Here is a 115,343-nt window from a genome sequence, read left to right as displayed (position 1 = left end):
CCACGTGCACCCTCGGTGAGGAGGATGCCCAGGCCGGCGAGGCCGGTCGGGTGGAACTGGAAGAACTCCATGTCTTCCAGGGGGATGCCGCGGCGGAAAGCGATGCCCATGCCGTCGCCCGTGAGGGTGTGGGCGTTGGACGTGGTCTTGAAGACCTTGCCCGCGCCGCCGGAAGCGAACACCACGGACTTGGCCTGGAAGACGTGGAGCTCACCGGAAGCGAGGTCGTAGGAGACCACGCCGGCAACGCGCTTCTGCTTGTACGGGGTGCCGTCTTCGCGTACTGCGTCTTCTTCGACGATCAGCAGGTCCAGGACGTAGTACTCGTTGTAGAACTCAACGTTGTGCTTGACGCAGTTTTGGTACAGGGTCTGCAGGATCATGTGACCTGTACGGTCGGCTGCATAGCAAGCACGGCGGACAGGAGCCTTGCCGTGATCGCGGGTGTGGCCACCGAAGCGGCGCTGGTCAATGCGGCCTTCGGGTGTGCGGTTGAACGGCAGACCCATCTTCTCCAGGTCCAGCACGGCGTCAATGGCTTCCTTCGCCATGACCTCGGCTGCGTCCTGGTCAACCAGGTAGTCGCCACCCTTGATGGTGTCAAAGGTGTGCCATTCCCAGTTGTCTTCTTCGACGTTGGCCAGTGCTGCACACATTCCACCCTGGGCCGCACCTGTGTGCGAGCGGGTGGGGTAGAGCTTGGTCAGTACCGCGGTGCGTGCGCGCTGACCGGACTCGATCGCGGCGCGCATGCCGGCGCCACCTGCACCGACAATGACGACGTCGTACTTATGGACCTGCATACCAGATGCTCTCTCTTTCAAAAATTCAGATGGTCGGCGGAGGCTGCTCCGCTACGTCAGGCGAGCCGGTTCACTCCAGGGAGCTGCCGGCAACGCTGCTACGGGGCCGGGCAGAATCCGCCAGGAAGCTGAACGCCGTCAACAACGGGGCACGGGTTGAAGGTGAAGATCACCAGCGTGCCCAGGATGATGATGACCAGGGTGGCCGCGTAGAGGACCATCTTGAGCCAGAAGCGCGTGGAATCCTTCTCGGCGTAGTCGTTGATGATGGTGCGTACGCCGTTGGTTCCGTGCAGCATGGCAAGCCACAGCATGGCGAGATCCCAGAACTGCCAGAACGGATCGGCCCACTTGCCGGCAACAAAGCCGAAGTCGATCGCGTGAATGCCTTCGCCTACCAGCAGGTTCACGAAGAGGTGGCCGAAGATCAGCACCACCAGGACGATGCCGGACAGACGCATGAAGAGCCAGGCGATCATCTCGAAGTTGCCACGGCTGGAACCATTGCGGCTGTACTTCGGAGCGATCTTCCCGGCACCGATTTTTCCGCTGCGTGGGGATTCAATGGTTGTCATGGCTTAGTGGCCTCCCAGCGCGAGGGAAAGGTGGCGGATGGCGAAGCCGGCGAACGTGACCAGCCACAGCGCAAGTACGATCCACAGCATCTGGCGCTGGTACTTGGCGCCCTTTTTCCAGAAGTCGATGGCAATCACGCGCAGGCCGTTGAAGGCGTGGAAGATGATCGCAGCGACCAGGCCCGTTTCCCCCAGGGCCATGAGGGGGTTCTTGTAAGCACCAATAACGGCCGTGTAGGCCTCAGGGGACACGCGCACCAATGAGGTGTCCAGCACATGGACCAACAAGAAGAAAAAGATCACTACACCGGTAATACGGTGTCCAACCCAGGACCACATGCCTTCACGGCCGCGGTACAAGGTGCCAGCTGGTTTTGTCGGCACTGATTAAACCTTCCTGCAACACAGCGGCGCTGGCATGGGATCCACGCGGGGGGAACGCCTGCTGCGAGAGCACTCGTAGCTCACGCCTAAATCTAGGCTTCGCTCACAGCATATTCAATTTAGGACGGGCTTCTCTCCTTGTTAATTCCATGTTTCGTGCCAGTATTCAGGCGATTTTGCCCACTTCCTGAGACGAACACCACATGCGTGGCGTACTGCGGGGCTTCGCGCTTGCGTCGGATAAAGTGTTGCGGTGAGTACAGAAGACGCGAAATACCCGGAATCGCCCATGAACCGCTTCCATGCGGTTATTCCGGCAGGCGGTGTGGGGACCCGGTTGTGGCCGCTCTCGCGGGCCGCTGCGCCCAAGTTCCTCCATGACCTGACCGGTTCGGGCAGCACCTTGTTGAGGGCCACCTATGATCGCTTGGAGCCCCTGGCCGGCGAACGGGTGCTTGTTGTGACGGGTGAGGCACACCGTGCCGCCGTCTGCCGGCAGCTTCCCGAGGTCGGGGACGACGAACTGGTGCTCGAAAGCGAGCCCAAGGACTCCGGCGCTGCGATCGGACTGGCCGCTGCCATCCTGTACCGCCGCGATCCGGAAACCATCATGGGCTCCTTTGCCGCGGACCAGGTCATCAGCCCGGACCATCTTTTCCAGGAAACGGTGCGCGAGGCGATCTACACCGCCGCAATGGGCAAGATCGTGACCATCGGCATCAAGCCCACGCACCCCTCCACAGGCTTCGGCTACATCCGTTCAGGTGCCGCCCTCCACGTCGAAGGCGCCCCGAATGCGCTGGCAGTGGCGGAGTTCGTTGAGAAGCCCAGCCAGGAAGTTGCCAACAAATACGTAGAAGCCGGCGATTACGTCTGGAACGCCGGCATGTTCGTAGCTCCCGTGGCGCTCATGCTCAAGCACCTTGAAGCGAACCAGCCCGAATTGTTCAAGGGCCTTCAGGAAATCGCCGAAGCCTGGGATACGCCGCAACGCGCCGAAGTCACCGCGCGGGTATGGCCCACGCTGCCCAAGATTGCCATTGACTACGCCGTGGCAGAGCCGGCAGCGGCAGCCGGCGATGTCGCCGTCGTGCCTGGTACTTTCCGTTGGGACGACGTAGGCGACTTCGCCGCGATCGGCCGCCTCAACAATGCCGGCGACGTGGACGAGGTGACAGTGCTCGGTGAAGGCGCCCGTGTCTTCGCGGAGAATGCCAGCGGCGTGGTGGTCTCCGATACCAAGCGTGTCATCGCGCTGATCGGTATCAAGGATGTGGTCATCGTGGACACTCCGGACGCGCTCCTGGTCACCACCAAGGAGCACGCTCAACTGGTCAAGGGCACCGTTGACGCCCTCAAGGCCAGTGGCGATACGGACGTGTTGTAACAGCCTCCGCTTATACCGTGAGCCACCTCTTTGGTTGTCCTGCGTCTGAACGCAGCGTAACCAAGAGGTGGCTTTCGTTCTTTGGGTGCCACGCATGGCTAGAGTTGTGACGTGCGCAATTACACCACTGAAACAGAGCCCGCTCCCGTTGTGAGTCCCTGGGTTGATGAGCTGCTTCCCGGGCTCATCGAATTCCGGCGTGACCTGCACGCGCACCCTGAGCTGTCCTTCAAGGAATTCCGCACTACGGACAAGCTCGTGGAGCGGCTTGAAGCTGCCGGGCTGAAGCCGCGGCGCCTGGAGGAGACCGGGCTGACGGTTGACGTGGGCGAGGGTCCCATTGCCACCGCCCTTCGGGGAGACATCGACGCGCTGCCGATCATTGAAGAAACCGGCCTGCCGTTCGCTTCGAAGAACCACGGCGTGACGCATGCCTGCGGGCATGATGTCCACACCACAGCCATGCTCGGCATCGCCTTGACGCTGCAGCGGATGCACAAGAACAATCCGCTCGGCGGCACGGTCCGGATCATCTTCCAGCCCGCTGAGGAAACCATGCCGGGCGGCGCGCTGTCCTGCATCGAGCAGGGAGTGCTTGAGGGTGTCCCGCGGATCCTGGCGCTGCACTGCGATCCCCGGATCAACGTGGGCCAGATCGGCACCCGCATCGGGGCGATCACCTCGGCCTCGGACACCATCAAAATCGAGCTTTCCGGCCGGGGCGGCCACACGTCCAGGCCTCACCTGACTGAAGATCTGGTGTTTGCGCTGGCGCAGATTGCGGTCAACGTTCCAGCTGTTCTTTCCCGGCGCGTGGATGTCCGCAGTGGCGTGTCCGTTGTGTGGGGCCAGATTTCCGCGGGTTCCGCACCCAATGCCATCCCGGGCTCCGGCTACATGGCCGGCACCATGCGCTGCCTGGATCGCGATGCCTGGCACAGCGCGGGGGAGTTGCTGGACGACGTCGTCCGGCAGGTTGCCGCGCCCTATGGCGTGGACGTCCACCTGGAACACACCCGTGGCGTGCCGCCTGTGGTCAACTCCGAGCATGAGACGGCGCTTATTGAAGCCTCCGCCCGCGCTGAGCTGGGTGAGAACGCAGTGGTCCTCACTCCGCAGTCCATGGGTGGCGAGGACTTCGCCTGGTTCCTGGCAGACCTCCCCGGCGCCATGATGCGCCTGGGTACGCACACTCCCGGCGGCGAGGAGTACGACCTCCATCGCGGTGACTTCATTGTTGACGAACGCGCCCTCGGATACGCCATCCGCGTCTTGACCGCAGCTGCCCTGCGCACCATCCGCGACCTCGAACAGTAGATCCAACTGAACAGTAAACCCACCTGAGTCGCATGTGAGCGCGTTCTGAGCTGTCATAACGCGCTTAACTGCGACTCAGTTGGGCACGGTCATGCGTGGATGAGTTGTGCACAATTGAATTGTGCACTATCGTTTTATTCATGAGTGATGCACCCCGCCTCCGCCACCAGGTCTGCTTTGCGCTGTACTCGGCGTCCAAAGCCGCGACGGCGGTCTACCGCCCCGTCCTGGAGGACCTTGGCCTGACGTACCCGCAGTACCTGGTGATGCTGGTGTTGTGGGAGCAGGAGCCGCGGAGCGTCCGCGACCTTGGTGCCGAGCTGGGCCTGGATTCAGGCACGTTGTCACCTCTCCTGAAGCGCCTTGAGGGCCTGGGCCTGGTGGAACGCCGCCGCTCATCCGAGGATGAGCGGCGCGTGGACGTTGTGCTGACCGACGCCGGGACCGCACTGAGTGCCCGCGCCCAGGCCGTTCCCCAGCGCCTCGCTGACGCTGCTGGCCTGTCCGCCGGAGAGATCGAACAACTCCACGCCACGCTCGGAAAGCTCACCACGGCCTTGAACAGCTCACTCTGACAGACTCCCGGAAAATCCCGAGACATCCATTCCCCGAAGAGAAACGGAAGCACCATGAAGACTCTCTACACCGCTGAGGCACTTGCCTCCGGCGAAGGCCGCGATGGCAACGCCCGCACCAATGACGGCAAACTGGATGTAGCACTCGCCAGCCCCGTGGAACTCGGTGGCAACGGTGAAGGAACCAACCCGGAGCAGCTTTTCGCCGCCGGCTACGCAGCCTGCTTCCACTCCGCCCTGCGCCTGGTGGGCCGCAAGGAACGTGTTGACCTCAGCGACTCCGCAGTTGCTGCCAAAATCCACTTCGGTGCACTGACTGACAGCGAAGGCTACGGCCTGGCTGCCGAACTCGAGATCGCCCTGCCTGCGCTGGACCGCAGCACCGCCGAAGAGCTGATGGCCAAAGCGCACCAGATCTGCCCCTACTCCAACGCCACCCGCGGCAACATGGCCGTTGACCTCAAGCTCGTGGAGTTCGCAGCATGAGCGCCGTCGTCACCGAAACCCGCGAAATCCAGCTCGCCTCCCGTCCGGTGGGGCGACCCACGGAGGAGAACTTCCGGTTGGCATCGGCGCAGCTCCCGGAGCTCGCCGAGGGTCAGGTCCTGGTGAAGAACCAGTTCATGTCCGTGGACCCCTACATGCGTGGCCGCATGAACGACGTCAAGTCCTACTCGGCGCCGTTCCGCCTCGATGCAGCGCTCGACGGCGGTGCGGTAGGTGAGGTGATCGCGTCCCGGTCCGACGCGCACAAGGTGGGTGACGTCGTCGTGCATCAACTGGGGTGGCGCGAACACGCGGTGGTTGATGCCGCGGCAACCACTCCCGTGCCGAAGGGGCTGGCGCCGACGTCCGCGTTCCTTGGCGCACTTGGCATGACCGGCCTGACCGCCTATGCAGGGCTGCTGAAGGTTGCTGAGTTCAAGGAAGGCGACGTGGTATTCGTCTCCGGAGCCGCTGGTGCCGTTGGCTCCATGGTGGGCCAGATCGCCAAGGCAATGGGCGCCTCAAAGGTGATCGGCAGTGCGGGATCGCCGGAGAAGGTTGCCCGCCTGCTGGAGCTCGGTTTCGACGCCGCCTTCAACTACAACGACGCCCCGGTACTCGAGCAGCTCAAGGATGCGGCGGGGGAGCGCGGCATCGACGTGTACTTCGACAACGTCGGCGGCGAGCACCTGGAAGCAGCTTTGGCCACCCTGACCGTCGGCGGCCGCGTCGCCATGTGCGGTGCCATTGCCCAGTACAACTCCACCGAGCCCCCGGTTGCGCCCAGGAACCTGGCCGTGGCCATCGGCAAGCAGCTCACCCTCCGTGGATTCCTGGTGGGCGGCCAGCGCCAACACGCCCCGGAATTCGCGCAGAAGATGGCCGGCTGGCTCGCCGATGGGTCTGTCAGCTATGACGAAACGATCGTTGACGGGCTGGAGAATGCACCGCAGGCCTTCATCGACCTCCTGGACGGGGCGAACACCGGAAAGATGCTGGTCCGCCTTTAATCCACAGGTGAATCGCGTGTGACTTGCACACCCAGCTACTGCTTGGTAACAAAAGGTCAACAATCTGACTTGGAGGGATCATTTGTGGTAGCTGGGTGTGTTCCAGGCCACTAGTGTTGGTGTCATCAATGCGCTTCGGCGCAGCTGCGAGCATCAGTGAAAACAGAATTTCTGCCCTCAGGTATAGGAAACGGACACTCATTGACCATCCGTCGTAGCGCCAATCACTTTCTTCCTGGAGGAAAATTGAAGAAACCACTGCGTGCCACCCTGAAGCGCGGTTCAATGGCCGGTGTTGCCACCCTCGGCGCAGCAGCGCTCCTGCTGACCAGCTGTGGACAGGCCCCCGATGCCGGCTCCGGCACCGCTACCAAGAGCGACTTCCTTGGATGCATCGTTTCGGACTCCGGTGGATTCGATGACCAGTCCTTCAACCAGTCCTCGTACGAGGGCCTCAAGAAGGCTGAAACGGACCTCGGCATCGAGGTCAGGTCGGCTGAATCGAAGGCAAACAGCGATTTCGAGACCAACCTCAACGGCATGATCTCCGCCGGCTGCAACCTGACGGTCACCGTCGGCTTCCTCTTGGGCGACGCCACCAAGGCTGCTGCCGAGAAGAACACGGACAAGCACTTCGCGATCGTCGACTACTCCTACGAGACTCCGATCGCCAACGTCAAGCCGATCGTCTATGACACGGCGCAGGCAGCATACCTGGCCGGATACGCAGCTGCCGCAACGTCCAAGACCGGCAAGGTAGGTACCTTCGGCGGTATCAAGATCCCCACCGTCACCATCTTCATGGACGGTTTCTACGACGGCGTCCAGGCCTACAACAAGGCCAAGAACAAGTCCGTCCAGGTTGTTGGCTGGGACAAGAACACCAAGGACGGATCCTTCACGGGCGACTTCGATAAGCAGGACACCGGCAAGCAGGTCACCATCAACCTGCTGGACCAGGGCGCGGACATCATCATGCCCGTAGCCGGACCGGTTGGTAAGGGCGCAGGCGCTGCGCTGAAGGAAGCCAAGGCTGCCGGCAAGGACGTCAAGCTCATCTGGGTCGACTCCGATGGCTACCTCACCGCTCCTGAGTACAAGGACCTGATGCTGACCTCCGTGGTCAAGCAGATGGGCGAGGCCGTAGAAGCCGTGGTGAAGGATGACAAGGAAGGCAAGTTCAACAACGAAGCCTACGTTGGCACGTTGGAGAACGACGGCGTTGCTATCGCCCCCTTCCACGATCTGGACTCCGCGGTCTCTGCCGAAACGAAGTCTGAACTCGATGCCCTGAAGGCGGACATTGTCTCCGGCAAGCTGGTTGTTGAGTCGGAAGCCAGCCCCAAGAAGTAAAGCAATTCCCGGACGCGCCGCCAGTACCGAGCCCCGGTACTGGCGGCGCGTTTTTGCCCTGACTACGCTGGGCCTCAAAGCCAGTGGCTTTGGAGCAGTACAGCCGTCCCTCGGACTCACAGAACGGTGGGAGTTGTGAAACTCGAATTGAAGGGGATCTCGAAAGCCTTCGGGACCTTCTACGCCAACCAAGACATCGACCTCGTGGTCGAATCCGGCCAGATCCATTGCCTCCTCGGCGAAAATGGTGCCGGCAAATCAACCCTCATGAACGTCCTCTACGGACTGTACGAACCTACCGCCGGCCAGATCCTGGTAGATGACCAACCGGTCAGTTTCCGTGGCCCCGGTGACGCGATGGCGGCCGGCATCGGCATGGTGCACCAGCACTTCATGCTGGTTCCCGTCTTCACAGTGGCTGAGAACGTGGCCCTCGGCGCTGAGCCCACCACGTTTGGAGGCGTTCTCAGCATCGAAGAAACCCGGAAGAAGATCCGGGAGATTTCGGACAAGTATGGCTTCGACGTTGATCCCGACGCACTGGTCGAAGACCTCCCCGTGGGCGTCCAGCAGCGCGTCGAGATCATCAAAGCGCTGGTGCGTGAAGCCAAAGTCCTGATTTTGGACGAGCCAACGGCCGTGCTGACGCCCCAGGAAACCGATGAACTCCTGGACATCATGCGTCAACTCAAAGCCGGCGGCACCTCCATCGTCTTCATCTCGCACAAGCTGCGTGAAGTGAAAGCAGTCTCGGACGTCATCACCGTCATCCGCCGCGGCAAGGTAGTGGGAGATGCTCCGCCTACTGCATCAGCTACGGAACTGGCCTCCATGATGGTGGGCCGTCCCGTCAGCCTGAGCTTGAACAAGGCCCCTGCACAACCGAAGGAAACCACGTTCGTGGTGGAGGACCTGACGGTCCGCGCAGCCAACGGCACCAACGTGGTGGACGGCATCAGTTTCGACATCGCCCAAGGCGAGATCCTCGCCGTCGCCGGTGTCCAAGGCAATGGCCAGACGGAACTGACCGAAGCGATCCTCGGCATCCAGGATCATGTGACCGGTTCGGTGACACTGGATGGCAAGCAACTGCTGGGACTTTCCGTCAAGGAAGTCCTGCGCTCGGGGGTTGGCTTCGTGCCGGAGGACCGCTCAGTGGACGGCTTGGTTGGTCCCTTCTCCGTGGCAGAGAACCTGGTCCTGGATCTCTATGACCAGGCACCCTTTGCCAGCGGCATCAGCATGAAGCCGGCCAAGGTGTCCGAGCATGCGAAAACCAAAATTGAGGAGTTCGACATCCGGACGCCCTCCGCGGCGTCGGCTGCCGGAACGTTGTCCGGCGGCAATCAGCAGAAAGTGGTCATGGCCAGGGAACTGTCCCGGCCCCTGCGGTTGTTCATTGCCAGCCAGCCCACACGTGGCGTGGACGTCGGTTCCATCGAGTTCCTGCACAAACGGATTGTTGCCGAGCGCGATGTCGGAACGCCGGTCATGATCGTTTCCACGGAACTTGACGAGGTCATTGAACTCGCAGACAGGATCGCCGTGCTCTACAAGGGCAAGCTGGTGGGTATTGTCCCCGGCGGGACGTCACGGGACACGCTCGGTTTGATGATGGCCGGCGTCGGCCCGGAAGGAGGCTCCGATGACAACTAACGACGAGTCCAAAAAGGCCCGGACACCCGAGGAATCCACCTCCGAAGTCCGTGCAGCAGACGTGGCGCTGGACACCGCTGGAGGGACGCTTGAACCCTCCATTGTGCCCGTCTCCTCGCAAAGCGGGGATCCGGGCCACCAGCAAGGCAGCGTCCTGCGCAGGATCGTGATGGGCAACGGCTTTGTCTCTGTCCTGGCTGTCCTGGTAGCACTGTTCCTGGGTGGACTGCTGATCGCCAGCACCGACACCCAGGTGGCCAAAACGGCGGGCTACCTCTTTGCCCGGCCCACGGATTTCCTGAACGCTTTGTGGTCAGCCATGACCGAGAGCTATGTTGCCCTCTTCCAAGGCTCCGTGTTCAGTCCACGTGAAGGCTTCAAGCCCTTGCTCGAAACCATGACCGTGGCAACGCCCTTGATCTGTGCCGGCCTTGGCGTTGCCCTGGCCTTCCGTGCCGGACTGTTCAACATTGGTGCGCAGGGCCAGATCATCATTAGCGCCACGCTGGCCGCCTACGTAGGTTTCACCTGGCACCTGCCGTTCGGCCTGCACTTGCTGGTGGTCATCATCATGGGTGTCCTGGGCGGCGCCGTATGGGGCGGGATCGTGGGCATCCTCAAAGCGCGGACCGGTGCGCATGAGGTCATCGTGACCATCATGCTGAACTATGTGGCACTGTTCCTGCTGGACTTCCTGCTCAATACTGCTGCCTTCCGCCGGCCCGGCGACAGCAGCCCCATTTCACCGCGCCTGGATGAATCGGCGACGTATCCGGTACTCATCCCCGGATCCCGGCTCCACCTGGGTTTCCTGGTGGCCATAGCACTGACCTTCGGAGTGTGGTGGCTGCTGAACAGGTCCACCATCGGCTTTGAGTTCCGTGCCGTTGGCGCCAACCCCGTCGCGGCCCGGACTGCGGGCGTCAACGTACCGCGCGCAACCATCCTGGTGATGGCTTTGGCCGGAGCCCTGGCTGCCTTTGGCGGCGTGGCGCAAGTGGCCGGCACCGAGAAGGTGCTGACCGGCGGCGTCGCTGCCCAGATCGGCTTCGACGCCATCACAGTTGCACTGCTGGGACGCAGTACACCCTGGGGAACTTTCTTTGCCGGCCTCCTGTTCGGAGCTTTCCGTGCAGGGGCAGTGCAGATGCAGATCCAGACGGGAACACCCATCGATATTGTGCTGGTGGTGCAGTCCCTGATCGTCCTCTTCATCGCCGCGCCGCCGCTGATCAGGTCGATCTTCCGGCTTGAGCCGAAGAAGAAGAACAAGACACCGAAAGCGGCTCCCAAGGCTGCCCTCGTCAACGCCTCCGGAGGTGCCAAATGAGCGCGACAACCACCGCTCCGAAGCCGGGTTCAACGGCCCTGCCGGCCTTCCGGCCGTCCATGAAAGTTCCGCTCACCCTCGGCATCCTGGCCCTCATAGCCTTGGTTTTCTTCGGCTTCCTGGGCCCGGACCAAACTGCGGAGATGAAGATCAGCGACGCCGGTGACGCAGTCGCCGTTCCTGCACTCATGATTCCGGGGCAGGTGGGCGGGGTGGTCTTCGGAATTCTGCTCCTTGCCATGGCTGCCTATTCCATCTACCTCTGGACACAGGGTGAGCGCTCGCCCAAGTGGCTTCCCATCGCCTTTGCCGTGGTGTTTGTGTTCGCGTTGCTCGTGTGGATCGTCGCAGGCGCCCGCCAGCCCTCCATCTCCCTTGCCGGCCTGGTTGCCGGCTCGGTGACCCTGGCGGTGCCGTTGGTCTTTGGCTCGCTCTCCGGCGTATTGTGCGAGCGGGTGGGCGTGGTCAACATCGCCATTGAGGGTCAGCTCCTGGGCGGCGCTTTCACTGCAGCGCTGGTGGCCACCATGACGGGCAGCCCTTACATCGGCCTGATTGCAGCCGCTGCAGCCGGTGCCGCTGTCTCCATGGTTTTGGCGGTCTTCAGCATCAAGTACCTGGTCAACCAGATCATTGTGGGCGTTGTGCTCAATGTGCTGGTGTCGGGCCTCACCGGTTTCCTCTACGGCACCTTGATGGTGCCCAACAAGGAGCAGTTCAATACTCCGGGGCGCCTGGACATCCTGCCGATCCCGTTGTTGTCGGACATCCCGATCATCGGGCCCATCCTGTTTGAGCAGTCCATTGCCGGCTACCTCATGTACGTTGCCGTAGCCGTGGTGTGGTTCGGCCTGTTCAAGACGCGCTGGGGCCTGCGGGTCCGCGCCGTGGGCGAACACCCGCAGGCTGCTGACACGCTGGGCATCAACGTCAACGCCACCCGCTTCTGGAATGTCACCCTGGGTGGCGCCATTGCAGGCATCGGCGGCGCGGTGTTCACCTTGGTGACCATCGACTCCTTCACAAAGGACATTTCCGGCGGCCGCGGCTTCATCGCCCTGGCAGCGTTGATCTTTGGCCGGTGGAACCCGATCGGCGCCTTCCTCGCATCGCTCCTGTTCGGCTTCGCTTACAACCTGCAGTCCATCCTGGGCATCATTGGTACTCCGGTGCCCAGCCAGTTCATGGCCATGCTGCCGTATCTGGTGACCATCTTCGCCGTCGCCGGTTTGGTGGGTAAGTCACGGGGACCGGCCGCCAGCGGCATACCTTATGTGAAGGGTTGACGATGCCTGCGAATGACATTGATTGGCAGGCACTCGAAGCGGCGGCAAAGCAGGCCATGCAGCGGGCCTACGCGCCATATTCCAAGTTCCCGGTGGGGGCTGCGGCCCTCACCGAGGACGGCCGGATCATCAGCGGCTGCAACGTGGAGAACGCCAGTTACGGGCTGACCCTGTGTGCTGAATGCGCTTTAGTGGGCCAGCTCCACATGACGGGAGGCGGCAGGCTTGCCGCGTTCTACTGCGTGGACGGCCAGGGGAACATCCTCATGCCGTGCGGACGCTGCCGCCAGCTCCTGTACGAATTCCGGGCACCGGGAATGCAGCTCATGACAACTCAAGGAATCAAATCCATGGACCAGGTGCTACCTGACGCCTTCGGTCCTGAACACCTGGAGGAAACCTCGTGACAAGCACTGAAGCGTTCGACGCCGTCCAGATCATTTCCATCAAGCGGGACAAGGGCACACTGACTCCCGAGCAGATCGACTGGACCATCGATGCCTATACCCGCGGTGTGATTGCCGAGGAGCAGATGGCCGCGCTGAATATGGCCATCCTCCTCAACGGGATGGACCGCTCCGAGATCTCGCGGTGGACCGCCGCGATGATCGCCTCGGGGGAGCGGATGGACTTTTCGTCCCTGACAAGGCCCGACGGCGGCCGGAAGGCTACCAGCGACAAGCACTCCACCGGGGGTGTCGGGGACAAGATCACGCTGCCGCTGGCGCCGCTGGTGGCCGTGTTCGGCGTCGCCGTTCCGCAGCTTTCGGGGCGCGGACTCGGCCACACCGGCGGAACCCTGGACAAGCTCGAGGCCATCCCCGGGTGGCGGGCCAACCTGAGCAATGAAGAAATCATGGCGCAGCTTCAGGACGTGGGAGCGGTGATCTGTGCCGCGGGTTCAGGGCTGGCACCTGCGGACAAGAAGCTCTACGCCCTGCGCGATGTCACAGGAACCGTGGAAGCCATTCCATTGATTGCCTCATCCATCATGAGCAAGAAGATCGCCGAAGGAACGGGCTCTCTGGTCCTGGACGTCAAAGTGGGTTCGGGTGCCTTCATGAAGGATAAAGCCCGGGCCCGGGAGCTTGCCGAGACCATGGTGGCCTTGGGCAAGGACGCCGGCGTGCACACTGTTGCGCTGATCACGGACATGTCCACGCCCCTGGGGCTGACTGCCGGAAACGCCATTGAGGTGGAGGAATCGGTAGAGGTCCTTGCCGGCGGCGGTCCGGAAGACGTCGTCGAACTGACCGTCCGGCTCGCTGAGGAGATGCTGGCCGGTGCCGGCATCCACGACGCCGATCCCGCCGCTGCGTTGAAGGACGGGCGGGCCATGGATGTCTGGAACCGGATGATCGAGGCACAGGGTGGCGACCCCCGTGCTGCACTTCCGGTGGCCAAGGAATCCGAGGTTATCTACGCTCCCGCTGACGGGGTCCTGATGGAACTGGATGCGCTTTCCGTGGGTGTTGCTGCATGGCGTTTGGGCGCGGGGCGGGCCCGCAAGGAGGACCAGGTCCAGGCCGGTGCAGGTGTCCGCTTGCACGCCAAACCGGGCGCACTGGTTCGGGCGGGGGAGCCGCTGATGACACTTCTGACGGACACTCCGGAGAAGTTCGAGCGGGCCAAGGAAGCGCTCCAGGATGCCGTGGTGATCGCACCGGAAGGTTCACGTCCGGCGCATCAGCTCATCATCGACCGCATCGCCTAGGCTTAAGTGTTCCGGGCTGTTCGCCAAGAGCAGCCCGGGACACCAGTCATCCGGCGCCTGTGGGGGAGCCGGCTACCGTAAGGAAACCGTGCAGGGCATCAACGATTTCATCCTCGCCGCGGCGGAGCAGCCATGGGTGTTGTTCCTGGTGCTGGCCTGCTGCGTGATCGATGGCTTCTTCCCGCCCATTCCCAGCGAGTCGGTCGTGGTGGGGCTGAGCGCCGTGTCCGGGAGCAGCGGTTCGCCCAACGTGTGGTTGCTGGGGTTGATGGCGGCCATAGGGGCGTTCTCCGGGGACAACATCGCCTACATCATCGGCCGCCGCATCGGGATCCAGCGGTGGCGCTGGATGCGCACCCAGCGGATGCAGGGCGCCTTCCGTTGGGCAGGCAAGGAACTTCGACGCCGTTCGGCCTCGCTGATCATGGTGGCCCGCTTCATCCCCATTGGCAGGGTTGCCGTCAACCTGACTGCCGGCGCCACGCACTTCCACCACCGGCGCTTCGTGGCCCTTACCGCGATGTCAGCAGTCCTGTGGGCAACGTACTCGGTGATCCTGGGATACTTCTTCGGCGTCTGGTTCGAGGACAACCACCTCCTGGGTGCTGTCATAGCGATCGTGGTGGCCGTGATCCTGGGCATCATCATCGATCGGATCATCAGCAAGGTCCGGGGATCAGTGCCCCTGGACGGCAAGAACATCCCCGAAGAAGACGCTCCGACTCCACCCACGGTATGACGCTTCAGGGGCCGGAAGATCAGCCCGGCGGTTGACGACGGCACCTTATCAGCACCTATAGCGTTAAGCGTGTGATCCCAAGGCTGGGACGTAGCGAACGACGTCCCGGCCGTGGGACACTAGAGCGACTTCCGTCACACCGTCAAGTCATATTCGTCTAGGAGCTACCGCCGCGTGGAGTTTTTGAACCAAATGCTCGAGCATGCAGCCGGGCAGCCCTGGATATACCCGGTACTGCTGATCTTCTTCTTCATTGACGGATTTGCCACCATCCTCCCCAGCGAAACAGCCATTGTGGGTCTCTCGGCGCTGTCCCTTCACAGCGGAGAGCCCAACCTGTGGATCCTGGGAGCCACCGCCTTGGTGGGTGCCATGGCGGGCGACAACATGGCCTACATGCTGGGCCGCAAGATCGGCCTGACCCGCTGGAAGTGGATGCGCAGGCCAAAGGTCCAAAAGATGTTCGCCTGGGCGCAGTATGAACTTGATAAGCGTGGTGCGGTCCTCATCTTTACAGCCCGCTATATTCCGTGGGGCCGCGTGGCCGTGAACTACGTCGCCGGACAAACCGGCTTCCGTCACCGGACCTTCTTCTGGCTTGACGCCTTTGCCTGCATCACCTGGGTGGGCTACTCAATCGGCATTGGCTTGCTCGCCGGCCAATGGGTGCATCACAACCCGCTCCTCGGCGTCGGAATTGCCGTGGCCTTCGCCGTGGTTCTTGGCATCGTGGTGGATCACGCCCTGCGCTGGTGGCACAAGTACCTGGAGAAGAAGGACCTCGCCAAGGAAGCTGCTGCCGGCACCGAAGCGGCGGCCGTTGATCCCGCCGAAAAGGCGATTGCCGGCGTCGACCTCTCCAAGCCGGCCGGCTAGGCAGCCGACGTTACTGGCGGGGCTTGCGGTGGGGACTAGTCTTAGTACGTGACTGAGCCCATACTTGACGCTGCCCCTGCCCTTGACTTCGATCTGAAGAGCCTTCCCAAGGTTTCCCTCCACGACCACCTGGACGGAGGCCTCCGCCCCGCCACCATCATTGAGCTCGCTGCGGAGGTGGGCCACACGCTGCCCTCCACCGATCCCGTTGCGCTGGGTGAATGGTTCCGCGAATCGGCCGACTCCGGTTCCCTGGTCCGCTACCTGGAGACGTTCGACCACACCATTGCTGTCATGCAAACCAAGGAAGGCCTGTTCAGGGTCGCCAAGGAATTCGTGGAAGACCTTGCCGAGGACGGCGTGGTCTACGGTGAAGTCCGGTGGGCACCGGAGCAGCACTTGCAGAAGGGCCTGACCCTGGACGAGGTTGTTGAAGCCGTCCAGACCGGTCTTGAAGCCGGTGTTGATGCCGCTGACGAGCGCGGCCGGCAGATCCAGGTGGGCCAGTTGATCACCGCCATGCGCCACGCCGACCGTGGCCAGGAAATCGCAGAGCTCGCCGTCCGCCACCGTGCCAACGGTGCTGTTGGTTTTGATATTGCCGGAGCCGAAGACGGCTTCCTGCCGTCCCGCTTCAAGGACGCCTTCACCTACCTGGCCGAAAACAACTTCCCGGCCACCGTCCACGCCGGCGAAGCAGCGGGCCTGGAGAGCATCCAGTCCGCGCTGGTTGACGGCCGCGCCCTGCGCCTTGGCCATGGTGTCCGGATCGCCGAGGACATCTCGGTGGAGTTCGAGGACAACTCCGACGACGACGGCGAGGACACCGTGGGCATGGTGACCATCGGCAGCATTGCGGCCTGGGTCCGGGACCGCGGCATCGCACTGGAAATCTGCCCTTCGTCCAACCTCCAGACGGGCGCCATTTCCGGCTTCGGCGACGGCATTGAAAGCCACCCCGTGGACATGCTGTTCCAGCTCGGTTTCAATGTCACCATCAACACCGACAACCGCCTCATGAGCGGGGTCACCCTGACCGATGAGCTGGAACTCCTGGTGGAGACCTTCGACTACGACCTCGATGATCTCCTTGAACTGACCCTCAATGCCGCCGAGGCAGCCTTCCTGCCGTTGGACGAGCGCGAAGCTTTGGTTGAGTACATCAACGATGCCTACGCCAACCTCGGCTAAGAACTCCAACGAGCTCGAAGAGCTCATCCGGACGATCGCAGCCCTGCGTGAGCACTGCCCCTGGATGGGTGGGCTGACGCATGAGTCGCTGGTGGAGTACCTGGTTGAGGAAGCCTACGAAGTGGTGGACTCGATCGAGGCCGGCGCTGTTGACGACGAGCTTCGCGGCGAGCTGGGTGATGTACTGCTTCAGGTGGTACTGCATGCCCGGCTCGCCGAGGAGCGCGGCAGTTTTGTTTTTGCTGACGTAGTCCGGGGTATCAACGCCAAAATGGTCCGGCGAAACCAGCATGTCTTCAAGCCGGACGGTTCCCTGCAGGACAGTTTTCCGGCCAGCGTCGAGGAAATCATCGTCAAGTGGGACGCCGCCAAACGCGCCGAGAAGCCGGAACGGAAGGATCCCTTTGAGGGCATCCCGCCGCACCTTCCTGCGTTGGCAGCCGCACAGAAGTCCCTGGATAGGGCGGCCCGCGCAGGGTTGGACGTTTCAGGGTTGGACATGTCAGGGTTCGATGGTGCTGCACGGTTGGTCCATCCGCAAGGTGCGCCGGCCGCCGTCGGACTTTCCGCTTTCCCGACCTCGGAAGAAGCGCTCGGTGAGTTTTTGCTCGCCATCGTAGCCCGTGCCCGCGAGCAAGGACTCGACGCAGAGCGGGCCCTCCGTTCGGCAGTTCGATCGTTTCAGAACAACCAGGCCCAACCTTCATGACGTGAGTCTTTGGAAGTTGTTCCGTAACCTAAGCCACTCTGGACTACGCTAGTAGCGACGAGGACGTTGAGAATTTCCCTCCTCATTCCTGTAATTTGCCCATAAGGAGCACATCCATGGCGCTTATCGATGCCATCCACGCACGCGAGATCCTTGATTCCCGCGGAAACCCGACCGTAGAAGTTGAGGTCCTGCTTTCCGACGGCCAGATCGGCCGCGCAGCAGTTCCCTCCGGTGCTTCCACCGGTGAGCACGAGGCAGTTGAGCTTCGCGACGGCGACAAGGGCCGTTACCTCGGCAAGGGTGTCCAGAAGGCTGTTGACGCCGTCATCGACGAGATCTCACCGGCCCTGATCGGCTTCGACGCCACTGACCAGCGCAGCATCGACCAGGCCATGATTGACCTCGACGGTACGCCCAACAAGGGCAAGCTCGGCGCCAACGCCATCCTGGGTGTTTCCCTGGCTGTCGCCAACGCCGCAGCAGCTTCTGCTGACCTGCCGCTGTACAAGTACCTGGGCGGCCCGAACGCCCACGTCCTGCCCGTTCCGCTGATGAACATCCTCAACGGCGGCTCGCACGCCGACTCCGATGTTGACATCCAGGAATTCATGATCGCCCCGATCGGTGCCGAGACCTTCTCCGAAGGCCTGCGCTGGGGTGTTGAGGTTTACCACAACCTGAAGGCTGTCCTCCAGGAAAAGGGCCTCTCCACGGGCCTCGGCGACGAAGGCGGCTTTGCGCCCAACCTGCCGTCCAACCGCGCTGCACTGGACCTGATCACCGAAGCCATCAAGAACGCCGGCTACACCCCGGGTACGGACATCGCCCTGGCACTGGACGTGGCCTCTTCCGAGTTCTACAAGGAAGGTGCCTACCAGTTCGAAGGCAAGGCACTTTCTGCCACCGAGATGAGCGCCTACTACGCTGAGCTCGTTGCCGACTACCCGCTGGTTTCCATCGAAGACCCGCTGGATGAGAACGACTGGGAAGGCTGGAAGACCCTCACTGACACCATCGGTGACAAGGTCCAGCTGGTGGGCGATGACCTCTTCGTCACCAACCCGGTCCGCCTGCAGCAGGGCATCGAGACGGCTACGGCCAACTCCTTGCTGGTCAAGGTCAACCAGATTGGTTCCCTGACCGAGACGCTCGACGCCGTTTCCCTGGCCCAGCGCTCCGGCTACACCACCATCACCTCGCACCGCTCCGGCGAAACCGAGGACACCACCATTGCTGACATCGCCGTTGCCACCAACGCGGGCCAGATCAAGACCGGTGCCCCGGCCCGCTCCGAGCGCGTTGCCAAGTACAACCAGCTGCTGCGCATCGAAGAAGAACTCGACGACGCCGCACGCTACGCCGGCCGCAGCGCGTTCCCGCGTTTCAAGGGCTAGCCTTCAGCGAAAACACGTAACCGGTGGCTATGGTGGAAAGACCATGGCCGCCGGTTCCGTTTAACGCAGCTTTTGTTCAACGCGGGCCAGGTCAAGAACAGCAAGCGCAGCAAACCGCCAGGCAAGCACCGGGCATTACAGGAGTGTCATGGCCACCCGTCGTCCAAAGGTACCCAGGGCCGACGCCTTGGGGCCTTCCAGTGCAGGCCCGTCCAGTGCAGGCCGCCCCGCCGTCCCGCGAACATCCGTCCCGCGAACCGCCGTCCCGCCAACCGCCGCCAAAGGCGCTGCGGGGGCAGGGACAAATGATTCAGGTTCCGGCAGCGGGGATGTCATCGAGGCAGAGTTTGGCGCCTCCCGAACCACTGCCAGGACCCCGACGCCGGCAGGCGGCACCAAAGGGCCCGCCGCAGGCAGCAGAGTGGCTGGTCCGAAGCCTCCCGCGAGCGGCAAGAGCACCGGAGCAGCGGCAGGCAGGACCGCCGGGAAGAAGCCCGCACCGGGCACCTCCAAGGCCGCGGACAAGGCTTCCACCAAGCCGGGAACCAAGGCCTCGACGGATCACGATCTCGATCCCGTACCAGCCAAGGCGTTTTCCGGCAGGATGCTGGCCCTGGCAGTGGTCATGATTGCCATCACTATCATGCTGGCCCCTACGGTGAAGATTTTCCTGGAGAAGCGGGCCGAAATCTCGGCGCTGGAGGCCGAGATTGCAGGACGCAAGGCCGAGCAGACGGAGCTCAACAAGCAGCTTTCCCGGTGGCAGGATCCCAACTACGTGAAACAGCAGGCCCGGGACCGCATTAACATGGTTATGCCGGGTGAAACGGGTTACTGGGTGTTTGGGGGAGAAGAAGCCGCCGGCACTCCGGGTGGCCGCACCGGCTCCGGATCGTCTGCCAACCCGGAGAATCTGCCCTGGGTGGATGCTCTCTGGGAGTCAATCAGACGATCGGCAACTGACTAGACGCGGTGCCCACCGCCGTCGTGTCCGCAGTGGACACGGCAACAAGGGCAGGAAGGGTGGCAGCGCAAGTGGAAGAGAACACGGCAGCCGTGCCGCAGGAATCCCGCGAGCCATCAGCACACGATCTCGAGGTCCTCAGCCGCCAGCTGGGCCGCCCGGTCCGGGACGTTGTTGAGATCCCTGCGCGGTGCGTCTGCGGCAACCCGCTGGTGGCAGCTACTGCGCCGCGCCTCAGCAACGGAACTCCGTTTCCCACCACGTTCTACCTGACCCACCCGGTGATCACCTCTGCGGTATCACGGTTGGAAGCCGGCGGGCTCATGAACCAGATGAATACCCGCCTTACGGCAGACCAGGACCTCGCAAGCGCCTACCACAGCGCCCACGAAGCCTACCTGCAGGCCCGCAATGACATTGCAGGGCGCTCCGGAACCGGTGCTGTGCCTGAAATTGACGGTATCTCCGCTGGTGGCATGCCCACCCGCGTAAAGTGCCTGCACGTCTTGGTGGGGCATTCCCTGGCTGCAGGGCCCGGGGTTAATCCGTTGGGAGACGAAGCGCTGGACGCTATCACGGAGTGGTGGACCAAGGATCGTTGCTACTGCGATGGCGCGTGGGAAACTGCCGGCGAGGCACCATCCCGGGACTTAAGCCGTCACGGGCCGCAGGGCCTGCCGGACATCGTGGGGCGCCCCGCGCCGGTGCGCAAAGCCAAGACCGACACACCGGGCCGTCAGGAAGGCACTGCATGAGCCGCGTTGCAGCGATCGACTGCGGAACCAACTCCATCCGTCTCCTCATCGCTGACGCCTCAACCGACGGCGCGCCGGGACCCTTGGCCGACGTCGTGCGTGAAATGCGTGTGGTCCGCCTTGGCCAAGGCGTCGATGCCACGGGCGAGCTTGCACCGGAGGCCTTGGAACGCACGTTCGCAGCAGCACGCGATTACGCCGAACTCATCACCGTCCATGGTGCAGGGCGGGTCCGGTTCGCGGCTACGTCCGCCACCCGCGATGCCCGCAACCGCCAGGTTTTTGTGGACGGCATCCGGGATCTCCTGGGGGTGGAACCTGAGGTCATTTCCGGCGACGAGGAAGCAGCGCTGTCCTTTGCCGGCGCCAGCAGTGTCCTGCCGGCCACGGGAGAGGACCCCATCCTGGTGGTTGACCTCGGGGGCGGCAGCACGGAATTCGTCCTGGGTGACTCGGCCGGCGTCATCGCCGCACGTTCGGTGGACATCGGCTGCGTACGGCTCACCGAACGCCACCTGCGCAGCGATCCGCCGACTCCCGCGCAAATCGCCGCGGCAGAGGCCGACGTCGATGCCGCGCTGGATCTTGCCGCGCAGACGGTACCCCTTGAGCGCGCCACAGCCGTGGTGGGCGTTGCCGGTTCCATCACCACCGTCACCGCGCACGCACTGGGCCTGGACGAATACCGTCCGGAGCGGATCCACGGTGCGTCGTTGGACCTTGAAACAATCCGGGATGCATGTACCAGCCTGCTGGAGATGACGCGGGACGAGCGCGCAGCGCTTCCGTACATGCATCCGGGCCGTGTGGACGTTATCGGCGCGGGCGCCTTGGTGTGGCGCCGGATCCTGGACCGACTGGCCAGTGTCAGCAACGGCAGGATCGTTGCCGCAGTCTCCAGCGAGCATGACATCCTGGACGGCATTGCCCTCAGCATCCGGGATGCCGAATGACGTTGCGTTTTCACCGCACCCTCTCTGCCGCCCTTGCCGCAGCCATGGCTGGCGGGGCGCTGGCGGGTGCGTTGTTGACGGCTCCTGCGGCCAGTGCGGACGCCTGGCGCGACAAGGAGTTCTGGCTCAAGGACACAGGAGTCACCAACGCCTGGCAGGTGTCCAAGGGCGCCGGCGTCAAGGTTGCGATCATTGACAGCGGCATTGATGGAAACCACCCGGACTTGAAGGGCGCGGTGGTGGGCGGAACGGACGTCTCGGGAGCCGGAGCCCCCAACGGGCAAAAGAGCATAGGTGCCAAGACCGAGCACGGCACTCTGGTGGCCACCATGCTCGCCGGACGCGGCCACACCACGCCTACGGCGTCGCCTTCACCATCAGCTTCGGCAACGCCGCCGGGGCCACCCCCCATTCCACCTGCCGGTGGTCCGGACGGGATCACCGGAGTTGCTCCGGAGGCGGAGATCCTGGCCATCTCAACGTGGCTCGGCTCGCCCAACCCCGGCGGCAAGACTGACCAGCAACAAATTCCCGAGGCCGTTCGCTGGGCGGTGGACAACGGTGCCAAGGTCATCAATATTTCGCTCGGCAGCACCTCGCCTGACTGGCCGCAGAGCTGGGACGCTGCTTTCCTGTATGCCGAGCAAAAGGACGTGGTGATAGTTGCCGCTGCCGGTAACCGTGTAGGCGGGAACATCCAGGTCGGTGCCCCGGCAACCATTCCCGGCGTCCTGACGGTGGCCGGGCTTGACGGCGAGGGACGCGCCAGCGTGGATTCCTCATCGCAAGGCATCAGCATTGGCGTAGCCGCGCCGGCTGAGAAGTTGGTAGGCGGCATTCCCGGCGGGGGATACGCAGAGTGGGCTGGAACCTCCGGTGCGGCCCCCATCGTCTCCGGTGTAGCTGCCCTGATCCGTTCCAAATGGCCGGAGATGAGTGCCAAGCAGGTCATCAACAGGATTGTCAGCACGGCCAAGGATGCCGGCGCTCCGGGGAAGGATCCCCTCTATGGCTATGGCATCCTCAACGCGGAGGCTGCCCTGAAGGATGAGGTACCTGCCGCAGGCAGTAACCCGCTGGGTTCCATCGCCGACTGGATCCGCGTGCATCGGCGCGGCGTCTTCAGCGAGCCCTCGCAGGCGCCCGTGGCCAGTCCTACCAGCGCTGCCCCTACCCTCGCTGATCCGACCGTCCCTGCTGCGAAGACGCCGGCCACTGTCGACGACGCCCTGCCGGCCGCCGTCGTACTGGGTTTTGGAGCGTTGTTCGTGGCACTGGTGACGGGCGCAGCAATCCAGTTGCGGCGGGTCTCCAAAAACCCGCCCGCAGTGGCCGAGGAGGCCGAAACGGGAGCGCTTTTGACGGTGGATCCACCCGCCCGGAAGTAGTTAGTGAAGATTTTCACAAAGTGCTGTACTCTGGATTCATGGCAACCACCCCAGAGCTCATTGACCGTCCCCGGGTTCTCGTCGTCGGCGGCGGCTACGTCGGCCTGTACGTAGCACTCAAACTGCAGAAGAAGATCGCGAACGCAGGCGGCATCGTCACCGTCGTTGATCCCCTGCCGTACATGACCTACCAGCCCTTCCTCCCGGAAGTAGCCGGTGGCAACATCGAGGCACGCCACGCCGTCGTCTCCCACCGTCAGCACCTGAAGCAGACTGAGCTCATCCAGGGCCGCGTCACCAGCATCGACCACGCCAACCGGACCGCCGTGATCGCCCCGTCCGACGGCGGCGAGAACTTCGAGATCCCGTACTTCGACGTCGTCATCGCAGCAGGCGCCATCACCCGTACTTTCCCCATCAAGGGCCTCGCGGACAAGGGCATCGGCCTGAAGACCATCGAGGAAGCCGTTGCACTGCGCAACAAGCTGCTGGAGCGCATCGAAGCCGCTTCCACCATGACCGACCCCGCAGAGCGCGCCAAGGCGCTGACCTTCGTTGTGGTCGGTGGCGGCTTTGCCGGCATCGAGTGCCTCACCGAAATGGAAGACCTTGCCCGCGCCGCCGTGCGCAACAACCCCCGCATCCGTCAGGAAGAAGTCCGCTTCATCCTGGTTGAAGCCATGGGCCGCATCATGCCCGAGGTCACCGCTTCGCAGGCCGAATGGGTAGTGGAGCACCTCCGCAGCCGGGGCATCGAAGTACTCCTGAACACGTCCCTTGACAGCGCAGAGGGCAACCTCAAGCTGATCAACCTCCCGGACAAGACCTCCGCCGGCGAAGTTGAAGCAGACACCCTGGTGTGGGCTGCCGGTGTGCAGGCCAACCCGATGATCCGCTCCACCGACTTCCCCCTGGAACCCCGTGGCCGCGTCCGCGTCCTTCCGGACCTCCGCATCGCAGGTGACGAAGGCATCGTTGAGAACGCCTGGGCCGCCGGCGACATCGCCGCTGTTCCCGACCTCACGGGCAAGGGCCTGCCGGACGGCACCTGCGTCCCCAACGCCCAGCACGCTCTTCGCCAGGCCAAGAAGCTCGCCAAGAACCTCTGGGCTTCGCGCTGGGACAAGCCGCTGCACGATTACAAGCACAAGAACCTCGGTGCTGTAGCCGGCTTCGGCGAGTGGAAGGGTGTTGCCAACATCAACCTGCTCGGCCGCATCGGCCTCAAGGGCGGCCTCGCCTGGCTGGCCCACCGTGGTTACCACGGCATGGCGATGCCCACCGTGGAGCGTAAGTTCCGCGTGATCTTCGGCTGGATCCTGGCCTTCTTCGCCGGCCGCGACACCACGCCCCTGATGGACCTGGACAACCCGCGCGGCGCTTTTGTTGCCGCTGCGACGCCGGCTCCGAAGCCCGCAGCTGCTCCGGCACCTGTAGAGGCCAAGCCTGCTGCCGAGGAAGCCAAGACCCCGGTTACGGCTAACGCCAAGTAGTCCACGCACGACGGCGGCCACCCCCTTTTCGGGGAGTGGCCGCCGTCGGCGTTTAACCAGTAGCGTTTCCGCCGCTGCCCCTAAACTGTCCTCATGTCCGGTGAAACCGACCTCAAGACGTTGCTGGAATCCCTTCACCCCGTTGTGCGCGATGGCGACTACGTCTACGCCTTGTGGCCGCACGGCAGACCGCTTTCGGGTGGCATCGAGGCGGCTGTTCGAGAGGCCGAAGGCCTTACCGTTGTCCTGCCCAGGGACGAAGCTGATTCCTTGGGCCTGAGCTACGACTTCGTCGCTGCGTGGATCACGCTCCAGGTCCATTCGGCCCTTGAAGCCGTGGGGCTCACGGCTGCAGTAAGTGCCGCGCTGACGCACGCCGGGATCAGCTGCAACGTCCTTGCCGGCTTCCATCACGACCACCTCCTGGTGCCGTCGGCAGATGCTGCCTGGGCCATGGACGTGCTCCGGCTTTTGGCACGCGGTGTGGTCCTGCGCACCGAGCGCCCCGAGGACCGCCCTGAGATCCTCGAACTGACAGCCCGCGCGTTCTCTGTCTCGCCGGTGACCGGTGAACGCGTTGCAGGCACCCCGCTCGAAGTGGAGCTGCTGCGGTCGCTGTTTGACTGCCCGGAGTATTTGCCGCAGTTCAGTATCGTTGCTGAGATGGGCGGGGAGATTGTGGGCCACGCAATCAGCACCCGTGGGTGGATAGGTGACCTGGAGCTGCTGGGGCTGGGCCCCATCGGCGTGCTTCCCCACTTTCAAAAGCGCGGGGTGGGTTCGGCCCTGATGCGCGAGACTGCTGCCCGGGCCACCGCCGCAGGGGAGCCCGGGATTGCCCTGCTGGGCAGCCCCCTGTACTACCCGCGCTTCGGTTATGTGCCGGCCACCTCTGTGGGCGTCCAGCCGCCGGAGCCCGTGTGGGGAGATCATTTCCAGTTGTTGACGCTTCCCGGATGGCCCGACGACGTCCGCGGCACTTTCCGCTACGCCGCGCCATTCAATGAGCTATAGCTGGGATACCATGGTGCGGGCGCCCCAGTAGCCCAATTGGCAGAGGCAGCGGACTTAAAATCCGCGTGTTGTGGGTTCGAGTCCCACCTGGGGCACGGACGGCAGGTGAGAGTTTTTTCTCCCTTCCGCTGTGCGCGTGAAGTCTTCCGCGGAAATTCCCAGCTGGCTTGTAGATTCCCCACAGGCAACGAGTGTTATAGGGATGTGACCTGAATCACTTATGTTCGCCGCCCAATTGCATTAGTTTGAGTCTTAATCAGGAACACCTGAGTAATCGCATCAAAGGCAGTTCGCACCTTTCGATCGAGGAGACAACGAATGTTTGATCTTTCCCCAGCGGCGCCCCGAGCCGCCAAGCTAACAGCGCTTGGCATTGGGGTCGCGCTCTTGGCCACGGCTTGCGGTGGGTCTTCTACGCCTACCCAGACCGGGTCTTCTTCCGCCGCAGCCGCAGGCATCTCCTGCCCGGCTCCCAGCGGCGGGGCGGGAGCCGGCAACAGCCAGGCTGCCACCAACACGGGACCAGTACCTCCCTCGACCACCACCACAGACGCACCACTGAAACTTGGATCGCTCCTGCCGACGACGGGGTCGCTGGCGTTCCTTGGCCCGCCCGAAATTGCCGGCGTCAACCTCGGCATCAAGGAAGTCAACGATGCCGGCGGCGTCCTTGGCGCTCCGGTCTCCGTGGTCCACCGTGACTCCGGTGATACCAAGACGGACATCGCCACCCAGTCCACCACAGCCCTCCTGGGCCAGGGCGTGAGCGCCGTCATCGGTGCTGCATCGTCTGGCGTCTCCAAGACGGTCATCAACCAGATTACGGGCGCAGGCGTCATCCACTTCTCGCCGGCAAACACCTCGCCTGACTTCACCACCTGGGACGACAAGGGCCTCTACTGGCGCACTGCACCGTCCGACGTCCTGCAGGGCAAGGTCCTGGGCAACTACATGGCCACCTGTGGAGCACAGACCGTTGGCATGATCGTTCTCAACGACGCTTACGGAACGGGCCTCCAGAAGAACGTCAAGGAAGCCTTCGAGGCAGCCGGTGGCAAGGTTGTAGCTGAAGAACTCTTCAACGAGGGCGATTCCCAGTTCAGCAGCCAGGTGGACAAGGTCCTCGCAGCCAAGCCGGATGCGATCGCCCTGATCACCTTCGACCAAGCCAAGAGCATCGTCCCCCTGATCACCGGCAAGGGCATCAAGCCCACGCAGCTGTTCATGGTTGACGGCAACACTTCGGACTACAGCAAGGACTTCCAGGCAGGCACCATGAAGGGCGCACAGGGAACCATTCCCGGTACGTTCGCCAAGGATGACTTCAAGAAGAAGCTTCTTGCCATCGATCCCGCCCTGAAGGACTACAGCTACGCAGGCGAGTCCTACGACGCCGTGAACCTGATCTCGCTGGCTTCCGAGGCAGCCAAGAGCACCAAGGGCACGGACATCGCAGCCAAGCTGAAGGAAGTCTCTGAAGGCGGCGAGAAGTGCACCACCTTCGCTGCCTGTGTCACGCTCCTCCGCGAAGGCAAGGACGTTGACTACGACGGCCAGTCCGGTCCGGTCACGTTCTCCGACGCCGGTGACCCCACCGAGGCGTACATCGGTATCTACGAATACCAGGATGACAACACCTACAAGCCGGTCCGTGAAGAGTTCGGCAAGCTCTAAGCTGAACGCCGGCTGACCGCAGCCAGAACGGGCCCCCTTCCTCACCAGGAACGGGGCCCGTTTGCATTCCACATCTGATACACAGACGGTAGACCTACCATGGCCTCATGAAGCTAACCCGGGAAGCCCGTTCCATCGCCCTGGTCATCAACGCCGGTTCACGCAAGGGTTCCGCTGCCGGGCAGCTGGTGGCCGGGAGTCTTCAACGGGCGGAGCTCCCGATCTCCACGGTGTATACGGTGCGCGGCGGCGGAGACCTGCGCCGAACCCTGGAGCAGGCGGTTGCTGAGGGGCACGATCTTGTGGTGGTGGGGGGGAGGGGACGGAACGATCGCCTCCGCTGCCGGAATTGTGGCCGGTACCGACGTCGTGCTGGGAGTGCTTCCGATGGGCACCGCCAATGACCTTGCCAGGACGCTGGAAATTCCCCGCGACCTCAGTAGCGCCTGCGCTGCCCTGGCGGACGGAAAAGTAGTGGACATCGACCTCGGGCGGGCAAACGGCCAGCCCTTCCTCAACGTGGCCTCCGCCGGTCTGTCCGTGGCAGTCACCCAGGCCCTCAGTCCCCGCCTCAAGCGGCTGATCGGGCCCTTGGCCTATGGGGTGGCGACGCTGCGCTCCTACGCGACGCACAAGCCGTTTCACGCCCGCCTTGAGTTCCCTGACGGGGACCACCAACCCGTGGAGTTGGAGAACCTGCTTCAGGTGGCAGTGGGAAACGGAAGGTACTACGGGGGCGGCAACGCGGTTTCGCCGACGGCAGGAATCGATGATCACACCCTGGACATCTATGCGATCCTGGCGGCGCCCTTACGCGATCAGGTGAAGATCGCGCGTTCGCTCAAGAACGGCAAGTTTGTGCAAAGCGAGCAGGTGTACCACCTCACCAGCCGGAAGGTCAGGCTGGTGACGGATCCGCCACTGCCGGTGAACCTCGACGGCGAGATCACCACCGGCACGCCACGGACTTCGCTGTGGAACGGAATGCGGTGCACGTGGTGGTGCCGGGGAACAGCAGCAGCGCGACGTTTGAAGGACGCAACTGAAAACACCGAAGGCCTGGTTCCGGTGAATCGCCGGAGCCAGGCCTTCGCGTTTGTAGAGGCTAGACCTCGTCAGCCAAAGTACCAAGGTAGAGCTGAATGACCTTGGGATCCTTCATGAGCTCACGGCCCGTACCGGTGTACGCATCCTTGCCCTGGTCCAGCACGTAGCCGCGGTCGCAGATCTGCAGGCAGCGGCGGGCGTTCTGTTCCACCATGATGACCGAGACGCCGGCACGGTTGATCTCGTGGACCCTGAGGAATGTCTCGTCCTGCTTCACGGGGGAGAGGCCTGCCGATGGCTCATCAAGGAGCAGTACCGCCGGATCCATCATGAGTGCCCGGCCCATGGCCACCATCTGGCGTTCACCGCCGGAGAGCGACCCAGCACGCTGGGCCCGCCGCTTTGCCAGTTCCGGGAACAGGCCTGCAACAAAGTCGAAGCGCTCAGCGAAGTCCTTGGGACGCTGGAACATGCCCATTTGGAGGTTCTCTTCGATGGTCAGCGCTGCGAACACGTTGTTGGTCTGCGGCACGAAGCCCACACCCTGGTTCACCAGCTTGTTGGCCTTCAAACCGGTCAGGTCCTGGCCCCTGACAACCACGGTGCCGGAGTGGACCTTCACCAGGCCGAACATGGCCTTCAGCAAGGTGGACTTACCGGCGCCGTTGGGGCCGATGATGCCGATCAACTCACCCTTGCGGGCCTCGATGCTGCACCCGTTGAGGATGTTGACACCGGGGATATACCCGGCCACGAGGTTGGTGACTTTGACGACGGAATCGCCTGCCGGGGCAGGTGCTGAGGCGGGCATTGCGGCTGGGCTGCTCATTTCCCGTCCTCCTTCTTTGTTTCAACGATGTCCGAGAGGATCCCGGCGTCTTCAGTGCCCACCACCGACTCTTCGTCAGCCTCAAGCTCGGCTTCGAGCACCTTGATGCCCTCAGCATCGCCGAGGTCCACATCGTGGTGTGCGCCGAGGTAGGCGTCGATCACGGCAGGGTTCTTCATGACTTCTCCCGGAGGCCCTTCGGCCACCACTTTGCCTTCCGCCATGACCACAACCCAGTCCGCGATGTGCCGGACCATGTTCATGTCGTGCTCGACGAAGAGCACGGTCATGCCTTCGGCCTTCAGGTTCTTGATGTGATCCAGCAGCGACTGGGTCAATGCGGGGTTCACGCCTGCCATGGGCTCGTCCAGCATCACCAGTTTGGGCTTGACCATCAGTGACCGGGCCATTTCAAGCAGCTTTCGCTGGCCGCCGGAGAGGGACGCAGCGTAGTCGTCCTTCTTGGCGTCAAGCTTGAACTTTTCCAACAGCACGTGGGCCTGGGCTGTGATTTCCTTTTCGCGGCCACCCCACATCCCCTTGAACAGGGCCTTGGAGAGCCGCTCGCCGGGTTGGTCCGCTGCGCCGAGCCGCATGTTCTCCATGACGGTCAGCTTGCCCATCACCTTGGTCAGCTGGAAGGTGCGCACCATGCCCATGCGTGCCACTTTGTAGGAGGAGACACCTGCCAGGCTGTTGCCCTCGAACTGCCACTTGCCTGTATTGGGCGTATCAAAGCCTGTGAGCAGGTTGAACAGCGTGGTTTTGCCTGCGCCGTTGGGCCCGATCAACGCGGTGATCTTGTGGCGGGGGATCTCAAGGTATTCGACGTCCACGGCGTTGATGCCACCGAAGGACCGGGTGACATCCTCCGCCACCACAATGGGATCGCGCTTCTTGCAGCCAGGGGTGTTTTCCCCGACCGCGATGGGCCGTGAATCGGTCATGTAGTCGATATTTTCGGTATTGCGTTCGTTGGTCTCACTCATGCGAAAGCAAGCTCCTTCTTATTGCCGAACACGCCTTGCGGGCGGAAGATCATCAGGAGCATCAGCGCGACGCCCACCAGGATGTAGCGCAGCTGGCCCGCCTGGACGGTGGTCAGCCACGTGACTGCCCCTGATTCGATAAGGCCGTAGAGCAGGCTCTGGGTCAACGACAGGACAACCCAGAAGATCATGGCTCCGATGACCGGCCCCAGGACAGTGGCCATGCCGCCGAGCAGGAGGCAGGTCCACAGGAAGAAGGTCAGTTCCGTGCCGTAGTTCGAAGGCTGGACTGCACCGCGGGGGAGCGTGAAGATCATGCCCGCCAAGGCACCCAGCACACCGCCGATGACCAGTGCCTGCATCTTGTAGGCGTAGACGTTCTTGCCGAGTGACCGCACGGCGTTCTCATCTTCGCGGATGCCCTTCAGGACGCGGCCCCAGGGGCTGCGCATCAGGAGCCACACCAGAACACAGCACACGACCACCAGTCCCCATCCGACAACGCGGATGAAGAAGTCGCGGTTGTTCATGCCCATGTAGGACCCCTCAGGGAAGGGATTCATGGCATAGAAAGTGTTCTCGAACGCCGCCAGGCCGTTGGCCGAACCGGTGACGCTGGTGAGCTGGTTGGTGGTGACCACGTAGCGGACAATTTCGGCCGCCGCAATGGTGACGATTGCCAGGTAGTCGGCCCGTAGCCGGAGGGTGGGAATACCCAGGATGAAGGCGAAGATCACCGAGCACAGGATGGAAATGATCAGTGCAAGGAAGAACGGGGCGTCAAAACTGAGGGTAGAGATGGCGAAACCGTAGGCGCCAACCGCCATAAAGCCGGCCTGGCCGAAGTTCAGCAGGCCTGAGTAGCCGAAGTGAACCGCAAGGCCCAAAGCGGCAAGCGCGTAGGCCGCCGTCGTCGGGCTGAATAATTCGCCAAGGGCGCTGGAGAAAATGAATCCGAAGTCCATGGCCCGCTCCTAACCCACACGCTCACGCCGGCCGAGGATACCCTGCGGTCGGAACAGAAGAACAACGATCATGATGAACAGTGCACCGACGTACTTGAGGTCGGCGGGGAGGCCGAACACAGTGGTCAGTTCCACGAAGATGCCGACGACGATCGAGCCGATCAGGGCGCCGAAGACAGTTCCCAAACCACCGAGGGTCACACCGGCGAAGATGAGAAGCAGGATCTGCGAGCCCATGTCGAACGTGACGCCCGGGCGGTAGTAAGCCCACAGGATGCCGCCGAGGGAGGCGAGGACGCCGCCGACGATCCAGACAATGCGGATGACCGAGTCGACGTCGATGCCGGAGGCGGCGGCCAGGGCCGGGTTGTCTGCCACAGCGCGGGTTGCCTTGCCGAGACGCGTTTTCAGCAGGACTATGCCGATCAGGGCGATGACCACGGCGCTGATGACCAGCGACCACAGGTTGTTCGGGGAGATGGAGACAGGCCCGATTTGGATTTCCGCGCTTTGTGCGCCGGGCAGTTGCTGGGTTGCTCCACCGAAGAAGAACTGGATGACGTAGCGGATGGCCAGGGCAAGGCCGATGCTGACGATCATCATGGGGACCAGGCCCGAGCCGCGTTTCCTCAGCGGGCGCCATAGACCGGCGTCCTGGACGTAGCCGAAGAGCCCGCCGCCAACCAGTGCCAGCAGGATCGCCAGCCAGAAGGGGAGCCCAAAGCCGTTGAACATGAAGACGAGGACGGCACCCAGCGTGACCATCTCGCCGTGGGCAAAGTTGGTCAGGCCCGTGGTTCCGAAGATCAGGGAGAGGCCCACAGAGGCGAGTGCAAGGAGGAGGCCGAAGCTCAGGCCCGCTACAAGGCGGTTGAGGAGGTTTTGGCCAAAGTCCTGCTGTTGGACCACGATGCCCTCACCGAAGGCGAAGATCACCGACAGGTTGGACGTCTGGCTGAACGTGACATCGCGGGGATTGTCCTGGCCCTCGGCCAGTGCGATGCCCTCCGGCAAGGTGGAGGTGTCCAGCTCGATGGTGTAAGTGCCTTGGACCGGGACACCGATGGTCCACGCGCCGTTGGCTCCGGAGGTGGCTTCACCTTCGAACCCGTTGCCTGAGGCCTTGATCTTGACGCCGGGTATGGGTGCCCGGGCATCATCGCGGAGGAATCCGCTGATGTTGTTTTGGAATGTCGTCGGTGACGGCGAAGGCGATGGGGTGGTTGCCTGTGCCGAAGGGGCGGCGATCAACAGAGTGGCAATGAGGGCTGCGAACAGCGCCCCCACAACTCTCTGTAGTCCCTTGGACCGTCTGATGGACGGGTCGCGCAGTGTGCTTCTCAAAATGGAAACCTCCACAGTGGGGGTGGTCCCGGCTGCGCCATTGCAGCCGGTGCGAACGGTAAATGGGGCTTGTGAACAGTTCTTGCCTAGCTGCCTCGATTGTGATCTAAGTCACCCATGTGTGGCCTATGTTACCGTCCGGCGGGCTGAATAAATGCTCAGTTCGGGGGTGCAAACATCGCGATCGGATAACAACTGTGAAGCTATAGGCAACCCATGATGTAGTCACACTTAAGTAAACCTTTGTTGTTTGAGGGTGTTTCTAAACGGTCCTGGGTGCGTCACACGCTGCCACCCTGCCGTTTTAGTGTCACGGTTACGTTTCGTCTGGGTGAACAAGGGAACTATCCCTGCCGCACGGGCGTGGTAATTGGTACCGTGAATTATCACTTAGCCCTTTTTCAGGAGGACACCCGCAATGGCACTTGGCGGAAACCCAGTCTTCAACGGAAAGAATTTCCGTGGAGCAAAGCAGGCCCCGCCTGTACCGCAGAACCCGTACGGCCAGCAGTTTAACCAGGCACCCGGCCGGGCGCCGAGCCAGGTGATGGACGGCCAGGCCGCATGGTCTGCCCAGCAGCAGAACATGACCAATGAGCAGCTGCAGCAGATGTACAACCAGCCGGCTGCCGGCCCGGCAGACACCGGCCGCATGACCTACGACGACGTCATCATGAAGACGGTCGCCTGTCTCGTGGTGCTGGTGATCGGTGCTGGCGTGACGCTCTTCGTAGCGCCCGCCCTCTCCACCATGCTCATGATTGTTGGCGCGCTGGGCGGCTTTGTGCTGGCCCTGGTCAACACGTTCAAGAAGCAGCCTTCACCGGCCCTGATCCTTGCCTACGCCGGCCTTGAGGGTCTGTTCCTTGGTGGCCTTACCCGAATCCTGGATGGCATGTACCCCGGCGTCGGCCTCCAGGCTGTCATCGGTACGCTGGCCGTCTTCGGCGTCACCCTGGTGCTCTTCAAGAGCGGCAAGGTCCGCGCCACCCCCAAGATGGTGCGCTTCTTCATGATCGCCACCATTGGTTACGCGGTCTTCGCCCTGATCAACATGGTCATGATGTGGACCGGTGCCGTGCAGTCGCCGTTCGGCCTCCGCACTGAAGTAGAGATCTTCGGCATCCCGCTGGGTGTCTTCATCGGCATCCTGGCCATCGGCCTGGCAGCATTCTCGCTGATCATGGACTTCACCAGCATCGAAGAAGGCGTCCGCGCCGGCGCCCCGGAGCGTTACTCCTGGGTTGCAGCGTTCGGCCTGACGGTCACCCTCGTGTGGCTCTATGTGGAAATTATCCGCCTGCTGGCCATCCTGCGGGGCGACGACTAGCCCGTAACGAGTCTGTCAACGCGAAATGCCCCCGAAGAGATTCGGGGGCATTTTTGCGTCAAGGGGCATTTCTTCGTCCGCGAGGGGCGACATCCCGGCAGTATGTGGGGGTTCAAAGTGCCGAGACCTGACCCCTCGGCGGCGGGAAGTTCTCGCCTGCCCGCAGCCACCTCACCGAACCAACTAGCTCAGCCGCTCGAAGACCACAGCCATCCCTTGCCCGCCGCCAACACACAGAGTGGCCAGCCCCAACGTTCCATCGCGTTCCTTCAACCCGTGCAGCAACGTGCTCGTCATCCGGGCACCCGTCATGCCGAAGGGGTGTCCAAGGGCGATGGCACCGCCATGGACATTGAGTTTGGCGGGGTCGATGCCCAATTCACGGGCGCTCGCCATCACCTGCACAGCGAAGGCTTCATTGAGCTCCACCAGGTCAATGTCGTCCATGGTCAGTCCAGCCAGTGCCAGGGCCCGTCTGGTGGACTCCACAGGGCCCATTCCCATGAGCTCGGGGGAGAGGGCGCTGACGCCGGTGGACACCACCCTGGCCAGCGGCTCCAGACCCAGTTCGCGTGCGCGGACGTCGCTCATGACCACCACCGCAGCCGCGCCGTCATTGAGGGGGCAGGCGTTGCCGGCCGTGACTGTCCCGTCGGGACGGAAGACCGGCTGCAGGCCGGACACACCTTCCATGGTCACTCCGGCCCTGGGGGAATCGTCCCGATCCACCACGGTGCCGTCCTTGCGCATATAGGGGGTGATTTCGCGGGCATAGAACCCTGAAGCGATGGCGGCCTCGGCGCGGTTCTGGCTGAGGACGCCCCACTCGTCCTGCTCGGCCCTGGTGATGCCATAGGTGGTGGCAACGTTCTCTGCGGTCTGGCCCATGGAGATATAGATGTCCGGCAATCGGCCACCCATCCGGGGATCCGTCCAGGGAATGTTGGACGCTGCCCGGGATGCAGTGCGTTGAGCTGCGGGGGCGAAGAGGGGATTGTGGTTGGCGGTGTCCGTCTCTCCGGCGCCGGCCCAGTTCTGGTAGCGCGAAACACTCTCCACTCCGGCGGAGACGATTGCCTGGGCCTCCCCGGCTTTGATGGCGTGGAAGGCCATCCGCAGGGTCTGCAGGCTCGAGGCACAGAAACGGTTGATGGTGGCCGCTGGTACACGGTCCATCCCGGCCAGGACAGCCACCACGCGTGCCATGTTGGAGCCGGCTTCGCCGCTGGGTTCGGCGCAGCCAAGTAGGAGGTCATCCAAACCCTGCCCATCGTCCGCGCCCGGGTCAAAGGCAGGAATTTTGGCGAGGGCGGCCTGCACCATAGCTGTGGCGAGATCGTCCGGACGCACGTCCCTCAGGGACCCCTTGAAAGCCCGGCCAATGGGGCTTCTGGCAGTGGAAACAATGACGGCCTCAGTCATGGCCACAGCATACGCCCGGCGCCTGCATCGGCGCCGGGCGGTGATCAAAAATCACTGATGTGTCAGGCCAGGCGCCGGGCTCCTGCCGCCGGGGTCACCGTGAAGATGTCCGGCGTGGCATAGCCGGCCTCGCCGAAGGAACGCACGACGGCGTCGCGCACCTGTTGCTCCTGGCCCACCGGGGTCAGGGCGATGGCCGAGCCGCCGAACCCGCCGCCGGTCATACGGGCCCCGATGGCGCCGTTGGAGCGGGAGGTGTCCACGGCGAGGTCCAACTCGGGGCAGGAGATCTCGAAGTCGTCTCGCATGGAAACGTGGCTGGCATCCAGCAGGGGACCAATGCTGGCAGGTCCCTGGCTACCCAGTACCTCCACGGTCTGCAGCACACGGTCGTTCTCGGTGACCACGTGGCGCACGCGCTTCATGGTGGTCTCATCCAGCAGTCCGGAGGCTTCCTCCAAACGTTCCACGCCGACGTCGCGCAGGGCTTTGACCCCGAGGATCTCGGCGCCCAACTCGCAGGACGCCCGGCGGGACGCGTAACCGCCGTCGGCATGGGAGTGCGAGACCTTGGTGTCGATGACCAGCAGCACCAGGCCGGAGGATTCGGCGTCGAACGGGACCAGGTCCACGTGCTGGTCGCGGCAGTCGAGGAAGACAGCTTGCCCCTTGGCGCCACGCAGGGAAGCGGACTGGTCCATGATTCCGGTGGGCGCACCAACGTACACGTTTTCGGCCCGCTGCGTGGCGAGGACCAGGTCCTGAGCGGCCAGGCCGGCGCCGGTCAAGTCGTTGAGCGCCGAGATGACGGCGCACTCGATTGCGTGGGAAGAAGAGAGGCCGGCGCCCGAGGGGACATCCGAATCGAGCAACAGGTCAAAGCCGGGGACTTCAATGCCGCGCTCCTTCAAAGCCCAAGCGACACCGAGCGGGTAGCGGGACCAACCGTTCCCCGAGCCCGGCTCCAGCTCAGCGAGGTCTGCTTCCACCACGCCGTGCCCGCCAAAGGTGGACAGCATCCGGACAGTGGAGTCGTCGCGGACGCGCAGCGCAACCTTGGCAGTTTTGTCGATGGCGAAGGGCAGCACGAAGCCCTCGTTGTAATCGGTGTGCTCGCCGATCAGGTTGACGCGTCCGGGGGCCTGCCACACGCCGTCGGGAACTGCTCCGAACGTTTCCTGGAAGCGGGCGGCGAGGACGCTGGTATCGGTAACGGTGCTCATGCTCGGATGCCTTCCAGGGTCTTGGCGGAAGCCGGTGCTGCGGCAACGCTGCGGAGACGCTCCGCCACGGCTTCGGGGGTGGTGTCGTTGATGAATGCTCCCATGGCGGCCTCTGATCCGGCCAAGTACTTGAGCTTATCGGCTGCGCGGCGGGGTGAGGTCAGCTGCAAGTGAAGCTGGCCGGCAGGGCGCAGGGCAGGGTCCAGCGGTGCCTGGTGCCATGCGGAGATATACGGCATGGGGGTGGGGTAGAGGGAGTCGAGGCGCTTGAGAAGGTCGAGGTAGACGTGCGCAAGTTCGTCGCGTTCTGCTCCCGTGAGCGCTGCGAGGTCAGGGACGCTGCGGTGGGGGACCAAGTGGATTTCCAGGGGCCAACGTGCTGCAAACGGGACGTAGGCGCTGAAGTGTTCGGCCTCCAGCACCATGCGGCTGCCGTCTTCGCGTTCGGCCCTGAGGAGCGAGGCCGCCAGCGTTTCTTTCGCATCGACGTCGTTGTAGTACTTCCGGGCGACCGCGCCGAGCTGTGCGGCTCGCGGCGTGAGGTACGGGTAGGCATAAATCTGGCCGTGCGGGTGGTGCAGCGTGACGCCGATGTCCGCGCCGCGGTTCTCGAACGGGAACACCTGCTTGATGCCCGGCAATGAGCTGAGTGATTCGGTTCGCTGGGCCCAGGCCTCAATGACCGTGCGTGCGCGTGTTTCGCCGAGTTCGGCGAAGGAGCCGGTGTGCTGCGGGGTGAAGGCGACCACTTCGCAGCGGCCAAAAGCAGGCCCCGTGGTCCCGTGTCCGGTGGTGCCCGGTGCAGGCAGGGGCGGAATCTCGCCCAAGGCCGGGCCCAGGGACGGAAAGCGGTTCTCGAACACCACGACGTCGTAGTCGGCTGCCGGGATCTCCGAGGGATTCGCAGGCGTTGTGGGGCAGATGGGGCACTGGTCGGCAGGGGGCAGATGCGTGCGGGCTTGTCGGTGGGCAGCCACAGCTACCCAGTCGCCGGACAAAGCGTCATAACGGACTTCACCGGGAACACCGCGGGCCGGAAGCTCGCGGTGGTCCACCAACGATTCCGGTGTTCGCTCCGGCGTTCCGGGGTCATCGAAGTAGATCAGCTCGCGGCTGTCCGCAAGGCGGGTGCTGGTAATGCGACTCATGACTTCATTATTCCACAAGTGACCAAAAACGCATAGATTCTAACAAAAGCTAACATTTGGCTGAGCTCACCGGATCCGGGATGAAGTACGGTATTGCCATGCCTGCCTTGTCATCACCCGCTGAAAATGCGCTTCCGTCCGACTCCCGCCGCTTCGCCACGGGCCGCCAATTCGAGCTTCGCAGGGGCGACGCGCTCGCCGTTGTCACCGAGCTTGCAGCAGGGCTCCGCCTCTACTCGCGCGGCGGAGTCCAGTTGACGGAAAGTTACGACGACGACCAGATTTCTCCAGGTGCCACGGGAATCACTTTGGCGCCGTGGGCAAATCGGGTGGAGGACGGGGTCTGGTATCTCGATGGCAAGAAGCAGCAGCTCGATATCACCGAGGTCTCCCGCAACAATGCCAGCCACGGATTGCTGCGAAATTCCGCCTACGCCTTGGTGGACGAATCAGAATTCAGCGTGACGCTCGATGCCACGGTCTTCCCGCAGCACGGCTATCCTTTCCTGGTCCGGCACGTGGTTCGCTATGAACTGGACGACGCCATGGATCTTCGTGTCTCACAGACCCTGGTCAACGATTCCCAGGGTCGTGCCCCCTTTGTTCTCGGGGCGCACCCTTACCTGCGCCTGGGTGACGTCGCGCCTGAGGACTTGGTCCTGACGGTCAAGGCCGCAACCCGGCTGGTGGCTGATGAACGCCTGATCCCGCGCAGCACCGCTGCGGCGGACGGCCAGTACGATCTTTCGGCCGGGACTGCCGTAGGAGACCTGCTCATTGATGTCGCCTTGACCGACCTGACGTACGACGGCGGCGTGGCCCGCCACACCCTTTCCGCACCTGACGGCCGCAGTGTCAGTCTCGAGCAGGACGAGACGTCACCATACGTCCATGTTTTTGTCACCGATACCTTCCCCGGCCGCTCCAAAGCCGTGGCCATCGAGCCGATGACAGGTCCAGCCAATGCGTTCAACAGCGGTGACGGCCTGCGCTGGCTGGCCCCCGGTGAAGCTTTCACCATGAGCTGGGGGATCACTGCGTCCATCTAGTCTTCCGCCCGTGCGGCTGCAGCGTCAGGGGCACGGTGTGAGGGCCGGTTTCCCATACGGCGTGGCCTACGGAATTATGGGTTCATGACGCCAACACCGGACGCCAAATCCCGCTCTGACCGCCAAATTGCCGAAGACATCCCTTATGGGGTGCGAATTGCTGCTGCCTGGTCGTGGCGGGCGGGCCTGATCCTGCTCATGATCGGCGCCTTGGTCTGGTTGCTGGGCAAGGTCAGCTTCCTCATCATCCCGGTCATGGTGGCCGCCCTGCTGGCGGGGCTGTTGTACCCGGTGGTGGCATGGCTCCGTAACCGCGGATTGCCCAACGGAGCGGCCGTTGCCATTACGGTGGTCTCCTTCATTGGTGTCATTGCAGGTGCGCTGGCGTTGGTGGGCAGGCAGCTTGTCTCCGGCTTTGGCGAGCTCTGGCAGGAAGCACTCGCCGGAATCCAGCAGATTCAAACATGGCTGGCAGACGGGCCCCTCCACCTGACTGCAGACCAGATCGACCAATACATTGCCGATGGCGCCAATGCGCTGCAGAACAACAGCAGCAGCATCCTCAGTGGCGCCCTTTCCTTCGGCAGCACCGCCGGACACTTTGCTGCAGGACTTGTCCTGGCTCTCTTCATCCTGATCTTCTTCCTGCTTGAAGGAAGCCGGATCTGGGGCTTCCTGGTGCGGCTCCTCCCCAAAACCGCACGCCGGGCAACCGATGGCGCCGGTCGTCGCGGCTGGACTTCCATGGTCAGCTACGTGCGCATCCAGATGTTCGTGGCGTTCGTAGACGCTGTTGGCATCGGGGTTGGTGCGGCCATCATCCAGGTCCCGCTGGCCCTTCCGCTGGCCGTCCTGGTGTTCATCGGTTCCTTCATCCCGGTTGTCGGCGCGCTGGTGACCGGTGCCATCGCGGTTCTGCTGGCGCTCGTGGCCAACGGACCTATCAACGCCCTGATCATGCTGGCCATCGTCCTGCTGGTCCAACAGCTCGAAAGCCACATCCTGCAACCATTGGTGATGGGCAAGGCCGTGGCACTGCACCCGGTAGCCGTGATCCTTTCAGTGGCAGCAGGTTCCTACCTCGCCGGCATCCCGGGAGCGCTGTTCGCGGTCCCGTTGCTCGCCGTAGTAAACACGGCCGTTCGGTACATTGCGGGCCGGACGTGGGAACATGATGAAGGATTGGGCGGTCCGGAGCTTCAGCCGGCACCTGCTTCTGCAGGGCCTGACGGAGACGCCAACTTCAAGGAGGTTCGCCTCCCCAAGCCCGAATCCCGCCTCGGTAAAGGCATCGCAGGCAAGAACAAGGCTGCAGGACGTCCCTCTGCTGAGGGCCCTGCCGTCGACACCACCAAAGGAGAATAGTCAGTGAATACCCTCGAAACCCTGCCCGTCACGCTGGACGATGTCCTCAAGGCGCAGGAGTTGCTCGAGGGCATTATTACCAAGACTCCGGTGGAGTCGTCCCGTGCTCTTGGCAGCCTCGTGGGCGGCAACGTCTTTTTCAAGTGTGAGAACCTGCAGCGCGCAGGGTCCTTCAAGGTCCGTGGCGCCTATGTCCGCATGGCCCGGCTGACCGAGGACGAAAAGAAGCGCGGCGTGGTGGCGGCCTCAGCAGGCAACCATGCCCAGGGCGTGGCCGTAGCTGCCAAGAGCCTGGGCATCAACGCCCGCATCTACATGCCGCTCGGTGTGGCCCTGCCCAAACTGGCGGCCACCCGCAGTCACGGCGCAGAAGTTGTCCTGCATGGACACAATGTGGACGAGGCCCTGGCCGAGGCGCAACGCTACGCCAACGAGACCGGCGCTGTATTCGTACACCCCTTTGACAATGTTGACGTTGTTGCCGGCCAAGGGACCATCGGACTGGAAATCCTGGAGCAGATCCCCAATGTGGACACCATCCTCATGGGCGTCGGAGGCGGAGGACTCCTGGCCGGTGTAGCCGTGGCCATCAAAGCCAAGGCCAAAGAGCTCGGGCGTGAGATCAGGGTGATCGGCGTCCAGGCAGAAAACGCAGCCGCCTACCCGCCGTCGCTGGCCGCTGATGCGCTGGTGCCGCTGAAGAAGGTCACCACCATGGCTGACGGCATCGCCGTGGGACGGCCGGGGCAGTTGCCCTTCAGCATCATCCGCGAGCTGGTGGACGATGTTGTGACCGTCAGCGAGGACTCCCTCGCGCGGGCGCTGATCTTCCTCCTGGAGCGGGCCAAGATGGTGGTTGAGCCCGCCGGCGCCGTTGGAGTAGCCGCGCTGATGGACGGCAAGATCGAAAACCCGGGGAACACCGCCGTCGTGCTTTCGGGCGGCAACATCGATCCCATGCTCATGCTCAAAGTCATCCAGCGCGGCCTCTCGGCTGCGGGCCGTTTCATGACGGTGCGCATGATGCTGGATGACCGTCCCGGTTCCTTGGCCACGATCGCCCGCATCATTGCCGAAAACGATGCCAACGTTACCGGGCTGGACCACACCCGCCTGGGCGGCTCCATCAGCATGGGCGACGTCTCCATCACCATCAACCTGGAAACCAAAGGCCACGAACACGGCGAACAGGTTCTTGGCGCACTGCGGGCCGAGGGCTTCCAGCCGATCGTAGTGCACTGACGGGAGGGGCGCCCATGGTGCTTGGAATGCCTGAGGGTTCAAAGGAAGAGGCCAAAGAGTCCCTTGCGGGGCGCGCGAAGGGTGGCCTGTTGTTCATGGGCGGCTTCGTGATCCTGCTCTACGTCATCGAGATCCTCAACACTCTGATGCGGCACGGCCTGAACTACACCTTTGGCCTGCGCTCCCGCTCCATGGACGGGATACTGGACATCCTGACGTTCCCCTTGCTGCACGCGAACTTCAACCACTTGCTGTCCAACACGCTGCCCCTGATAATTTTCGGCTTCCTGGTTTTCCTGTCAGGGATCCGGGTGTTCCTGACCGCGCTGGCTTTTAGCTGGCTGGGCTCGGGCCTTGCGGTATGGCTGATTGGCGGCGGGGGAGTGACGGTCGGAGCGTCCGGGCTGGTGTTTGGATTCTTCGCGTTCCTGCTGGTGCGGGGGTTCTTCAACCGGAGCTGGTGGCAGATTCTCCTTTCCGTGGTGCTGTTCATGGCCTACGGCAGCATTCTCTTCGGTGTGCTTCCTACCGTCATGGGTTTTGTGTCCTGGCAAGCGCACCTCGGTGGAGCTGTTGGCGGCATTATCGCTGCGGTCCTGCTGCGCCCCAAGGCTAAGGCCAAACTCGCCGAGCTCTGACCCAGTTGGGTTCCCACACGAAAAACGCCGGCCCGCCCCGCCAAGGGGTGGGCCGGCGTCGTGTATTTCAGGCCGGTGAGCCGCTGATTAGGCGACGTACGGCTTGGCGGAGACGATCTCCACCGGAATTTCCTTGCCGTTGGGAGCGACGTAGCTCAGGCTGTCGCCTTCCTTGTGGCCGATGATCGCGGCACCCAGGGGTGACTTCTCGCTGAAGACGTCCAGATCGGAGTCCCCGGCGATTTCGCGGGAGCCCAGCAGGAACGTCTCTTCGTCACCGGCGATGCGTGCAACAACCAGCATGCCGGGCTCGACGATTCCGTCATCGGCAGGGGCCTCGCCAACATGGGCGTCGCGAAGCAGTGCAGTGAGCTGGCGGATGCGGGCCTCGATCTTGCCCTGCTCTTCCTTGGCTGCGTGGTAGCCGCCGTTTTCCTTCAGGTCGCCTTCCTGGCGGGCAGCTTCGATCTTCTGGACGATTTCCGCCCGGCCAGCGCCGGAGAGGTGGTCCAGCTCAGCCTGCAAGCGGTCGAAAGCTTCCTGGGTGAGCCAAGCCGCAGTGGCGCTATTGGTGGTAGACACGGATTTCTCCTCTAGATCTGACAATGCAAAAGACCCCGCCGAGGTGGCCACTCGTGGAACTCAGTAACCAACTTAACGGGGTGAAGGTTTCATCCATTGTAGTAAATCCTTTGGACGAACCCAAACCCGGTGAGTCACGGGTCACACGATCGTTATTTGCCGCTGTCCACAATCCAGCAGCTGTCCACCACCGCTGAAACGGCCGGGGACTCAGTACGCAGGACCGTGCGCTGGGCGGTGGTGCTGCCGCCGTCGGGATCGTCCTGGGGATCGTTGGGACCGATCTCCACAACTTTCCAACCCACCACTGCGAACTTCGAATCCAAGGCTTTCACGGCACATTTGGCGGCGGCTCCGGGGTATTTGGTGACTTGGTAGTCCGCCTCAGCCTGGGTGCCATCCACCGTGCTGTAACCAACGTCCTTGAACGTGACGGGGGCCTGCGCGGACCCGGTGGCCACGTAAGCTGCGAACCCAATCCCGATGACCAGGGCGCCGATGATGATGTTCCGCTTGGTTTTGCGGGTCATGGCGCGCTTTTGACCGCCGTAGCGATTGGCTAGGCTGGTGCTTGCCGGTACTTGGGTGGCCGATAGGTCCTCTGAAGTCACCCGTCCAGTTTAGTGCCGATCCCGGCGCCCCATCACCGCCCACAAAGCTTGATCCACGAAAGAGGAGCCGTCACGTGACAGCGTCCAGCAGTTCCGACCAGCAGCTGCGGCTGCTCGCCGTCCACGCACACCCGGATGATGAGTCCAGCAAGGGCGCGGCAACCATGGCAATGTACGCCGCCGCGGGAGTGGAAGTGATGGTCGCTACGTGCACTGATGGCTCACGCGGCGACATTCAGAACCCGGCCATGGAAGATGCGCCACACCCGAAAAGGGACATGGCCGGCGCCCGGCGATTGGAAATGGCAAACGCAGCTGCTGTCCTGGGAATTCAGCAGCGTTGGCTCGGTTTTGTCGACTCGGGCCTTCCGGAAGGTGATCCGCTGCCGCCGCTGCCCCCGGGCTGCTTCGCACTCCAGCCGCTTGAACGTGCCTCGGCGCCCCTGGTCCGGCTGGTCCGCAGTTTCAAGCCGCACGTGATTCTGAGTTACGACGAAAACGGGGGCTACCCGCACCCGGACCACATCATGGCCCACAAGGTGGCGGTGGAAGCCTTTGATGCCGCCGGTGACCCGGACCGTTACCCGGGCATGGGAGAGCCGTGGGCCCCAAGCAAGCTTTACTACGACCGTGCTTTCAGTCCCGAACGATTCCGTGCGCTGCACTTTGCGTTGGAAGAGGCAGGATTGCAGTCTCCCTACGCCGAGCGCCTTGCCGCCTGGTTGGAAGCCGACGCCGAGGGCCATACCCCCGTCCCTCCGGGGCACCAGACCACCACTCAGGTGGATTGCGGTGATTTCTTTGAAGCCCGCGACGACGCACTCCGGGCGCATCGCACGCAAATCGATCCCCTGGGATTCTTCTTCGCGGTATCACCGGATCTGCAACGGACGGCGTGGCCTTGGGAGGACTACACCCTGATCAAGTCCACGGTCCCGTCCGAGCTGCCGGAGAAGGACCTGTTCGCAGGGATAAGATAGGAACTCCGGCAGTTTCTATCGCCTGTAGAAATTGCTGCCGGGCCAACCAGCTTCCGGCTACCCGCTGCCTGTCGGCATGCATGAGCTCCCATAGAAGGTTTGAACGTGCACCACTTGATTCTCGCCCTGTCCGTCACTCCGTCGCCCAATCCCTCGGGCACACTGCGGCCCGGCCTGTCCGAGGACCAGGTGACCCCGGGTACGTGGGGCTTCGTCCTGACAGCCTTCATCGTGATCCTTACCACGTTCCTGATTGTGGACATGGTCAGGCGCATCAGGCGCGTCAGGTACCGGGCACAGGTGGAGGAAGCGCGTCTGGCGGCTGAGGAAGAGGCCAGTCAGCCCGCCGACGCCGGTACTCTGACTCCCGACGCCGGTACTGCGGCGCCTTTGGATGGCACCCCGGAAGAGAATGGCGACGCCGGTACCCGCACCCGCTGAGGGGCCGGGTCAACCTAGCTCAGGACCGCCATCATGATGGCGATGAAGTGCGCCGCGAAAGCCAACACGGTGAAGGCGTGGAAGAGTTCATGGAAGCCGAAGTGCTTGACGCTGAAGTTCGGCTTCTTGATGGCGTAAAACACCGCGCCCGCAATGTAGAGGGCGCCGCCCACGCAAATGAGGACGGCTGCGGCGGCATTGGCTGCAAAGAACTGCGGTAAGTAGAACAATGCTCCACAGCCCAAAGCGATGTACACGGGCACATACAGCCATCGGGGAGCGTGCGTCCATAGAACCCGGAAGAGCACTCCAACGATCGCTCCGGACCAGACAAGCCAGAGCAACGTGACAGCCTCGGAGCGTTCCAGCAGGGACCAAGCCAGCGGAGTGTAGCTGCCGGCGATGACCAGCATGATGTTGGTGTGATCCAGCCGCTTGAGGATCATGCGGACCTTGGGGGACCAGTTTCCCCGGTGGTACACCGCGCTGACGCCGAACAGCAGGAAGCCGGTCAGTGCGTAGATGGCGGAGGTGATTTTTCGGTCCGCCGTGGGGGCGACCGTCACCAGGACGATGCCCGCGGCCAGGGCAAAGGGAGCCGCGACAGCGTGGATCCAGCCACGCCAGACGGGCTTGGTTTCGAGGAGCTCAGCCATGGTTAAACCATAACTTACGTTTCAGTAAGTTACTGCTGGGTAACAAGTGGTTGGTGGATTTTGACCCTCCGCTGCACCGGCTCGCCAGCTGGGGAAGGTAGCCTAGGATGTGCGTCGTCGTACAAGCAAGGAAGTCAGGTGAGAGTGGCGTGGAGCTGCCCGGTTTCCTCTATGGCTTCTATGAGCGCAAACTCCTGCGCTCCCTCAAACAGGACCAGATCCCGGGCCACATCGGTGTCATGGTGGACGGGAACCGCCGGTGGGCCCGCCAGTTCAACGCACCCACCAGCCAAGGACATCAAGCCGGTGCAGACAAAATCCACGAATTCCTCGGGTGGTGCCAGGAGCTCGGCGTCAAAGTAGTGACGCTCTACATGCTGTCCACTGACAACATGAACCGCTCCGGTGAAGAGTTGGACCTTCTCATGGGCATCATCGCGAACACCATGGATCGCTTGGATGAAGACGAGGACGTCTCTGTCCACGCCATGGGTGCTCCTGAACTCCTGCCGGACTACCTCGCCGAACGGCTTAACAAACTCACGGCCCGCACACCGGTCCACGAGAAGATCCATGTCAACGTCGCCGTGGGCTACGGCGGCCGCCGCGAAATTGTCGACGCCGTCCGCGAACTCCTGCACGACGCCGCCGCCAAGGGGCGGAACATGACGGAGGTCGCAGATGAACTTTCGGTGGACGACATCTCCCGGTTCCTCTACACCCGGGGCCAGCCCGATCCTGACTTGGTCATCCGCACCTCAGGTGAGCAGCGGCTCTCCGGCTTCCTGATGTGGCAAAGCGCCTACAGCGAGTTCTACTTCTGTGAGGCACTGTGGCCGGCCTTCCGCAAGGTCGATTTCCTGCGCGCACTCAGGGATTATGCCGGGCGCCAGCGCCGCTACGGAACATAGGGCTTTCCGGTTCATCAAAAATTAACGAGCCGGACATGCGACTTGCCGGGCGTGGGTTGCGGAAATGAATGTGTCCGGGATTACGTTAATCACATCAGCAGGCAAAACCGCCCGCTGATCGGGGAGGCCAGTACATGGAGCGGAACATCGCACCAGTTACATGGGAGGCCACGCCCGGCCTTCCGGCCGAGCCGCTTCACCATTAGGCCGGGCGAACTGCCCGGGGCTGGAGTCGATGTGGCTATTTCTGAGCAACTGCCCGCAATGGTTTCCGACGGGGAAAGTGCAGCTACCTCTCGCGCCAAGCGCGTCCCACAAACAGCGCGGACCAAAAAGTCCGCCACAGGCCGCAGCTACGTCATCGATACGTCCGTCCTGTTGTCCGACCCCCACGCATTATTGCGATTCGCTGAACACGAAGTCATCGTCCCCATCGTGGTCATCAGCGAACTGGAGGGTAAACGCCACGATCCAGAGCTTGGCTACTTCGCCCGCAAAGCGCTACGACTCCTGGACGATCTGAGGATCGAACACGGCGGACTGGACCAGTCGATCCCCATCGGGAACGACGGTGGAATGCTCCGGGTTGAAATGAACCACATCTCCCCGGACGTGCTGCCGGCAGGATTCCGTGGAGGCGACAACGACAGCCGCATCCTGGCCGTGGCCAAGAACCTGGCCAATGAAGGCAACGACGTCACTGTGGTTTCCAAAGACCTCCCCATGCGCGTCAAGGCGTCCGCCATGGGCCTGCAGGCGGACGAGTACCGCAACGAACTCGTTAAGGATTCCGGCTGGACCGGCATGGCCGAAGTGGAAGCCAACGACGACGAAATCACCACACTCTACGGACACGAGCCCGTGTTCATCCCCGCAGCCGCCGAACTCCCCGTCAACACCGGGCTGGTCCTCCTCTCCAACCGTGGATCGGCATTGGGCAGGGTGGGTGCCGACAAACAAGTCCGCCTCGTCAAAGGCGACCGCGATGTCTTTGGGCTCCACGGACGCTCGGCCGAGCAACGGCTTGCCATCGACATGCTCATGGACCCCGCCGTCGGGATCGTCTCCATCGGCGGGCGCGCAGGCACCGGCAAGTCCGCGCTGGCCCTCTGTGCGGGCCTGGAAGCTGTCCTGGAACGCCGCGAGCATCGCAAAGTAGTGGTCTTCCGCCCCTTGTACGCTGTAGGCGGCCAGGAGCTCGGCTACCTCCCGGGATCCGAGTCCGAAAAAATGAACCCCTGGGCCCAGGCCGTGTTCGACACCCTTGGCGCCCTGGTGAGCCAGGAAGTCGTTGAGGAAGTCATGGACCGTGGCATGCTCGAGGTACTGCCGCTGACCCATATCCGCGGGCGTTCCTTGCATGACGCGTTCGTGATCGTTGATGAGGCGCAATCCTTGGAAAAGAACGTCCTCCTCACCGTCATGAGCCGCATCGGACAAAACTCCAAGATCGTCCTCACCCACGATGTCGCACAGCGCGACAACCTCCGCGTGGGGCGGCATGATGGTGTCGCCGCTGTTGTAGAGACACTCAAAGGCCACCCGCTGTTCGGTCACATCACGTTGACCCGTTCTGAGCGGTCGCCGATTGCTGCGCTGGTGACGGAACTACTCGAAGGGGCTGAAATCTAACCCCATCGACGCGGTGCCGCCTTCGGCGAAGGCCAGACATCCTCTGCGTGCTAGCTCGTTCCTCGCTTTTGACGCACGCTGCCGGATGCCTGGCCTTCGCCTTTTCAGTCACCCGCCGGAAGTTCTTCGATTCCAAGATAGTAGGAGAAGGCTTCGTGGCCGTGGACTTTGAGGGTCCAGTCGGGGCGTTTGAAAGTGGTGGGGGTCAGGCGGACTTTTTGGACTTCCTCTACTCTGTCTCCCCAGCCTTCCCGGGAAATGCCGTTTGGCTCGTAGCCCAGGCTGGTGGAGACGCCCAGGGATTGCTGGTTCCAGAGGGCCGCCTCGGATTCGGCCACTTCGGCCTTCAGGAAATCGAAGGCATAACTCACGACGGCGGCACGCATCTCCTTGCCGAAACCCTTGCCTTGGGCGGACTGCTTGAGCCAGGAGCCAGTGCTGACTGTTTTCAAGGTGTTGAAGTCCTTGGCGCCGATGTCCTGGACGCCGAGGAACTCGTTGTCACTGAAGACTGCGAGCAGGAGCGTCCAGGATTCCTTGGTGAAGTTGGCGCGGCACCGCCAGTACCACTGGGCCATATTGGGTGCGAGCTCATTATCCGGAAGGTCGGTCCAAGGGGTACTGAACGGACTTTTGCCGGGCTCGTGGACGCCGGAACGGGCAGCAGCCACCGCGGTGGGAATGTCGTCGTCGAAAACTGGACGGATGGTCAGCCTCGGGGTGGTGAGGGTGAGTCCGAAAGGGGGCCAGATGTCTGCCAGCGAGGTCATCGCCGTAGCTTAGCCCGACAGGGGGAGGCATGCGAGTCACACCCCAGGGAGGCTCTTTGTAGGCAGTCCCGTCCGGCACCGTTCGCTGAGGGGCTGGATCTCGGGACTTTGGCGACGTCGATAGTGCCGGGAGCTCACCCCTCGGCGGGACCTCGGCGGTACCTCGGCGGGCGTTCTTCAGGCGGCGGGGCCGATGTCCCACGGGATGTGGCGTCGAACGTCCGTCAGGTTCATCGACTCAGCCAGGAAAAGGTCGTCCAGCATGTACTCGTCCACGGCCAGGATCTTCAGCCAATGTCCTTTTCCCGACGAGTCCCCGTCCAGGCTTTGGCTGGCAACGCAAACCCCTGTGCCGGCATCGACCCTGATCAACGTTCGTCCGGTGTGGGCCAAAGGCTCGGCTGGATCCGAGGGAACATAGGTCCTGCTGCGGGTGACGATGGTTTCCAACGCAAGGCGGCCCTCGTGGTCCACCTCCCGCGGTTGCTCAAGGAAAACGGGGTTTGTGTCCGGGAATTCAAGGGGAACCGGCGCGTTGCCGGCCAGTTCTACTGGATCCAGGGCAGCGGCAAGTCGGCCGTTGCCGAAGGAGGGCTCCCCGTAAGCGGCCTCCGGTCGGCGGCGGACCAAACCGGCGTCGTCGTATACCGGCGTCACCAGATGGGCAGGAAGCAACCATGAGCGGCGTGTTGAGGAGACGTACAGATCATCCCGGGAGTCGTTGATGCCCGTGGTGCTGTGGAGTAATTGGCCGTCCGGTGTTTCCAGGCGAAGAGCTCCCGGCCGCCTCAGCCATGCGCGGACCATGGTGGAGCCCGTCCCGGGCCTTTCCAGGTACTCGAAGCGGAGGCTCGTCCATTTCCACGGCGAAGAACGGCAAAGATTCCGGAAGGTGGAGGACAAGTCGAAACCCGGTCCTCCCGCACTGTAGCTCCCCATATCCACAGTTTACGCAGCCTTTCAAGCGGGCCCAGCGGCCAAAGCGGGATAGCATCCGAGAGTGATCCGACGACTCTCCGACCTCTGGGATGCCAGCCCGCTGGGCTTCTGGCTGGTGATGGCCGCCTGTTTGTATTTCCTGGTGATGGCTGTCCAGCTCACGGTGATCGATGTGCGGAGCCACCTGTTGCCCAACCGCATCGTGTTCCCTTCCTACGCTGTGGCAGGGGTGTTGTTGGTGGCGGCATCGCTCCTGACACTCTTCGCCGACGTAGGTCCGGAACATCACCTTTCTGCGGACCTGTTCGCTGTGCCCGGACTCAGGGTCCTCGCCGGAGGCGCTGTGCTGTGGCTTTTCTACTTCGTGTTGAGGCTCATCCACCCGCCCGGCATGGGCTTTGGTGACGTCAAGCTGGCGGGTGTGCTGGGCCTCTACTTGGGCTACCTGGGGTGGAGCCACGTGTTCGCCGGGACGTTCGCCGCTTTCATCCTGGGCGGACTATGGAGCCTTGCCATCCTGGCTACCCGCCGTGGAACGCTGCGTTCGGCCATCCCCTTTGGCCCGTTTATGCTGGCGGGTGCGGCTGCCGCCATGGCGGTCCTGCCGGCATGAGGTTTTCGCCATGAGCCAACTGCAGCCAAATTGCAACCCTCGCCGTATTCCCGGTGTTCACCGGGCTGCGGCATGCTGATGCCAGCGGGTGTGGCGGAGAAGCTCGACGGCGACACCCTCACCTTGAAGAATTCACACGCCACCATCGAATTGAAGGAAAGCTGACGCCATGGGTGCACCAGAGTTCGTGCTGAAGCTGCGGGAAAAGATCGGCAACGATCCCCTCTGGCTGCCGGCCGTGCGGGGAGTGGTCTTCGACGACGAAGGCAGGGTGTTGTTGGGCCAGCGTGCAGACAACGGCCACTGGGCACTGATTACCGGAATGCTGGAGCCGGGGGAACACCCGGCTCCCGGGATGGTACGGGAAATCTTCGAAGAAACAGCAGTGGTGGCTGAGACCGAACGGATCATCGGCGTCGGAGTCGTAGGGCCGGTGACCTTCCCCAACGGTGACGTCTGCGACTTCCTGGACATCATCTTCCGCTGCCGGTACGTATCCGGGGAAGCCCGGGTCAACGACGACGAATCGCTCGCCGTGGGATGGTTTGCCCTGGACGACCTTCCGGAGATGAGCGCCGGAAACCATGAAGCCATCAGGCTGGCCACGGAGCCCGAAGGCCCCGTGGCGTACCAAGTGGAGGACTAGCCTTACCGACGTCCCGCATCGGCTGTGGGGCGGTCCTTGTCAATGCCATCCGAAGCTTCAAGCTCCGCTTCCAAACGCGCGGTCTCCAGCCGCTCCGCCTCAAGTCGGTCAGCTTCCTCCCCGCCCACTGCCTCGCCACGTGCCACCATGCCGGCGGTATCCGAAAGGGGGATCTGCTTGAGCGTGATGGCCAGAATCAGTGCGATGGCAATGAACGGCACCAGGTACCAGAACACCGGTGCCAGCGAATTGGCATAAGCGTTGACGATCGCGTCGCGCAACTGCTCAGGGAGCTGTGACAATGCCTGGGGATCCAAGGTGCTGGTGGACTGCGAAGCCTGCTCGGCAGAAGCGCCCGCGCCGGTGAATGCTTCGGTCAGCGATTCGGACAGGCGGTTGGTGAAGATTGCACCGAAGACGGCCACACCCAGCGAGGCTCCTACTTCACGGAAGTAGTTGTTGGTGCTGGTGGCAGTACCGATCTGCTCGGCCGGAACGGAGTTCTGGACCACCAGGACGATCACCTGCATGATCAGGCCCAGACCGGCACCGAAGATGAACAGCTGGACACAGATGACCCAGATGGGGGTGGACGCCGCGAGCGTGGTCAGCCACAGCATGGCTACGATGGTCAGCGCTGCACCAAGGATGGGGTACATCTTGTACTTGCCGGTCTTGGAAATGCGAATACCGGAGTAAATGGACGTACCCATCAAGCCCACCATCATCGGAAGCATCAGCAGGCCTGATTCAGCGGCTGAGGTGCCCGAAGACATCTGCAGGAACGTGGGCACGAAAGCGATGGCAGCGAACATTCCCAAGCCCAGCGTAAAGCCAATGGCAGTTGCGTTGATGAAGATGGGGTTCTTGAACAAGCTCAACGGGATGATGGGGTCCTCGGCACGCCTTTCAACCATCACGAAGGCAAATGCTGCCAGGACCATGCCCGCACCGAACGCCCATGTCAGCGGTGAATCCCAGCCTTCGTCCTTCTTGCCACCGAAGTCGGTAAAGAAGATGAGGCAGGTGGTAGCTGCAGAGAGGAAGAGGACACCCAGGATGTCGATCTTCTTCTCGGCCTTTTTGTTCGGCAGGGTCAGGGTGAACCAGGCGGTGATGAAGGCCGCAATGCCGATGGGGATGTTGATGTAGAAAGCCCACTCCCAGGTGAGGTGGTCCACGAAGAACCCGCCCAGCAGGGGTCCTGCCACGGCGGAGAGACCGAAGATGGCGCCCAGGGGGCCCATGTATTTGCCGCGTTCCTTCGCCGGAACAATGTCAGCGATGATCGCCTGCGACAGGATCATCAGCCCGCCGCCGCCCAGTCCCTGGATGGCACGGAAGATGACGAAGCCCCAGAAATCCGTGGCGAACGCACAGCCCACGGAGGCCAGCGTGAACAGTGCAATGGCAATGAGGAACAGGTTGCGGCGCCCCAGGATGTCACCGAACTTGCCGTAAATGGGCATCACGATGGTGGTGGCAAGGAGATAGGCCGTGGTGATCCAGGCCTGGTGCTCCACCCCGCCCAGCTTGCCCACGATGGTGGGCATGGCGGTGGAGACGATGGTCTGGTCAAGGCTGGACAGGAGCATGCCTGCAATCAGCGCCGAGAAGATGATCCAGATACGTTTCTGGGTTAGCAGCAACGGTTCTGCTGCCTTCGAAATTGTACTCATGCGGGGTCCTTCGAGGTTTCAAGGGGATTGGGGCCCAGTTGGTGGTTCGTGGCCAGCGGCTGGGCAAAGAGTTTCCGTGCTGCGTTGAGGTTTTGTTCGAGGATCCCGCGGTACGGACGGGTGTTCTCCTCGGAGAAGAACTGCTGGGCAGTCTTCTTGGAGACTGCCCCGAACAAGGCTGTTGCCGTAACGACTTCGGGATGCTCCGGCTCCAGCCCTTCACGGGCGGCAACGAGCGAGGCGAACTCCCGTTCGCGGGCCTCACCTTCGAGGGTGAGCCGTGCCAGGAGTTGGGGTTCGGCTGTGATGGCGGCGATGAACTGTTGAACTTCGGTCCGGCTGATGGAGGAACGTTCCATCAAGGTGACCGTCAGGACATGCAAGGCTGCCAGGAGCGTGCCGGAGATGCTGTCCGGCGTGCGGGCGGGATTCCGGTTGAACGCCTCCAAGGCCTCGGCAGGCAACTCATCCGAAAACGAGCCGATGACGGCGTCTTCCTTGGAGTGGAAGTAGTTGAAGAAGGTTCGGCGCGAAATTCCGGCCGCTTCGCAGACTTCTTCGACGGTGAAGCCGCTGAGGCCATGCTCGGCGGTCAGGGAACGCGCGACGGCGGTGATGGCCGTCCGCGTGGCAGCCCGCTTGCGCTCGCGGAGGCCGCCGTCGATATTTGCACTATTGCTCACCAAATAAAGTTTTGCACTCTATGAAAGAAAGTGCAAAAAGAGTCAGAAGTTTTTGTACAGCAGATGCCCTTGAGGCAGGGTATTAGGGGCGTCTGCTGTACAAAAACTCCGGGGTACGACGACGGCCGGTACCTTTCGTGCGAAAGGTACCGGCCGTCGTCGTGCGTGAGTAAGGGCGCTGGGTGCTATGCCTTGTGGGCCGGGGCCGTCATGGTGGTGACGTCCAGGGCCTTGTCCAGCTGTGCCTCGGTGACCTGGCCTTCGCCTTCACCGACGAAGCCGAGCTTCTCGGTGGCCTGGCGGATGGTCAGGCCTTCCTTGACGGCGATCTTGGCGATCTTTGCAGCGTTCTCGTACCCGATGTACTTGTTCAGCGGGGTGACGATGGACGGGGACGCCTCGGCCAGGAAGCGGGCGCGCTCCACATTGGCGGTGATGCCGTCGATCATTTTGTCGGCCATGACGCGGCTGGTGTTGGCCAGCAAGCGGATGGACTCCAGCAAGTTGGCAGCCATGACGGGGATGCCGACGTTGAGTTCGAACGCACCGTTGGTGCCGGACCAGGCGATGGCGGTGTCGTTGCCGATGACCTGGGCGCAGACCATGATGGACGCTTCGCAGATGACGGGGTTGACCTTGCCCGGCATGATGGACGAGCCCGGCTGAAGGTCCGGGATGGCGATTTCGCCAAGGCCCGTGTTGGGACCTGAACCCATCCAGCGGAGGTCGTTGTTGATCTTCATGAAGGAGATCGCGATGTTGCGCAGCTGGCTGGAGCCCTCGATCAGGCCGTCGCGGTTGGCCTGTGCCTCGAAGTGGTCGCGCGCCTCGGTCAGCGGCAGGCCGGTGTCGGCGGCGAGGAGCTCGATGACGCGTTCCGGGAAGCCGGCCGGGGTGTTGATTCCGGTACCCACAGCGGTGCCGCCCAAGGGAACTTCGGCAACGCGGGGGAGTGCGGCGTTGATGCGCTCGATGCCATAGCGGACCTGCGCTGCGTAGCCGCCGAACTCCTGGCCGAGCATCACGGGCGTGGCATCCATGAGGTGGGTGCGGCCGGACTTCACGACGTCCTTGAACTCCACGGCCTTGCGGTCCAGGGAAGCTGCCAGGTACTCCAGCGCCGGGATCAGGTCGTTGATCAAGGCCGACGTGGCGGCGACGTGTACGGATGTTGGAAAGACATCGTTGGAGGACTGCGATGCGTTCACGTGGTCGTTCGGGTGGACAACTTTGTCACTCCCGGCGGCTGCGAGGGCACGCGATGCGAGCTCGGCGATGACCTCGTTGGTGTTCATGTTGGAGGACGTGCCGGAGCCGGTCTGGAAAACGTCGATCGGGAAGTCGCCGTCGTACTTGCCGGTGGCAACCTCATCGGCAGCGGCGGCGATGGCCTCGGCGAGCTCACCATCGAGCACCCCCAGTTCGGCGTTCGCCAGTGCAGCTGCCTTCTTCACGCGGGCCAGGGCCTCGATGTGTGTGCGCTCAAGCGTCTTGCCGGAGATCGGGAAGTTCTCCACAGCACGCTGTGTCTGGGCGCGGTACAGGGCGTTCACGGGGACGCGAACTTCGCCCATCGTGTCATGTTCAATACGGAACTCAGTGGTGGAAGTCATGGGGCTAGCTTATGGCGATTGGACGCCGCACAGAAAACCCGCAGGGGAGTGCTACGTGCTCCGGCGCTGAGGCCGGAGCACGTAGTCCTAAAGCTTGCCGATCCCGGAAACGAGGGCCGCACGGCCTTCATCGAGCTTGTAGGAGAGACCAACCAGCGCCACGCGGCCGTCGTCGATGGCGTCGGAAATCACACGCGAGCTGTCAGCAAGGCGGGACGCAGTCTGCTTGACGTGCTCCACCACCATGTCGTTGACATCGTCCTGGTTGTTGCGCTTGGCAGTCAGGACCGATGGCGTGATGCGCTCCACGAGGTCGCGGATGAAGCCGGGGGGCATCTCGCCCGTTTCCACCGCAGCCTTGGTGGCTTTCACGGCACCGCAGCTGTCATGGCCGAGGATCACGATCAGCGGAACCCGGAGTTCGCTGATGCTGTACTCCAGGGAACCGAGGACCGCGTCATCGATGACCTGGCCGGCAGTTCGGACCACGAAGGCATCACCGAGGCCCAGGTCGAAAATGATCTCTGCAGCGAGCCGGGAATCCGAGCAGCCGAAGATCACGGCAAAAGGATTCTGGTTCTCAATCAGGGAAGATCGTCGCGAAGCATCCTGGTTGGGGTGCAGGGATTCGCCGGAAACAAAACGTTCGTTGCCCTCGCGGAGACGGCGCCACGCCAGGGCTGGAGTCAGGTAAGTAGGCACGAGCCTTACTTTACGACGCGGGCAGGCCAGTCCGTGAAACTGTTGCGCCGGTTACGCGGACGGTTGAGCCGAAGCGGTGGCAGAAGCAGGTGCGCTTGCAGGAGGCGCCTGCTCGGCAGACTTCACGACGGCGGCGGCGAGGGTTGCGAACTCGTCAAGACTTGCGGTGCCGCTCAGGATGAGGGTGGTGCCCCGGTACTCAAGGACCATGCTGCGCTTTTCCTTGCCGGAATCCCGCAGCTCCCAGTCCTGGCCGCCGGCGTTGCGCGTGCCGGTCACGGGAAGGTTCTCTGTTTGCTGCAGGACCCAGGTGGGATTGGCCTGGTTGGTCTGGGTCAGGCCGATGAACGCTTCCTTGGGGGTCAGGAAGCCGATCTCCCAAGTAGGAACGCCGCTTCCGCTGCCGGATTCCCAACGCGCGTAGTTGGGCTTGAATGTGTCGCCCGTGTCCGGGGTAACCGGTGTGAATCCCGCCACACCTGTGGCGTTGCGGGCGATCGCCGCCACATCAACATCGGGCCTGAAACCCTCGCCCTTGGGCGCCGGGTTCATCAAAACGATGGGAAGGAAAGCGAGCACGCAGACAAGCAGCGCTATGACCATGCCGATGACCGAAGCGTTGGCCCGCTTGGCAGCTTTCGCCGCAATCACGGGTTTGTAGGGGGCATCCGGGGCTGCTTGGGCGTCATTTTCCTGAGCCGCTGCAGCGCCGGAGGGGTTCTCTGCTGCGGGCTTGTCCTGCGTTTCACTCACCCGTCCATGATCCCCTATCCCGGCAGGGAACACACATCCGGCAACCTCACCACCTGGATTGACCACCGTGGTCATCCAACGACCCGCAGCGGGCGTGGCGACTATGATCGTTGATAGAGGAACCCCGGGTTGCCCCGCGCAACCATGTCCGGTCCCGTGAATCGTCACTCGAAGAAGAGGTTCAAGTGTCTCCTGCACCAATGACCCAGCAGTATTCCACGATTTCGCCGTCGCTCGCCGTCGGTATCGACGAACCCGACCGCAACCTTGCGCTTGAACTCGTCCGTGTCACCGAGGCTGCGGCTATTGCCGGTGGCCACTGGGTAGGTTTCGGTGACAAAAACAAGGCAGACGGCGCAGCCGTCGACGCCATGCGTTCGTTCCTTCACACTGTCCACTTCAACGGCGTTGTGGTCATCGGTGAAGGCGAAAAAGATGAAGCCCCCATGCTCTTCAACGGCGAGCAGGTTGGTGACGGCACCGGCCCGGAGTGCGACGTCGCCGTCGACCCCATCGACGGAACCCGCCTGACCGCCCTCGGCATCAACAACGCCCTCGCAGTGCTGGCAGTCGCTGAGCGTGGATCCATGTTCGACCCCTCCGCGGTGTTCTACATGGAGAAGCTCGTCACCGGCCCCGAAGCCGCCGATATGGTGGACCTTCGCCTGCCCGTCAAGCAGAACCTGCACCTGATTGCCAAGGCCAAGGGCGTCAAGGTCAACCAGCTCAACGTCATGATCCTGGACCGCGACCGCCACCGCCCGCTCGTGGAAGAAATCCGCGAGGCCGGTGCCCGCACCAAGTTCATCATGGACGGCGACGTTGCCGGCGCCATCGCAGCAGCCCGCTCCGGCACCGGCGTCGACGCCCTCATGGGCATCGGCGGCACCCCGGAAGGCATCGTTGCAGCCTGTGCCATCAAGTCGCTCGGCGGCGTTATCCAGGGCCGCCTCTGGCCGACGTCGGACGAAGAGAAGCAGAAGGCCATCGACGCCGGACACGACCTCGACCGTGTGCTGTCCACCAACGACCTCGTCACCTCGGACAACTGCTACTTCGCAGCTACCGGCATCACCGACGGCGACCTCCTCCACGGCGTGCGCTACCAGAAGGACCGCGTCATGACGCAGTCCATCGTGATGCGCTCCAAGTCCGGGACGGTCCGCTTTGTTGAGGCCGAGCACCACGCTTCCAAGTGGGAGACGTACGCGCGCAAGCCGTAACCCTCCGCACTTAACTGAAGGACGGCGAGCATCGCTCGGCGGCTATCTCCTCGTACCTCGTCGATTTGATGCCGCTTTCGCGATACTCGCCGTCCTTCTCTGTGTCCGGGCGGCTTACGGTTGCTAAAGGGTGGGGGTGCCTTCGCCACCTACTTTGAATCTGGAAACCTCGGGGCGCGCCGGGAAACAGGGTGCGTCGAGGTCAGGGCGGGCTCAAAGTGGGTGGTGGCGGTACGCCTGATCGACGGCGGCCGTCAGCGCAAGGGGAAGGTCCGGGCTTAGCGGACTTTGTCGCGGAGCTTTCTGGCCAGTTGGTAGGCGCCGTAGCGGAGTTTGTTCACCGGGAGGTCCCACGTGCCGGGGTAGGAGACTTCACGGCCGCCGAAGGACTTCTTGAACGCCGTGAAGCCCGCCCATTTGTGGTCCGGTTGGTCTTCCGGTGCCACACCCCAAAGGTCCACGTGTTTGAGGCCCTTCTCCTTGGCATCGGCCATCAGCGTCACCAGGAGGGGGATGCCCGCGCTGAGCTTACGGTGGGTATCGTCCAAGGCCGCGTGCGCGTAAACGCGGGTGTCAGCAGAGTCATAGGCGAAGGCAGCGGCGATTGGTTCGCCCTCCAACTCAGCGATGAAGAGTGTTCCGGAGCCGGAGGGCAGCAGGGACGCGGCCACTTGGGTGAGGTACTCGTCGCTTTGGGGCTTGAAGCCATTGCGGGCCGCTGTCAGGTGGAGGAAATGCAGCAGCACCGAGATATCCGCAGGATCCTGGGAAGCGCGGAACGTCACGCCTTTTTTGTGGATGTTCCGGTAAAGGTTCCGGTTGGTCGGCTTCATGCCGGCCAGGACGTCCTTGAAGTCCCCGTCCAGGTCCACGATCCAGCTGAGCTCGGGCTGCTGGTTGACCGGCGCGGGACGCAAGCCGCGCGCGCGAAGGAGGGGACCGGCGTCGGACGCCGTGAATCCAGCCGCTGCAGGTTCCATCCGGACGAAGACCGCATGCTCCTTTTTGGCCAGTGCCACCAGGGCAGCGGTGGCGGCGTCGAAAGCTTCGACCGACTCGGCCACCGGACCGTAGGGGGCATAAATAACCTTGCCGGCCGGGTTCTTCTCCTCAATGGCCAAGAAACTCCAGCCGGGGCCGGACTGTTCATGGACGCGGCGTCCGAGGGAACGCTGAACAGCAGCCCAGGCAGGTGTTTGCAGGAAAAACTCCATGGATCAGTTCCCCAGACCTGTGGTCACCGCAAAGGCGACACTGGTCTCCGTGGCGCCCTGCACCGGATGGACATTCACGGGTGCCTCAAGGTCCGGAATGAAAGCGGACGCACCGCGATGGAGCCGGAGGTCGCTTTTGGGGGAGTCGAGCAGCACCGAACCCGCTACGACCACGACGACGGCGGGTCCGGATTGCGCCAGGGGAACCGGCTCGGCACCCGGCCCAAGTTCAATGCGCTGCAACTGGAATTCCTTGAAGGGCGGGCGGTACAGTTCCTGACCGAACTCGGTGCCGCCGGCCTCAACGCGCGGCACTCCGAGTGCTTCGAAGCGAACGGTCTTCAACAGTTCCGGAACATCCACGTGTTTGGGAGTCAGCCCGCCACGAAGCACATTGTCCGAGGAAGCCATGACCTCCACCCCCAGCCCATGAAGGTAGGCGTGAACATTGCCCGCGGGCAGGTAGACCACCTCGCCGGGTTCCAGGGACAGGTGGTTGAGGAGCAGTGAGATGAGGACGCCCGGATCACCTGGGAAGGCCTCGTTGATATCCAGCATTGCCGTCAGGGCTTCCCGGTGCGGCTCCAATGGAGCGCCGGCGGACAGGACCGCCACTACCTCGTCGATGGCATCGGAGATGTCGGTGCCACCTTGGATCAGGCGGCTGAAGGCTGCCTTAAGGGCTGTTGGTTCCTCACTCCCGGCGAGGTCGGCGATGATTTCTGTCAGGACCGGGGGCACGTCCACTGGCGCCGAATCGAGGACCTGGGCCAAGTGCTCGAAGATACTCCGGGAAGCCTCTGGAGACCGGAAGCCACACAGGGCTTTGAAAGGCGTGAGGGGGAAGATCATCTCCGGTTTGTGGTTGTTGTCCCGGTAGTTGCGATCCGCTGCGTCGGCAGGGATTCCGGCCGCGTTTTCCCGGGCGAAGCCTTCCTGTGCCTGTTCCAGACTGGGGTGAACCTGCAGGGACAACGGCTGTTCTGCTGCCAGCAACTTGGTGAGGAAGGGCAGTCGCGGACCGAACTCGTTGAGGCTTTCGGCGCCCAGGCATCGCAGTGGATCCGAGGCGATCAAGGCGTCCAAGGGCTGGGTGACGCCGTTGGGATGCACGGCTGTGGAGGGGGAGTCCGGGTGGGCGCCGATCCACATTTCGGCTTCGGGGCCACCTGATGCCGGCCGCCCCAGCAAGTCTGCGATCGCCGTCGTCGAACCCCACGCGTAGGGTCGCAAAACATTCTCAATCTGGTACACGAAAGAAAGTCCTTATCGTTGCGCTGGACGTGGGGTGGAACGGACCTGCAAGCTTACAGCGGTGCGCACTGTCCGTTGGTAGCCACAAGGTCACGGATGCCTTGTTCGTCGCCCTGGGCCTTGAGGCCGTTCAGGAGTTCGATGGTGATCGGTGTGCCATCAGGTGTGGTGGTCACCGGAGTGAAGTCCGCCGACGGCGAGGGAAGCTGGCTTGCCGGCAGTCGCCCTGCTGGAGCCGCTGCCGCCACAAAGGTTCCTGCCGCGGCGCCGTTGGGGGTCACGACGGCGTCATCGGCCTTGGGTGCGTTGGACGGCGCCAGGACTTCCTGGACCTTGGAGTGGATGAGGTCGAAGTCCGGCACGGTGGAGAAGGAAGCGTCGAAGTCCGGGGGCCCGATGGTGAGCCTCTTGACGGGCTGGTTCTTGGACTTCAGGGCAAGATCCACAAAGCTGCCCAGTTGGTTGGAGGAGATGTTGGAATCAACAACTTTGGTTCCGGCGTTGGCGATGTCCTCGAACTTGGTCAGGAGGGTAGCCGGGTCCAATTGCTTGAGCATGGCCTGCTGAACGCATTGCTGCCGGGCGATGCGGGCGTAGTCATCGACGAATTCGCGGGAGCGGCCGTACCAGAGGGCGTGGAAGCCATCCAAGTGCTGGTCCCCTGCAGGGATCCAGCCATCGGGCATGCCATGGATTCCGTTGGCTTCGTCTGTGACGGGCCCACTGATGGGAACCCAGCCGCCGGCCTTGATACGGATGCCGCCCATGGCGTCGATGAGTTTGGCGAAGCCGTCCATATCCACCAGGACATAGGCCTGGACGGTGATTCCCAACGTGCCGGAGACGGCTTCCAGCGTGGCTTGCGCGCCGGGATCAGCCACGCCCGGGTAGAGATCCTGATGGTTGTTGGTGACCTCGGTGTTCACGGCGTTGATGAGGCATTCGTCGCCGCAGTTGTAGCCGTCCGGGTAGATCTCCCGCATGGGCGAACCTTCGCTGAACCGGGCGTTCTGAAGGTTGCGGGGGACCGAAATGATGGCGCTTTCGCCGGTCTTTGCGTCAACACTGATGACGGAGAGGCTGTCAGGGCGGCGGCCCGTCCTGTCGTCACCGGCATCGCCGCCCATCATGAGGAAGTTGTACCGCCCGTCCACGGGATCGATGGCCGGACCGGCATTGAAGATGCTTCCGATGGCGTTCCGGCTGACATTGAGGACGTAGGCGATGTAACCCAGTGAACCGCTGGCGAGCACCGTTGAGGCGGCCAGAACCACGGCAATGATGGGCCGCATTCCGGGTGCCAGGAGGGCCGGCCTGATGATCCGCAAGGTGTTGAGGAAAAGGTAGGCCCAGCCCAGTGCCAGGGCCACGAGCACCACGATGATGAACAGTGAGCCAACCGGATGGGTAAAGATACTGAGCAACAAGGTGCGGTTCACCATGGCGATGAAAAGAGTGACCAGTGCCAGGGCCCACACGGTGAGCGTGACACGCAGCGCTACCCGGCCAAGTTTCCGGTCCCCGGCAACAATCTGGGCGCTGCCGGGGATAAAGAGGGTGAGCAGGACCAGCACGAAGGCGCGTTTGGTCCGTACCGGGGCGCTGGCCCCGGACGGATATCGGACGGGATCAGTCAGGGCGGAACCGGGCTGATTCGTAGTCTTGTGCATGGTAGTCAACCGGTGCCTTCCTAGCGGGGGCTCCGGGCTGAAGCGTTGGCCGGGGAGAAGACTTCCTCTACTTTGCGGCGCAGGTTTTCGCCCTTTTTGGTGGCAACGTCATTGAGCTCCTGGGCGAAGTCGAGCAGGTCTGCGCGGAGCTTGGCGGCGAGTTCGTCCGTTCCGGAGGCCAGCATCCGGACGGCAAGGAGTCCGGCGTTGCGGGCACCGGCAATGGAGACTGTGGCCACGGGAACACCGGCGGGCATTTGGACGATGGACAGCAGGGAATCCATGCCATCCAATGTCTTGAGGGGAACAGGGACGCCGATGACAGGGAGCGGTGTCACCGAGGCCAGCATGCCGGGGAGATGGGCGGCGCCGCCGGCACCGGCGATGATGACCCGCAGCCCACGCTGGTGCGCGGTCTGGCCGTACCGGATCATCTCGGTGGGCATGCGGTGTGCAGAAACGACATCCGCTTCAAAGGGGATACCGAATTCGGCCAAGGCGTCCGCTGCGGCTTCCATGACGGGCCAGTCTGAATCCGAGCCCATCACGAGCCCTACCAGCGGGGCTGTTGATTCTGACGTCATGAGGTCTCCTCAAGGGTGGTCTGCTCGGGCTGGCGGCCGTCGCGGATGATGTTGGCCACGATCGTGGCGCGCTGGCGGACAGAGTCGACGTCGGAGACCGACGTGCCTACGAGGTTGACGTGGCCGATCTTGCGCCCGGGGCGCACTGACTTGCCGTAAGAGTGGACCTTGGCTGCGGGCTCATAGGCCAAAGCCATGGGGAAGGCCTTGTACAGGTCCTGGTTCTCGCCGCCGAGGAAGTTCTTCATGACCACTACCGGTGCCAAGGCGTCCGTTGCCCCCAGAGGGAGGTCCAGCACTGCCCGAAGATGCTGTTCGAATTGGCTGGTAATGGATCCGTCCTGCGTCCAGTGGCCGGTGTTGTGCGGGCGCATGGCGAGTTCGTTGATGAGGAAGCCCGCTCCCACGCCCGGTGTCTCAAACAGCTCTGCCGCCATGACGCCGGTGACACCGAGCTCGTTGGCGATGCGCAAAGCGGCTTCCTCGGCGGCCGCGGCTACCTCAACGGGAATGTTCTGGGCCGGTGCAATAACTTCGTCGCAGACACCGTCCACCTGAATGGTGTGGACCACGGGCCAGGCCCGGGATTCGCCTCCAGGCGTGCGGGCAACCAGAGCGGACAGTTCGCGGCTGAAGTCCACCTTGGCCTCTGCCAGCAAGGGGCTCATTGCCTGGAACCACTCGGCTGTGTTCACGGCGTCCTCTGCTGAGTCGACGATCCGGACACCCTTGCCGTCGTAGCCGCCGCGCGGTGTCTTCAGGACCACGGGCCAGCCGATGCGATCACCAAAAGCCACCAGCTCATCAACGCCGTGGACTGCGGACCATTCAGGGTTGGGAAGTCCGAGGCGGTCAATCGCAGCCCGCATCACCAGCTTGTCCTGGGCATTGACCAGTGCGTCGGGGCCCGGCTGGACATTGACGCCGGCATCCAGCAGGGCTTGCAGGTGTTCCGTGGGGACATGCTCATGGTCGAAAGTCAGTACGTCCAAGCCCTTGGAAAACTCCAGGAGAGCTCCCAGGTCCTTGTAGTCGCCGATCGGGGCCGTGGCCACGGCGGCTACAGCCGAAACGTCCTCACCTTCAGCCAAAACACGCAGTTCGAAGCCCAAAGCGGTAGCGGGCGGGGCCATCATTCGTGCGAGCTGGCCGCCGCCAACAACGCCAATTACTGGAAAAGTCACAAGGTTCAGCCTACCGAACCGGCGGCAGGATCACTGTTTCCGGCACCCGTGCTGCTGGTTTTCCACAGCTTCCGCCCCTGTGAGGGGGCCGGTATCGGCGTTCTCACAGTCGCCGCAAAGGCAGCGCAGGGAAAACGGCGCTAAAATGGGCTTGGCCCATTGGCCCACCTTTTCAACGGCCATGGAGGGTCATGATCACCACACTTGCAGATCGCATCCGCGGACTTGCCTCGCTTTTTTGGCGTGAAGTGGCAAAGTTCGGCGCTGTCGGCGGTGTTGCTTTTGTCATTGACTCGGCCGTTTTCATCTGGCTTTTCTCCGGACCGATGCATGGCAGCGAGGTGTGGGCCAAGGCGATTGCGACGATCGTTGCGAGTATTTTCTCGTGGGTCGCCAACCGTTTCTGGACCTTCCGCCACCGTAAACAGGCCAATGTGGTCCGTGAGGCGGTGCTGTTCGCCATCATGAACCTGGTGGGGCTGCTGATTGCGTCCGGTTGTGTGTGGTTCGCCAAGTACATCCTGGACCTTAACGACAAGCCGTCGCTGTTCATCGCCGGCAGCGTTGTTGGCCTCGTCCTGGGTACCATCTTCCGTTTCTTCGCCTACCGCTTCTGGGTGTTCAACGAAGAGCTGGATGCCGAGCCCGAGTTCTCGCATGACCACGAGATCATCGAGGTCCACCACAAGGCCAAGAGCGACGCCGGAGCCGCCAATCCCGGCACCGGCGAGTTGCCTTCCGCTAAGAACGGCTGACCCGCTCGTTCTCCAGCAGGTGCTCGGTCACGTCGAGGTCCGGATGCACCAGTACCACTGAGCCATCGCCATGCCATGCGCCCAGTGAAGCTGCCAGGCAGGCTTCCAAGCCTTCGGTTGCGCGTACCAGGAGTCGGACCCCGGGTTCCTGGCTGGTGGCGAACTCCTCAATGAGGGCCTGGTGCGTGAGCTCCGAGGCACCCCGCACTGCGGGCAGGTCCGGCGCGGCTTCGTTGTGCGCCATGAAGACGTCGCCGTGGGAGCGGACTTCCGCGGCATAATCAACGACGCCGGATGGCAGCTCGCCGGGCCAGCGCATGGCAAGTGCCGCGAGTGGCACTGCGACCACGGCGTCGAAGCCGGCCCCGGCGCCGTCGTCGGGCGTGTCGGTGACCAGGAGATTTGCCGACGTCCCGTCAAAGACCACCTCCATGCCCAGTTGCCACCCGGCAAGGGCCCAGACAAAAGACTTCCAGTGCGCTGGGAGGTCAAGCCGGATGGCCATGCCTGGTTCGGCATCCAGTTCGTCCTGGAGGAGATTGCTGGTTTTGGCCACCCAGTTATCCAGAACGCGGCCGGAAAGTTCCACCCGCTCCGAATCAGGCCCGTACCACGTCAGCCGTGGTGAGGTTGAATGGCCGGATCGCAGGGCGGTCATCAGGTTCTCTGCCGGGATGCTCATGCGTCAATCTTGCCACGTGGCCCCCGCCGTCCTTGGGAATATTGCGGGGATTGTGAATTGCGACACATCCCGGTTTCTCCAGTCGGTGGGCTCCCGCGTCCCGAGGCTTAATTTTCCCCGGAAATTCAATGAAACTTCACGTAGATTGATCTGGGCCTCCCGTTTCCCCGGGGAGACACGTAGCGGCACGGGCAAAATGTTGGGCGTGGCGCATCCCACGTTTCCGCGGATTCTTGATTATTATCCCGGCGCAGCTTGACTGACGGGTAGTTACACGCGTGTAATTAGTAATCAAACGCCGCTGCACAGATGACCGGAACGTCGCCGGGAATCGGAAACACATCCACGCAGCAGCTGCAAAATCAGGAGGGACGCCATGGGGCAAGCGTTGCGTATCCAGGAAGATGCAGTCGTCGCAGAACATGCGTCGGTGAAATACCGTTCGCGGGAAGTACCGGGGGATTGGTACGTCGACCCAGCGGATCCGGAAGCGGCAGACCGCTACAACCAGAATGTGCAGGACTCCTTGGAGGATCAGGCGACTGCCCTCCTTGCCGCACATGAGGCTCTGATCGGCGATCTGCCTGCAGGTCCGGACGAAGACCTGGACGACCCTCCCATGGAGGTGCGCCGTCCACTGGAAACACCGGGACAACCTGTGTGGATCGGGCTTCCGGGCCAAGGCGACTTCGATGACGAAGGTGAACTTGGTTGGCAGACTGATGCCCTCTGTGCACAAACGGATCCGGAAGCTTTCTTCCCGGAAAAGGGCGGTTCCACCAGGGATGCCAAAAAAGTCTGCGGTGCGTGCAACGTCCGTTCGCAGTGCTTGGAATATGCCCTCGCCAATGATGAGCGGTTCGGAATTTGGGGCGGACTCTCTGAGCGGGAACGTCGTCGGCTAAGGAAGCGAGCGGTCTAATTCTCAAGGAAGTTCACGTTACCGCCGTTGTGGTCTCCCACAACGGCGGCAACTATCTCCCCAGGACACTGGCGGCACTGTCGGATCAAACACGTCCGGCAGATGCCGCCATTGGCGTTGATACAGGTTCCATGGACGGTTCGCTGGATATGCTCCGCGAAGCTTTCGGCCAAGGCAATGTCACCACCTTCCAGCAGCCGAAATCCGGCTTCGGCGCAGCAGTTCAGGCCGGCCTCCAGGAGCTGGCCCCCTACAAAGAAGCAGCAGGCGGTGACGCTGGAAGCCGCACCGGCCCGGTTGACTGGATCTGGCTCCTTCATGACGACGCAGCCCCGGCAGCCGACGCCCTGGCTGAACTTCTGCATGCCGTTGAACGAGCCCCCTCAGTCACGGTGGCCGGTTGCAAGCAGCTGGGTTGGGACAATGAGCGGCACCTGGTGGACGTGGGGCTTTCCACGAGCCGCTGGGCGGAACGTCTTACCCTCATCGATGCCGACGAAGTGGACCAAGGGCAATACGACGCCCGTACTGACACTTTTGCCGTGAATTCGGCCGGTATGTTGATCCGGCGCGATGTCTGGGAGTTGATGCAGGGCTTCGATCCTGCACTGCCCGGCAGCGGCGATGACGTGGACTTCTGCTGGCGCAACTGGCTGGCTGGAAATCGTGTGGTGGTGGTTCCCAGCGCCAGGATGTTCCACGTTGAGCACCGGCCCCATGGGTTGGGCACGTCCTCGGCCGCGCGGAAAGCCCAGATCCATCTACGGCTCAAGCACACTGCCTGGTGGAAGGTTCCTTTCCAGGCGTTGGGAGCACTGTTCGGAGCAGTCATTCGACTCGTGCTGAGCATTCTGGTCAAGGAGCCCGGATACGGCTTCTCCCAGTTCACTGCAACCATTGCCGCCCTCATCCGGCCGCTGGCCATTGCGCGGGGCCGCCGCGTTGCGGCAAGGACGCGCCGGGTCCACCGCTCCGTGATCCGCGGCTTGCAAACATCCACGCGTGAAGTCCGTGCCAACAGGCGCTCCTTGCTGGAGGCAATCCGGCCCAGTGAAGAGCCGTCGGCAGTCTCCGACCTCCTGGCACCGGAACCCAGTGGCGATGCCGCGGACGATTTCACGGCACTGGCAACCAACGAACGCGGTTGGGTGGGAACAGGCGCGGTCGCAGCAGCCTTGGTGGCCCTTGTGGCAGCATTTGTTGGCCTGCTGGGGCTGCTCCGCTCCGGCGTCGTGGCCGGTGGCGGCCTCATTCCACTCTCTTCAATGCCGGGAGACATCTGGGCCAACGCCTCTTCATGGTGGATTTCCCTCGGTGCAGGATTGCCGGGTCACGGGGATCCCTTTGGTTACGTGCTGTGGCTGCTGTCCCTCTTTGGCGGGGGAGACGGCAACTCTGCCATGGCTTGGCTTTTGATCCTTGCCATGCCGCTCTCTGCCGTTGGCGCATGGTTCGCTGCCGGTGCTTTGACCACCAAACGCCGTTTCCGCACTGTTGCGGCTTTGGCGTGGTCCGCCGCTCCTGCACTGCTCATCGCCATCAACGAGGGCCGCGCCGGTGCCCTGATTGCCCATGTGATGATGCCGCTGTTGCTGCTGGCCCTCTTGCGTGCATCAGGTTCTGCAATTGGCCAAACGCTTTGGCACGCCGCCCCATCACTGAGCAGGCGTCCTGCTCCCGTGCCCGGTAAGCCCGGAATCAACGGAACACCCTCGTGGACAGCAGCCGCGGCCGGAGGGCTCGCCATGGCCATTGTCACCGCTTCGGCGCCGTCCCTTTTGGGACCGATAGTTGTTGCCGTGATACTGGCGGCCGTCATCCTGGGCCAGCGTGGCAAGACCCTGTGGTGGTCGCTCCTGCCCACCGTCGCCTTGTTCGTGCCCTACGGAATTTCCGTGGTGGACAGACCCCGTGCCCTGCTGGCTGATCCCGGACTGCCTGTGACGTTCGAGGCTGCGCCGCTCTGGCAGCAGCTGCTCGGACAACCGTTGGCATTCGAGATCGACGGCGGTCTGACCGGTTTGCCTTTCTTTGGTCCAGGGCCACTGCCGTGGGCTTTGCTGCTGGCGCTGTTGGTCAGCGCGCCGGTCCTGATCCTGGCAGTGACGGCACTGTTCCTGCCCGGCAAGCGGACGGCCGTGGCACGCGTATTCTGGTTGGCGGCCCTGGCCACCCTGGCCAGCGGCTGGTTGGTGGGGCACGTCGCCACCGGAGTCAACAACAACGTCATCGTTGGACCCTTCACCGGCCCCGCGGTCTCAGCGGCCGGCATGCTACTGCTGGGTGCTGCGGTCATTGGTGCGGACAAGATCTTCCCGGCGCCTCGTCGGATGACCGATTCCAGTGGTTCGAAGCTGCCCCTGAGCCGTGTGGCTTCCGGGCTGGTCCTGATGCTCCTTGTGGCTGGGCCTCTTGCAGGCATGGGTGCCTGGGCAGCCCGTAACGTTCTTCAACCTTCGCCCCCGCCAGGGGTGTCCGCATCAGCCACTTCGGCCGAGCCGGGATCGTCCTTGGGAGCTGAACGCCAAGTATGGCCGGTTGAGTCCGGCACGCTGCCTGCCACCGCCGTGGACCGTGGCCAGGGACCTGAACGAACCCGCACACTGGTCATTACCAGCGGCGAAGAGGGTGCGTTCACGTCCTCCTTGATGCGGGGAGCCGGCACCACTTTGGACAGCTTGTCCACCATCGCGTCCGCCCGGACGATCATCGGCGCACCGGGTCGCGAGGAAATTGTGGATGACGACGCCGCCACAGCCTCGCTTCGACGGGCGGTAGCCACCATTGTTGCCAGCAGCGGAGTGGACCCGCGCGCCGATCTTGAACAGCTGGGAGCCGGATTCGTGGTCCTGAAGGCCGCGGACAACGCCGCCCAGCTGACGGCGAGCAGGATAGACGCAGTTCCGGGCCTGGTTGCCGTTGGACAGACCGACGCCGGATGGCTGTGGCGTGTCACGCCCCGAAACCAGCCTGCCGCAACAGCTGCCGAAACCGCGCACCGCGTCCGGATCATCGATTCCGAGGGCACCACCGTGGCAGGAGTGCCGGCAGATGAAGTGTCTGTGGACGCTTCCGTCCCTGCAGGCGGAGAGGGCCGCAAGATCGTCCTGGCTGAACGCGCCGATCCCGGCTGGACAGCCTGGCTGGATGGCAAACAGCTCACGCCGGCCACCTCCGGATGGTCGCAGGCCTTTGAACTTCCAACCAACGGTGGTGAGCTGGAAATCCGTTACACCAACCCCTGGGCTTTGTGGCTCGGCATGATGCAGGCCGTGGTGATAGGGCTGACGGTCCTGTTGGCCATCCCGATGCCTGCGCGCCGCACCCGAACCGGTATGTCGAGGGATGAAGTCTCCCTCCGTAAGGAGTACAGCAGTGTCTGAGGACAAGAAGGAGCCCGTCGAGCAAAAGACCTCGCGCAGTGCCGGTAAAGGCTCGCGGAGCTCCAACCGGGGTGTTGTCACAGGTGCCCTCTCCGCAGTGGTCATCCTGGCCGCCGGTGGAGGTGCTGTTGCTGCGGCCGCGATGTTGCCCCAGCCATCCGGCGGGACCACCATGGATATCCGGCAGGCCGACGTTCCGGCGGGCCGCGCCCTGGGTGTTTGCCCGGAACCTGCCCGCCTGGTCAATGGAACGGTGGTAGGAACGGACGCAGACTTCAGCCCCGTCTCCACTACCGCCGTCAGCGCTCTGAACGCAGTGGTGTTGAGCAACCCCGCAGGAACGGTTCCCGGGAGCAAAGTGACGACGCTGGAAGGCGAAGCCGTCGCCGAGATCGCCAAGGCGCCGGCCAGTACTCCCTCCCCAACCGCCGGACCTCCGGTGTTGTCTGCCGGTATTGCCTCGATTTCACCGGTGACGGCTCCGGCTGTCGTGGGAGCGGACCCTCTGGGAAATGAGCAAGCCTCCCTTACCGCCAATCTCAGCTACGCCGCCACCGATGGAGATCTCCGTGGGCTGGCTTCGGCCCAGTGCCAAGCGCCGGGAAACGACGCCTGGCTCTTGGGAGCCAACACAGCAGTAGGCCGTACGGCAGTCCTGAACCTGAGCAACGCCTCGGAGACTCCCGCCACGGTGAACCTTGACCTCTTTGGGGAGCAAGGCCAAATTCAGGCGCCAGGGGCACGTGGCCTCCTGGTTGCTCCCGGAACTACCCGCTCAGTGAACCTTGCAGGCCTGGCTCCCAGCGAATCGCAACTCGCTGTCCATGTGCGCAGCACCGGTGGCCCGGTGGCTGCGACCATTCAGCAGAGTGTATTGCGTGGTCTTGCTCCCGGCGGCGTCGAATACCTTTCGCCGGGCTCCGGGGCCTCGAGCCTGCAGGTCATGTCCGGTGTGGATATCCAGGATCCTGCAGCGACGAAGGCACTGGCCGCAAAATCCGGTTTCGCTGACGCTGCGCCGGCCCTGCAGATCGCCGTCCCCGGTTCCACCGATGCCGTAGTGCAGGTCAGTCTCTATGGGGCCAACGGCGAACGCAAGATTCCCAGCGGGGGAGTGGTCACCGTCAAGGGCGGATCAGTAGCCACCGTCAACCTTGAGGGCATACCTGCCGGTACTTATACCGTCAGGGCAAGCTCCGACGTCGCCTTTGTGGCTTCGGCCCGGGTGACGCGGGGAGCCAAGGCAGAGGAAGCCACCGATTTCGCGTGGTCTCCCTCCTCTGCCCGCCTGGGCAGCCAGCACCTGGTGGCCGTTCCGCGCAGCGGGCAGCGGTACTTGAGTTTCGGCGTCCCGGAGGGGCGGGGCACGGTGAGTTACGCGTCCGTCACCGCTGACGGTGCAGTAGGCAAGTCCGTTGACGTGGACATGTCCGGTGGCACAACCTCGTTGATCGAACTCCCTGCCAAGTCCGGGGACTCGGTGGTAGCCGGGTATGTGGTCTCAGCCTCCGGTGACCCGATCTACGGCGCACTGGTGCTCGGTACCCAAGGCCGCCCGGACATCTCGGTAGTGGCCATCCAGGACGCAGCCGCCGGACTTGAGAAGGTCCCGGTTTCGGTGGGCTACTAGCGGGCGCTACTGGTACCGGCGGCGGTACACGGGATCCAGTGTCTCCGGGGGCACGCCCAGCATCTCAGCGGTGTACTCCACCACGACGTCATGCACCAGGTCCTGCAGTTCCTCCCGGGTGTTGGAGCCTTGCTCCACCACCCTGCGATACACAGTGATCATGGGTGCCTCGCCCCGGCCGCCGGGCGTATAGGCGCCCAAGGGTGCCGGGCCTCCCTGGGCAACAAGTTGTTCCAGGTTGGGCGGGATCTCGTCGACGGCAAACAGCACGCCGTCCAGCTGCTGTCCCCACATGTCCTGGAGCCGTTCGGCAGAGTCCAGCACCATGTCATCGAAGCGCTCTGCGCGGGTGCGGAAGCCGGGAAGGCTGGGGAGCATCAGCTCTCCGCGCAGCCCCCGCCCGTGGCGGTTACGTCGGCGCCGCCGGAAACCGCGCGCGCCCGAACCGGCGTGTTGCTCTGCCTGATCGCCATCGGCGTCAGTCCACCGGATGCTGAATCCGGGAACATGTGGCTGTGACTGCATATATCGACTTTAGTCCCGTGGAACCGCCAGCGCGACATCATCGCCCCGTACCGCGCCGGACTAGCCGCGGAGTCGCCGGCTTCAGGGGGCCACGGGCACCCAATGCGCGAATCCGGGGCCAATTGGCGCTAATCTGGGATGTTGTGGGTGCTATTCGTCAATGTTCAAGGTCAGCCTGCCGCCAGTCCGCGGTGGCTACTTTGACGTACGTGTACGCCGAATCGACCGCCGTCCTTGGCCCATTGGCCACCTACGCCGAGCCGCACGCCTATGACCTTTGCTCCCAGCATGCGGAGAGCCTCACGGTTCCGCGGGGCTGGGAGGTGCTCCGCCTGGCCATGCCTTCCTCGCCGCCCGAACCTGGTCCCGATGACCTCTTGGCTCTCGCAAACGCCGTTCGTGAGGCTGCCTCCGCAGCCCCCGAGAATCCTGCCCGTCAGAGCCACGCGCACCTGGAACCGCCTGCGTCAGTGGAGGGAACCAGGCGCGGCCACCTTCGCATCCTCCGCGAACCATCCTGACCCCATCAGCTTTTCGGCTTCGATTTTCAGCTTGGGACGCAATTCGTCGCCCCGCTCCAAACAGCCTGATCCTGCGCGGTAGTCTGGAATCTGCAGATAACATCCGCCAGCTGCGCCACGCCGGCGCCACCCAGGGAGCATCATTCATGCCAAAGGTCAGTCCTGAACTGTTGTCCATCCTGCGCTGCCCCGTAACGGGTTCACCGCTGGTCCAGGAGGGCGAGGAGCTGGTCTCCACCGCTGAAGACTCCAACGGGGCAAAACTCCGCTATGCGATCGAGGACGGCATCCCCCTGCTCCTGCCGCCGGAGCTCCTCGCCGCGGCCAATGCAGCCACTTCCGGCCAGCACGATTCCAAGGCCTAGCCCACACTTCTTCACTCAATCCGCACGGTACCCCTAAGGACTTTCATGACTTTTGACTTCAAAGTGGCTGACATCTCCCTTGCCGAAGCCGGCCGCCATCAGATCCGCCTCGCCGAGCACGAGATGCCGGGACTCATGTCCCTCCGCGCCGAATTTGGCGCTTCGCAGCCCCTCAAGGGCGCACGGATTGCCGGTTCCCTGCACATGACCGTCCAGACGGCCGTCCTCATCGAGACCCTTACCGCGCTGGGCGCTGAAGTTCGTTGGGCTTCCTGCAACATCTTCTCCACCCAGGACGAAGCCGCTGCCGCCGTCGTCGTTGGTCAGGGAACGCCTGAGGACCCCCAGGGCGTGCCCGTCTTCGCCTGGAAGGGCGAAACGCTGGAAGAATACTGGTGGACTGCCGAGCAGATCCTCACCTGGCCCGGCGCGGACACCAACCCGGAGTTGGGTCCGAACATGATTCTCGACGACGGCGGCGACGCAACGCTGTTGCTCCACAAGGGCGTGGAATTCGAAGCCGCCGGTGCCGTGCCGTCGGCAACGGAAGAGGACCCGGAAGAATACGTCCTCATTCTGGACCTCCTCCGCAGGACCCTGGCAGCTGATCCGCAGAAGTGGACACGCCTGGCCGCCCGGATCGAGGGTGTCACGGAAGAAACCACCACCGGCGTCCACCGTCTGTACCAGCTTGCCGAGCAGGGCAAACTGCTGTTCCCGGCCATCAACGTCAACGACTCCGTCACCAAGAGCAAGTTCGATAACAAGTACGGCATCCGCCACTCGCTCCCTGACGGCATCAACCGGGCCACCGACGTCCTTATGGGTGGCAAGGTAGCCGTCGTCTGCGGTTACGGCGACGTCGGCAAGGGCGCTGCAGAGGCCCTGCGTGGACAAGGCTCCCGGGTCATCGTCACCGAGATTGATCCCATTTGCGCCCTCCAAGCGGCCATGGACGGCTACCAGGTGGCCAAGTTGGAGACTGTGCTTGCACAGGGCGACATCTTCATCACCACCACGGGCAACAAGGACGTCATCATGGCCGAGCACATGCTGGGCATGAAGAACAAGGCGATTGTTGGAAACATCGGCCACTTTGACAACGAGATCGACATCGCCGGATTGGCTAAGATCCCGGGTGTCAAGAAGGTGGAGATCAAGCCCCAGGTCCACGAATGGGTCTTTGATGGGGGCACGGATTCCGAGCGGTCCATCATTGTGCTGTCCGAGGGCCGCCTCCTCAATCTTGGCAATGCCACAGGACACCCGTCGTTCGTGATGAGCAACTCCTTCGCCAACCAGACCATCGCGCAGATTGAGCTCTGGACCAAGAAGGACCAGCCTGCGGGGGAACGGGAATACGAGAAGCAGGTTTACGTGCTTCCCAAGATTTTGGACGAGAAGGTTGCCCGGCTCCACCTGGACGCACTTGGCGTTGAGCTGACGGAACTGAGCAAGGACCAGGCGGATTACCTGGACCTGGATGTTGCTGGTCCCTATAAGCCGGAGCACTACCGCTACTAAAGTGGTCCAGCGCCACCCAAATCGATGGTGAAAGGCCGGACACGCGACCAGCGTGGCCGGCCTTTCGGCTAGAATTGGGTGTTCAGTATTGCTTGCCGGGGGACAGGAAGACGGGAACCATGACGGAAGTCGCCAAACGGAAGACAGGCAAGATCCTTGCCATCGTAGGGATCTGCGCCGCTATTGCCGTGGGCGGAATCGGTGTGGCCACCGTGCCCGGGTTGCTGGCTGGTTCGACCCAGGACAGCGGTGTTGCGCCGTCCCCAGCACCCACGGTGGAAGCGAAGCCGGTGGAGCTGGGCATCACACCGTTGGATGGCACCATCGAGTGGAATCCCGTGGTGGGGCCGCAGATCAAGGCCGTCAACGGCAAGGTCAAGGACGTGGTCCTGGCTCCCGTGGATGGCGGTACTCCTGTCCAAGGCAAGACCAGCCCGGATGGAAGCACCTGGACCACACTGGAAGTGCTGAAGTTCAAGACCCGGTACAACTATTCCTTCACAGTGGTGGATACCGCCGGGAAGGAAACCAAGAAGACCCAAACCTTCACCACCGTTTCCGCGGCGTATGAGGCAGATGCTTCCATTTACCCCCGCAACGGAACCACGGCCGGTTCGGGCCAGCCCATCGAGATCAACTTCAGCGAGCCCGTGGTGGATAAAGCAGCCATGGAGAAGCGTGTGGCCATCACGGTTTCCTCCGGCCAGCCGGTTGCCTGGCACTGGTACTCGGACAAAAAGGTCCGGATCCGCCCGGAAGCCTTTTGGGCAACGGGCACCACGGTGACCGTGGACATGAAGCTCCTTGGTGTCGATTTCGGCAACAAGATGATCGGAAACGCGGACGTCGTATCCACCTTTACCACCGGCCCCCAGCGCGTGGCCGTGGTGGATGACAACACCAAGACCATGAACGTGTACTCCGACGGGCAGTTGGTCCACACCGCGCCAGTGTCGCTCGGTGGCGAAGATTGGTTGTCGCCTACCGGTTACGCCGTGATTATGGAGCAGGAACGCCACTCCAACTTCAATGCGGGAACCATCGGCCTGAAGCCGGGGGACAAGGGCTACTACCCTCCGTTGGTGGTGGAGTACGCCAACCGCCTGACGTGGTCCGGTGTCTACGTGCACCAAGCCCTGGAAGCGGCCTGGAGTTCAATCGGGGTTGCCAACGTTTCGCACGGTTGCGTGGGCCTGCTGCCGGCGGATGCTGCCTGGTTCTTCAACAACATGAAAACCGGTGACGTCGTTCAGATCCTCAACACCGGGGCACCCGCAGTAGAGCCGCTGGAAGGCTTCGGCGACTGGAACATCCCCTGGGCGAGCTACGCCCAACGCTAAGCCAGCGGGTACGATTGGTCGCAGTGATTATTTCCTGCGGTCTTTGACGAATATTTCCTGCGCCGACCACATGTTGGCCCTTCATTTTGTGCTGCCCTCCACGGTGATTACGGGTTTCCCTGCGGGGAACCCGTCCACGGGTTCCCCGGCTCCTTCCATCGGAATCTCTTTCATCACCTGGAGCACACATGACTCTTCAACCAATTCTTCGCCCGGACTGCGGCAACTGCTTTGCCCTCTGCTGCACAGCGCTGGGATTCGCCCGCTCGGCTGACTTTGCCATCGACAAACCGGCCGCCACGCCGTGCCCGAACATGTCGGCCGACTTTTCCTGCGCCATCCATCAACGGCTTCGGCCCCGCGGCTTCCGGGGGTGCACCGTCTTTGACTGCTTCGGCGCAGGCCAAGTGGTCTCCCAGCGCACCTTTGGCGGTACAAGCTGGAGGGACAACCCCTCGTCCACGTCCTCGATGTTCGCCGTGTTCAAGGTGGTGAGGCAACTCCACGAAATGCTCTGGTACTTGGCCGAAGCTCAGCAACGGACCTTCGATCCCGACCTCGCTTCAGCAGCGGGCCACCTGACCGGGCGCATCACCACCACCGCCCAAGGCGACGCAACAGCGATCCTGGACACCGACGTCGAAACCCTGCATATGGAAGTCCGGGCCCTCCTGATGGAGGTCAGCGAAGAACTACGAGCCTCCTACGGAGCCGAGGACACGCAAACGCACGACGACGGTACTGACCGGAACGGTGAACACACCGGCGCTGACCTGATGGGCGCGGACCTGGCGAACCAACGCCTCTGCGGATCCAACTTCCGCAGTGCCTACCTGATAGGAGCAAACCTCAGGAACAGCGACCTCACGGCAGCAGACCTCCTGGGAGCCGATCTCCGAGGAGCCCACCTCCACGGCGCGGACCTCTCCAGGGCGCTGTATCTGACCCAACCACAGATCACCGCCGCCGAAGGCGACCCCACAACCCTCCTGCCACAAAGGCTCACAAAACCGGATCACTGGGGCTAACACCCGCAACCGGGACAAGCCGGTGGCGGGCACTAACCGTCAGTGAACGGCAGCTTTTGCAGCCGCTCACCGACGGAAGCGTTCCGCTGCTCCGCCTGGCGGAGGCGGACGAGTTCGCGGTTGCGGCGTTCCCCGAGGACTGCTCCGATGTAGTCCTCGGGGATTGTCCCAGTAGGCGGGGGAGGTGCGACGTACTTTGCGAGTTCCGAGGCGATGGAGGTGGCCATGTTGACCCTGGAGGCCGGGGCCATGAGGTAGGCCTGCTGCACGAAGGTACCTGCCCTGCGGGCGGTAGAGTCGGGGACCCTGCCGATGTCTGCCATGGCAGCCCAGCCTTGCAGGTAGTGCGGTGCCACGGGCATGATCCGGGGTTTGGAGGGGACCCGTTGGCGGAGGGAGTAGGTTCCGGCAACGATGTCGCCGAGGCGTTTGGACCGGTCGTTGAACAGCGCCACGCCGATCGCGAGGCCGCCGAAGGTCAGGTAGATCTCCAGGACGCCAATCAGCCCCCGGATGACGGCGTGCCGGAAGCGGATGGAGCCGCCGTCGTCGCGCACTATCCGAAGTCCTGTAGCGAGCTTCCCCAGGGAGCGTCCACGGGTGAGGGTCTCCACGGTGACGGGAACTATGACGATGGAAAAGACGACGCTGCTCAGGATCAAGGCCCGGATGGCGGCTTCATCGAGATCCTCCGAGGCGATACTGACGAGGATGATGAGGAGTATCGCCAACACTATGTGGGAGACGACGTCGAGGATGAGGCCCAACGCGCGGGCAGCGAAGGATGCCGGTCGCAGTTCGAGGACCACTGCCTCGCCTGTGATGATTGAACTCATGCCAGCCCCCATGCCTCGCAAACGCTGCGGGCGCTTGGCGTGCCCGTAACACCGAGTCTAGCGGCGTGACTGATCTTCACGCGGACTGAGGCGCTAGGGTGGTGCCGTGGACATCGACGCCTTCTCGGCCGTACATGGGGACAAATGGTCCCGGCTTCATTTCCTTGCGCATAAGCGCCGGCTCACGGGAGCCGAAGCGGATGAGTTGTTGCGGCTCTATCAGACGGTGTCCGGGCATTTGTCGCTGATCCGTTCAGTGGCCCCGGAAACTGCGTTGTCGGCCACCCTGTCTGCAGGGCTGGCCCAGGCCCGGACCAGGTTCACCGGGGCGCGCTCGAATTTCATGGAAGACCTGGCACAGTTCTTCGTCATTTCCCTGCCGGCGGCGTTCTACCGGATCCGCTGGTTGACCCTTTGGTGCGGGGTTGCATTCGTCCTGGTGGCCGGCGCGTACGCCTTGTGGATCGGGACATCGGCGGAAGCGCTGAGGGCCGTGGCCAGTGAAGCCAAGGTCCAGCAGTACGTGGAGGAAGACTTCATCGACTACTACTCGGAAAACCCGGCTGCCTCGTTCGCCGGAGCCGTGTGGACCAACAACGCCTGGATTTCGGCCCAAGCCGTGGCGTTCGGCGTCACAGGGTTCTGGGTGCCGTTCATCCTTTTTATGAACGCTCAAAGCCTGGGCGTGGCCGCGGGACTTTTCCTGGCGACCGGGAAAATGGACGTCTTCTTCAGCTACATCCTTCCGCACGGCTTGATGGAACTGACCGCAGTGTTCATTGCCTGCGCAGCCGGGTTGAAAATTTTCTGGGCCATGGTGCGCCCGGGGCCCCGCACACGGCTGCAGGCTGTGGCTGACGAGGGGCGTTCCTTGATCACCGTGGCCTTGGGGCTGGTGCTCGTTCTGCTGATTTCGGGAATGGTGGAAGGTTTCGTGACGCCCAGCGCGTTGCCCGTGTGGGCGAAGATCACCATAGGCGCCCTGGTTCTGGCCGGCTACTGGGTGTACACGTTGGTGCTTGGTGGCAGGGCCGCGCGGACCGGTGTTACCGGTGACCTGGACGCGAACGACGCCGGATACCGCAGCATCGCCGCGTAGACCTTACAGTTACGTTTCGATCCGGGCTCAGCCGGGGTGGCACAGCGTGTCGGCGGAAGGCCGGGCGGTAGGCTCGAATGCAGACAAGAGAGCCGGCAGTACGCATTCGCCGGTGGATGCCTACGGAAGTGAAACCGCTGTGAGCGACAAGAGCCCAAAACCACAAGAACCGGACACGGACGTCCACGAGGACCCCAACGAGCCGGCCTTCGATTGGATGAAGCCGAAGACCTCCAGCGGTGCCTCTCCGGCGGCTACTGAGGCGAAGGCTGCCCCCACGACGACGACTTCCGGTACGGTTGACCCCGCGCCGGCGGTTGCCACAGGGGCGACGCCCGCTACCGCGACGCCCGCCGGCGGCCAGCCCGGGAGCCGTGCCGATCGGAAGGCTGCAGAAGCGGCCGACGCCGAGCCCGAACCCCCGCTGTTCGCTGACACTCTTGCTGATACCGCGTCGGAGAAAGAGTCCTCGCACTATTCAGACCCCTTGCCGACGTCGGCCCTTCAGGTCCGCCCGCCCGAAGAAGAAGTGGCCCGACGCAACGCCGAACGTGAACAAGCCGCCAAGGTCAAGCCGATCGGACCGCGGGTTTTCCAGGTTCTGTTGGCTGTGTTCTACCCGGTGATCCTCCTGGTGCTCGCCGTCCGGGCTGTTACCAGCCCCCTGTTCCTGTGGGTGGAGTACAACCGTCCGGGTTTCCCGGGCGATGGCTACGGATTCAGCACTGATGACCGTATGACCTACGGCTCCTACGCCGTGGACTACCTCAGCAATTGGGCTGGTCCGCGTTACCTGGGTGGTTTGGTCAACCAGGATGGCACCAAGCTTTTCCAGGACAGCGAAGTGGCGCACATGGCCGACGTGAAGCTGGTCATTTTGTCGTCCTTCGCTGCCGGACTGCTGCTCATCATCCTCAGCATCATCGCCATCCTGTACCTGCGTAAGCGCAGCAACGGCGGCATCCGCCGAGGTCTCTTTGCAGGATCGATCGTCACTTTGGTCATCATCATTGGTCTCGCTGCCCTGGCGGCACTGAGCTGGGAGCAGTTCTTCACGGAATTCCATCGGATTTTCTTCGCCAATGGAACGTGGACGTTCTCCCTGGAAGACACTCTCATCCGGCTCTTCCCGGGACAGTTCTGGATAGATGCGGGCATCGTGATCGGCGCGTTGGTGTTCCTCGTGGCGACGGTGACGTTCATCTTTACCTGGCCCACCAAGCGGCGTCGGAGCCTCACCCCGGCCCCATCGGCGGAGGAGGACCAGGAATCAGACGCGGAAGCCGCTGTTGAGGCCGATGACCTCAGCAAGGAACGGACGGACGCCCACCGCTGACAGCTCCCGGGCTGTTGGATGTGGGCCCATGCGTCAGGAGATTTCCGCCGGGAAAGTAATTAGCGGTACCAGCAGGAAATCGATTCGCTGTTGGACTATCGACAGAATGATGAAAAGTGTGCCGAAGGCTATGAATGCCAGCCCCAGGATTCGTGGAACCATGCTGGCCCTGGCGCGGGAATAGTAAAGCGCCTGTGCCGGCCCTGCTGAACTTGCTGCCATGAGGTCCCCCTGAACGTGTGGTTCGTGAGGGCAACGCTACGGCCCAAACAAGGACCCTCAGATGAGGGAACAGTGAATTAGGTGGCGATTCTGGCGAAATTAGGTGGTGAGAAGCGTGAACTAGGTGGTGATTCGATGCGATCGAGGTGGTCCCGCTACTTCTCGTAGAGCTTCTCCACAGCGGCCTTGAAGTCGTTGACCACGGCTGCCCGCTGCAGTTTCAGGGACGGCGTGAGATGCCCCGACTCGACACTGAGTTCCGCGGTGATGAACGCGAACTTACGGATCGATTCAGCCGCGGAGACGAGCTTGTTGGCCTCGTCCACGGCGGACTGAACGGCCGCTATCACCCGGTCATTACCGGCCGCTTCGGCAGGTGACAAAGCACCGATTTTGTTCTCGGCGCACCAGTCGGCAAGTCCTTCAGGATCCAGGCTCACCAGTGCGGCGACGAAGGGACGGCCGTCGCCCACCACCACGGCCTGGCCTACCAGTGGGTGCTCTCTGAGCTTCTCTTCCAAGGGTGCAGGGGCCACATTCTTGCCCCCAGCAGTGACCAGGAGGTCCTTCTTCCTGCCGGTGATCGTCAGGAAGCCGTCGGCGTCCAGCTCGCCGAGGTCACCGGTACGGAAGAAGCCATCAACAAACACAGCCTCGGTGGCCTCTTCATTGGCATGGTAGCCCTTGAAGACACCGATGCCCTTGACCAGCACCTCACCGTCCTGGGCCACCCGGATGGTGGTGCCGGGAAGGGGGATGCCCACCGTACCTATTCGGGTCATGCTGGGAGTGTTGACGGTGCACGGGGCAGTGGTCTCCGTCAACCCGTAGCCCTCCAGCACAGGCACGCCTGCACCATGGAAGAAATGGTTGTCCCGAAGACTCAGCGGGCTGGCTCCGGAGACCGTGTAGCCGACCTGTCCGCCGAAAACCTCCCGAACTTTGGGATAGAGGAGCTTGTTGAACGCGGCATGCTTCATGCCCAGAAGCCACCCCGGCCCCGGTCCCTGTCCGCGCGAGGCGAGGTCCACCGCCGTCGAATATTCCACGGCGGTTGCCGACGCTGCAGAGAAGAGCGCTGCCTTTCCGCCCATGGCGGCCTTGTGGCCGGCGCCGGCATAGACTTTCTCAAAAATTCGCGGCACGGCGAGCAGGAACGTGGGCTTGAAAGTACTGAGGTCTGCCATCAACCCATTGGCACCCGCGCTGTGACCCAGCGTGATGCCGGCAGTCAGGCACACCACTTGTACTGCCCGTGCCAGGACGTGCGCCAGCGGCAGGAACATCAGCGTCCGTGCGCCCTGCTGCATCAGGAGCTCGGGAAGGAACGGAATGACGTTCCGTGCCACCAGGACAAAGTTGCCGTGCGTGATCTCGCAGCCCTTGGGCTTGCCGGTGGTTCCGGAGGTATAGACAATTGAGGCGATGTCGGCGAGATTCGCTGCGCTGCGCTGGCGCTCCAACTCAGCGTCCATGATGCCGACTCCGACGGCGGAGACGCTGGTCAGGTTGGGGGCGTCGCCGTCGTGGTCCATCCGCATGATCGCCACGGGATCATCGCCGAGAGCCGCGGACCGATCCACCAAGTTGTGCACGAGTTCGGCTTTGGCATGGTCTTCGACGAAGATGCGGCGGGCGCCCGAATCTGCCAGGATCCACTCGATCTGGCTTGCCGAGGACGTCTCGTAGATGGGAACCGTGACGCCGCCGGCCATCCAGATAGCGAAATCAACCAACGTCCACTCGTAGCTGGACCGGGACAACACCGCTACAGGATCGCCAGGGTTGAGACCTCCGGCGATCAGGCCCTTGGCGAGGGCGGTAACGTCCGCGAGGAACCTGGCCGCGGAAACATTCAGCCATCCGTTCGCCGTCTTGTGGGCGTACAGAGTGCCAAACGGATCCTTGGCGCAGCGTTCCAGCAGGAGGTCCGTGACGTTGGTATCCGGGTCTGCCTGGACCAGAAGCTCCGTGCTGGCTTCCCTCACTGCTTGCCTCCTAGATCCACGACGGCATCCACATTCTCATCCGCCATTCCTGGTAGCTGATCACTTCCGCGGTCAGGACCGGGTAGAAGAACGCCGTCGCCACGACTGCCAGTACAAGGACCAGGCCCACCGCATAAAGCCCGGAGCGCCGCCGCCAGGGCGGATCACTGCTGCGGCCCAGGACCAACCCCAGCACATACGTCAGACCGAGAACCAGGAAGGGCTCGAAGGACACAGCATAAAAGATAAACATGGTGCGTTCCGGATACATGAACCACGGCAGGTACCCGGCGGCGACTCCTGCAAGGATGGCACCTGCGCGCCAATCCCGCCGGCCTGCCCACCAGAACAGCAGGATGACCAGCGCAATGGTTCCGCCCCACCACACCACCGGATTGCCCACGGGCAGGATGGCCGAGGAACAGGTCTCTACGACGCAGCCGGGCGTGCCCTGCTGGGGCGTCTGATAGTAGAACGAGGTAGGCCGGCCCATGAGGAGCCACGTCCAAGGACTGGACTCATACGGATGATCTGAGCTCAGTCCTTGATGGAACTTGTATGCCTCAAGGTGGTAGTGCGCCAGGGATCGTACGGAATTGGGCAACCAATCCCAACCCGGTGCCGGGTTGGTGGCCGCCCACTGCCGGTAATAGGCATCCTTGGACAGGAACCAGCCCGTCCACGTTGCCGCATACGTCACGGCAGCCACCGGAATGATGGTGATGAACGCCAGGAGGCCGTCCTTGAGGATTCCGGCGCTGAACCAGCTGCGGATTCCAGCAATACGCCGGGCGTTCAGGTCCCAAAGGACCGTCATCAGGCCGAAGGCGGCCACGAAGAACAACGCGGACCATTTGGTTCCCACAGCCAAACCAAGGCAGATCCCTGCAACAAGGCGCCACCAGCGCATTCCAAGCCAAGGACCGGCCACCAGCTGCGTAGGGGAGGGGCGGCCTCGCGGGGAAGCAGCCGCTTGCGCGGCGAGCCGTGAAGCCAGACGACGACGACCGTCGTCGCGGTCCAACAGCAGGGCGCCGAACGCGGCAAGGATCCAGAACGCGAGGAAAACATCCAGCAAAGCCGTCCGGGAGAGCACCAAGTGGTGGCCGTCAATGGCGAGCAGGAGCCCGGCAACGGCGCCGAGGGTGTGTGAACGGAACAGTTTGAGGGCGATGAGGGAAATCAGGAAAACGGTCAGTGTCCCCGTCAACGCTGCACCGAAGCGCCAGCCGAACGGGTTGTCGCCACCGAACAGCCACATCCCGAAGGTGATCATCCACTTGCCCACCGGCGGATGGACAACATATTCCGGGGTGTTGAGGAGGACATTCGGATTGCCGGCGTTGAAGGAATCATTGGCGTTGGCGGGCCAGCTGCGCTCGTAGCCGCTCACCAAATAGGAGTAAGCGTCCTTGACGTAGTAAGTCTCATCGAACACCAGGCTGTGCGGAGCATCCAGTCGGAAGAAGCGGAGGATGCCGCCCAGCACGGCAGTGATGGTGGGGATCAGCCAGAACCACAGGCGTAACGACGCCGGGTAGTCCCGCCAACTCTGGATCCCGCCGATCAGGCGCTCCCTGAGGGCCTGCGCGGTATAGGCCTCCGGTGGCCGTGCGATCCAGCGATGGCGCTCCAGGCCGCGGCCCGGAAGCGGCGCGGCTGCAGCGTGCTCCATCGCCGAAGTCCGACGCGACTGCATCACGTCCCCGATGACCGGGGTGGGTGGTTGCTCCATACTGTCCGGCGTGTCACCGGCTCCGGTGGTTGACGGGGACGCCACAGGAGTTCCGGAAGTGGTGGCAGGAACGGGCGACTGGTTCACCCGCCCATGCTACCTTTCGATCCTTGATGCAGCGTTGAGGTGCGGCGCTGGAGACAGCGCGGCATTAGGCTTGGCAGGTGGACGAACAGCACAGCACCCCGGACGAGGCACCTTTCAGCGACGACCTGGACGAGGGAGTTCCTGCTGCCGGTGCCGGCGCAACTCCTGGCGTCGGCAGGATTGTCCTTGCGGCCACCCCCATCGGAAACGTGGGTGATGCGACCACGAGGCTGATTGAACTCCTGGGGGCCGCGGACATCGTGGCTGCAGAGGACACCAGGCGATTGCACCGGCTGGTGACGGCCCTGGGAGTGGAAGTCTCCGGACGGGTCATCAGCTACCACGAGCACAACGAGGCTGCCAAGACCGGCGAACTGCTTGACCACGTACGTGCCGGAAAGACCATCCTGATGGTCAGCGACGCCGGTATGCCCGCCGTCTCGGACCCAGGCTTCCGTTTGGTGGAAGGCGCTGTCTCTGCAGGCCTGACCGTCACGGCCGTCCCTGGCCCCTCGGCTGTGCTGACGGCCCTCGCACTATCCGGCCTGCCCACTGACCGTTTCTGTTTTGAGGGTTTCCTGCCGCGGAAATCGGGGGAGCGGAACTCGCGCCTCGCCGACCTCGCGGACGAGCGCCGCACCATGGTTTTCTTCGAGGCGCCGCACCGGCTCGAAGTGATGCTCAGGGCACTCCACGAACGGTTCGGAGCCGAGCGCCGCGTAGCTGTGTGCCGCGAGTTGACCAAGACATACGAGGAAGTCATTCGGGGGACGCTGCGCGAACTGCTGGAATGGGTAGAGAACAACGAAGTCCGAGGCGAAATCGCGGTGGTAGTCGGTGGTGCGCCTGAACAGGAGCCAGGCAAACCCGAAGACCACGTGGCAGCCGTGAACGAACTCATCTCCCAGGGCATCCGCCTCAAGGAAGCCGTTGCAGCAGTGGCCGAGGACGCCCGCGTCAGCAAGCGGGAGCTGTACTCGGCGGTACTCGCAGCACGTTGATCCACGCTGTGCAGCTGCACAAAATGGCACCTGCATGGCAGTGCGTGAAGGCGTAGACACTCGTTCTCGCGGGGCAGTACGGTGGCAGTAATTCACGCCGCTTCCGGCAAAGAACCCCCGTGGTGCAATTCTCCAAAGCACCCAAGACGAAGGAGTCGCCATGACTGTCACGGTTGAACGCGAAAGCGAACTGCTGGCTTCCGTCCCCACCGGCCTGCTGATCAACGGTCAGTGGCGCCCGGCCGGATCCGGTAAGACCTTTGATGTTGAGGACCCGGCCACGGGCAAGGTCCTGCTTAGCATCTCCGACGCCGGTGCTGAAGACGGCGCTGCCGCCCTCGACGCCGCTGCTGCCGCCCAGGCCGATTGGGCCCGCACGGCACCGCGCGAACGCGGCGAGATCCTGCGCCGTGCCTTTGAACTGGTCACCGAACGCGCCGAAGACTTCGCACTGCTGATGACCCTGGAAATGGGCAAGCCCCTGGCCGAGGCCCGCGGCGAAGTCACCTATGGTGCAGAGTTCCTGCGTTGGTTCTCCGAAGAAGCCGTCCGCGTGTCCGGCCGCTACTCCGCAGCTCCCGATGGCAAGAACCGCCTCCTGGTGCAGAAGAAGCCGGTGGGCCCCTGCTTGCTGATCACCCCGTGGAACTTCCCGCTGGCCATGGCTACCCGCAAGGTAGCCCCCGCCGTCGCCGCCGGCTGCACCATGGTGCTCAAGCCCGCCAACCTGACCCCGCTGACCAGCCTGCTCTTCGCCCAGGTCATGCAGGAAGCCGGCCTGCCCGCCGGTGTCCTCAACGTCATCCAGACCTCCACCGCCGGTGCTGTGACCGGGCCCCTGATCAAGGATGACCGTCTCCGCAAGATCTCCTTCACCGGCTCCACCCCGGTGGGTCAGGCACTGATCCGCGAAGCTGCCGACAAGGTCCTGCGCACCTCCATGGAGCTCGGCGGCAACGCCCCGTTCGTGGTCTTCGAAGACGCTGACCTGGATAAGGCAGTTGAGGGTGCCATCGCCGCGAAGATGCGCAACATGGGCGAGGCCTGCACCGCTGCGAACCGCTTCATTGTGCACGAGTCCATCGCTGATTCCTTCGCAGAGAAGTTCGCCGCCAAGATCGGCTCGCTCACCACCGCCCGCGGCACCGAGCCCGAGTCCAAGGTGGGCCCGCTCATTGATGGCAAGGCCCGCGACGGCGTTCACGCCCTGGTTTCCGAAGCCGTAGCAGGAGGTGCCACAGCCGTCACAGGTGGTGCCGCCGTCGACGGTCCCGGATACTTCTACCAGCCCACCGTGCTGAAGAACGTTGCAGCCGATGCCCGCATCCTGCAGGAAGAGATCTTCGGACCGGTAGCGCCGATCATCACCTTCTCCACCGAAGACGACGCAGTTCGCCTGGCCAACAACACCGAATACGGTCTGGTGGCCTACGTCTTCACCAAGGACCTGAACCGTGGCCTGCGCATCAGCGAACGCATCGAGACCGGCATGCTCGGCCTCAACGCCGGTGTCATCTCCAACGCCGCAGCACCGTTCGGCGGCGTCAAGCAGTCCGGCCTGGGCCGCGAAGGCGGCTCCGAAGGCATCGAAGAGTACCTGTACACCCAGTACGTAGGTATCGCGGACCCGTACGCCGACTAAGCCTGCTCTTTCCACCAAGGAGCCCGCCCCGTCCGCTCTCGCAACAAGAACGGCAGGGATAAGCAAGGGCCCGGCACCTGGAACCACAAGTTCCGGGGGCCGGGCCCTTTGCTGTGCGTCAGGGGTTCAGCGCAGTCAGTCAGCGCAGGCAGTCAGCGCCGTTGCGGAAGCGCGCCGCGGAGCGTGCGCCATCGCCGTGCCAACCCGCGCCCAACGGTTGTAGCCAGTGATCCCACGGCGCGGAACGGTGCTCCCAGCGCGTTGACCCAGCGGCGCATCATCGACGGCGGCAACCAGTCCGCGCGGAAGCGCACCAGCCAGCGGGCGTTGTTCCGCAACGAGTCACGGACGACGGCGATGCGGGTCGCAGCCGCTGATGGCGACGCTTGTCCTCCCTGGCGGCCATAACGCTGCCGTTCGAAGTCAGAGGTGAGCGAGGCCACCGCCGCATGGGCGGCGTCGTCCATGCCTGACGAGTCTCCGAGGGCTGTGCTGGAGCGAAGCCTGGTGGAGAAGTGCCTCGGCGTCTCACTGGGCGTGGAGGGTAAACCGTAGTCCGTCGCCAGGTCCTGCAGTTCCGCCCATGCAAGCTCCGGCACAGGATCCGTGTACCCGGGCTGCAGGGCGTCGGCCTCGTCCGGAGGTTTTTGGTTCAGGCGGCGCCTGCGCAGGATGCTCCTGCTCAGGCGTGGTGACCACAGGAAGGCAAACAACAGTGCCACGCCTGCGGCGGCCGCCCCGATGGCTGGCAGGGGGTTCACGCTGGTGGACCCCGGCACCGGGGTTTCCACACCCGGCAGTGGAACGGGGGCCGGTGTGGCCGGGGCGGGGGTGGTCAGAACCTCTTTCTCGTCCGCATTGGTACTGAGGTTGCCGGGTACTGAACTTTCCGTCGCGTAATCGGGAGGGACGCCGCGGGACGGCGTCGGCTCAAACGGGACCCAGCCAAGGCCTTCGAAGTAGAGCTCGGGCCAAGCGTGCGCGTCCCGGGCGTCTACCTCGTATTCGGGGAAGGAACCCTGCCCCACCAGCGCTACCGATTCCCCTGTTAGCCGGCCCGGAGCATAGCCCACGGCAATGCGGCTCGGAATACCTTCAGCCCGCGCCATCACAGCCATCGCGGAAGAAAAATGCACGCAGTAGCCACTCTTAACGGCCAGGAAATCAGCCAGGACCGAGAGACCGTTGCCGTCGTAGCCGTTCTGAACCGGTGCCTGCAGGGAGTACGTAAATTCACCGGAACGCAGGTACTTCTGGATTGCCAGGGCTTTGCCGTAGTTGCTGCTTTCGGAGGCCGTAACGGAATCGGCTGTTTGACGCACAATCTCAGGCAGGTTGCCCGGAATGCGCAGGAAGTCCTCCGAAATTCCCTGGGGAGCTGCTGTGGCCCGGGACAGTGATTCCGCGGTGATCCGGGGCGCCCCGGAAAACACCACATACCGCTGCGCGCGGGTGGTGGTCTCGGTGCTCATGATGCTCAAGGTGGCCGGATCCCAGGTCCAGCGCCCGTTGAGGCCGTTCACCGATGCAGGCGCAAACGGGGCAGGAAGGTAAGGGCTGGTGAACAAGCCGGCATTGACGGAGGTCACGGTATTGACCACGTCCCCTTGGACGGAGTAGCCGGTTTCAATCCTGTCTGCACCGGCGCGGCGCTGGGCCGCGCGGTCGTCCGGAGCCCAGGTTTCGCCGTCGAAGTGGTCAACGGTGACGGACCTCAGGTAGAGCGGTCCGTCCGCACTCGTTGCGTAGGTGATGCGGCCGGATCCCGTGGGACTCCGGAGGCTGTTGCCCAAGGTGATCATGGGGTTGAGTCCGTTGGAGGTGCCCCATGGACTCAGCCGGGAACCCTGCGGGAAGGTGCCGGTCTCGAACCCCGGGATGGCCAGGGGGACCACCATGGTCAAGGCCAACGCCAATCCGCCGGTCACCAGCGAACGCCTGAACTGGCCGGAGCCCCGCCCGGAACCGGACTGGAGCCTGGCATCAGGGGCGAACCAGTGGCTGCATCCCAGAATGAGGAGGTAGCCAACAACGGCTCCGATGAAGCCGGCTGCACCTACGCTTTGGGGTTTGATGGTGGCCGGAACCACCATGACCGCGAGGAGCCCGATGCCGCTGGCAGCTGGCATCGACAACGGTACTGCCAAAGCGTCGATCAGGATCACCAGGAGACCCAGGCAGGCGCACATGACGAATACGATCCCGGCATTGGGTGCAACGGGGGCGCTCTCGGAAACCACTGTCTCGGCAGCGCGCTTAATCAAGCGCCCGACGCCGGAGAACGTCCCTGCAGTGGGGATGAAGCCCGCCAGGCTTTCCTGCCGGAAGAACGTGAAGCTGAGAATCGCTGCGAGTGAGGCAAAGGAACCCAGCGTGGCCAACAGCGGCTGGGCCCGGAGAGCCCGGAGGAGAGCCAACGTCAGGGCCACAACCAGGACAGTGGTCATCAGGGGCATGAACCAAGCCCAGCCCCTGAGCACGCCGTTCAAGGACAAAGCAGCGCCCAGGACGGCAACCACAATCGACCCGGCCATGAGCCAGGGGTACGGTCCGGGCCCCGGCGTTTGAGGACGCGGGGATCCGGACACCTTGGTGCCGGAGGTTCCGCCGGGTTGGACCGGAGCGGGGGATCCGCGGTGGGACGTAGCGGTCATCGGGGCACCGCCGCTCCACGGCGAACATCCATGGCTGCCCCTGCAGCGGCGACGATGCCACCTTCGTCGAAGGAAGACCAGGCCGCCGGGAGTTGGGTCCTGGACGTCACCTCGGCCACACGCCACCCGGCCAGTCGCAGGATTTCCAGGACCTCGTCATTGTTCCGGGCAGTATCAGTAACCATCAGGGCGAACGCGTTGGCCCCGTAGGCCGCCGCCGGTGCCAGGGACCTGGCCTCAGCGGGAGTAAGGGTGCCCAGCAGAGCAAGGAGCGGGCCACGAAGACGGTGGGCTGCCAGCTTGTCCATGAGCCGGTCATCGAAAGCAGCATCGGGGGCATCCGCGGAGGCCATGCCCGGTGCCGGCTCTGCGCTGCGTCTCTCTGCCCTGCGATTATCTGCGCTGTGCTGCTCAGCCGTGTGCTGTTCAGCCCTGTGATTGTCAGCTCTGTGTTGTTCAGCTCTGTGCTGTTCAGCTCTGTGGTGCTCTGCCCGGACGTGCCGGGGTCCACTGAGTTCCATGGCCGCCAGCCCTTCGGCGATCGCCTGCAAGCCTCCAATGCCCGAAAACTCTTCGGTGTCCGGCTCGGGCGCGGAACGCGAGCGGATGAATGCCGGACTCCCGAAAACATCCAGCACCCGCAAGGAGTAATTCCATTCCGCCAAATGGGCCGCAACGGACATTGCTGCCGTCACCGCCCACTCAAAGCCGGGACTGGTGACCAAATCCGAGTCCTCGTCATGGCTTCCGAACATGGAACCTGTCCCCGCGGAAAAAGCGGTAAAGCGCTGGTCCAGGATGAGGGTGGCTTCCGGTGTGGTCACCGATTCCTCCTGGCGGACCATCAGCTGACCGTGGCGTGCCGTGGCGGCCCAATGCACGCGGCGCATGGGATCGCCGTGCCGGTACTCGCGGGTCATGATGTCATCGTCGCTGGGGTTCGCCCTGATGCGCGTGGCGGTCACCCCGTCGTTGCCGCGCGCCCCTGCAAGTCCGGTGACGGGAAGTTCGACGGCGGCCGGCGTAACGGTGAGGATATCGCCGTCGTCGATTGCATGCCGCCGCAGCGAGAGGCCGAAGGGGTCACTGAACTCTGCGGTCACCGGACCGATGCGGAACTGGCCGCGCTTGCCGGAGCGGAGATGGTATTCGTAACGGCTGGTGCCTCCGGACGCTGACCGGGCAGGAAAACGGAACGCCGGGGGCTCGCCGAATCTGGGCGGCAACTGCTCCTCCATGATGACGTGCCCGGTGGAATACGAGGACCTGGCAACAGCCAAACGGACAGTGGTGGTGCTGGCAGTTTCCACAGTGGAGGGATTGAACTCCCGGTACACCTGGAACTTGGGCTTCAACACCCGGACTCCAGCAAGGGCCACCAGCGGCAGGAGGAGCAACAACACCGCCAAGGTCAGCAGATCCCGCCGGCCCATGACATAGGCGCACCCGAGCGAAACGGCTCCGGCCGCCAGCAAACCCCAGCCGCGGTTGGTAAACAAATGCTTGGGGAGCCGATCCACGAGCGCCATTTCTGCCTCCTAGGCGGTGTGCCTGTCCCTGCGCCACGCGCCGGGCGGTTCCTGGGCAACCGGCAAAGCGGCCAGGATGCCCCGAAGAATGCTCTGCGGCGTATCACCCGAGCTCGCCGCCTTGCGGTCAAGGATGATCCTGTGGGCAAGGACCGATTCGGCCACATCCACCACGTCATCAGGAAGAACGAAGTCCCTGCCGTCCAATGCCGCGGTTGCTTTGGCTGCACGCAACAGCTGCAACAGGGACCGCGGGCTCGCACCGAGGCGAAGGCGTGCGCTGTCGCGGGTGGCGTGCCCGATAGCCACCGTGTATTCCTTGATGGCAGTGGACACATATACCTGTTGCACGGAGGCAATCATGGCCGCCACATCGGCGGCAGTAACCACTGGAGTCACCTTGACCAGTGGAGACGCGGCCTGGTGCGTCTCCAGCATTTCGATCTCGGCTTCCTTGTCCGGATAGCCCATGGAAATCCTGGCCATGAAACGGTCGCGCTGGGCTTCGGGCAACGGGTAGGTGCCCTCCATCTCGATGGGGTTCTGCGTTGCGACCACCATGAAGGGCAGCCCCAACTGATAAGAATGCCCGTCCACGGTGACCTGGTGCTCTTCCATGCACTCCAGAAGCGCGGACTGGGTCTTGGCCGACGCACGGTTGATTTCGTCACCGATCACGATGTTTGCAAACACAGCGCCCGGCCGGAACTCAAACTGCCGGGAGGACTGGTTGTAGATGGAGACACCGGTGACGTCTGAGGGCAGGAGGTCGGGAGTGAACTGGATGCGGGAGACCGTACAGTCCACCGTCCGCGCCAGCGTCTTTGCCAGCAAGGTCTTGCCCACACCCGGAACGTCTTCCAGCAGCAGGTGTCCTTGGGCCAGCAAAACTGTCAAAGCGAGCTTCGCGGCATCGGCTTTGCCATCAATGACCTTGCTGATGGACCCCAGGATGCGTTCGCTGGCATCGTGGAACCGCTCCGCATCCATGACCGGCGGCCTGTGTCCATTGAGTGCCGCACCATCCCGTGGCAGCGTACTGTAAGCCTCGCCCTGAAACGGGGTAGGTTCAACGGATACTTGTCGGTTGGACTCCATGGATTGCCCTTCAGCCGTGGCCACTGCATCAGCAATCTTGATGATGTGTTGCTTTCTTGACCGCCTGTCCGTTCCAGACTACCCAGACAATGGCCGCCTCTGACATAGTGCTCAGGAATTTATGTGCCAAGTGGAATTTATCTCCGTGGGCCTGGCCGCAACTCAGGGGGACCGCGGTCCGATTAAGGTAGGAGCATGTGTAATTCGCTCGCTCCTGCTCCGTACCGCGCACCATCGGGGGAAACAGATTCCCGCAAGGAGTACCCGCCCGCACCCGAAGCCCTTCCCGTCCCCGTCATGGACAACCACACACACTTGGATTTCAGGCACGGACTGATAGAGGTTTCCGTCAAGGACGCCATGGATTCGGCCGAAGCTGTTGGGGTGCAGGGAGCTGTCCAGGTGGGCTGCGATCTGGAATCGTCCCGCTTCACCGTGCAGGCCGTGGATGCAGATCCGCGCTTGCTCGGGGCTGTAGCGATCCACCCCAACGATGCCCCGGTGTACGCAGGGCGCGGTGAACTCGAATCCGCGCTCGCCGAGATTGAAGAGCTGGCGGCGCACCCCCGCATCCGCGCAATTGGCGAAACAGGACTGGATTTTTTTCGGACGCACGGGGACGGTCTGGTTGCCCAGCGGTATTCATTCCGGCGCCACATCGACATCGCCAAGAGGCTGGGCCTGACCTTGCAGATTCATGACCGCGACGCCCACGACGACGTGGTGCAGGTACTGATGGAAGAAGGTGCCCCGGAACGGGTGGTGTTCCACTGTTTCTCCGGGGACGAAGAATTGGCCCGGATCTGCAACCGGAACGGGTGGTACATGTCTTTTGCGGGCACCATGACGTTCAAGAACGCCGGAAACCTTCGGTCTGCACTGGCCATCGCGGAGCCGGACCGGATCCTGGTGGAGACCGATTCGCCGTTCCTGACCCCGCACCCGCACCGTGGGCGGCCGAATGCCAGCTACATGGTTCCCTACACAGTCCGGTCCATGGCGGAAGTGACAGGAGATGACCTCGCCGAGCTCTGTTCGCGTTTGGCGGAAAACACGCTCCAGGCCTACGGTTCGTGGGCCTAGGAGGTTCCTTCCAGGGTCTCTGGAGCTGCGGGGGATGGATACCCGGTATGCAGAAGTCTTGGCTGGTTTATAACGGATCGGTTACTGTGTTAAACAAGTAGCCGGGGTCGGGGAAGGCCTTCGGACAGCTGGGCCGGATAATTCCGGCCTTCATCAGTTGAATGTAATTGGCGGCGCAGATGCCGGCAGCAAGTGCGGGACCAGGCTTTGCGCCTGGCCCCTCCGTTTTGCCGCTGGCATTATTTCTGTGCTTTTCCCCGTGCCCGGATGGTCTGAGAGTTATGGGCAATCGTGATCAAGTTCTTCACAACGGATGGCAAGTTCAGCTTCCTCAAAGTCGGTGCCCAGTTGCTGGTTGTTGCAGCGCTGGTGGTCGGAGTTGTCGCCTTCGTGGGCAACAACAAGACCGTCACCCTCAACGTGGACGGCAAGGTAAGTTCCATCCAGACCTTTGGCGGCACGGTTGACCAGGTGGTCAAGGCAGCCAAGGTTGAACTGAAGGACGCGGACCGGGTTTCTCCGGCCCTCGACGCCCGTGTTGAGAACGGCTCCGTGGTGAACATCAACCTCGCCAAAGCCGTGTCCATTGAACTCGACGGCGCACGCAAGACCGTGAATACGAACGCCCCGGACGTTGCCGCGCTGGTCAGCGAACTTGGCGTGGCCAGCTCCTCCGAGATCTCCCAGCCGAAGGAAGCATCGCTGGAAGTCACCGGCTCCTTCGTCTCCATCTCCACTCCCAAGACCATCAGCGTCGTTGCTGACGGCAAGGACACCAGCACCACCACGACGGCGGCCGACGTCGCCACCGTGCTCAAGGACACCGGCATCACTGTCGGCGCCAACGACCGCATCTCCCAGCCCGGCAACGCGCCCATCGTTCAGGACATGGTGATCAAGGTCTCCCGCGTCGACACCAGCAAGACCGCCGAAGCCACCGAGGAAGTGCCCTTCGAAAGCGTCAAGACCGAGTCCGCTGAACTCTACAAGGGCGAAGAAAAGGTTACCCAAGCAGGCGTAGCCGGGGCGCTGGTCAAGACTTTCAAGCTGGTCCTCGTTGACGGACGCGAAGCCTCACGCGCCCTCGTATCCAGCAATGTCACCACCAAGCCGGTCACTGAGAAGGTCAGCGTTGGCACCAAAGCACGCCCCGTAGCCACTCCGGCCAAGGCCGCGGCTGCTGCCTCCAGCGGCCCCACCGGCGCTCCCAACGAAGCCATGTGGGATCGGATTGCCCAGTGCGAGTCCGGTGGAAACTGGTCCATCAACACTGGTAACGGCTACTACGGCGGCCTTCAGTTCTCCAGCCCCACGTGGCTTGCCAACGGCGGCGGAGCGTACGCTCCCAACGCCAGCCTGGCCACCAAGGCGCAGCAGATCGATATCGCCAACCGCCTCTACGCCAAGAACGGCCTCCGCGACTGGGGCTGCGCGCACGCAGCCTGACCCTCCACAGGCGATACGATACCTAGGTGACTGAACCGAATTCCGAACCCGCCGCCGTCGCGCCTTTGCTGGGCGCCACAGACATCCGACGGCTTGCCGAGGAAATCGGTGTACGCCCCACGAAGACCCTGGGGCAGAACTTTGTGATCGACGGCAACACCATCCGCAGGATCGTGGCAGCCGCCAACATCGACTCCGATGAGACCGTGCTGGAAGTGGGCCCGGGGCTTGGTTCGCTGACCCTCGGGTTGCTGGACGCAGCCAAGACCGTTGTGGCCGTGGAGATCGACCCCGTGTTGGCGGAAAAGCTGCCGGCCACTGTACGCGCGTGGCGGCCCGGGGCGGAAGAGAACTTCCACCTGGTGCTGTCCGACGCCATGAAGGTCACCGAACTCCCCGTGCCGCCCACGGCACTGGTTGCCAACCTGCCTTACAACGTTGCCGTGCCGGTGGTGCTCCACCTGCTGCAGCACTTCCCGAGCCTGCAGCACGGCCTGGTGATGGTCCAGGACGAGGTAGCCGACAGGCTGGCCGCAACTCCGGGGTCCAAGATCTACGGTGTTCCATCGGTGAAGGCAGCTTGGTACGGGCACATGCGCAAAGCCGGCGTTATCGGGATGAATGTGTTCTGGCCTGCGCCGAAGATCCATTCAGGGCTCGTCGCGTTTACCCGCCATGACCCGCCCAAGACGCACGCCACCCGTGAACAGGTTTTCGCCGTCATTGATGCCGCATTTGCCCAGCGGCGCAAGACCCTCCGTGCCGCCCTTGCCGGTTGGGCCGGAAGCGCCGCGGAAGCGGAGCGATGCCTGGTTGCCGCCGGTGTGAATCCCACTGCGCGCGGCGAGGTGTTGGACATCCATGCCTACGTCAAGATCGCCGAAGCCCGCCACCCCGTGGACGCATGACCCCCGGTAACCGAAAGCCAAGCAGCCTCCCGTTCGTGGGGGATCGCTTCCATGCCCGCACAGTTCGCGTCAAAGCCCCGGGCAAGGTCAACGTCTCCCTGAGCGTGGGCCCGCTGCGCCCGGACGGCTACCATTCGGTGGCCAGCGTCTACCTCGCAGTGTCCCTTTACGAGGAAGTAGCGGCAACAAGCACTGAGGCTGAAGGAATTACCGTCAGCATCAGCCCGGAGAGCACGCTGGACCTGGACGGCGTGGACATTCCTTTGGACGAGCGCAATCTCGCCTACAAAGCTGCGGCCATCATGGCTGAAGTGTCCGAGAAACCAACCGGGGTGCACTTGGAAATCACCAAACGGGTTCCCGTTGCCGGTGGCATGGGCGGCGGCTCCGCGGACGCAGCAGCTACCTTGCTGGCCTGCGACGCCCTGTGGAACAGCGGCCTTTCCCGCGAGGAACTCGCGCATCTGGCGGCTGAACTGGGTGCGGACGTGCCGTTTTCCCTCCTGGGAGGCACCGCCGTCGGGCTCGGTGTGGGCGACAAACTCTCACCGGCCCTGGCCAAGGCCCAGATGGACTGGGTGCTGGTTTTTGCCGACTACGGACTCTCAACCCCGGACGTGTTCCGCACCTTGGATGGGCTCCGGGACTCGGAGGGCGTTGAGATTCCTGAACCTGTTGCCGTGGACCCCACCATTTTGCAAGCGCTCCGAAACGGTGATCCCGAGACACTTAGCCGTGTCCTCATCAACGATCTCCAGCGGGCGTCCATCGCCCTGGCGCCGCAACTTCGCGACACCATCGGACTGGGTGAAGCGCGCGGTGCCTTGGCTGGAATGGTCTCCGGCTCCGGCCCCACCATCGCACTGCTGGCCCGCGACTCTGTTTCAGCCAGCGTCCTCGCCGATGAATTAACCCACCGTGGCCACAACGCATTGGCGGTTCACGGCCCGGTGCACGGCGCCCGGATCATCTCCGATACCCTCCTTTAGTACCTCCGCATTCCAGCAGTAGAAAGTAGTACCCATTGGCCCACCTGCTTGGCGGCGAAAACCTCACCGTTTCGTTCGCGACCCGCACTGTCCTCGACGGCGTCACCCTCGGCTTGGAGGATGGCGACCGCATTGGCATGGTGGGCCGCAACGGTGACGGTAAATCGACACTGATGCGCCTGCTTGCCTTGCGCTCGACGCCCGACTCCGGTCGCGTCACCAAGCGCGGGGACGTCAACGTGGGCTACCTCGACCAAGGCGACGTCCTCGACGGCGACCTCACCGTTGGCGCGGCGATCGTCGGCGACCGCGCGGACCACGAATGGGCGGCCAACGCGAAGATCCGCGAAGTCATGGGCGGACTGGTGGGAGACGTCGACTGGCACACCAACGTCCATGCGCTGTCCGGTGGTCAAAAACGCCGTGTAGCGCTGGCCAAACTTCTCATTGAAGACCACGACGTCATCATGCTGGACGAACCCACCAACCACCTCGACGTCGAGGGCGTAGCGTGGCTGGCCCGTCACCTGAAGACCCGCTGGCGCGCCAACCAGGGCGCGTTCCTGGTGGTCACCCACGACCGCTGGTTCCTGGACGAAGTTTGCAACTACACCTGGGAAGTCCACGACGCCATGGTGGACATGTTCGACGGCGGGTACGCGGCCTACGTTTTGGCCCGCGCCGAGCGTGACCGCATGGCCTCCGTCGTCGAAGGTAAACGCCAGCAGCTCGTCAAAAAGGAACTTGCCTGGCTGCGGCGTGGTGCTCCCGCCCGGACAGCGAAGCCCAAGTTCCGTATTGAGGCTGCCAACGACCTCATTGCCGACGTACCCGATCCCCGCGACTCCGTGGCCCTGAGCAAAATGGCTACTGCCCGGCTCGGCAAGGACGTTCTGGACCTCGAGAACGTGACCCTGGACTTTTTGGGGGGCGAGAGCGGACAGAAGCTCTTTGACAACATCACACTGCGGCTCGCACCCGGTGAACGCCTCGGCCTGGTGGGGGTCAATGGCGCCGGAAAATCAACGCTCCTGAAACTGCTCAACGGCGAGATCCAGCCGACCACAGGCAAGGTCAAGCGCGGCAAGACCGTGGTCACTGCTGTGCTCACCCAGGACGTCAAGGAGCTCGACGACGTTTCCGACCTGCGCGTTATTGAGGTCATCGAACGCGAAAAGCGCTCCTTCAGCGTGGGCGGCAAGGAATTCACCGCCGGCCAGCTGGTGGAACAACTCGGGTTCACCAAGGAAAAGCAGTGGACTCCGGTTTCGGACCTCTCAGGTGGTGAGCGGCGCCGGCTCCAACTCCTGCGTTTGCTGGTAGGGGAGCCCAACGTCCTGATGCTCGACGAACCCACCAACGACCTCGACACCGACACTTTGGCCGCCGTCGAAGACGTCCTGGACGGTTGGCCCGGGACCCTTGTGGTGGTCAGCCACGACCGTTACTTGCTCGAACGCGTCACCGACAACCAGATGGCGTTGCTCGGTGACGGCAAACTCCGTGGCCTGCCCGGGGGAGTGGACCAGTACCTCGAACTACGCGAAGCCGCACTTGCCTCAGGCGCTGTTGGCGGCGGCTCAGGAGCTCCCACGGCAGCAAGCGGGGGTTCTGCCGGCACTGCTGCTTCCGGCGCCAGCGAAGCCGAAAAGCGCGAAGCCCGCAAGGACCTCAACAGGATCGACCGCCAACTCGGCAAGATTGCACAGCAGGAAGAGAAGCTTCACACCCAGATGGCCGCGAAGTCCCAATCCGGTGACTTCGATGCCCTGGGGGAGCTCAACGCCAAGCTGCAGGAGTTGCTCGAGGAAAAAGAGGGGCTCGAATTGGAGTGGCTGGAGGCTGCCGAGATCCTCGGCGAGTAGTTCCGGGGCGGGGCCGGGGCCGGCGCCTTTCGTCGTTGTCGCCTGGCCGTCCCGCAGCGGCGCGGCGCGGCGGCACGCATCCTCCGCGGCGCGGCGGCGCGCATCCTCCGCGGCACGGCGGCGCGCATCCTCCGCGTGCTGGCTCGTTCCTCGCCTTGACGCACGCTTCCGGATGCCCCCCGCCGCGGTGTTCCCAACCCTCTGTCACGTCCCTCGGCCTTGGGGCTGACGCTCTTTCATGTCCCTAGGGTGTGGGGCTGACGCTCGTTCATGTCCCTCGGGTGTGGGGCTGACGCTCTTTCATGTCCCTCGGAGTTGAGGTGGTTTCTCTTGCGTCCCTTCGTAGCCAATGAGCCAGTGGAGGCCGTGGCGGTCCACTACTTGACCGTCTGATGCACCCCACGGCTTCGGCGCCAGTGGGTCCAAGATTCGGCCACCGTCCGCGAGTTTGTCGAACCAATCGTGAAGAACTTCAGGATCGGCAGCCCCAAGCAGCGAGAGCATGGCACCTTGGATTTTGACTGTCGGTTCACCCCCGGCAGCGTCAGATCCCAACAAAGAGACCGCACCACTTAGTACCCCATGGGCGATGGCATCTGAAGGGCCGTCCGTTCGGTTGAACTCCTCAAAGCTGTGCAAAGAAAGCTCTCCGCCGAAGATCTGCGCATAGAAACCAAGTGCCTCGCGGGCTGTCCCGGGAAACGTGATGTAGAGGTGGGGTGCCGTCATGAGCACATCCTACAAACTGGCCATCGCGGGAGGTGATAGGGGGTTGGGCTTGAAGGGGGTGGGAGGTGATAGGGGGTTGGGCTTGAAGGGGGTGGGAGGTGATAGAGGGTTGGGCTTGTGTGGGTGGGACGTGATAGGGGGTTGGGCTTGAAGGGGGTGGGAGGTGATAGGGGGTTGGGCTAGCCCTCGCTGCGCAGCCCCGGCTCCTTCTGCAACCCGGTGAGGCCGTTCCAGGCCAGGTTCACCAAGTGGGCGGCGACAGCGCGCTTGTCCGGCGTGCGGGTGTCGAGCCACCACTGGCCGGTCATCGCCACCATGCCCACCAGCATCTGTGCATACATGGCTCCGTCGGCGGCGCTGAAGCCCCGGCGGGCGAATTCGTCGGACAGCAGGTGCTCCACCCGTGCCGTCACGTGGGAAAGCAGCGTGGAGAAGGCGCCTTCGGGCTGCGACGGCGGGGCGTCGCGCATCAGGATGCGGAAGCCGTCCGTGCGGTCTTCGATGTAGCCAAGGAGAGCCAGGGCGGCGCGTTCCACCAGCACCCGGGGTTTGGCATCGGTGCTGAGTGCCTCGGTGATGGAGTCCAGCAGAATCCGGAACTCGGTGTCTACAACCTGCCGGTACAGGCCCTCTTTGGAACCGAAGTGCTCGTAGATGACGGGCTTGGAAACTCCGGCACTGGCTGCGATTTCCTCGATGGTGGTCCCATCCAGGCCCCGGGCGGCGAAGAGCGCGCGGCCGATGCCAATGAGCTGGGCCTTGCGCTGCTGGCCGGTCATTCTGATGCGTACTGCGGGGCCGGTGGAAACCTGTTCCAAGGGCTCGGCGGTGTCCTGGGGCCGGGGGTTTTCAGTGCGCTTGCTCACGTGACCATCATGCCTTACGAGCCGGGAATGGACTCTTCAAGGCGGGTTGGAACGGGGTCTCGGACGCGTCCCGGGCTGTGCCTCGGAACGGGCAGCGGGCGGTCAAGTCGCGAAGCACGCAATGGTCATGGCAAACTAGATTCTTGTGTGTGCATCCCGGTAGCCCGGGAACCCGTCAGGCCTTGCTGCTTGATGGTGGGAATCATGCACGGTCCGCTCTGGTGTAATGGCAGCACCCCGGCCTTTGGAGCCGTGGAGTATAGGTTCGAATCCTATGGGCGGAACGGTCGGAAAATGCGCTCCACTCTGTACCTGGAACGGCTCGAACGGTGCCTGGGTCCATTGGGATGGCAGCATTCCGAAGCCGGGTTACCCGGGACATACCGAGCAAGGAGAGCCAGTACGTGAGCCCCGAATCCACCGGTCCCGCAGCGGTCATAGTTTTGGCCGCAGGCGCTGGAACGCGCATGAAGTCCCGGACCCCCAAGATTCTCCACGAAATCGGCGGACGCTCCATGGTGGGCCACGCTCTCCTGGCTGCCCGTTCCATCACTCCGCTGAAGCTGGCCCTTGTTGTCCGGCATGAGCGTGACCGCGTGGCCGGGCACGTCTCCGCGTTGGATCCGGAAGCACTCATTGTTGACCAGGATGAGGTCCCCGGTACCGGTCGGGCAGTGGAGGTGGCCCTCAAGGCCCTCGACGCCGAAGCTGAACTTTCCGGAACCGTAGTAGTAACGTACGGGGATGTTCCGCTGCTGACCGGCGAACTGCTCGCCGAACTCGTGACCACCCACGAGGCCGAGGGCAACGCCGTTACGGTACTCACCGCAGTCTTGGATGACGCCACCGGCTATGGCCGGATCCTTCGCGCGGAAGACGGAACCGTCACCGGCATCCGTGAACACAAGGATGCCAGCGAAGCCGAACGCAGCATCCGCGAGGTCAACTCCGGTATCTACGCTTTCGATGCCGCCGTCCTGCGCACCGCATTGGCGAAGGTCACCACCGACAATGCCCAGGGCGAGATGTACCTGACTGATGTCCTCGGGTTGGCGCGCGACGCCGGCGGCCGGGTTGCCGCCGTCGTAACTGAAGACCGCTGGCAGGTTGAGGGCGCCAATGACCGCATCCAGCTTTCGGCACTGGGCGCTGAGCACAACCGCCGCATCATCGAGTCCTGGATGCGTGCGGGCGTGACTGTAGTGGATCCCGCCACTACCTGGATCGATTCGACTGTGACCCTCGACGAAGACGTCCGCCTGCTGCCCAACACCCAACTGCACGGTTCCACCACTGTGGCGCGCGACGCCGTCGTGGGTCCTGACACCACCTTGACCGATGTCAACGTGGGCGAGGGCGCCAAGGTGATCCGCACGCACGGCTCCGGTTCCACGATTGGTGCCAAGGCGAGCGTGGGCCCGTTCACGTACCTTCGCCCGGGCACGGTCCTGGGTGAGACCGGCAAGATCGGTGCGTTCTACGAAACCAAGAACGTGACCATTGGCCGTGGTTCCAAACTGTCCCACCTGGGCTACGCCGGCGACGCCGAAATCGGTGAAGACACCAACATCGGCTGCGGCAACATCACGGCCAACTACGACGGCGAGAAGAAGCACCGCACGGTGATCGGCTCGGGTGTCCGTACCGGTTCGAACACGGTCTTCGTAGCTCCGGTGACTGTAGGCGACGGCGCTTACAGTGGCGCCGGGGCCGTCATCCGCAAGGATGTCCCCGCAGGCGCCCTCGCCCTCAGCCTGGCCGCCCAACGGAACGCCGAGGGTTGGGTCATTGCCAACCGTCCGGGCACCGCCTCCGCCACTTTGGCCGAGGCGGCCCTGGAACCGACGTCCGTCTCCACATCTTCACAATCCCCGGCAACCACAGAAGAAGGCAAACAGGCATGAGCGAAATTACCGCACACGGCGAGAAGAAGTTGATTCTCGCCGCCGGAAGGGCGCATCCGGAGCTGGCGCAGGAAATCGCGAAGGAGCTGGAGACCGAACTCCTGCCCATCGACGCCTACGACTTCGCCAATGGGGAAATCTACGTCCGGTCGGCCGAGAGCGTGCGAGGCACCGATGCCTTCGTGATCCAGGCCCACCCGGCTCCGTTGAACAACTGGCTCATGGAGCAGTTGATCATGATCGACTCCCTCAAGCGCGCCTCCGCCAAGAGGATCACGGTGGTCTCGCCGTTCTACCCATACTCCCGCCAGGACAAGAAGGGCCGCGGCCGCGAGCCCATCTCGGCACGCTTGGTTGCAGACCTCTACAAGACCGCCGGTGCGGACCGCATCATGTCCGTTGACCTGCACACCTCGCAGATCCAAGGCTTCTTCGACGGCCCCGTTGACCACCTGATGGCCATCCCCCTGCTGGCCGACTACATCCGCACCAAGGTTGAGGCTGACAACATCACAGTTGTTTCGCCCGACACCGGCCGCGTGCGTGTTGCCGAGCAGTGGGCTGAACGCCTCGGCGGCGCTCCGCTGGCTTTCGTTCACAAGAGCCGGGACCTCACTGTTCCCAACCAGGCGGTCTCCAAGACCGTTGTTGGCCAGGTTGAAGGCCGCACCTGTGTGCTCATTGATGACATGATCGACACCGGCGGAACCATCTCCGGCGCCGTTCAGGTGTTGAAGAACGCCGGTGCCAAAGACGTCATCATCGCCTGCACGCACGCCGTCTTCTCTGATCCCGCCGCGCAGCGCCTTGCGGATTCCGGTGCCCGTGAAGTGGTGGTCACCAACACGCTGCCCATTCCGGCCGAGAAGCGCTTCCCGTCGTTGACGGTGTTGTCGATCGCGCCGCTGATTGCCCGCGCTATCCGTGAAGTGTTCGACGACGGTTCGGTCACCAGCCTGTTCGACGGCAAGGCATAAGAATCTCCGTTCCAGAACGGGCCATCCGCAGCCTCCGGGCTTGCGGGTGGCCCGTTTTTGTCCCCGTTTTCATGTTGGACGAGTTCCGCTGCTAAACTTGCGGGGATACCTTGGCGAGGGAGAGCACATCCGGTCCGCATTTAGTGGATTCGGGTTGCGGGTCTCCGTTATCGACTGGGTCTGCATCTCCTTCAACACAGGCGGAACGGCTGCTCGGCGGCCGATCTCAGCCGGGCGTAGAAGGTCTCCAGACCTCCGCCCTTGCTGATAGACCAGCCCGGACTTTCCGGGCGCCACAGTAATCAAGGAGTACTCATGTCTGAGCAGAAGCTCACCGCAGAACTGCGCACCGAATTCGGCAAGGGTTTTGCCCGCCGCGCACGCATGGCCGGCCAGATCCCGGCTGTCATCTACGGCCACGGCGCAGAGCCGATCCACATCAACCTGCCGGGCCGCGCCACCACGCTGGCAGTCCGCGTTTCCAACGCCCTGCTGGCGATCGACGTCGACGGCGAGCAGCACCTGACGCTCGTCAAGGACATCCAGCGCGATCCCGTAAAGCAGATCATCGAGCACGTTGACCTCCAGACCGTGAAGGCCGGCGAGAAGGTTACCGTCGACATCGCCATCCACATCTCCGGTGAAGTTGCTCCGGGTGCTGTTGCCAGCCTCGAAGCCACCACGGTTTCCCTCGAAGCTGAGGCAACCCACGTTCCCACCGCCGTCGAGGTCAGCATCGAAGGCCTCAAGGCCGGCGAGAGCATCCACGCTTCGGACCTCGTTCTGCCGAAGGGTTCCACCCTCCTCACCGAAGGTGACACCCTGGTGGTCCGCATCGCCGAGACCGCTTCCGAGGCTGAAGAAGAAGCACCGGCAGCTGAGTAGTCTTCTGACTGCTTCAGGCGCAAGCCGTTGAGTGGCCGGGTACCTTAGGGTCCCGGCCACTTTCCTTTCTCCTTGCCCTGCTCGAAGCTGCATCAGGCTCCCGCTGATTCAACTAAACGTTCCCTAGGATGAGACCATGAGTGACACTTGGCTGATTGTCGGCCTCGGCAACCCCGGCAGTGAGTACAGCAACAACCGGCACAACGTGGGCCAGATGGTGTTGGACGAACTTGCTTCCCGCATGGGCGGAAAGTTCAAGGTGCACAAGGCGCGGGCCCAGGTAGTGGAGGGGCGGCTCGGCATAGGCGGCCCCCGCGTGGTGCTGGCCAAGCCCATGACGTATATGAATACCTCCGGCGGACCCGTTGCAGGGCTGTGCAACTTTTTCGATATCTCACCGGATCACGTCATTGCGGTGCACGACGAAATCGATATCCCTTTTAACACAGTCAAGCTAAAACTCGGCGGTGGTGAGGGCGGGCACAACGGCCTGCGTGACATCTCCAAAGCACTGGCCACCAAGGACTATTTGCGCGTACGCGTAGGTGTCGGGCGGCCGCCAGGGCGAATGGAGACCGCAGATTACGTCCTCCGGGATTTTGCCACTGCCGAAAAGCAGGAACTGCCGTTCCTGCTGGATGAAGCCGCTGATGCCGTCCAACTGCTCATGGACCAGGGCTTGTTGCAGGCACAGCAGAAACACCACCCTGCCAAAGCTTGATCAAATCTTGAGGAAAGCCTGAGGAAAGCCTGACGGTTCGAAGGACCCTCAGGCCTACAAACTGTCGGCGCCCGGCGGTAGTGTGCATGGTACGCAGGTAAGCGGTGGGGGACTGTCGCGGATGTGTAGCGAAGGATGCGAATGTCGGCGGAGTTGCTAAACAAGGGCGGGGGAGGCGCAGCAAGGGCTGCGGCTCCCGATCTTGTGGGCGGACCAACGGACAGGCAGACCTGGTCCCTGCTGGCCCGAAGCCAGGATTTGTCGAGGGCAGGCAAGTTCCTGGAGTCACCGGACTCCTTTGGCGTGGTCCTCACCGGCCAACGGGGAATCGGCAAGTCCGGCCTCGCCCGCGCAGTGGTCTCGTCCCTCGGCCCCAAAGTCCACAGCCTTCAATTGCGGAACACCGTTGCCAATGGGCAAACCCCTTACGGATGCCTGGGTTTCCTGCTGGCCCGCCTGCCCTCCGAAGCCGTCGGTTCGCCCACGGGCATCCTCCACGCGGTGACAAACCTGATCAGGAAGGAAGCAGCCGGCCGGGACACCGTCCTCATTGTGGACAACGCCGGCGGCATGGACCCCATGAGTACGGGGGTCTTGTTGAATCTCATGGCCACGGGTACCGCGAAGATAGTTGCCACGGTCCAGCGCGCCAGCGACCTCCCAGCAGACTTCCATCGCCTGGTCCTCGAAGGGGAGTTGGGCGAGGTCCACCTCAATACCCTGAGTGAAGAGCAGACCAAACAGGTACTGGGCTCAGTGCTGGGACACTACGTTTCATCGACGCTGGTTGGTTCACTGCACTCGGCGGTGGGCGGAAATCCGATGCTCCTGCACGCCCTGTTGGAAGAGCAGCGGCATAGCGGCAACCTGGTGCTCAACGATTCCGTCTGGACGCTCCGGGACCGGATCAAACTCGAGGGCGCAACGGTGGTGGAGGACTTCGTCCGTTCCAAACTGGCGCGCGAAACGCAGGCCAGCAGGACCGTCGTCGAAATCCTGGCCTGTGCGCAGCGCGCAACCCTGATGGACCTGGCAACCATCTTTGGCACCGAAGTTCTGGTGGAGATGGAGGATTCCGGCCTGCTCACTGTTGAACGGGGTGATGACCACTGGGTATCCCTCCGCGACCCCTACGTGGGCGAGGTAGTCCAGGGCTGGCTCAGCACCCGCCGCAGGCGTGAACTGCGACTGATGCTGCATGGGCCCAAGGAACCTGAGCTGCATGGCCTCGCCGCCCAGGATCTTCTGAGCTATGCGGCTTGGTTGCATTCCTGCGATGACGAGCCAATGCCGTCCCCTGCCCATGCACTGGCTGCCGGGCGCGCGGCACTGGATAATTACGATCCCAACTTTGCCATCCAGTGCACGCTGTCCCTGGATCCCAAAGACGAGGAGTGGGTCCCCGGACAGCGGCTGAAGGCTGCGGCCTACCTCATGCTGGACCTGCCGCTGCATGCCGCCCAAGCCTTGGACGAGGTCTCAGAGTCCCATATTGCGGCCTTGGACCCGTTGGAGTTCGCCGAAGTAACCGCCGCAAAATGCCAGGCAATGACATGGATTGATGGCCGCTCAGGCATGGTGCCCGGAGTCATTTCCGATGGCCTTGAGAACATTGCAGCCATGGCCGGCAACTTTCCGGCTGAAACGGTGGCCAAGGCATTCAACCGCCTCCACCTGTGCAGTTACGAGTACAACACCTACATGGGCGAGTACGCCTCAATGATCGATGACCTGGAAGAGGAACTGACCAAAGACCCGGACGCGGACCGGGAGCACTGGTTGAGGTCAGCATTCTTCCTGGTTGAGGCCCGCTGTATTCTTGGCCGCGAACTTGAGGCGCAGGAACTTGCGCGGACCCTTTCACGGCATCTGGCCGATACCGAGCGGCCTGCCCAGCTGGAAGAAGCCTTCGCCAAGCATGCCTTCCTGGTCCTGCTGCTGTCCGGTCAGTGGCGGCAGTGCATCGAACTCATGCGGCGCGCGCCCTCCCGGTCCTCGCGGCTCCAGTACCGCGGTGCCTTGACTGAACTGGGAATCGGCCTTGCCTACGCCTACGCCGGTAAACCGGCCAGCGCCATTGAACCCCTTCGTTCCGCGGTGGCCCAACTGGAACTCCGCCCGGCCATGAACATGAACAAGGTGGCCTACGCTGCCACCGCTTTTGCCTATGCGCAGGTGGGCAATTCCGTGGAAGCAGGCAGGTACCTGGACTTGTACAGGACCTGCCGCGGATCCGGAACGTACTTTTCCGAATCGGTGGCCGAATTCTGTGCCGAGATGGCCGGACGTTGGATGGGGGATCCTGACGTCAAGCAGCGACTCATGGCCCGCGTCCACGCGGACGTAGAAAAGCAGCGGCTAACCACTGCCGGCATCTGCCTTTTCGGCGCGACGGTTGAAGGCACTGACGAAGAGTACCGGCTGCTTGAGGACATTGCCGGACGCCGCCAAGGACCACTGGCCCGGATATCCGGCAACCTTGCCCGTGGAGCATTGAACAGGAGTTCGCGGTCAATGCTGGAGGCAGCTGATGCGGCGGCGGGACTGGACCTGCTGGTGGTAGAGGCCAGATGCGTGGCCATGGCATTGGACTTTGCCCGGGACGCAGGCGAGACAACTGCTGCCCGGACGGCGCAGTTGAGGCTCGAACGCCTGGAGCATTCGGTGTCCACGTTGCCTATCCAGCCACGGAGCGACGCGCCGGTATTGACGGAACGCGAACGCCAAATTGCTAAACTCGCCGGGAAGGGTGTCAGCAACCGTGAAATCGCGATGGATATTGGGGTGTCTGTGCGAACAGTCGAAGGCCATCTGTACCAGGTGTTCACAAAGTTGGGTGTTTCGTCTCGAGGCGAGCTCAATGGGCTCCTATGAGGCAGGCAGCGGAGTAGAACTGCGGAGCGCCCATGCGGGCTGAGCACCTTGTAGGCCGGGACCCTGAGTTGGATCTGGCCATGAAGATTTTGCGTCAGGAAGGTGCGGGGGCGGTGCTCCTGGTGGCGGACCCCGGCATTGGCAAGACGGCGTTGGCCGCCGAAATTGCAGCCCGCCTGGCAGATGACATGGTGGTCATGCGGGTCCATGGAAGCCCCGCCTTGTCTGCTGTCCCCTACGGAGTCCTGGCACCTTACCTCCTTGACCTGCCCGTGGAGCAAGCCACCTCGCCGGTGGCAATCCTTCGGGAGTTCTGGGCACAGTTCGAAAAACGCCGTGGCGGCGAAGGTGCACGGCTGCTGCTCATTGTGGACGATGCCCACGATCTCGATGAAGGCAGCACCCAGATACTGGCCGAATTGGTGACGGCCGGGTGGGCAAGGCTGGTCGCCACGGGCAGACCACGCCCCGGCCTGCCCGCGCCACTGCTTCAGCTCTGGTACGACGGCCTCGCAGAGCGACTGGAGCTTCACCCCTTGGACCACGACGGCGTCACCGAGCTCGCCGAGAGGACCCTGGGCGGGACCATCATGGCCAGTGCCGCGGATGTGCTGCACTCCGTTTCCGAGGGCAACCCCTTGCTTCTTCGCTGCCTCCTGGATGACTCGAGGGCAGACGGAAACCTGGTGCGTCGAAACGGTGTCTGGTTCCTGACGCGCGCCCTCTCCGGCAGCGGCGAAGGACTGGCCGGGGTTGTGCGGAACAGGGTACTTCGGGCAAGCGAGGCCGAGAGGGAAGCAATGTACGTTATTGCCCTCTCAGAACCCGTCCCCGCTGCCGTGCTGGACACACAGGTTGGCCGGGAGACCGTACGGGCCTTGATGGACAGCCGGTTGGTGCTCTCCACCAACGGACCGGGCAGCCCCCTGAAAATGTGGCACCCCATGTACAGCGAGGCGCTCCGACAAATCGTTTCGCCGGCCCGGAGCCTGCAGATCCGCCAGCGCATGGTTCAGCACCTGCTCGCAGAGCCGCCCACGGCCGAGGGGCTCCTCCGGTTGGTGAGCTGGGCGTTGGACTGCGGTGCCGACGTCGAGGATGAACAGCTGCTGGAAGCAGCCTTCCTGGCTGCAAAACTGCTCCAGAACCCCTTGGCGGTGGCCGCAGCCGGCAAGGTCCGCTCCGAGGCACTGCGTCCCCGCGCCCGCGCTGTCATGGCCATGGTCAGCTACAACGACGGCGACTTCCGCAACGCCGTGCGGCTGTTGGAGGAGGACCTGGGGTACTTGGACGCCGACCCGTCCGGCCCCTTGGGAGCAGGGTTGCTGTGGGCTGCTGCAAGGGCGGCGCAGGGCGACCCATCATCAGAGATCGTGGCCGACTCCCGGACCGCGGCAGCGCACCTCCTCAAAGGCCTGCCGGAGTCAGAGCCCCTGACGGGGCTTGTAACCAGGCATGCCACGGCACTGGAACTGGCAGCGCTTGCCCACGATGGCCACTACGCAGAGCTCCGCGAGGGTCTGGAACGGTTTGGGACAGTACTCAGCGGGGAAGATCCTGACTTTGTCATGAACCGGCTCTTCCTCCTTGCCATGCAGTGTGAACTGCTGACCGTGGAGGGCCGGGCCCTGGAAGCGCTGGAGGCCGGGCGTGAGGCATTGGTGCTGTTGGACGAGCAAGCTGATGACCTCCTGTACTTCAGCGACTTTGTGCTGGCCCGCTACACCCTGGCCGCGCTGGGAGCGGGGGACTGGACTGCCGCCGGAACTGCCCTTGAACGTTACTCCGCACGATCGGCCATGGGGCTGATTGTTTTTGGTGGCGATATCCAAACGCTCAAAGGTTTGTCGCTGCTGCGGCAAGGCCGGCTTGAGCAGGCCGCAGAGCTGGTTACCCCCGCAGTCGAGGCACTGAGGGTCAAGGACCCCCAGCAACTGAAGAACCTCGGCAATGCGCTGGCGTACTATGCCGCGGCCAGGGCCGGTGATACCGCGCTCGCCGAGCGTCTGGCCAGTGAACGGGGTGGAGGACAGGCTGGTGAGCATGATGGAGCGGAGCCCGGTGTCGCTGCCGGGGGAGCCTACGTGGAGGCCATTGCGGAACTTTATACGTTGGCCGGCCAGGAATTCATGGTCAAGGGCTCGGGGCTGGATATGCTCCGGAAGCTCCCGGAATCCGTACCCCTGCACCGGTATCCAGATGTCCTGTTACAGAATCTGGTCCTCCGCGCCGAGCTAGGCGATGTTCAGGCCATGGAGCCCATCAAGGACGTCACGGCGTCCATGTCCGGTGCGTGGTCCGCCGGCTGGCTTTCCTTGGCGGAAGCACACCTGGCCGCTGACGGCCAAGGCTTCGTCAACGCCGGTAACCTTCTTTCGGCGGCCGGGATGCCGGGACCAGCGGCTGCTGCCTTCGACAAAGCGGCCCTGTCCTTCGACGCCGAAGGAAAACGCCCGGAGGCCCGCCAGGCAGCGGTGCTCCGCGATGTCAGCGAAGCCAGCCTCGGTGATGCCCTCATGCATGACCCCAGCGCTGAAGCAGACCGCTCAGTGCCGTTGACCCGCCGTGAGCAGGACATTGTTGCGTTGGCAGTCTCTGGGCTTACCGACCGCCAGATCGCAGAGAAGCTGATGGTCTCCGTCCGCACGGTTGAGGGCCACCTGTACCGCAGCTATGCCAAATTGGGCATTCGCCGGCGCGAAGATCTCGGGTCTGCTGTCGGTCATTAAGGGCAAGCCCCCTTCAGTACTCACCAGGCACTCTCACGCCACTTGTCCGCGCGCCTGCGGGAAATTTAGCCAATCAGTGGAGTAATCGGCCGGTGTGTTGTCCCGAAACCAAGTAGTACCCCGCCGAGGGACTGAGTACAACAAGGTATCGGCCCGGAAAAAGCCCCTGACTAATCGAGTACCAACTACTGGTGTACCCCGTTCGCCACCCCGGCAGTATTGATCTTGGAAGAACGGTTCAGCCCCAAGCATCACCGGGATTCCGAAAGTCGCATCATCCGCATCGGTGGTCTCTTCAAGCCGATGCACCGGACGCCGTGAGGTGTTCCGGCCCTGGACGAAGCCGGCGGCGACAGAGTCTTCTGAGACCGAGACTCTCCCCCCAGCCGCCGCCGGCTTCTAGGCCAGGTAGCCCGCACTTCGCGGAAATCAACCCTCCCGGATCATGGGACTGCTGCTATTGGAGTGCGCATGCTGCCGGACCCCTGGCTGGACGAAGACACCGTCACAGTCGGGCTGAGGCCATCATCCCTCCCGGACCGGGCAAGGCTCCTGGACATCATCCTTTCGGCAGTACCGTCACCCTCCGTCAGCGGGATAGTGGTAACAGGAGACCCGGGATCCGGAAAAACGCACTTGTTGCTCTCGGTCAAAGCCGGCCTCCCGGAATCCATGGACGTCAGAACCTTCGCGGGCAAGGCCGAGCTCAAAACCATCAGCTACGGCGCCTTGGGTACGGCTCCTGATACCGGCAGCGAAGATACGCTCCCTCCGGGACTGAACGTACTCAGGGCCCTCACCAGCACCCTTGGCGCCGCCGAGTACCTGTTCACCCCGCAGAACGGCCGACGGCGGAACAAACGCCACGCGCGGGCGGCACGTCCGCCACTGGTGCTGCTGGTGGACGACATCCACTACATCGATCCCGCTTCGCTGGCTGTCCTGCTGCAGCTCATCCCTGGGTTCGGGGCTACCTTGGTGGCCACCGCGGACAGCCGCAGGCCCCTTCCACCTGATCTCTACCAACTTTGGGAAGACGGCTTCCTGGAACAGTACTTCCTGCCACCCTTTAGCTTCACCGAGGCACATGCGTTGGCTGAGGTCGTCCTGGGTGGCAGGGTCCAACGCCGCGCCAGCAGCCTCTTGGCCGCCATGAGCGGTTTCAACGTCGGGCTGTTGGCGATTGCCATCAACGACGCGCGTCGTGCAGGACTGCTGGTGCAAAAGGACGGCTTTTGGACCATCGATGTCCGGGCCCACTGCGATTGGCCAGGCGTGGTGGCACACGTGCAGACCGAAAATGCCGCCCGGCCGGCAGAGGAACGGCACGCGCTGGAGCTCATAGCCCTCGCCGAACCCGTGGCTTTGGATGTTGTGGAACACCATTTTGGCCAGACCGCCGTTGAACACCTCTTGGCCAACCACCACATCAGGCTGTTGGCGGGGAGGCCGCCGCTGGTCAGGACGAGTTCCTGGTTGCGCGGCGAAGGCACCCGCCTGGCCGTGCCGCGGCCCAGGAGCCTGGCCCTACGCCTGGGCGTCAAGGAACCGGCCATCACACGGGAATCAGCCCCCACCCTGCTTCGGTGGATGGACTGGACCCTTGACTGCGGCTTGACCCTCTCGGATGAACTTCTCCTGGCCACAGCACCGGCCGCTGACAGGCCATCAACAGCAGAGCTGGCCAAGCGGGCTGCCGCAGCAGTGGCCGGCCCGGAGCGGAAGGACGAGGCGAGACTCCTCCGGGCGAGGGCCTTGGTTGCCGAAGGCCTGCTGCGCGAAGCGGCCCCGGAACTACGGGAGCTGGCGGCCGCCGGAGGAACACCGGAGGTGAAGGCTGATGCCGGCTATCGCCTGTTGGCCCTGGAACTTCTGGGGGCCGTTCCCGGTGATGCAGCATCCGGGGTACAGAAGGATGCGGGCTCAGGAACCGCTCAACAGCCGCAGGCCAGCCGTGTGCAGGACGAAATGGAGCCGCGGACCGCTGGACGGCCGCAGGCCATGGCCGGGCTGGAGGCCCTCGGCGAATTCTCAAAGCAGGTAGTGCGGGACGTCGGGGATGCCGAGCGTCTCCTGCTCACCGGAGCTGCCCCGGAGGCGTTGGAAAGGTCAACAGCGGCAATGGCGGCCGTTGACGCGGACCCTGCCTTGGAGATGTTCCGGCCTGGAGTATTGCTCCGGCACGTCGTCTGCCTTCGCAACAATCTGGCGTGGAGCCGCCTGGACCAAGTCCTTGAGTGTCCGTCCGCGTTCGTGCTCCCCACGTACTTGGCCGTGTGCTTGGACGTTGCCCGCGGATACGCCGAACTCAGTCAAGGGCTTCCCCGCGCGGCCTGTGGCACCTTGGAACCGGTTCTTGCGGAACTGTCCGACGCCGGCCTTCCGACAGTCCTTGGGTTGGCTGCGGCCATGCTGGCCTACTCAGAGGCGCTGTGCGGGAACCCTGTGCAGGCGATGGCGCGCAGTGCGCAGAGCTTCGCTGCACTGCAGGGCATTCAGGACACTGCCGGCCTCCTTCCTCAGCTGAGCTCTGTATATCTGGCGGCCGCACAGGACCAGATCGCCGGGAAGCCAGGCCAGCTGTTGGCCCTTGCGGATCAGTTCCACCACCAGGGCAGCACGTTGCTCGAAGCAGAGGCGGTGTCCCTCCTGACGCTCAACGCAAGCAGCGCCGCCGTCGAGGACCTTGTGGTTCAGCGGCGCCTGGCCGGACTTGCCACGGAAATTCACGGAGCCGGGGGAACTGCGCTGGGAGCTTTTGCCTCTGCACTGCTGGAAAACGACCCCAAAACGCTCGAGGCCGCCGGAAGAAGCTTGTCTTCCGACAGGCTGTTCGCCCACGCGGCCGTGTGCTTCTCCCGTGCGGCCAGTGGCTACGAAGCTCGAACCCGGAGTGCGGCAAGCCGGCGTGCCTCGACCCTGGTTGAGCGGCTGCGCAGCGCCTTCGACAGCGGGGCCGTTCCGCCGCTGGGTTGGGTCCCGGGGAGGGCCGGCGGGTGACGTGCTCAACGGCACACCGCCCGGTGGAGCCCTCCGTGGGATAATGGGGAGTCCCTGAAGGATTCCCAAGGAGCGCCCCTTGACTGCCGTATCAACCCCCGCCTCACTGCTGCGGTCCGTGCCTGCCATGGACAACGCTGAGGTGTTGCGGATCCGGAACGACTTCCCGGTGCTGGACCAGTTGGTCAACGGCAAAGCCCTGATCTACCTGGATTCCGGTGCAACATCGCAAAATCCGCTCAGCGTCATCGAGGCCGAACAGGAATACTACGAGCAACGCAACGCCGCGGTTCACCGGGGCGCCCACCACCTTGCCGTGGAAGCCACGGATGTCTTCGAGGACGCACGCCAGACCGTGGCGGACTTCATTGGTGCGCAATATGAGGAAACCGTGTGGACCTCCAATGCCACCGAGGGACTCAACCTCATTAGCTACGCACTTTCCAACGCCGGGTTGTGGGCTGCGCAAGGCCGCGGGGATTCACGCCTGAAGGACCTGGCCATTGGTCCGGGCGATGAGATCGTGGTGACCGAAATGGAGCACCACGCCAACCTGATCCCTTGGCAGGAACTGGCCTTCCGGACAGGCGCCACCCTCAAGTACATCCCGGTCGCTGATGACGGTGCTTTGATGCTCGACGCCGCAGCCGGGATCGTGGGAGAGCGGACCAAACTCCTGGCTTTCACCCACGCTTCCAACGTCCTTGGCACCATCAACCCGGTGCCCGAGCTCGTGGCGCTCGCCCGCAGGTTCGGTGCTTTGGTGGTTCTGGACGCCTGCCAGTCGGTGCCCCACATGGCAGTGGACGTCAAGGAACTGGACGTGGACTTCGCTGTGTTTTCCGGCCACAAGATGCTGGCCCCTACCGGTGTCGGGGTGCTCTACGGCAAGCAGGAACTCCTGGACGTCCTGCCGCCCTTCCTCACCGGCGGCTCCATGATCACCACCGTGACCATGGAGCGCGCTGAGTACCTGCCGGCACCCCAGCGGTTCGAAGCCGGTACCCAGCGCATCTCCCAGGCCGTGGCACTCGCCACCGCGGTGAACTACCTCACCGAGACCGGCATCGAGCGCATCCACGCCTGGGAAACTACGCTGGGACAACGCCTCGTAAAAGGTCTTGAGGGGATCGACGGCATCAGGGTGGTCGGGCCGGCTTCGGGGGTCGATCGGATCGGTCTGGCCGCGTTCGACGTCGCCGGTGTCCACGCCCACGACGTCGGTCAGTTCCTGGATGATCGCGGCATCGCCGTCCGCGTCGGTCACCACTGCGCCCAGCCATTGCACCGCCGCCTGGGGCTGACGGCCACCACCCGTGCGAGTACCTACCTTTACAACACCACGGATGACGTAGATGCTTTCCTCGACGCCGTTTCCGGGGTTCGGGCCTACTTTCAGGCCTAGCCGGCAGCTCTGAAGCAGGCTACAACCACCGAACCGGCTACAACCACCGAACAGGCAACAACCACCATGAGTCTTGACCAGCTGTACCAACAGATCATCCTGGACCACTCCAAGCAGCGGCACGGCAGCGGCTTGGCTGAAACAGCAGCCCCCGAAGGAGCGTCCACCGGCCAATCACACCAACTGAACCCGGTGTGTGGTGATGAAGTCACGCTGCGGCTCGCCGTTGCGGACGGAACAGTCCAGCAGATCAGCTGGGACGGGGCGGGCTGCTCCATTTCCATGGCCTCGGCCTCAGTGCTCAGCGAACTGGGCGAGGGAATGTCCGTGGCGGAAATGCACGCCGTGATCGAGAACTTCCGCGAGGTCTTGAGGTCCCGCGGGAAAGTCCAGGCGGACCCGGAGGTCCTCGGAGACGCTGCCGCGTTTGAAGGCGTGGCCCGTTATGCGGCCCGGGTCAAGTGCGCCATGATCTCCTGGGTTGCTGCCGAGGACGCGCTCAACCAGGCCACCGCCTAACCTCTGCCAGCAGCCGCAGCCGCAGCCGCAGCCGCAGCTCGGCAACCCGGCCCGTCAGGCGCGGGCAAAGACGTCAGGTACGCCGTCGCCGTCGTCGTCCCGCTCTTCCTCCGCCTGAACCTGGCGGTAACGCCGGTTGCGGGCCCTCAGTACGACGGCGGCCAGCAGCGCCGAGATCAACGAACCTGCCAGGATGGCCACCTTGGCGTGGTCGCCGTGCGGGGAATCGGAGCCGAAGCTCAGTTCGCCGATCAGCAACGAGACCGTGAAGCCGATGCCGGCCAGAAGCGCCAGCCCGAAGAGGTCGATCCAGGCAATGCTGGAATCGAGGCTTGCACGGGTGGTCTTGGTGACCAGGAAGGTAGTGCCGAAGACGCCCACGGCCTTACCCACCACCAACGCTGCCACGATGCCAACCGCCACGGGATCGGTGAGTGCTGCCCCCATGCCATCGAATCCGCCCAGGGCTACGCCTGCGGAGAAGAACGCGAACACGGGCACGGCAAAGCCCGCTGAGAACGGGCGCAGGCGGTGCTCGAAGTGCTCGGCCAGACCCTCGGCCGGCTCGCCCTTCTTGCCGCTGGCAAGGACCGGAACGGCGAAGCCCAACAGCACTCCGGCCACCGTGGCGTGGATCCCGGAAGCGTGGACGAACCCCCACGTGGCCAAGGCGAGCGGGATGAGCAAGTACCAGCTGCGGATCCGCTTTTGGACCAGGAAGGTGAAGAGGGCCAAAGGTACCAGGGCGGCCAGCAGCATGAGCGGCTGGAGTCCGGTGGAATAGAAGAACGCGATGATTCCGATAGCGATGAGGTCATCCACCACGGCCAACGTCAGCAGGAAGGTCCGGAGGGCGGCCGGCAGGTGGGTATTGATGACCGCCAGCACTGCCAGGGCGAAAGCGATATCGGTGGCTGTGGGAATGGCCCAGCCCTTGAGCGTTTCGGGTGAACCCAGGTTGAACAAGACGAAGATGACCGCAGGAACCACAACGCCGCCAACCGCCGCGGCCACGGGAACCACTGCTTTGGCGGGTTTGCGGAGCTCGCCGGCTACGAATTCGCGTTTGAGCTCAAGACCCGCAAGGAAGAAGAACACTGCAAGCAGGCCGTCCGAGGCCCAGTGGCCGAGGCTCAACTCAAGGTGCCAGGGCTCGTAGCCGATCTTGACATCGCGGAGGGCAAAGTAGCCATCGGCGGCGGGGGAGTTGGCCCAGACGAGGGCAATCACGGTGGCAGCCAGAAGGAGGGCGCCGCCAACTGTTTCCGTGCGCAGGATCGAAAGGATCCGGCGGTACTCGGGATAACTGGAGCGGGAGAAGACTGCGCTTGAACTGCCGGGCTGCTGAGGGGTTGCTGGGGGTTTCCGGGCCACGGGGGCTCCTTAACTTGCGGGAATCAATCGGTCGAGGGGGAGCACAAAGGCTCCGCCGACCAGACTTCCCGGCACACCACTGTCCATCTTACCCGTCTGAGTAGCAGCAGAGCGCGTTATCAGCTCTCATAACGCTCTCTGCTGCGACTCAGTTGGGTGAAACTCAGGCGACGAGGCCCGCAATCCCAATGGCCGCCGTCGCGAGTC

Annotated in this window: 100 protein-coding genes, 2 tRNA genes and 1 pseudogene (2 of these 103 running past the window's edge); 65 read left to right on the top strand and 38 right to left on the bottom strand. The window is 63.3% G+C overall.

Annotation, left to right across the window (positions count from 1 at the left end; translation table 11 throughout):
- The 3 genes from sdhA to sdhC form a co-directional block, all read right to left on the bottom strand.
- Positions 1-803: the start of a succinate dehydrogenase flavoprotein subunit gene (gene sdhA / locus M1D51_RS15750; protein ID WP_026547511.1), read on the bottom strand. The gene continues 997 nt to the left of window position 1, outside the view; the window shows 803 of its 1,800 coding nt (coding positions 1-803); it begins with the start codon at positions 801-803; the stop codon falls past the left edge of the window.
- 98 nt (positions 804-901) lie between these two features.
- Positions 902-1,378 (bottom strand): succinate dehydrogenase hydrophobic membrane anchor subunit, encoded by a 477-nt coding sequence (locus M1D51_RS15745; RefSeq protein ID WP_172323855.1) that lies wholly within the window; start codon positions 1,376-1,378, stop codon positions 902-904.
- A 3-nt stretch (positions 1,379-1,381) separates the two neighbouring features.
- Positions 1,382-1,717 (bottom strand): succinate dehydrogenase, cytochrome b556 subunit, encoded by a 336-nt coding sequence (gene sdhC, locus M1D51_RS15740; protein ID WP_231343329.1) that lies wholly within the window; start codon positions 1,715-1,717, stop codon positions 1,382-1,384.
- 334 nt (positions 1,718-2,051) lie between these two features.
- On the opposite strand from sdhC, the gene M1D51_RS15735 reads away from it, so the two are divergent.
- The 25 genes and pseudogenes from M1D51_RS15735 to M1D51_RS15615 all read left to right on the top strand — a co-directional run bounded on the left by M1D51_RS15735 (position 2,052) and on the right by M1D51_RS15615 (position 28,075).
- A complete protein-coding gene (locus tag M1D51_RS15735; RefSeq protein ID WP_216659886.1) occupies positions 2,052-3,149 on the top strand; it encodes a mannose-1-phosphate guanylyltransferase in 1,098 nt (365 codons plus the stop codon).
- Positions 3,150-3,260: 111 nt separating this feature from the next.
- Complete coding sequence (locus tag M1D51_RS15730; RefSeq protein ID WP_024820064.1) at positions 3,261-4,466, top strand: amidohydrolase; 1,206 nt, start codon at positions 3,261-3,263, stop codon at positions 4,464-4,466.
- A gap of 140 nt (positions 4,467-4,606) precedes the next feature.
- Positions 4,607-5,041, top strand: a complete 435-nt coding sequence (locus tag M1D51_RS15725; protein WP_172323857.1) for a MarR family winged helix-turn-helix transcriptional regulator — start codon at positions 4,607-4,609, stop codon at positions 5,039-5,041.
- A gap of 54 nt (positions 5,042-5,095) precedes the next feature.
- Entirely contained in the window at positions 5,096-5,527 is a 432-nt protein-coding gene (locus M1D51_RS15720) for an organic hydroperoxide resistance protein (protein ID WP_026542856.1), read from the top strand.
- Positions 5,524-6,537 (top strand): NADP-dependent oxidoreductase, encoded by a 1,014-nt coding sequence (locus M1D51_RS15715; RefSeq protein WP_458107146.1) that lies wholly within the window; start codon positions 5,524-5,526, stop codon positions 6,535-6,537. Before M1D51_RS15720 ends, M1D51_RS15715 begins: the two co-directional genes overlap by 4 nt.
- Before the next feature lie 246 nt (positions 6,538-6,783).
- Positions 6,784-7,890 carry a BMP family lipoprotein gene (locus M1D51_RS15710; protein ID WP_458107145.1) on the top strand — a complete coding sequence of 369 codons (1,107 nt, stop codon included), beginning with the start codon at positions 6,784-6,786 and terminating at the stop codon, positions 7,888-7,890.
- 135 nt (positions 7,891-8,025) lie between these two features.
- The gene (locus tag M1D51_RS15705) at positions 8,026-9,546 is read left to right on the top strand and encodes an ABC transporter ATP-binding protein (RefSeq protein ID WP_458107144.1); all 1,521 of its coding nucleotides are present in this window, start codon (positions 8,026-8,028) and stop codon (positions 9,544-9,546) included.
- Positions 9,536-10,876 carry an ABC transporter permease gene (locus M1D51_RS15700; RefSeq protein ID WP_458107143.1) on the top strand — a complete coding sequence of 447 codons (1,341 nt, stop codon included), beginning with the start codon at positions 9,536-9,538 and terminating at the stop codon, positions 10,874-10,876. The genes M1D51_RS15705 and M1D51_RS15700 overlap by 11 nt, the downstream gene beginning before the upstream one ends.
- Positions 10,873-12,162 carry an ABC transporter permease gene (locus tag M1D51_RS15695; protein ID WP_458107142.1) on the top strand — a complete coding sequence of 430 codons (1,290 nt, stop codon included), beginning with the start codon at positions 10,873-10,875 and terminating at the stop codon, positions 12,160-12,162. Before M1D51_RS15700 ends, M1D51_RS15695 begins: the two co-directional genes overlap by 4 nt.
- 2 nt (positions 12,163-12,164) lie before the next feature.
- Positions 12,165-12,569 (top strand): cytidine deaminase, encoded by a 405-nt coding sequence (locus M1D51_RS15690; protein WP_172323160.1) that lies wholly within the window; start codon positions 12,165-12,167, stop codon positions 12,567-12,569.
- On the top strand, positions 12,566-13,876 hold the full coding sequence (locus tag M1D51_RS15685; protein ID WP_458107141.1) for a thymidine phosphorylase: 1,311 nt from the start codon (positions 12,566-12,568) through the stop codon (positions 13,874-13,876). The genes M1D51_RS15690 and M1D51_RS15685 overlap by 4 nt, the downstream gene beginning before the upstream one ends.
- Before the next feature lie 88 nt (positions 13,877-13,964).
- The gene (locus M1D51_RS15680; protein ID WP_172323156.1) at positions 13,965-14,615 is read left to right on the top strand and encodes a DedA family protein; all 651 of its coding nucleotides are present in this window, start codon (positions 13,965-13,967) and stop codon (positions 14,613-14,615) included.
- Positions 14,616-14,807: 192 nt separating this feature from the next.
- Positions 14,808-15,491, top strand: a complete 684-nt coding sequence (locus M1D51_RS15675) for a DedA family protein (protein WP_172323166.1) — start codon at positions 14,808-14,810, stop codon at positions 15,489-15,491.
- Positions 15,492-15,539: 48 nt separating this feature from the next.
- A complete protein-coding gene (locus tag M1D51_RS15670) occupies positions 15,540-16,682 on the top strand; it encodes an adenosine deaminase (RefSeq protein WP_458107140.1) in 1,143 nt (380 codons plus the stop codon).
- Positions 16,660-17,391 carry a MazG nucleotide pyrophosphohydrolase domain-containing protein gene (locus tag M1D51_RS15665; RefSeq protein WP_458107139.1) on the top strand — a complete coding sequence of 244 codons (732 nt, stop codon included), beginning with the start codon at positions 16,660-16,662 and terminating at the stop codon, positions 17,389-17,391. Before M1D51_RS15670 ends, M1D51_RS15665 begins: the two co-directional genes overlap by 23 nt.
- A gap of 116 nt (positions 17,392-17,507) precedes the next feature.
- Positions 17,508-18,788, top strand: a complete 1,281-nt coding sequence (gene eno, locus M1D51_RS15660) for a phosphopyruvate hydratase (RefSeq protein WP_458107138.1) — start codon at positions 17,508-17,510, stop codon at positions 18,786-18,788.
- Between the two features lie 148 nt (positions 18,789-18,936).
- Positions 18,937-19,755, top strand: a complete 819-nt coding sequence (locus tag M1D51_RS15655) for a septum formation initiator family protein (protein WP_458107137.1) — start codon at positions 18,937-18,939, stop codon at positions 19,753-19,755.
- A 68-nt stretch (positions 19,756-19,823) separates the two neighbouring features.
- The gene (locus M1D51_RS15650) at positions 19,824-20,507 is read left to right on the top strand and encodes a DUF501 domain-containing protein (protein WP_458109598.1); all 684 of its coding nucleotides are present in this window, start codon (positions 19,824-19,826) and stop codon (positions 20,505-20,507) included.
- On the top strand, positions 20,504-21,460 hold the full coding sequence (locus tag M1D51_RS15645; protein WP_458107136.1) for a Ppx/GppA phosphatase family protein: 957 nt from the start codon (positions 20,504-20,506) through the stop codon (positions 21,458-21,460). The genes M1D51_RS15650 and M1D51_RS15645 overlap by 4 nt, the downstream gene beginning before the upstream one ends.
- A complete protein-coding gene (locus M1D51_RS15640) occupies positions 21,457-22,848 on the top strand; it encodes a S8 family serine peptidase (RefSeq protein WP_172323146.1) in 1,392 nt (463 codons plus the stop codon). Before M1D51_RS15645 ends, M1D51_RS15640 begins: the two co-directional genes overlap by 4 nt.
- A 38-nt stretch (positions 22,849-22,886) precedes the next feature.
- A complete protein-coding gene (locus M1D51_RS15635) occupies positions 22,887-24,341 on the top strand; it encodes an NAD(P)/FAD-dependent oxidoreductase (RefSeq protein ID WP_172323144.1) in 1,455 nt (484 codons plus the stop codon).
- A 93-nt stretch (positions 24,342-24,434) separates the two neighbouring features.
- Positions 24,435-25,355: an N-acetyltransferase gene (locus tag M1D51_RS15630; protein ID WP_458107135.1), complete on the top strand. Its 921-nt coding sequence runs from the start codon at positions 24,435-24,437 to the stop codon at positions 25,353-25,355.
- Between the two features lie 21 nt (positions 25,356-25,376).
- A tRNA-Leu gene (locus M1D51_RS15625) sits at positions 25,377-25,450 on the top strand.
- A gap of 223 nt (positions 25,451-25,673) precedes the next feature.
- Complete coding sequence (locus tag M1D51_RS15620) at positions 25,674-27,029, top strand: ABC transporter substrate-binding protein (RefSeq protein ID WP_172323140.1); 1,356 nt, start codon at positions 25,674-25,676, stop codon at positions 27,027-27,029.
- A 107-nt stretch (positions 27,030-27,136) separates the two neighbouring features.
- Positions 27,137-28,075: pseudogene (locus tag M1D51_RS15615) on the top strand (lipid kinase).
- A gap of 59 nt (positions 28,076-28,134) precedes the next feature.
- On the opposite strand, the gene M1D51_RS15610 reads toward M1D51_RS15615, so the two are convergent.
- The 4 genes from M1D51_RS15610 to M1D51_RS15595 are packed head-to-tail and all read right to left on the bottom strand — an operon-like array spanning position 28,135 to position 32,146.
- On the bottom strand, positions 28,135-28,905 hold the full coding sequence (locus M1D51_RS15610) for an ABC transporter ATP-binding protein (protein WP_458107134.1): 771 nt from the start codon (positions 28,903-28,905) through the stop codon (positions 28,135-28,137).
- On the bottom strand, positions 28,902-29,894 hold the full coding sequence (locus tag M1D51_RS15605) for an ABC transporter ATP-binding protein (RefSeq protein ID WP_172323137.1): 993 nt from the start codon (positions 29,892-29,894) through the stop codon (positions 28,902-28,904). Before M1D51_RS15605 ends, M1D51_RS15610 begins: the two co-directional genes overlap by 4 nt.
- Entirely contained in the window at positions 29,891-30,859 is a 969-nt protein-coding gene (locus M1D51_RS15600; RefSeq protein ID WP_458107133.1) for a branched-chain amino acid ABC transporter permease, read from the bottom strand. Before M1D51_RS15600 ends, M1D51_RS15605 begins: the two co-directional genes overlap by 4 nt.
- A gap of 9 nt (positions 30,860-30,868) precedes the next feature.
- Positions 30,869-32,146: a branched-chain amino acid ABC transporter permease gene (locus M1D51_RS15595; RefSeq protein WP_458107132.1), complete on the bottom strand. Its 1,278-nt coding sequence runs from the start codon at positions 32,144-32,146 to the stop codon at positions 30,869-30,871.
- Positions 32,147-32,621: 475 nt separating this feature from the next.
- Between M1D51_RS15595 and M1D51_RS15590 the strand changes: the two genes are divergently transcribed.
- Positions 32,622-33,533 (top strand): Bax inhibitor-1/YccA family protein, encoded by a 912-nt coding sequence (locus M1D51_RS15590; protein WP_458107131.1) that lies wholly within the window; start codon positions 32,622-32,624, stop codon positions 33,531-33,533.
- A gap of 183 nt (positions 33,534-33,716) precedes the next feature.
- On the opposite strand, the gene M1D51_RS15585 is transcribed toward M1D51_RS15590, so the two are convergent.
- The 3 genes from M1D51_RS15585 to galT all read right to left on the bottom strand — a co-directional run bounded on the left by M1D51_RS15585 (position 33,717) and on the right by galT (position 37,326).
- Complete coding sequence (locus M1D51_RS15585; protein ID WP_458107130.1) at positions 33,717-34,955, bottom strand: acetyl-CoA C-acetyltransferase; 1,239 nt, start codon at positions 34,953-34,955, stop codon at positions 33,717-33,719.
- A gap of 62 nt (positions 34,956-35,017) precedes the next feature.
- Positions 35,018-36,178 (bottom strand): galactokinase, encoded by a 1,161-nt coding sequence (gene galK / locus M1D51_RS15580; protein WP_458107129.1) that lies wholly within the window; start codon positions 36,176-36,178, stop codon positions 35,018-35,020.
- Entirely contained in the window at positions 36,175-37,326 is a 1,152-nt protein-coding gene (galT, locus tag M1D51_RS15575; RefSeq protein ID WP_458107128.1) for a galactose-1-phosphate uridylyltransferase, read from the bottom strand. Before galT ends, galK begins: the two co-directional genes overlap by 4 nt.
- 98 nt (positions 37,327-37,424) lie before the next feature.
- Here galT and M1D51_RS15570 point away from each other — a divergent pair, with 98 nt between their 5' ends.
- From M1D51_RS15570 to M1D51_RS15555, 4 genes are all read left to right on the top strand, one after another.
- The gene (locus tag M1D51_RS15570; protein ID WP_458107127.1) at positions 37,425-38,375 is read left to right on the top strand and encodes an aldose 1-epimerase family protein; all 951 of its coding nucleotides are present in this window, start codon (positions 37,425-37,427) and stop codon (positions 38,373-38,375) included.
- An 84-nt stretch (positions 38,376-38,459) separates the two neighbouring features.
- On the top strand, positions 38,460-39,740 hold the full coding sequence (locus M1D51_RS15565) for an AI-2E family transporter (RefSeq protein WP_458107126.1): 1,281 nt from the start codon (positions 38,460-38,462) through the stop codon (positions 39,738-39,740).
- Between the two features lie 3 nt (positions 39,741-39,743).
- Positions 39,744-40,982 carry a threonine ammonia-lyase gene (ilvA, locus tag M1D51_RS15560; protein ID WP_172325291.1) on the top strand — a complete coding sequence of 413 codons (1,239 nt, stop codon included), beginning with the start codon at positions 39,744-39,746 and terminating at the stop codon, positions 40,980-40,982.
- A gap of 14 nt (positions 40,983-40,996) precedes the next feature.
- Positions 40,997-41,620 carry a rhomboid family intramembrane serine protease gene (locus tag M1D51_RS15555; RefSeq protein ID WP_458107125.1) on the top strand — a complete coding sequence of 208 codons (624 nt, stop codon included), beginning with the start codon at positions 40,997-40,999 and terminating at the stop codon, positions 41,618-41,620.
- 87 nt (positions 41,621-41,707) lie between these two features.
- Here M1D51_RS15555 and greA read toward each other — a convergent pair whose 3' ends face one another.
- A complete protein-coding gene (gene greA / locus M1D51_RS15550) occupies positions 41,708-42,202 on the bottom strand; it encodes a transcription elongation factor GreA (protein ID WP_024820099.1) in 495 nt (164 codons plus the stop codon).
- Positions 42,203-42,354: 152 nt separating this feature from the next.
- The gene (locus tag M1D51_RS15545; protein ID WP_458107124.1) at positions 42,355-42,813 is read right to left on the bottom strand and encodes a DUF4307 domain-containing protein; all 459 of its coding nucleotides are present in this window, start codon (positions 42,811-42,813) and stop codon (positions 42,355-42,357) included.
- A 74-nt stretch (positions 42,814-42,887) separates the two neighbouring features.
- On the opposite strand from M1D51_RS15545, the gene mca reads away from it, so the two are divergent.
- Positions 42,888-43,793, top strand: a complete 906-nt coding sequence (gene mca, locus M1D51_RS15540) for a mycothiol conjugate amidase Mca (RefSeq protein WP_458107123.1) — start codon at positions 42,888-42,890, stop codon at positions 43,791-43,793.
- A gap of 105 nt (positions 43,794-43,898) precedes the next feature.
- On the top strand, positions 43,899-44,234 hold the full coding sequence (locus M1D51_RS15535; protein ID WP_458107122.1) for a hypothetical protein: 336 nt from the start codon (positions 43,899-43,901) through the stop codon (positions 44,232-44,234).
- A 14-nt stretch (positions 44,235-44,248) separates the two neighbouring features.
- Here the strand turns inward: M1D51_RS15535 and trhA are convergent, their stop codons facing one another.
- The gene (gene trhA / locus M1D51_RS15530) at positions 44,249-44,890 is read right to left on the bottom strand and encodes a PAQR family membrane homeostasis protein TrhA (RefSeq protein ID WP_458107121.1); all 642 of its coding nucleotides are present in this window, start codon (positions 44,888-44,890) and stop codon (positions 44,249-44,251) included.
- Between the two features lie 107 nt (positions 44,891-44,997).
- Between trhA and M1D51_RS15525 the strand changes: the two genes are divergently transcribed.
- Entirely contained in the window at positions 44,998-45,801 is an 804-nt protein-coding gene (locus M1D51_RS15525) for an isoprenyl transferase (protein WP_458107120.1), read from the top strand.
- A gap of 237 nt (positions 45,802-46,038) precedes the next feature.
- The gene (locus M1D51_RS15520) at positions 46,039-47,433 is read left to right on the top strand and encodes a PhoH family protein (protein WP_172325284.1); all 1,395 of its coding nucleotides are present in this window, start codon (positions 46,039-46,041) and stop codon (positions 47,431-47,433) included.
- Positions 47,434-47,537: 104 nt separating this feature from the next.
- Here the strand turns inward: M1D51_RS15520 and M1D51_RS15515 are convergent, their stop codons facing one another.
- Together M1D51_RS15515 and M1D51_RS15510 are read right to left on the bottom strand one after the other, a co-directional pair.
- Entirely contained in the window at positions 47,538-48,203 is a 666-nt protein-coding gene (locus M1D51_RS15515) for a GNAT family N-acetyltransferase (protein ID WP_458107119.1), read from the bottom strand.
- Positions 48,204-48,380: 177 nt separating this feature from the next.
- Positions 48,381-49,142, bottom strand: coding sequence for a hypothetical protein (locus tag M1D51_RS15510; RefSeq protein ID WP_458107118.1), 762 nt, complete (start codon positions 49,140-49,142; stop codon positions 48,381-48,383).
- A 61-nt stretch (positions 49,143-49,203) separates the two neighbouring features.
- Here M1D51_RS15510 and M1D51_RS15505 point away from each other — a divergent pair, with 61 nt between their 5' ends.
- Together M1D51_RS15505 and M1D51_RS15500 are read left to right on the top strand one after the other, a co-directional pair.
- Entirely contained in the window at positions 49,204-49,755 is a 552-nt protein-coding gene (locus tag M1D51_RS15505; protein WP_458107117.1) for a prepilin peptidase, read from the top strand.
- Positions 49,756-49,924: 169 nt separating this feature from the next.
- On the top strand, positions 49,925-50,401 hold the full coding sequence (locus M1D51_RS15500; protein ID WP_458107116.1) for an NUDIX hydrolase: 477 nt from the start codon (positions 49,925-49,927) through the stop codon (positions 50,399-50,401).
- A gap of 2 nt (positions 50,402-50,403) precedes the next feature.
- On the opposite strand, the gene M1D51_RS15495 is transcribed toward M1D51_RS15500, so the two are convergent.
- The 5 genes from M1D51_RS15495 to M1D51_RS15475 form a co-directional block, all read right to left on the bottom strand.
- Entirely contained in the window at positions 50,404-52,080 is a 1,677-nt protein-coding gene (locus M1D51_RS15495; protein WP_458107115.1) for an MDR family MFS transporter, read from the bottom strand.
- Complete coding sequence (locus M1D51_RS15490; RefSeq protein ID WP_458107114.1) at positions 52,077-52,763, bottom strand: TetR/AcrR family transcriptional regulator; 687 nt, start codon at positions 52,761-52,763, stop codon at positions 52,077-52,079. The genes M1D51_RS15495 and M1D51_RS15490 overlap by 4 nt, the downstream gene beginning before the upstream one ends.
- A gap of 185 nt (positions 52,764-52,948) precedes the next feature.
- A complete protein-coding gene (locus tag M1D51_RS15485) occupies positions 52,949-54,376 on the bottom strand; it encodes a class II fumarate hydratase (protein ID WP_172324498.1) in 1,428 nt (475 codons plus the stop codon).
- An 87-nt stretch (positions 54,377-54,463) separates the two neighbouring features.
- Positions 54,464-55,078, bottom strand: coding sequence for a carbonic anhydrase (locus tag M1D51_RS15480; protein ID WP_172324499.1), 615 nt, complete (start codon positions 55,076-55,078; stop codon positions 54,464-54,466).
- Positions 55,079-55,129: 51 nt separating this feature from the next.
- Entirely contained in the window at positions 55,130-55,831 is a 702-nt protein-coding gene (locus M1D51_RS15475; RefSeq protein ID WP_458107113.1) for a DUF4245 domain-containing protein, read from the bottom strand.
- 200 nt (positions 55,832-56,031) lie between these two features.
- On the opposite strand from M1D51_RS15475, the gene glpX reads away from it, so the two are divergent.
- Positions 56,032-57,054 carry a class II fructose-bisphosphatase gene (gene glpX, locus M1D51_RS15470; protein WP_011774031.1) on the top strand — a complete coding sequence of 341 codons (1,023 nt, stop codon included), beginning with the start codon at positions 56,032-56,034 and terminating at the stop codon, positions 57,052-57,054.
- A gap of 278 nt (positions 57,055-57,332) precedes the next feature.
- Here the strand turns inward: glpX and M1D51_RS15465 are convergent, their stop codons facing one another.
- The 5 genes from M1D51_RS15465 to M1D51_RS15445 are packed head-to-tail and all read right to left on the bottom strand — an operon-like array spanning position 57,333 to position 62,960.
- Positions 57,333-58,268 (bottom strand): lipid II:glycine glycyltransferase FemX, encoded by a 936-nt coding sequence (locus tag M1D51_RS15465; RefSeq protein WP_458107112.1) that lies wholly within the window; start codon positions 58,266-58,268, stop codon positions 57,333-57,335.
- A gap of 3 nt (positions 58,269-58,271) precedes the next feature.
- Positions 58,272-59,522: a mannose-6-phosphate isomerase, class I gene (gene manA / locus M1D51_RS15460; RefSeq protein ID WP_458107111.1), complete on the bottom strand. Its 1,251-nt coding sequence runs from the start codon at positions 59,520-59,522 to the stop codon at positions 58,272-58,274.
- Positions 59,523-59,575: 53 nt separating this feature from the next.
- Positions 59,576-61,192 (bottom strand): LCP family protein, encoded by a 1,617-nt coding sequence (locus M1D51_RS15455; protein WP_458107110.1) that lies wholly within the window; start codon positions 61,190-61,192, stop codon positions 59,576-59,578.
- A gap of 20 nt (positions 61,193-61,212) precedes the next feature.
- Entirely contained in the window at positions 61,213-61,776 is a 564-nt protein-coding gene (gene purE / locus M1D51_RS15450) for a 5-(carboxyamino)imidazole ribonucleotide mutase (RefSeq protein ID WP_172324608.1), read from the bottom strand.
- Positions 61,773-62,960, bottom strand: a complete 1,188-nt coding sequence (locus M1D51_RS15445; RefSeq protein ID WP_458107109.1) for a 5-(carboxyamino)imidazole ribonucleotide synthase — start codon at positions 62,958-62,960, stop codon at positions 61,773-61,775. The genes purE and M1D51_RS15445 overlap by 4 nt, the downstream gene beginning before the upstream one ends.
- A 191-nt stretch (positions 62,961-63,151) precedes the next feature.
- On the opposite strand from M1D51_RS15445, the gene M1D51_RS15440 reads away from it, so the two are divergent.
- Entirely contained in the window at positions 63,152-63,715 is a 564-nt protein-coding gene (locus M1D51_RS15440) for a GtrA family protein (protein ID WP_172324610.1), read from the top strand.
- On the opposite strand, the gene M1D51_RS15435 is transcribed toward M1D51_RS15440, so the two are convergent.
- The gene (locus tag M1D51_RS15435; protein ID WP_458107108.1) at positions 63,702-64,397 is read right to left on the bottom strand and encodes a TIGR03089 family protein; all 696 of its coding nucleotides are present in this window, start codon (positions 64,395-64,397) and stop codon (positions 63,702-63,704) included. The two genes, M1D51_RS15440 and M1D51_RS15435, sit on opposite strands and share 14 nt — an antisense overlap.
- 376 nt (positions 64,398-64,773) lie before the next feature.
- Here M1D51_RS15435 and M1D51_RS15430 point away from each other — a divergent pair, with 376 nt between their 5' ends.
- Genes M1D51_RS15430 through M1D51_RS15420 form a run of 3 tightly spaced genes read left to right on the top strand, consistent with a single transcriptional unit; the run spans position 64,774 to position 70,332 of the window.
- Positions 64,774-65,319, top strand: a complete 546-nt coding sequence (locus tag M1D51_RS15430; RefSeq protein ID WP_458107107.1) for a WhiB family transcriptional regulator — start codon at positions 64,774-64,776, stop codon at positions 65,317-65,319.
- Positions 65,320-65,348: 29 nt separating this feature from the next.
- A complete protein-coding gene (locus tag M1D51_RS15425; RefSeq protein WP_458107106.1) occupies positions 65,349-68,702 on the top strand; it encodes a glycosyltransferase in 3,354 nt (1,117 codons plus the stop codon).
- Positions 68,665-70,332, top strand: a complete 1,668-nt coding sequence (locus M1D51_RS15420; protein ID WP_458107105.1) for a DUF5719 family protein — start codon at positions 68,665-68,667, stop codon at positions 70,330-70,332. Before M1D51_RS15425 ends, M1D51_RS15420 begins: the two co-directional genes overlap by 38 nt.
- A gap of 6 nt (positions 70,333-70,338) precedes the next feature.
- On the opposite strand, the gene M1D51_RS15415 is transcribed toward M1D51_RS15420, so the two are convergent.
- A complete protein-coding gene (locus tag M1D51_RS15415; protein ID WP_458107104.1) occupies positions 70,339-70,857 on the bottom strand; it encodes a metallopeptidase family protein in 519 nt (172 codons plus the stop codon).
- Positions 70,858-71,000: 143 nt separating this feature from the next.
- Between M1D51_RS15415 and M1D51_RS15410 the strand changes: the two genes are divergently transcribed.
- From M1D51_RS15410 to M1D51_RS15390, 5 genes are all read left to right on the top strand, one after another.
- Positions 71,001-71,378 (top strand): DUF3499 domain-containing protein, encoded by a 378-nt coding sequence (locus M1D51_RS15410; protein ID WP_172324616.1) that lies wholly within the window; start codon positions 71,001-71,003, stop codon positions 71,376-71,378.
- Between the two features lie 146 nt (positions 71,379-71,524).
- Positions 71,525-71,743, top strand: coding sequence for a Trm112 family protein (locus M1D51_RS15405; RefSeq protein ID WP_172324617.1), 219 nt, complete (start codon positions 71,525-71,527; stop codon positions 71,741-71,743).
- A gap of 45 nt (positions 71,744-71,788) precedes the next feature.
- Entirely contained in the window at positions 71,789-73,267 is a 1,479-nt protein-coding gene (gene ahcY, locus M1D51_RS15400) for an adenosylhomocysteinase (protein ID WP_458107103.1), read from the top strand.
- 119 nt (positions 73,268-73,386) lie between these two features.
- Positions 73,387-74,607 (top strand): L,D-transpeptidase, encoded by a 1,221-nt coding sequence (locus tag M1D51_RS15395; protein ID WP_172326293.1) that lies wholly within the window; start codon positions 73,387-73,389, stop codon positions 74,605-74,607.
- 188 nt (positions 74,608-74,795) lie between these two features.
- Complete coding sequence (locus tag M1D51_RS15390; RefSeq protein ID WP_458107102.1) at positions 74,796-75,635, top strand: pentapeptide repeat-containing protein; 840 nt, start codon at positions 74,796-74,798, stop codon at positions 75,633-75,635.
- 32 nt (positions 75,636-75,667) lie between these two features.
- On the opposite strand, the gene M1D51_RS15385 is transcribed toward M1D51_RS15390, so the two are convergent.
- Positions 75,668-76,471 (bottom strand): RDD family protein, encoded by an 804-nt coding sequence (locus tag M1D51_RS15385; protein ID WP_458107101.1) that lies wholly within the window; start codon positions 76,469-76,471, stop codon positions 75,668-75,670.
- A 106-nt stretch (positions 76,472-76,577) separates the two neighbouring features.
- Here M1D51_RS15385 and M1D51_RS15380 point away from each other — a divergent pair, with 106 nt between their 5' ends.
- Complete coding sequence (locus tag M1D51_RS15380; RefSeq protein ID WP_172325189.1) at positions 76,578-77,570, top strand: stage II sporulation protein M; 993 nt, start codon at positions 76,578-76,580, stop codon at positions 77,568-77,570.
- A 139-nt stretch (positions 77,571-77,709) separates the two neighbouring features.
- Complete coding sequence (locus tag M1D51_RS15375; RefSeq protein ID WP_458107100.1) at positions 77,710-78,906, top strand: TIGR01906 family membrane protein; 1,197 nt, start codon at positions 77,710-77,712, stop codon at positions 78,904-78,906.
- Positions 78,907-78,939: 33 nt separating this feature from the next.
- On the opposite strand, the gene M1D51_RS15370 is transcribed toward M1D51_RS15375, so the two are convergent.
- The 3 genes from M1D51_RS15370 to M1D51_RS15360 all read right to left on the bottom strand — a co-directional run bounded on the left by M1D51_RS15370 (position 78,940) and on the right by M1D51_RS15360 (position 82,938).
- Complete coding sequence (locus tag M1D51_RS15370) at positions 78,940-79,128, bottom strand: hypothetical protein (RefSeq protein WP_458107099.1); 189 nt, start codon at positions 79,126-79,128, stop codon at positions 78,940-78,942.
- Between the two features lie 155 nt (positions 79,129-79,283).
- Complete coding sequence (locus tag M1D51_RS15365; protein WP_458107098.1) at positions 79,284-81,116, bottom strand: AMP-dependent synthetase/ligase; 1,833 nt, start codon at positions 81,114-81,116, stop codon at positions 79,284-79,286.
- A gap of 10 nt (positions 81,117-81,126) precedes the next feature.
- Positions 81,127-82,938, bottom strand: coding sequence for a dolichyl-phosphate-mannose--protein mannosyltransferase (locus tag M1D51_RS15360; protein ID WP_458107097.1), 1,812 nt, complete (start codon positions 82,936-82,938; stop codon positions 81,127-81,129).
- Positions 82,939-83,063: 125 nt separating this feature from the next.
- Between M1D51_RS15360 and rsmI the strand changes: the two genes are divergently transcribed.
- Together rsmI and M1D51_RS15350 are read left to right on the top strand one after the other, a co-directional pair.
- A complete protein-coding gene (gene rsmI / locus M1D51_RS15355) occupies positions 83,064-83,939 on the top strand; it encodes a 16S rRNA (cytidine(1402)-2'-O)-methyltransferase (protein WP_458109597.1) in 876 nt (291 codons plus the stop codon).
- Positions 83,940-84,099: 160 nt separating this feature from the next.
- Positions 84,100-85,581 carry an NAD-dependent succinate-semialdehyde dehydrogenase gene (locus M1D51_RS15350; protein WP_026542786.1) on the top strand — a complete coding sequence of 494 codons (1,482 nt, stop codon included), beginning with the start codon at positions 84,100-84,102 and terminating at the stop codon, positions 85,579-85,581.
- A 152-nt stretch (positions 85,582-85,733) separates the two neighbouring features.
- Here the strand turns inward: M1D51_RS15350 and M1D51_RS15345 are convergent, their stop codons facing one another.
- From M1D51_RS15345 to M1D51_RS15335, 3 genes are read right to left on the bottom strand one after another with little or no spacing between them, the layout of a single operon-like run.
- The gene (locus tag M1D51_RS15345) at positions 85,734-88,235 is read right to left on the bottom strand and encodes a transglutaminase TgpA family protein (protein ID WP_458107096.1); all 2,502 of its coding nucleotides are present in this window, start codon (positions 88,233-88,235) and stop codon (positions 85,734-85,736) included.
- Entirely contained in the window at positions 88,232-89,764 is a 1,533-nt protein-coding gene (locus tag M1D51_RS15340; RefSeq protein ID WP_458107095.1) for a DUF58 domain-containing protein, read from the bottom strand. Before M1D51_RS15340 ends, M1D51_RS15345 begins: the two co-directional genes overlap by 4 nt.
- Before the next feature lie 9 nt (positions 89,765-89,773).
- Complete coding sequence (locus M1D51_RS15335; protein ID WP_458107094.1) at positions 89,774-90,862, bottom strand: AAA family ATPase; 1,089 nt, start codon at positions 90,860-90,862, stop codon at positions 89,774-89,776.
- A 195-nt stretch (positions 90,863-91,057) separates the two neighbouring features.
- Here M1D51_RS15335 and M1D51_RS15330 point away from each other — a divergent pair, with 195 nt between their 5' ends.
- The 5 genes from M1D51_RS15330 (at position 91,058) to M1D51_RS15310 (ending at position 97,153) form a co-directional block, all read left to right on the top strand.
- A complete protein-coding gene (locus M1D51_RS15330; protein WP_458107093.1) occupies positions 91,058-91,945 on the top strand; it encodes a TatD family hydrolase in 888 nt (295 codons plus the stop codon).
- A gap of 291 nt (positions 91,946-92,236) precedes the next feature.
- Complete coding sequence (locus M1D51_RS15325) at positions 92,237-93,391, top strand: transglycosylase family protein (protein ID WP_458107092.1); 1,155 nt, start codon at positions 92,237-92,239, stop codon at positions 93,389-93,391.
- Positions 93,392-93,417: 26 nt separating this feature from the next.
- The gene (gene rsmA / locus M1D51_RS15320) at positions 93,418-94,299 is read left to right on the top strand and encodes a 16S rRNA (adenine(1518)-N(6)/adenine(1519)-N(6))-dimethyltransferase RsmA (protein ID WP_458107091.1); all 882 of its coding nucleotides are present in this window, start codon (positions 93,418-93,420) and stop codon (positions 94,297-94,299) included.
- Positions 94,296-95,288 (top strand): 4-(cytidine 5'-diphospho)-2-C-methyl-D-erythritol kinase, encoded by a 993-nt coding sequence (locus tag M1D51_RS15315; protein WP_458107090.1) that lies wholly within the window; start codon positions 94,296-94,298, stop codon positions 95,286-95,288. Before rsmA ends, M1D51_RS15315 begins: the two co-directional genes overlap by 4 nt.
- Before the next feature lie 35 nt (positions 95,289-95,323).
- The gene (locus tag M1D51_RS15310; RefSeq protein WP_458107089.1) at positions 95,324-97,153 is read left to right on the top strand and encodes an ABC-F family ATP-binding cassette domain-containing protein; all 1,830 of its coding nucleotides are present in this window, start codon (positions 95,324-95,326) and stop codon (positions 97,151-97,153) included.
- 300 nt (positions 97,154-97,453) lie between these two features.
- Here the strand turns inward: M1D51_RS15310 and M1D51_RS15305 are convergent, their stop codons facing one another.
- A complete protein-coding gene (locus M1D51_RS15305) occupies positions 97,454-97,882 on the bottom strand; it encodes a VOC family protein (protein WP_458107088.1) in 429 nt (142 codons plus the stop codon).
- Between the two features lie 179 nt (positions 97,883-98,061).
- Positions 98,062-98,661, bottom strand: coding sequence for a TetR/AcrR family transcriptional regulator (locus M1D51_RS15300; RefSeq protein WP_172325698.1), 600 nt, complete (start codon positions 98,659-98,661; stop codon positions 98,062-98,064).
- 299 nt (positions 98,662-98,960) lie between these two features.
- Here M1D51_RS15300 and M1D51_RS15295 point away from each other — a divergent pair.
- From M1D51_RS15295 to sufU, 10 genes are all read left to right on the top strand, one after another.
- A tRNA-Gln gene (locus M1D51_RS15295) sits at positions 98,961-99,032 on the top strand.
- Between the two features lie 120 nt (positions 99,033-99,152).
- A complete protein-coding gene (gene glmU / locus M1D51_RS15290) occupies positions 99,153-100,652 on the top strand; it encodes a bifunctional UDP-N-acetylglucosamine diphosphorylase/glucosamine-1-phosphate N-acetyltransferase GlmU (RefSeq protein WP_458107087.1) in 1,500 nt (499 codons plus the stop codon).
- Complete coding sequence (locus M1D51_RS15285; RefSeq protein WP_011774071.1) at positions 100,649-101,629, top strand: ribose-phosphate diphosphokinase; 981 nt, start codon at positions 100,649-100,651, stop codon at positions 101,627-101,629. Before glmU ends, M1D51_RS15285 begins: the two co-directional genes overlap by 4 nt.
- A gap of 315 nt (positions 101,630-101,944) precedes the next feature.
- Entirely contained in the window at positions 101,945-102,514 is a 570-nt protein-coding gene (locus M1D51_RS15280) for a 50S ribosomal protein L25/general stress protein Ctc (protein WP_172325696.1), read from the top strand.
- Positions 102,515-102,650: 136 nt separating this feature from the next.
- Positions 102,651-103,235, top strand: a complete 585-nt coding sequence (pth, locus tag M1D51_RS15275; protein ID WP_458107086.1) for an aminoacyl-tRNA hydrolase — start codon at positions 102,651-102,653, stop codon at positions 103,233-103,235.
- 141 nt (positions 103,236-103,376) lie between these two features.
- Positions 103,377-106,109 (top strand): LuxR C-terminal-related transcriptional regulator, encoded by a 2,733-nt coding sequence (locus tag M1D51_RS15270; protein ID WP_458107085.1) that lies wholly within the window; start codon positions 103,377-103,379, stop codon positions 106,107-106,109.
- An 80-nt stretch (positions 106,110-106,189) separates the two neighbouring features.
- Positions 106,190-108,838 carry a LuxR C-terminal-related transcriptional regulator gene (locus M1D51_RS15265; protein ID WP_458107084.1) on the top strand — a complete coding sequence of 883 codons (2,649 nt, stop codon included), beginning with the start codon at positions 106,190-106,192 and terminating at the stop codon, positions 108,836-108,838.
- A gap of 471 nt (positions 108,839-109,309) precedes the next feature.
- Positions 109,310-111,838: an ATP-binding protein gene (locus M1D51_RS15260; protein WP_458107083.1), complete on the top strand. Its 2,529-nt coding sequence runs from the start codon at positions 109,310-109,312 to the stop codon at positions 111,836-111,838.
- Positions 111,839-111,917: 79 nt separating this feature from the next.
- The gene (locus tag M1D51_RS15255; RefSeq protein WP_458107082.1) at positions 111,918-113,243 is read left to right on the top strand and encodes a cysteine desulfurase; all 1,326 of its coding nucleotides are present in this window, start codon (positions 111,918-111,920) and stop codon (positions 113,241-113,243) included.
- A gap of 66 nt (positions 113,244-113,309) precedes the next feature.
- Positions 113,310-113,762 (top strand): Fe-S cluster assembly sulfur transfer protein SufU, encoded by a 453-nt coding sequence (sufU, locus tag M1D51_RS15250; RefSeq protein ID WP_172324512.1) that lies wholly within the window; start codon positions 113,310-113,312, stop codon positions 113,760-113,762.
- Positions 113,763-113,816: 54 nt separating this feature from the next.
- Here sufU and nhaA read toward each other — a convergent pair whose 3' ends face one another.
- Entirely contained in the window at positions 113,817-115,136 is a 1,320-nt protein-coding gene (gene nhaA, locus M1D51_RS15245) for a Na+/H+ antiporter NhaA (RefSeq protein WP_458107081.1), read from the bottom strand.
- Between the two features lie 163 nt (positions 115,137-115,299).
- On the bottom strand, positions 115,300-115,343 hold the 3' portion of the coding sequence (locus tag M1D51_RS15240) for an SCO4848 family membrane protein (RefSeq protein ID WP_458107080.1). It continues 178 nt past the right edge of the window; only the last 44 of its 222 coding nucleotides appear in the window; its start codon lies beyond the right edge, outside the window; the stop codon is at positions 115,300-115,302.

The organism is Arthrobacter sp. R3-55 (assembly GCF_054161505.1).
The sequence above is the reverse complement of the archived record's forward strand: the minus strand, read 5'-3'. Positions and strand labels throughout refer to the sequence as shown.

Excerpts from the sequence above, each read along its gene's own strand:
- M1D51_RS15655 (WP_458107137.1), top strand. The coding sequence starts at position 18,937 with ATGGCCACCCGTCGTCCAAAGGTACCCAGGGCCGACGCCTTGGGGCCT.
- M1D51_RS15485 (WP_172324498.1), bottom strand. The coding sequence starts at position 54,376 with ATGACTTCCACCACTGAGTTCCGTATTGAACATGACACGATGGGCGAA.
- M1D51_RS15285 (WP_011774071.1), top strand. The coding sequence starts at position 100,649 with ATGAGCGAAATTACCGCACACGGCGAGAAGAAGTTGATTCTCGCCGCC.
- M1D51_RS15350 (WP_026542786.1), top strand. The coding sequence starts at position 84,100 with ATGACTGTCACGGTTGAACGCGAAAGCGAACTGCTGGCTTCCGTCCCC.
- M1D51_RS15300 (WP_172325698.1), bottom strand. The coding sequence starts at position 98,661 with ATGACCGGCCAGCAGCGCAAGGCCCAGCTCATTGGCATCGGCCGCGCG.
- M1D51_RS15645 (WP_458107136.1), top strand. The coding sequence starts at position 20,504 with ATGAGCCGCGTTGCAGCGATCGACTGCGGAACCAACTCCATCCGTCTC.
- purE (WP_172324608.1), bottom strand. The coding sequence starts at position 61,776 with ATGACGTCAGAATCAACAGCCCCGCTGGTAGGGCTCGTGATGGGCTCG.
- M1D51_RS15435 (WP_458107108.1), bottom strand. The coding sequence starts at position 64,397 with ATGAGCATCCCGGCAGAGAACCTGATGACCGCCCTGCGATCCGGCCAT.
- M1D51_RS15630 (WP_458107135.1), top strand. The coding sequence starts at position 24,435 with ATGTCCGGTGAAACCGACCTCAAGACGTTGCTGGAATCCCTTCACCCC.
- M1D51_RS15260 (WP_458107083.1), top strand. The coding sequence starts at position 109,310 with ATGCTGCCGGACCCCTGGCTGGACGAAGACACCGTCACAGTCGGGCTG.
- M1D51_RS15390 (WP_458107102.1), top strand. The coding sequence starts at position 74,796 with ATGACTCTTCAACCAATTCTTCGCCCGGACTGCGGCAACTGCTTTGCC.
- pth (WP_458107086.1), top strand. The coding sequence starts at position 102,651 with ATGAGTGACACTTGGCTGATTGTCGGCCTCGGCAACCCCGGCAGTGAG.
- M1D51_RS15500 (WP_458107116.1), top strand. The coding sequence starts at position 49,925 with ATGGGTGCACCAGAGTTCGTGCTGAAGCTGCGGGAAAAGATCGGCAAC.
- M1D51_RS15690 (WP_172323160.1), top strand. The coding sequence starts at position 12,165 with ATGCCTGCGAATGACATTGATTGGCAGGCACTCGAAGCGGCGGCAAAG.
- M1D51_RS15335 (WP_458107094.1), bottom strand. The coding sequence starts at position 90,862 with ATGGAGTCCAACCGACAAGTATCCGTTGAACCTACCCCGTTTCAGGGC.
- M1D51_RS15440 (WP_172324610.1), top strand. The coding sequence starts at position 63,152 with ATGATCACCACACTTGCAGATCGCATCCGCGGACTTGCCTCGCTTTTT.
- sufU (WP_172324512.1), top strand. The coding sequence starts at position 113,310 with ATGAGTCTTGACCAGCTGTACCAACAGATCATCCTGGACCACTCCAAG.
- M1D51_RS15415 (WP_458107104.1), bottom strand. The coding sequence starts at position 70,857 with ATGCAGTCACAGCCACATGTTCCCGGATTCAGCATCCGGTGGACTGAC.
- M1D51_RS15640 (WP_172323146.1), top strand. The coding sequence starts at position 21,457 with ATGACGTTGCGTTTTCACCGCACCCTCTCTGCCGCCCTTGCCGCAGCC.
- M1D51_RS15695 (WP_458107142.1), top strand. The coding sequence starts at position 10,873 with ATGAGCGCGACAACCACCGCTCCGAAGCCGGGTTCAACGGCCCTGCCG.
- M1D51_RS15270 (WP_458107085.1), top strand. The coding sequence starts at position 103,377 with ATGTCGGCGGAGTTGCTAAACAAGGGCGGGGGAGGCGCAGCAAGGGCT.
- M1D51_RS15510 (WP_458107118.1), bottom strand. The coding sequence starts at position 49,142 with ATGGGGAGCTACAGTGCGGGAGGACCGGGTTTCGACTTGTCCTCCACC.
- M1D51_RS15715 (WP_458107146.1), top strand. The coding sequence starts at position 5,524 with ATGAGCGCCGTCGTCACCGAAACCCGCGAAATCCAGCTCGCCTCCCGT.
- M1D51_RS15565 (WP_458107126.1), top strand. The coding sequence starts at position 38,460 with ATGACGCCAACACCGGACGCCAAATCCCGCTCTGACCGCCAAATTGCC.
- M1D51_RS15725 (WP_172323857.1), top strand. The coding sequence starts at position 4,607 with ATGAGTGATGCACCCCGCCTCCGCCACCAGGTCTGCTTTGCGCTGTAC.
- M1D51_RS15585 (WP_458107130.1), bottom strand. The coding sequence starts at position 34,955 with ATGACTGAGGCCGTCATTGTTTCCACTGCCAGAAGCCCCATTGGCCGG.
- sdhC (WP_231343329.1), bottom strand. The coding sequence starts at position 1,717 with ATGTGGTCCTGGGTTGGACACCGTATTACCGGTGTAGTGATCTTTTTC.
- M1D51_RS15570 (WP_458107127.1), top strand. The coding sequence starts at position 37,425 with ATGCCTGCCTTGTCATCACCCGCTGAAAATGCGCTTCCGTCCGACTCC.
- glpX (WP_011774031.1), top strand. The coding sequence starts at position 56,032 with ATGACCCAGCAGTATTCCACGATTTCGCCGTCGCTCGCCGTCGGTATC.
- M1D51_RS15330 (WP_458107093.1), top strand. The coding sequence starts at position 91,058 with ATGTGTAATTCGCTCGCTCCTGCTCCGTACCGCGCACCATCGGGGGAA.
- M1D51_RS15515 (WP_458107119.1), bottom strand. The coding sequence starts at position 48,203 with ATGACCTCGCTGGCAGACATCTGGCCCCCTTTCGGACTCACCCTCACC.
- trhA (WP_458107121.1), bottom strand. The coding sequence starts at position 44,890 with ATGGCTGAGCTCCTCGAAACCAAGCCCGTCTGGCGTGGCTGGATCCAC.
- M1D51_RS15465 (WP_458107112.1), bottom strand. The coding sequence starts at position 58,268 with ATGGAGTTTTTCCTGCAAACACCTGCCTGGGCTGCTGTTCAGCGTTCC.
- M1D51_RS15605 (WP_172323137.1), bottom strand. The coding sequence starts at position 29,894 with ATGAGTGAGACCAACGAACGCAATACCGAAAATATCGACTACATGACC.
- M1D51_RS15720 (WP_026542856.1), top strand. The coding sequence starts at position 5,096 with ATGAAGACTCTCTACACCGCTGAGGCACTTGCCTCCGGCGAAGGCCGC.
- M1D51_RS15700 (WP_458107143.1), top strand. The coding sequence starts at position 9,536 with ATGACAACTAACGACGAGTCCAAAAAGGCCCGGACACCCGAGGAATCC.
- M1D51_RS15430 (WP_458107107.1), top strand. The coding sequence starts at position 64,774 with ATGGGGCAAGCGTTGCGTATCCAGGAAGATGCAGTCGTCGCAGAACAT.
- M1D51_RS15265 (WP_458107084.1), top strand. The coding sequence starts at position 106,190 with ATGAAGATTTTGCGTCAGGAAGGTGCGGGGGCGGTGCTCCTGGTGGCG.
- M1D51_RS15420 (WP_458107105.1), top strand. The coding sequence starts at position 68,665 with ATGAAGTCTCCCTCCGTAAGGAGTACAGCAGTGTCTGAGGACAAGAAG.
- M1D51_RS15600 (WP_458107133.1), bottom strand. The coding sequence starts at position 30,859 with ATGGACTTCGGATTCATTTTCTCCAGCGCCCTTGGCGAATTATTCAGC.
- M1D51_RS15315 (WP_458107090.1), top strand. The coding sequence starts at position 94,296 with ATGACCCCCGGTAACCGAAAGCCAAGCAGCCTCCCGTTCGTGGGGGAT.
- M1D51_RS15340 (WP_458107095.1), bottom strand. The coding sequence starts at position 89,764 with ATGGCGCTCGTGGATCGGCTCCCCAAGCATTTGTTTACCAACCGCGGC.
- M1D51_RS15405 (WP_172324617.1), top strand. The coding sequence starts at position 71,525 with ATGCCAAAGGTCAGTCCTGAACTGTTGTCCATCCTGCGCTGCCCCGTA.
- M1D51_RS15495 (WP_458107115.1), bottom strand. The coding sequence starts at position 52,080 with ATGAGTACAATTTCGAAGGCAGCAGAACCGTTGCTGCTAACCCAGAAA.
- M1D51_RS15735 (WP_216659886.1), top strand. The coding sequence starts at position 2,052 with ATGAACCGCTTCCATGCGGTTATTCCGGCAGGCGGTGTGGGGACCCGG.
- M1D51_RS15395 (WP_172326293.1), top strand. The coding sequence starts at position 73,387 with ATGACGGAAGTCGCCAAACGGAAGACAGGCAAGATCCTTGCCATCGTA.
- M1D51_RS15590 (WP_458107131.1), top strand. The coding sequence starts at position 32,622 with ATGGCACTTGGCGGAAACCCAGTCTTCAACGGAAAGAATTTCCGTGGA.
- M1D51_RS15555 (WP_458107125.1), top strand. The coding sequence starts at position 40,997 with ATGGTGCTTGGAATGCCTGAGGGTTCAAAGGAAGAGGCCAAAGAGTCC.
- ahcY (WP_458107103.1), top strand. The coding sequence starts at position 71,789 with ATGACTTTTGACTTCAAAGTGGCTGACATCTCCCTTGCCGAAGCCGGC.
- eno (WP_458107138.1), top strand. The coding sequence starts at position 17,508 with ATGGCGCTTATCGATGCCATCCACGCACGCGAGATCCTTGATTCCCGC.
- M1D51_RS15370 (WP_458107099.1), bottom strand. The coding sequence starts at position 79,128 with ATGGCAGCAAGTTCAGCAGGGCCGGCACAGGCGCTTTACTATTCCCGC.
- M1D51_RS15455 (WP_458107110.1), bottom strand. The coding sequence starts at position 61,192 with ATGCACAAGACTACGAATCAGCCCGGTTCCGCCCTGACTGATCCCGTC.
- M1D51_RS15675 (WP_172323166.1), top strand. The coding sequence starts at position 14,808 with ATGCTCGAGCATGCAGCCGGGCAGCCCTGGATATACCCGGTACTGCTG.
- M1D51_RS15635 (WP_172323144.1), top strand. The coding sequence starts at position 22,887 with ATGGCAACCACCCCAGAGCTCATTGACCGTCCCCGGGTTCTCGTCGTC.
- M1D51_RS15305 (WP_458107088.1), bottom strand. The coding sequence starts at position 97,882 with ATGACGGCACCCCACCTCTACATCACGTTTCCCGGGACAGCCCGCGAG.
- M1D51_RS15385 (WP_458107101.1), bottom strand. The coding sequence starts at position 76,471 with ATGAGTTCAATCATCACAGGCGAGGCAGTGGTCCTCGAACTGCGACCG.
- galK (WP_458107129.1), bottom strand. The coding sequence starts at position 36,178 with ATGAGCACCGTTACCGATACCAGCGTCCTCGCCGCCCGCTTCCAGGAA.
- M1D51_RS15620 (WP_172323140.1), top strand. The coding sequence starts at position 25,674 with ATGTTTGATCTTTCCCCAGCGGCGCCCCGAGCCGCCAAGCTAACAGCG.
- M1D51_RS15280 (WP_172325696.1), top strand. The coding sequence starts at position 101,945 with ATGTCTGAGCAGAAGCTCACCGCAGAACTGCGCACCGAATTCGGCAAG.
- M1D51_RS15345 (WP_458107096.1), bottom strand. The coding sequence starts at position 88,235 with ATGACCGCTACGTCCCACCGCGGATCCCCCGCTCCGGTCCAACCCGGC.
- M1D51_RS15525 (WP_458107120.1), top strand. The coding sequence starts at position 44,998 with ATGTGCGTCGTCGTACAAGCAAGGAAGTCAGGTGAGAGTGGCGTGGAG.
- M1D51_RS15610 (WP_458107134.1), bottom strand. The coding sequence starts at position 28,905 with ATGAGCAGCCCAGCCGCAATGCCCGCCTCAGCACCTGCCCCGGCAGGC.
- M1D51_RS15665 (WP_458107139.1), top strand. The coding sequence starts at position 16,660 with ATGCCTACGCCAACCTCGGCTAAGAACTCCAACGAGCTCGAAGAGCTC.
- M1D51_RS15745 (WP_172323855.1), bottom strand. The coding sequence starts at position 1,378 with ATGACAACCATTGAATCCCCACGCAGCGGAAAAATCGGTGCCGGGAAG.
- galT (WP_458107128.1), bottom strand. The coding sequence starts at position 37,326 with ATGAGTCGCATTACCAGCACCCGCCTTGCGGACAGCCGCGAGCTGATC.